105 protein-coding genes and 1 tRNA gene (1 of these 106 running past the window's edge) are annotated in these 114,248 nt (G+C 68.5%); 50 read left to right on the top strand and 56 right to left on the bottom strand.

Annotation, left to right across the window (positions count from 1 at the left end):
* Both AB0J62_RS36075 and AB0J62_RS36070 read right to left on the bottom strand, forming a co-directional pair.
* Positions 1-952, bottom strand: the 5' portion of a protein-coding gene (locus AB0J62_RS36075) for a glycerol-3-phosphate dehydrogenase/oxidase (RefSeq protein ID WP_363881262.1). The gene continues 578 nt to the left of window position 1, outside the view; 952 of the gene's 1,530 nt are visible here — the first part of the coding sequence; its start codon is at positions 950-952; its stop codon lies beyond the left edge, outside the window.
* On the bottom strand, positions 952-1,572 hold the full coding sequence (locus tag AB0J62_RS36070; protein WP_363881260.1) for a helix-turn-helix domain-containing protein: 621 nt from the start codon (positions 1,570-1,572) through the stop codon (positions 952-954). Before AB0J62_RS36070 ends, AB0J62_RS36075 begins: the two co-directional genes overlap by 1 nt.
* A gap of 118 nt (positions 1,573-1,690) precedes the next feature.
* Between AB0J62_RS36070 and AB0J62_RS36065 the strand changes: the two genes are divergently transcribed.
* Genes AB0J62_RS36065 through AB0J62_RS36055 form a run of 3 tightly spaced genes read left to right on the top strand, consistent with a single transcriptional unit; the run spans position 1,691 to position 5,079 of the window.
* Positions 1,691-3,316 (top strand): FAD-binding oxidoreductase, encoded by a 1,626-nt coding sequence (locus tag AB0J62_RS36065; protein ID WP_363881258.1) that lies wholly within the window; start codon positions 1,691-1,693, stop codon positions 3,314-3,316.
* Positions 3,317-3,358: 42 nt separating this feature from the next.
* Complete coding sequence (locus tag AB0J62_RS36060; RefSeq protein ID WP_363881257.1) at positions 3,359-4,078, top strand: SDR family oxidoreductase; 720 nt, start codon at positions 3,359-3,361, stop codon at positions 4,076-4,078.
* Positions 4,075-5,079 carry an S-adenosylmethionine:tRNA ribosyltransferase-isomerase gene (locus tag AB0J62_RS36055; protein WP_363881255.1) on the top strand — a complete coding sequence of 335 codons (1,005 nt, stop codon included), beginning with the start codon at positions 4,075-4,077 and terminating at the stop codon, positions 5,077-5,079. Before AB0J62_RS36060 ends, AB0J62_RS36055 begins: the two co-directional genes overlap by 4 nt.
* A gap of 41 nt (positions 5,080-5,120) precedes the next feature.
* Here the strand turns inward: AB0J62_RS36055 and AB0J62_RS36050 are convergent, their stop codons facing one another.
* The 3 genes from AB0J62_RS36050 to AB0J62_RS36040 form a co-directional block, all read right to left on the bottom strand.
* The gene (locus AB0J62_RS36050; protein ID WP_363881253.1) at positions 5,121-5,288 is read right to left on the bottom strand and encodes a hypothetical protein; all 168 of its coding nucleotides are present in this window, start codon (positions 5,286-5,288) and stop codon (positions 5,121-5,123) included.
* 156 nt (positions 5,289-5,444) lie between these two features.
* Positions 5,445-6,188 (bottom strand): rhomboid family intramembrane serine protease, encoded by a 744-nt coding sequence (locus AB0J62_RS36045; protein ID WP_363881251.1) that lies wholly within the window; start codon positions 6,186-6,188, stop codon positions 5,445-5,447.
* 67 nt (positions 6,189-6,255) lie between these two features.
* Positions 6,256-6,786 carry a peptidylprolyl isomerase gene (locus tag AB0J62_RS36040; protein ID WP_238160218.1) on the bottom strand — a complete coding sequence of 177 codons (531 nt, stop codon included), beginning with the start codon at positions 6,784-6,786 and terminating at the stop codon, positions 6,256-6,258.
* A gap of 464 nt (positions 6,787-7,250) precedes the next feature.
* Here AB0J62_RS36040 and AB0J62_RS36035 point away from each other — a divergent pair, with 464 nt between their 5' ends.
* Positions 7,251-8,072, top strand: a complete 822-nt coding sequence (locus AB0J62_RS36035; RefSeq protein WP_363881249.1) for a hypothetical protein — start codon at positions 7,251-7,253, stop codon at positions 8,070-8,072.
* A 62-nt stretch (positions 8,073-8,134) separates the two neighbouring features.
* On the opposite strand, the gene AB0J62_RS36030 is transcribed toward AB0J62_RS36035, so the two are convergent.
* A complete protein-coding gene (locus AB0J62_RS36030) occupies positions 8,135-8,446 on the bottom strand; it encodes a hypothetical protein (RefSeq protein WP_363881247.1) in 312 nt (103 codons plus the stop codon).
* 162 nt (positions 8,447-8,608) lie between these two features.
* Positions 8,609-9,100, bottom strand: coding sequence for a methylated-DNA--[protein]-cysteine S-methyltransferase (locus AB0J62_RS36025; RefSeq protein ID WP_363881245.1), 492 nt, complete (start codon positions 9,098-9,100; stop codon positions 8,609-8,611).
* 109 nt (positions 9,101-9,209) lie between these two features.
* On the opposite strand from AB0J62_RS36025, the gene AB0J62_RS36020 reads away from it, so the two are divergent.
* The 3 genes from AB0J62_RS36020 (at position 9,210) to AB0J62_RS36010 (ending at position 13,056) form a co-directional block, all read left to right on the top strand.
* Positions 9,210-9,929, top strand: coding sequence for a DUF4328 domain-containing protein (locus AB0J62_RS36020; RefSeq protein WP_363881240.1), 720 nt, complete (start codon positions 9,210-9,212; stop codon positions 9,927-9,929).
* Between the two features lie 208 nt (positions 9,930-10,137).
* Entirely contained in the window at positions 10,138-12,264 is a 2,127-nt protein-coding gene (locus AB0J62_RS36015; RefSeq protein ID WP_363881238.1) for a DUF4328 domain-containing protein, read from the top strand.
* A gap of 12 nt (positions 12,265-12,276) precedes the next feature.
* Positions 12,277-13,056 carry a TIM barrel protein gene (locus AB0J62_RS36010; protein ID WP_363881236.1) on the top strand — a complete coding sequence of 260 codons (780 nt, stop codon included), beginning with the start codon at positions 12,277-12,279 and terminating at the stop codon, positions 13,054-13,056.
* Here the strand turns inward: AB0J62_RS36010 and AB0J62_RS36005 are convergent.
* On the bottom strand, positions 12,983-13,615 hold the full coding sequence (locus AB0J62_RS36005; protein ID WP_363881234.1) for a TetR family transcriptional regulator: 633 nt from the start codon (positions 13,613-13,615) through the stop codon (positions 12,983-12,985). The genes AB0J62_RS36010 and AB0J62_RS36005 overlap by 74 nt on opposite strands.
* A 91-nt stretch (positions 13,616-13,706) precedes the next feature.
* On the opposite strand from AB0J62_RS36005, the gene AB0J62_RS36000 reads away from it, so the two are divergent.
* Positions 13,707-14,849: an NAD(P)/FAD-dependent oxidoreductase gene (locus AB0J62_RS36000; RefSeq protein ID WP_363881232.1), complete on the top strand. Its 1,143-nt coding sequence runs from the start codon at positions 13,707-13,709 to the stop codon at positions 14,847-14,849.
* A gap of 8 nt (positions 14,850-14,857) precedes the next feature.
* Here the strand turns inward: AB0J62_RS36000 and AB0J62_RS35995 are convergent, their stop codons facing one another.
* On the bottom strand, positions 14,858-15,856 hold the full coding sequence (locus AB0J62_RS35995; RefSeq protein ID WP_363881230.1) for a LacI family DNA-binding transcriptional regulator: 999 nt from the start codon (positions 15,854-15,856) through the stop codon (positions 14,858-14,860).
* 119 nt (positions 15,857-15,975) lie between these two features.
* Between AB0J62_RS35995 and AB0J62_RS35990 the strand changes: the two genes are divergently transcribed.
* The 4 genes from AB0J62_RS35990 (at position 15,976) to AB0J62_RS35975 (ending at position 21,560) form a co-directional block, all read left to right on the top strand.
* Complete coding sequence (locus AB0J62_RS35990; protein WP_363881228.1) at positions 15,976-17,460, top strand: alpha-N-arabinofuranosidase; 1,485 nt, start codon at positions 15,976-15,978, stop codon at positions 17,458-17,460.
* A gap of 12 nt (positions 17,461-17,472) precedes the next feature.
* Entirely contained in the window at positions 17,473-19,683 is a 2,211-nt protein-coding gene (locus AB0J62_RS35985) for a family 43 glycosylhydrolase (RefSeq protein ID WP_363881226.1), read from the top strand.
* Positions 19,684-20,571 carry a glycoside hydrolase family 43 protein gene (locus tag AB0J62_RS35980; RefSeq protein ID WP_363881224.1) on the top strand — a complete coding sequence of 296 codons (888 nt, stop codon included), beginning with the start codon at positions 19,684-19,686 and terminating at the stop codon, positions 20,569-20,571. It begins immediately after the preceding gene.
* Between the two features lie 86 nt (positions 20,572-20,657).
* Entirely contained in the window at positions 20,658-21,560 is a 903-nt protein-coding gene (locus tag AB0J62_RS35975) for a hypothetical protein (RefSeq protein ID WP_363881222.1), read from the top strand.
* On the opposite strand, the gene AB0J62_RS35970 is transcribed toward AB0J62_RS35975, so the two are convergent.
* Positions 21,547-22,914: a PLP-dependent aminotransferase family protein gene (locus AB0J62_RS35970; RefSeq protein WP_363881220.1), complete on the bottom strand. Its 1,368-nt coding sequence runs from the start codon at positions 22,912-22,914 to the stop codon at positions 21,547-21,549. The genes AB0J62_RS35975 and AB0J62_RS35970 overlap by 14 nt on opposite strands.
* 69 nt (positions 22,915-22,983) lie before the next feature.
* Here AB0J62_RS35970 and AB0J62_RS35965 point away from each other — a divergent pair, with 69 nt between their 5' ends.
* Positions 22,984-23,661 (top strand): pyridoxamine 5'-phosphate oxidase family protein, encoded by a 678-nt coding sequence (locus tag AB0J62_RS35965; RefSeq protein ID WP_363881218.1) that lies wholly within the window; start codon positions 22,984-22,986, stop codon positions 23,659-23,661.
* On the opposite strand, the gene AB0J62_RS35960 is transcribed toward AB0J62_RS35965, so the two are convergent.
* The 5 genes from AB0J62_RS35960 to AB0J62_RS35940 all read right to left on the bottom strand — a co-directional run bounded on the left by AB0J62_RS35960 (position 23,658) and on the right by AB0J62_RS35940 (position 27,413).
* The gene (locus AB0J62_RS35960) at positions 23,658-24,443 is read right to left on the bottom strand and encodes an ABC transporter permease (protein ID WP_363881216.1); all 786 of its coding nucleotides are present in this window, start codon (positions 24,441-24,443) and stop codon (positions 23,658-23,660) included. The two genes, AB0J62_RS35965 and AB0J62_RS35960, sit on opposite strands and share 4 nt — an antisense overlap.
* The gene (locus tag AB0J62_RS35955) at positions 24,440-25,381 is read right to left on the bottom strand and encodes an ATP-binding cassette domain-containing protein (RefSeq protein WP_363881214.1); all 942 of its coding nucleotides are present in this window, start codon (positions 25,379-25,381) and stop codon (positions 24,440-24,442) included. The genes AB0J62_RS35960 and AB0J62_RS35955 overlap by 4 nt, the downstream gene beginning before the upstream one ends.
* A gap of 169 nt (positions 25,382-25,550) precedes the next feature.
* Complete coding sequence (locus tag AB0J62_RS35950; RefSeq protein WP_363881212.1) at positions 25,551-26,075, bottom strand: EXLDI protein; 525 nt, start codon at positions 26,073-26,075, stop codon at positions 25,551-25,553.
* A 115-nt stretch (positions 26,076-26,190) separates the two neighbouring features.
* Positions 26,191-26,799, bottom strand: a complete 609-nt coding sequence (locus AB0J62_RS35945; protein WP_363881210.1) for a hypothetical protein — start codon at positions 26,797-26,799, stop codon at positions 26,191-26,193.
* 20 nt (positions 26,800-26,819) lie between these two features.
* Entirely contained in the window at positions 26,820-27,413 is a 594-nt protein-coding gene (locus AB0J62_RS35940; RefSeq protein WP_363881208.1) for a PQ-loop domain-containing transporter, read from the bottom strand.
* Positions 27,414-27,494: 81 nt separating this feature from the next.
* Here AB0J62_RS35940 and AB0J62_RS35935 point away from each other — a divergent pair, with 81 nt between their 5' ends.
* On the top strand, positions 27,495-27,941 hold the full coding sequence (locus AB0J62_RS35935) for an Lrp/AsnC family transcriptional regulator (RefSeq protein ID WP_363881206.1): 447 nt from the start codon (positions 27,495-27,497) through the stop codon (positions 27,939-27,941).
* Between the two features lie 160 nt (positions 27,942-28,101).
* On the opposite strand, the gene AB0J62_RS35930 is transcribed toward AB0J62_RS35935, so the two are convergent.
* Positions 28,102-28,362 (bottom strand): cell division protein CrgA, encoded by a 261-nt coding sequence (locus AB0J62_RS35930; RefSeq protein WP_130445510.1) that lies wholly within the window; start codon positions 28,360-28,362, stop codon positions 28,102-28,104.
* A 133-nt stretch (positions 28,363-28,495) separates the two neighbouring features.
* On the opposite strand from AB0J62_RS35930, the gene AB0J62_RS35925 reads away from it, so the two are divergent.
* The 4 genes from AB0J62_RS35925 (at position 28,496) to AB0J62_RS35910 (ending at position 31,336) form a co-directional block, all read left to right on the top strand.
* Positions 28,496-29,233, top strand: a complete 738-nt coding sequence (locus tag AB0J62_RS35925; RefSeq protein WP_242000533.1) for a DUF881 domain-containing protein — start codon at positions 28,496-28,498, stop codon at positions 29,231-29,233.
* A gap of 17 nt (positions 29,234-29,250) precedes the next feature.
* Positions 29,251-29,868, top strand: coding sequence for an aminodeoxychorismate/anthranilate synthase component II (locus tag AB0J62_RS35920; protein ID WP_363881203.1), 618 nt, complete (start codon positions 29,251-29,253; stop codon positions 29,866-29,868).
* 89 nt (positions 29,869-29,957) lie between these two features.
* Complete coding sequence (locus AB0J62_RS35915; RefSeq protein ID WP_363881201.1) at positions 29,958-30,455, top strand: helix-turn-helix domain-containing protein; 498 nt, start codon at positions 29,958-29,960, stop codon at positions 30,453-30,455.
* Positions 30,452-31,336, top strand: a complete 885-nt coding sequence (locus AB0J62_RS35910; protein ID WP_363881199.1) for an IS3 family transposase — start codon at positions 30,452-30,454, stop codon at positions 31,334-31,336. The genes AB0J62_RS35915 and AB0J62_RS35910 overlap by 4 nt, the downstream gene beginning before the upstream one ends.
* 75 nt (positions 31,337-31,411) lie before the next feature.
* Here AB0J62_RS35910 and pknB read toward each other — a convergent pair whose 3' ends face one another.
* The 6 genes from pknB to AB0J62_RS35880 all read right to left on the bottom strand — a co-directional run bounded on the left by pknB (position 31,412) and on the right by AB0J62_RS35880 (position 38,983).
* The gene (gene pknB / locus AB0J62_RS35905) at positions 31,412-33,253 is read right to left on the bottom strand and encodes a Stk1 family PASTA domain-containing Ser/Thr kinase (protein ID WP_363881197.1); all 1,842 of its coding nucleotides are present in this window, start codon (positions 33,251-33,253) and stop codon (positions 31,412-31,414) included.
* 123 nt (positions 33,254-33,376) lie between these two features.
* Positions 33,377-34,831 (bottom strand): penicillin-binding transpeptidase domain-containing protein, encoded by a 1,455-nt coding sequence (locus AB0J62_RS35900; RefSeq protein ID WP_363881195.1) that lies wholly within the window; start codon positions 34,829-34,831, stop codon positions 33,377-33,379.
* Positions 34,828-36,225, bottom strand: a complete 1,398-nt coding sequence (locus AB0J62_RS35895) for an FtsW/RodA/SpoVE family cell cycle protein (RefSeq protein WP_134106384.1) — start codon at positions 36,223-36,225, stop codon at positions 34,828-34,830. The genes AB0J62_RS35900 and AB0J62_RS35895 overlap by 4 nt, the downstream gene beginning before the upstream one ends.
* Entirely contained in the window at positions 36,222-37,628 is a 1,407-nt protein-coding gene (locus tag AB0J62_RS35890) for a protein phosphatase 2C domain-containing protein (protein WP_363881192.1), read from the bottom strand. Before AB0J62_RS35890 ends, AB0J62_RS35895 begins: the two co-directional genes overlap by 4 nt.
* A 10-nt stretch (positions 37,629-37,638) precedes the next feature.
* Positions 37,639-38,121: an FHA domain-containing protein gene (locus AB0J62_RS35885; protein WP_363881190.1), complete on the bottom strand. Its 483-nt coding sequence runs from the start codon at positions 38,119-38,121 to the stop codon at positions 37,639-37,641.
* Positions 38,122-38,131: 10 nt separating this feature from the next.
* Complete coding sequence (locus AB0J62_RS35880) at positions 38,132-38,983, bottom strand: DUF3662 and FHA domain-containing protein (protein WP_363881188.1); 852 nt, start codon at positions 38,981-38,983, stop codon at positions 38,132-38,134.
* Positions 38,984-39,153: 170 nt separating this feature from the next.
* On the opposite strand from AB0J62_RS35880, the gene AB0J62_RS35875 reads away from it, so the two are divergent.
* From AB0J62_RS35875 to AB0J62_RS35860, 4 genes are all read left to right on the top strand, one after another.
* A tRNA-Leu gene (locus AB0J62_RS35875) sits at positions 39,154-39,237 on the top strand.
* Between the two features lie 160 nt (positions 39,238-39,397).
* Positions 39,398-40,153 carry an ABC transporter ATP-binding protein gene (locus AB0J62_RS35870; protein ID WP_363881186.1) on the top strand — a complete coding sequence of 252 codons (756 nt, stop codon included), beginning with the start codon at positions 39,398-39,400 and terminating at the stop codon, positions 40,151-40,153.
* A complete protein-coding gene (locus tag AB0J62_RS35865; RefSeq protein ID WP_363881184.1) occupies positions 40,138-42,075 on the top strand; it encodes a hypothetical protein in 1,938 nt (645 codons plus the stop codon). Before AB0J62_RS35870 ends, AB0J62_RS35865 begins: the two co-directional genes overlap by 16 nt.
* Positions 42,076-42,262: 187 nt before the next feature.
* Positions 42,263-43,237 (top strand): helix-turn-helix domain-containing protein, encoded by a 975-nt coding sequence (locus AB0J62_RS35860; protein WP_363881182.1) that lies wholly within the window; start codon positions 42,263-42,265, stop codon positions 43,235-43,237.
* A gap of 3 nt (positions 43,238-43,240) precedes the next feature.
* Here AB0J62_RS35860 and AB0J62_RS35855 read toward each other — a convergent pair whose 3' ends face one another.
* On the bottom strand, positions 43,241-46,870 hold the full coding sequence (locus tag AB0J62_RS35855) for a S8 family serine peptidase (RefSeq protein ID WP_363881180.1): 3,630 nt from the start codon (positions 46,868-46,870) through the stop codon (positions 43,241-43,243).
* 240 nt (positions 46,871-47,110) lie between these two features.
* Here AB0J62_RS35855 and AB0J62_RS35850 point away from each other — a divergent pair, with 240 nt between their 5' ends.
* Positions 47,111-47,896 carry a PrsW family intramembrane metalloprotease gene (locus AB0J62_RS35850; RefSeq protein ID WP_363881178.1) on the top strand — a complete coding sequence of 262 codons (786 nt, stop codon included), beginning with the start codon at positions 47,111-47,113 and terminating at the stop codon, positions 47,894-47,896.
* Between the two features lie 345 nt (positions 47,897-48,241).
* Positions 48,242-49,363: an endonuclease gene (locus AB0J62_RS35845; protein WP_363881176.1), complete on the top strand. Its 1,122-nt coding sequence runs from the start codon at positions 48,242-48,244 to the stop codon at positions 49,361-49,363.
* Positions 49,364-49,366: 3 nt separating this feature from the next.
* Here the strand turns inward: AB0J62_RS35845 and AB0J62_RS35840 are convergent, their stop codons facing one another.
* Complete coding sequence (locus AB0J62_RS35840; protein WP_363881174.1) at positions 49,367-51,991, bottom strand: hypothetical protein; 2,625 nt, start codon at positions 51,989-51,991, stop codon at positions 49,367-49,369.
* A 191-nt stretch (positions 51,992-52,182) separates the two neighbouring features.
* Here AB0J62_RS35840 and AB0J62_RS35835 point away from each other — a divergent pair, with 191 nt between their 5' ends.
* From AB0J62_RS35835 to AB0J62_RS35825, 3 genes are all read left to right on the top strand, one after another.
* The gene (locus AB0J62_RS35835; RefSeq protein WP_363881172.1) at positions 52,183-53,238 is read left to right on the top strand and encodes a hypothetical protein; all 1,056 of its coding nucleotides are present in this window, start codon (positions 52,183-52,185) and stop codon (positions 53,236-53,238) included.
* Positions 53,239-53,241: 3 nt separating this feature from the next.
* Entirely contained in the window at positions 53,242-54,273 is a 1,032-nt protein-coding gene (locus AB0J62_RS35830) for a hypothetical protein (protein WP_363881170.1), read from the top strand.
* A gap of 70 nt (positions 54,274-54,343) precedes the next feature.
* Positions 54,344-55,165 carry a siderophore-interacting protein gene (locus tag AB0J62_RS35825; RefSeq protein WP_363881168.1) on the top strand — a complete coding sequence of 274 codons (822 nt, stop codon included), beginning with the start codon at positions 54,344-54,346 and terminating at the stop codon, positions 55,163-55,165.
* Here AB0J62_RS35825 and AB0J62_RS35820 read toward each other — a convergent pair.
* Positions 55,162-55,869, bottom strand: a complete 708-nt coding sequence (locus AB0J62_RS35820) for a hypothetical protein (protein ID WP_363881166.1) — start codon at positions 55,867-55,869, stop codon at positions 55,162-55,164. The two genes, AB0J62_RS35825 and AB0J62_RS35820, sit on opposite strands and share 4 nt — an antisense overlap.
* Before the next feature lie 46 nt (positions 55,870-55,915).
* Between AB0J62_RS35820 and AB0J62_RS35815 the strand changes: the two genes are divergently transcribed.
* From AB0J62_RS35815 to AB0J62_RS35790, 6 genes are all read left to right on the top strand, one after another.
* Positions 55,916-56,806: an aminoglycoside phosphotransferase family protein gene (locus AB0J62_RS35815; protein WP_363881163.1), complete on the top strand. Its 891-nt coding sequence runs from the start codon at positions 55,916-55,918 to the stop codon at positions 56,804-56,806.
* A 12-nt stretch (positions 56,807-56,818) separates the two neighbouring features.
* A complete protein-coding gene (locus AB0J62_RS35810) occupies positions 56,819-57,277 on the top strand; it encodes a group II truncated hemoglobin (protein ID WP_363881161.1) in 459 nt (152 codons plus the stop codon).
* A gap of 77 nt (positions 57,278-57,354) precedes the next feature.
* The gene (locus AB0J62_RS35805; RefSeq protein WP_363881159.1) at positions 57,355-58,413 is read left to right on the top strand and encodes a glycine betaine/L-proline ABC transporter ATP-binding protein; all 1,059 of its coding nucleotides are present in this window, start codon (positions 57,355-57,357) and stop codon (positions 58,411-58,413) included.
* Positions 58,413-60,365 (top strand): ABC transporter permease subunit, encoded by a 1,953-nt coding sequence (locus AB0J62_RS35800; protein ID WP_363881157.1) that lies wholly within the window; start codon positions 58,413-58,415, stop codon positions 60,363-60,365. Before AB0J62_RS35805 ends, AB0J62_RS35800 begins: the two co-directional genes overlap by 1 nt.
* Positions 60,362-61,318, top strand: coding sequence for an ABC transporter substrate-binding protein (locus AB0J62_RS35795; protein WP_363881155.1), 957 nt, complete (start codon positions 60,362-60,364; stop codon positions 61,316-61,318). The genes AB0J62_RS35800 and AB0J62_RS35795 overlap by 4 nt, the downstream gene beginning before the upstream one ends.
* Positions 61,319-61,447: 129 nt before the next feature.
* The gene (locus AB0J62_RS35790; protein ID WP_363881153.1) at positions 61,448-62,044 is read left to right on the top strand and encodes a ParA family protein; all 597 of its coding nucleotides are present in this window, start codon (positions 61,448-61,450) and stop codon (positions 62,042-62,044) included.
* Between the two features lie 36 nt (positions 62,045-62,080).
* Here the strand turns inward: AB0J62_RS35790 and AB0J62_RS35785 are convergent, their stop codons facing one another.
* The 4 genes from AB0J62_RS35785 to AB0J62_RS35770 all read right to left on the bottom strand — a co-directional run bounded on the left by AB0J62_RS35785 (position 62,081) and on the right by AB0J62_RS35770 (position 66,156).
* On the bottom strand, positions 62,081-63,229 hold the full coding sequence (locus tag AB0J62_RS35785; RefSeq protein WP_363881151.1) for an ROK family transcriptional regulator: 1,149 nt from the start codon (positions 63,227-63,229) through the stop codon (positions 62,081-62,083).
* A 163-nt stretch (positions 63,230-63,392) separates the two neighbouring features.
* On the bottom strand, positions 63,393-64,268 hold the full coding sequence (locus tag AB0J62_RS35780; protein WP_363881149.1) for an oxygenase MpaB family protein: 876 nt from the start codon (positions 64,266-64,268) through the stop codon (positions 63,393-63,395).
* Positions 64,269-64,311: 43 nt separating this feature from the next.
* Positions 64,312-64,851, bottom strand: coding sequence for a GNAT family protein (locus AB0J62_RS35775; protein WP_363881146.1), 540 nt, complete (start codon positions 64,849-64,851; stop codon positions 64,312-64,314).
* Between the two features lie 9 nt (positions 64,852-64,860).
* The gene (locus AB0J62_RS35770; RefSeq protein WP_363881144.1) at positions 64,861-66,156 is read right to left on the bottom strand and encodes an XRE family transcriptional regulator; all 1,296 of its coding nucleotides are present in this window, start codon (positions 66,154-66,156) and stop codon (positions 64,861-64,863) included.
* A gap of 214 nt (positions 66,157-66,370) precedes the next feature.
* Here AB0J62_RS35770 and AB0J62_RS35765 point away from each other — a divergent pair, with 214 nt between their 5' ends.
* Complete coding sequence (locus tag AB0J62_RS35765) at positions 66,371-66,559, top strand: hypothetical protein (protein WP_363881143.1); 189 nt, start codon at positions 66,371-66,373, stop codon at positions 66,557-66,559.
* A 507-nt stretch (positions 66,560-67,066) separates the two neighbouring features.
* Here the strand turns inward: AB0J62_RS35765 and AB0J62_RS35760 are convergent.
* From AB0J62_RS35760 to AB0J62_RS35750, 3 genes are read right to left on the bottom strand one after another with little or no spacing between them, the layout of a single operon-like run.
* On the bottom strand, positions 67,067-68,506 hold the full coding sequence (locus AB0J62_RS35760) for a GNAT family N-acetyltransferase (protein WP_363881142.1): 1,440 nt from the start codon (positions 68,504-68,506) through the stop codon (positions 67,067-67,069).
* Positions 68,507-68,519: 13 nt separating this feature from the next.
* The gene (locus tag AB0J62_RS35755) at positions 68,520-69,974 is read right to left on the bottom strand and encodes an MDR family MFS transporter (RefSeq protein ID WP_363881141.1); all 1,455 of its coding nucleotides are present in this window, start codon (positions 69,972-69,974) and stop codon (positions 68,520-68,522) included.
* Between the two features lie 51 nt (positions 69,975-70,025).
* The gene (locus tag AB0J62_RS35750; protein ID WP_363881140.1) at positions 70,026-71,171 is read right to left on the bottom strand and encodes an MFS transporter; all 1,146 of its coding nucleotides are present in this window, start codon (positions 71,169-71,171) and stop codon (positions 70,026-70,028) included.
* Between the two features lie 54 nt (positions 71,172-71,225).
* Between AB0J62_RS35750 and AB0J62_RS35745 the strand changes: the two genes are divergently transcribed.
* Positions 71,226-72,005, top strand: a complete 780-nt coding sequence (locus tag AB0J62_RS35745; RefSeq protein ID WP_363881138.1) for a helix-turn-helix transcriptional regulator — start codon at positions 71,226-71,228, stop codon at positions 72,003-72,005.
* Here AB0J62_RS35745 and AB0J62_RS35740 read toward each other — a convergent pair.
* The 8 genes from AB0J62_RS35740 to AB0J62_RS35705 are packed head-to-tail and all read right to left on the bottom strand — an operon-like array spanning position 71,978 to position 82,402.
* Positions 71,978-72,589: a TetR/AcrR family transcriptional regulator gene (locus tag AB0J62_RS35740; RefSeq protein ID WP_363881137.1), complete on the bottom strand. Its 612-nt coding sequence runs from the start codon at positions 72,587-72,589 to the stop codon at positions 71,978-71,980. The two genes, AB0J62_RS35745 and AB0J62_RS35740, sit on opposite strands and share 28 nt — an antisense overlap.
* Entirely contained in the window at positions 72,582-74,138 is a 1,557-nt protein-coding gene (locus AB0J62_RS35735; protein WP_363881135.1) for an AMP-binding protein, read from the bottom strand. The genes AB0J62_RS35740 and AB0J62_RS35735 overlap by 8 nt, the downstream gene beginning before the upstream one ends.
* Before the next feature lie 13 nt (positions 74,139-74,151).
* Positions 74,152-75,309 (bottom strand): acyl-CoA dehydrogenase family protein, encoded by a 1,158-nt coding sequence (locus tag AB0J62_RS35730; protein ID WP_363881134.1) that lies wholly within the window; start codon positions 75,307-75,309, stop codon positions 74,152-74,154.
* Positions 75,306-77,243 (bottom strand): biotin carboxylase N-terminal domain-containing protein, encoded by a 1,938-nt coding sequence (locus tag AB0J62_RS35725; RefSeq protein ID WP_363881133.1) that lies wholly within the window; start codon positions 77,241-77,243, stop codon positions 75,306-75,308. The genes AB0J62_RS35730 and AB0J62_RS35725 overlap by 4 nt, the downstream gene beginning before the upstream one ends.
* Positions 77,244-77,248: 5 nt before the next feature.
* Positions 77,249-78,802: a carboxyl transferase domain-containing protein gene (locus AB0J62_RS35720; RefSeq protein WP_363881131.1), complete on the bottom strand. Its 1,554-nt coding sequence runs from the start codon at positions 78,800-78,802 to the stop codon at positions 77,249-77,251.
* On the bottom strand, positions 78,799-79,911 hold the full coding sequence (locus AB0J62_RS35715) for an acyl-CoA dehydrogenase family protein (protein WP_363881129.1): 1,113 nt from the start codon (positions 79,909-79,911) through the stop codon (positions 78,799-78,801). Before AB0J62_RS35715 ends, AB0J62_RS35720 begins: the two co-directional genes overlap by 4 nt.
* A complete protein-coding gene (locus AB0J62_RS35710; protein WP_363881127.1) occupies positions 79,908-81,617 on the bottom strand; it encodes an acyclic terpene utilization AtuA family protein in 1,710 nt (569 codons plus the stop codon). The genes AB0J62_RS35715 and AB0J62_RS35710 overlap by 4 nt, the downstream gene beginning before the upstream one ends.
* A complete protein-coding gene (locus tag AB0J62_RS35705; RefSeq protein ID WP_363881126.1) occupies positions 81,614-82,402 on the bottom strand; it encodes a TIGR03084 family metal-binding protein in 789 nt (262 codons plus the stop codon). The genes AB0J62_RS35710 and AB0J62_RS35705 overlap by 4 nt, the downstream gene beginning before the upstream one ends.
* A gap of 164 nt (positions 82,403-82,566) precedes the next feature.
* On the opposite strand from AB0J62_RS35705, the gene AB0J62_RS35700 reads away from it, so the two are divergent.
* The 6 genes from AB0J62_RS35700 to AB0J62_RS35675 all read left to right on the top strand — a co-directional run bounded on the left by AB0J62_RS35700 (position 82,567) and on the right by AB0J62_RS35675 (position 88,714).
* The gene (locus AB0J62_RS35700) at positions 82,567-83,205 is read left to right on the top strand and encodes a hypothetical protein (RefSeq protein WP_363881124.1); all 639 of its coding nucleotides are present in this window, start codon (positions 82,567-82,569) and stop codon (positions 83,203-83,205) included.
* Positions 83,206-83,292: 87 nt separating this feature from the next.
* Positions 83,293-84,180: a BadF/BadG/BcrA/BcrD ATPase family protein gene (locus tag AB0J62_RS35695; RefSeq protein ID WP_363881122.1), complete on the top strand. Its 888-nt coding sequence runs from the start codon at positions 83,293-83,295 to the stop codon at positions 84,178-84,180.
* Entirely contained in the window at positions 84,177-84,845 is a 669-nt protein-coding gene (locus AB0J62_RS35690) for a putative N-acetylmannosamine-6-phosphate 2-epimerase (RefSeq protein ID WP_363881120.1), read from the top strand. Before AB0J62_RS35695 ends, AB0J62_RS35690 begins: the two co-directional genes overlap by 4 nt.
* A gap of 133 nt (positions 84,846-84,978) precedes the next feature.
* On the top strand, positions 84,979-86,292 hold the full coding sequence (locus AB0J62_RS35685) for a hypothetical protein (protein WP_363881118.1): 1,314 nt from the start codon (positions 84,979-84,981) through the stop codon (positions 86,290-86,292).
* Positions 86,293-87,051: 759 nt separating this feature from the next.
* A complete protein-coding gene (locus AB0J62_RS35680) occupies positions 87,052-88,080 on the top strand; it encodes a DUF222 domain-containing protein (RefSeq protein WP_363881115.1) in 1,029 nt (342 codons plus the stop codon).
* Positions 88,019-88,714: an HNH endonuclease gene (locus AB0J62_RS35675; protein WP_363881550.1), complete on the top strand. Its 696-nt coding sequence runs from the start codon at positions 88,019-88,021 to the stop codon at positions 88,712-88,714. The genes AB0J62_RS35680 and AB0J62_RS35675 overlap by 62 nt, the downstream gene beginning before the upstream one ends.
* A 238-nt stretch (positions 88,715-88,952) precedes the next feature.
* Here AB0J62_RS35675 and AB0J62_RS35670 read toward each other — a convergent pair whose 3' ends face one another.
* Genes AB0J62_RS35670 through AB0J62_RS35660 form a run of 3 tightly spaced genes read right to left on the bottom strand, consistent with a single transcriptional unit; the run spans position 88,953 to position 92,191 of the window.
* Positions 88,953-89,441, bottom strand: coding sequence for a DinB family protein (locus AB0J62_RS35670; protein WP_363881112.1), 489 nt, complete (start codon positions 89,439-89,441; stop codon positions 88,953-88,955).
* Positions 89,442-91,505, bottom strand: a complete 2,064-nt coding sequence (locus tag AB0J62_RS35665) for a YhgE/Pip domain-containing protein (RefSeq protein ID WP_363881109.1) — start codon at positions 91,503-91,505, stop codon at positions 89,442-89,444.
* Positions 91,502-92,191 carry a hypothetical protein gene (locus AB0J62_RS35660; RefSeq protein WP_363881106.1) on the bottom strand — a complete coding sequence of 230 codons (690 nt, stop codon included), beginning with the start codon at positions 92,189-92,191 and terminating at the stop codon, positions 91,502-91,504. Before AB0J62_RS35660 ends, AB0J62_RS35665 begins: the two co-directional genes overlap by 4 nt.
* A gap of 58 nt (positions 92,192-92,249) precedes the next feature.
* On the opposite strand from AB0J62_RS35660, the gene AB0J62_RS35655 reads away from it, so the two are divergent.
* Positions 92,250-92,861 carry a TetR/AcrR family transcriptional regulator gene (locus tag AB0J62_RS35655; RefSeq protein WP_363881103.1) on the top strand — a complete coding sequence of 204 codons (612 nt, stop codon included), beginning with the start codon at positions 92,250-92,252 and terminating at the stop codon, positions 92,859-92,861.
* Here AB0J62_RS35655 and AB0J62_RS35650 read toward each other — a convergent pair.
* Positions 92,842-94,374: a molybdopterin-dependent oxidoreductase gene (locus AB0J62_RS35650; RefSeq protein ID WP_363881100.1), complete on the bottom strand. Its 1,533-nt coding sequence runs from the start codon at positions 94,372-94,374 to the stop codon at positions 92,842-92,844. The genes AB0J62_RS35655 and AB0J62_RS35650 overlap by 20 nt on opposite strands.
* 73 nt (positions 94,375-94,447) lie before the next feature.
* On the bottom strand, positions 94,448-94,999 hold the full coding sequence (locus tag AB0J62_RS35645) for a MarR family transcriptional regulator (RefSeq protein ID WP_238160094.1): 552 nt from the start codon (positions 94,997-94,999) through the stop codon (positions 94,448-94,450).
* Positions 95,000-95,216: 217 nt separating this feature from the next.
* Between AB0J62_RS35645 and AB0J62_RS35640 the strand changes: the two genes are divergently transcribed.
* The 3 genes from AB0J62_RS35640 (at position 95,217) to AB0J62_RS35630 (ending at position 98,509) form a co-directional block, all read left to right on the top strand.
* Complete coding sequence (locus tag AB0J62_RS35640; RefSeq protein WP_363881096.1) at positions 95,217-95,990, top strand: hypothetical protein; 774 nt, start codon at positions 95,217-95,219, stop codon at positions 95,988-95,990.
* A gap of 11 nt (positions 95,991-96,001) precedes the next feature.
* Positions 96,002-97,273 (top strand): hypothetical protein, encoded by a 1,272-nt coding sequence (locus AB0J62_RS35635; protein WP_363881094.1) that lies wholly within the window; start codon positions 96,002-96,004, stop codon positions 97,271-97,273.
* A 459-nt stretch (positions 97,274-97,732) separates the two neighbouring features.
* Positions 97,733-98,509, top strand: a complete 777-nt coding sequence (locus tag AB0J62_RS35630) for a metallophosphoesterase family protein (protein ID WP_363881091.1) — start codon at positions 97,733-97,735, stop codon at positions 98,507-98,509.
* A 78-nt stretch (positions 98,510-98,587) separates the two neighbouring features.
* Here AB0J62_RS35630 and AB0J62_RS35625 read toward each other — a convergent pair whose 3' ends face one another.
* The gene (locus tag AB0J62_RS35625) at positions 98,588-99,232 is read right to left on the bottom strand and encodes a GNAT family protein (protein ID WP_363881089.1); all 645 of its coding nucleotides are present in this window, start codon (positions 99,230-99,232) and stop codon (positions 98,588-98,590) included.
* A 56-nt stretch (positions 99,233-99,288) separates the two neighbouring features.
* Between AB0J62_RS35625 and AB0J62_RS35620 the strand changes: the two genes are divergently transcribed.
* Both AB0J62_RS35620 and AB0J62_RS35615 read left to right on the top strand, forming a co-directional pair.
* The gene (locus tag AB0J62_RS35620; RefSeq protein ID WP_363881087.1) at positions 99,289-100,215 is read left to right on the top strand and encodes a hydroxymethylglutaryl-CoA lyase; all 927 of its coding nucleotides are present in this window, start codon (positions 99,289-99,291) and stop codon (positions 100,213-100,215) included.
* 123 nt (positions 100,216-100,338) lie between these two features.
* The gene (locus AB0J62_RS35615) at positions 100,339-101,178 is read left to right on the top strand and encodes a helix-turn-helix transcriptional regulator (protein WP_363881085.1); all 840 of its coding nucleotides are present in this window, start codon (positions 100,339-100,341) and stop codon (positions 101,176-101,178) included.
* Here AB0J62_RS35615 and AB0J62_RS35610 read toward each other — a convergent pair.
* Together AB0J62_RS35610 and AB0J62_RS35605 are read right to left on the bottom strand one after the other, a co-directional pair.
* On the bottom strand, positions 101,170-101,556 hold the full coding sequence (locus AB0J62_RS35610; protein ID WP_363881083.1) for a VOC family protein: 387 nt from the start codon (positions 101,554-101,556) through the stop codon (positions 101,170-101,172). The two genes, AB0J62_RS35615 and AB0J62_RS35610, sit on opposite strands and share 9 nt — an antisense overlap.
* A complete protein-coding gene (locus AB0J62_RS35605) occupies positions 101,553-102,248 on the bottom strand; it encodes an EcsC family protein (RefSeq protein ID WP_363881080.1) in 696 nt (231 codons plus the stop codon). The genes AB0J62_RS35610 and AB0J62_RS35605 overlap by 4 nt, the downstream gene beginning before the upstream one ends.
* A gap of 215 nt (positions 102,249-102,463) precedes the next feature.
* Between AB0J62_RS35605 and aat the strand changes: the two genes are divergently transcribed.
* Entirely contained in the window at positions 102,464-103,129 is a 666-nt protein-coding gene (gene aat / locus AB0J62_RS35600) for a leucyl/phenylalanyl-tRNA--protein transferase (RefSeq protein ID WP_363881077.1), read from the top strand.
* On the opposite strand, the gene AB0J62_RS35595 is transcribed toward aat, so the two are convergent.
* A complete protein-coding gene (locus AB0J62_RS35595; RefSeq protein WP_363881074.1) occupies positions 103,122-103,808 on the bottom strand; it encodes a TetR/AcrR family transcriptional regulator in 687 nt (228 codons plus the stop codon). The genes aat and AB0J62_RS35595 overlap by 8 nt on opposite strands.
* A 113-nt stretch (positions 103,809-103,921) precedes the next feature.
* Here AB0J62_RS35595 and AB0J62_RS35590 point away from each other — a divergent pair, with 113 nt between their 5' ends.
* Positions 103,922-104,389: a nitroreductase family deazaflavin-dependent oxidoreductase gene (locus AB0J62_RS35590; RefSeq protein ID WP_363881071.1), complete on the top strand. Its 468-nt coding sequence runs from the start codon at positions 103,922-103,924 to the stop codon at positions 104,387-104,389.
* 16 nt (positions 104,390-104,405) lie between these two features.
* Here AB0J62_RS35590 and AB0J62_RS35585 read toward each other — a convergent pair whose 3' ends face one another.
* The 4 genes from AB0J62_RS35585 to AB0J62_RS35570 all read right to left on the bottom strand — a co-directional run bounded on the left by AB0J62_RS35585 (position 104,406) and on the right by AB0J62_RS35570 (position 110,187).
* Complete coding sequence (locus AB0J62_RS35585; RefSeq protein WP_363881069.1) at positions 104,406-106,196, bottom strand: ABC transporter ATP-binding protein; 1,791 nt, start codon at positions 106,194-106,196, stop codon at positions 104,406-104,408.
* Complete coding sequence (locus tag AB0J62_RS35580) at positions 106,183-107,979, bottom strand: ABC transporter ATP-binding protein (RefSeq protein WP_363881066.1); 1,797 nt, start codon at positions 107,977-107,979, stop codon at positions 106,183-106,185. The genes AB0J62_RS35585 and AB0J62_RS35580 overlap by 14 nt, the downstream gene beginning before the upstream one ends.
* Positions 107,980-108,038: 59 nt before the next feature.
* A complete protein-coding gene (locus AB0J62_RS35575; protein ID WP_363881063.1) occupies positions 108,039-109,043 on the bottom strand; it encodes an NAD(P)-dependent alcohol dehydrogenase in 1,005 nt (334 codons plus the stop codon).
* A gap of 76 nt (positions 109,044-109,119) precedes the next feature.
* Positions 109,120-110,187 (bottom strand): PDDEXK nuclease domain-containing protein, encoded by a 1,068-nt coding sequence (locus tag AB0J62_RS35570; RefSeq protein WP_363881060.1) that lies wholly within the window; start codon positions 110,185-110,187, stop codon positions 109,120-109,122.
* Positions 110,188-110,302: 115 nt separating this feature from the next.
* Here AB0J62_RS35570 and AB0J62_RS35565 point away from each other — a divergent pair, with 115 nt between their 5' ends.
* On the top strand, positions 110,303-111,373 hold the full coding sequence (locus AB0J62_RS35565; RefSeq protein ID WP_363881057.1) for an adenosine deaminase: 1,071 nt from the start codon (positions 110,303-110,305) through the stop codon (positions 111,371-111,373).
* Positions 111,374-111,467: 94 nt separating this feature from the next.
* On the opposite strand, the gene AB0J62_RS35560 is transcribed toward AB0J62_RS35565, so the two are convergent.
* The 3 genes from AB0J62_RS35560 to AB0J62_RS35550 all read right to left on the bottom strand — a co-directional run bounded on the left by AB0J62_RS35560 (position 111,468) and on the right by AB0J62_RS35550 (position 114,060).
* Positions 111,468-112,238, bottom strand: a complete 771-nt coding sequence (locus tag AB0J62_RS35560) for an ABC transporter permease (RefSeq protein ID WP_363881054.1) — start codon at positions 112,236-112,238, stop codon at positions 111,468-111,470.
* The gene (locus AB0J62_RS35555; RefSeq protein WP_363881051.1) at positions 112,238-113,218 is read right to left on the bottom strand and encodes an ATP-binding cassette domain-containing protein; all 981 of its coding nucleotides are present in this window, start codon (positions 113,216-113,218) and stop codon (positions 112,238-112,240) included. The genes AB0J62_RS35560 and AB0J62_RS35555 overlap by 1 nt, the downstream gene beginning before the upstream one ends.
* Positions 113,219-113,364: 146 nt before the next feature.
* Entirely contained in the window at positions 113,365-114,060 is a 696-nt protein-coding gene (locus AB0J62_RS35550; protein ID WP_363881047.1) for a PadR family transcriptional regulator, read from the bottom strand.
* Positions 114,061-114,248 lie beyond the last annotated feature (188 nt).

The raw sequence follows: 114,248 nt of genomic DNA, 5'->3' as shown, positions 1-114,248 counted from the left end.
AGTCGATCTCGGCGTCGGTCGCCTGCGGTACGTCGTTCACCGGGCCGGGCGCGTCCTCGTCGGTGAGGCCGACGTACACCCTGTCGTCGGGTGCGGGGATCGCCATCACCACGCGGCGGAGCTCGCCCGGGACCGGGATGGTCAGCACGGCGGACAGGCCGCCGAAGACCGATTGCGGCAGGACGAGGTGGGTCCCGCGGCTCGGCCGGAGTTTGATGCCGGAGGCAACCTGATCCGCCCAGATCCCGGCCGCGTTGATCACCATCCGGGCATCCACGGTCAGCCGGTCGCCGGTCAGCTGGTCGACCAGGACGGCGCCGCGCCCGGTGACCTCGGTGGCGGCGACCCTGGTCAGGATGCGAGCGCCGTACTGCGCTGCGGTGCGCGCGATCGCGACCACCAGCCGCGCGTCGTCGTACAGCTGGCCGTCCCAGGTCAGGAATCCGCCGCGCATCCCCTCGGGTCTGAGCGTCGGTGCATACCGCAGGAGCTCGGCGGAGCTGACCCGCCGCGAGTGCGGCAGGTAGTCGTCGCTGGTGCGCGCGAACGTGCGCAGGACGTCGCCGCCGAGGAACGCCGAGCGCAGCATGGCGGCCTGCGCGAACTTTGCCTGCGGCAACCATGGCGCGATCTGCGGGATCGGGTGGACCAGGTGCGGCGCGGTCGTCTTCATCAGGATGCCGCGCTCGACCGCGCTCTCATAGGCGATCCCGACATGGCCTGACACGAGGTAGCGCAGGCCGCCGTGCACCAGCTTGGAGCTCCACCGGCTGGTGCCGAAGGCCAGGTCGTGCTTCTCCACCAGGGCAACAGTGAGTCCGCGGGCGGCCGCGTCGAGCGCCACGCCGGCGCCGGTGACCCCGCCGCCGACGACGAGCACATCCACACTCGTCAGCGAGTCGAGCTCGCGTGACCGGCGGGCCGCATTCAGACTCGCGTTGCCCACGGTCATCACGGGGCCAAGTACCTCGTGAGCATCACCCGCAGCTCCTCGTCGAGCTTGGTGTACTCGTCCTTCTCGGCCATCACCGGCCCGGACACCGCGGACGCGAGCGAGACCAGAATGATCTGCCGGGCCAGCCACACCGGGTTGCCGTCGCGGATCGAGCCGTCGGCCTGACCCTGGCGGAGGCCCTCCTCGACCAGCGCGAGGTGCGCCACCGTGCTGCTGCCGCGCCGCTCCAGCAGGTACGGCGTGAGGAACTCGGGGTCGAGCTCGATGATCTTGCGCATCAACGGGTGGACGCGGGTCTTGGCCACCACCTCGACGACACCCTCGACCAGCCGCGCGCGGCCGTCGGCTGCATCGGGCTGGAACGCCGAGACGAGCGCGATGGTCCACTCGCGGGTCATCAGCGCCGCGACCACGGCCTGCACGTTGGGCCAGCGCCGGTAGAGCGTCGCGCGGGAGACCTCCGCGTGCCGGGCGATGTCGGCCATCGTCATCCGCCGCATCCCGATCGCCAGCAGCAGTTCGTACGCCGCATCCAGGATCCGCTCCTCGCCGATCGCATTCGCGGGCGTGGGCCGGCTGCTGGTCTCTTGATCCGATTCGCTGCTACGCTGAGACATCACATGCCAAAGTGTATCAGCGACTTCGGCATCCCGGAACTGTCCAGGGGAGGTGGGAGCCAGGGGGTTCCACCTCCCCTGGACGCTACCTCGCAGGACCGCCGAAAGGGAGCCACCCATGACCGAATCTGACCTCCCGGTGGCAGAACTCACGCCCGGCCGGTGGGGTGACCCCGCCCAGATGGTCGAACTCCCCGCCGCGGCGCTCGATGCCCTCAAACACCTCGGCATCCAGCGTCCGGGCGGCGCGAGTGCGCCTGCGGGGATAGGCGGTGGGGCTCCTGCGGCGGAGGCGCCGGGTGCAGAGGCGCCGGGTGCGAGCGCTCCCGCCGGGGCGGCGGATCGGCCTGAGCTCACCGGGGCGCAGCTGGCCTTCCTTGCCTCGGTCGTGGGGTCTGACCATGTGGCGTCCGACTTGGACTCTCGCTGGGCCCACACGCGGGGGTATTCCACGACAGACCTGCTGCGGTTCCGCGCAGGCGACGCCTCGGACATGCCGGATGCGGTCGTCTATCCCGCCTCGCACGAAGAGGTGGTCGCGCTGCTCGCAGGTTGTGCGGAGCACGACCTGGCAGTGGTGCCGTACTCCGGCGGGACCTCCGTCGTCGGGGGTCTCGCTCCGACGGGCCGGTTCATCACCGTCGACCTGCGTCGGCTGGATCAGCTGGTCGAGCTGGATGAGATCTCCCGGACCGCCACCCTGCAAGCCGGCGTACGCGGCCCGGCGGCCGAGCATCTACTGGCCGAGCGCGGCTATACGCTCGGCCACTTCCCCCAGTCCTACGAAGGCGCCTCGATCGGCGGCTACGCAGCAGCACGCTCCAGCGGTCAGTCCTCGGCCGGCTACGGGCGGTTCGACCAGATGGTCGTCGGCCTCACCCTCGCAACACCCCGCGACACGATCGAGCTCGGCCGAGCACCGATGTCGGCAGCCGGGCCGGATCTGCGCCAGCTGGTCCTCGGCTCCGAGGGTGCGTTCGGCATCATCACCTCGGTCGTCGTACGCATCCGCCCCCGGCCGACCGAGCGCCACTTCGAAGGCTGGCGGTTCGAGAGCTTCGACGCCGGCCTCACCGCAGTACGGCGGCTCGCGCAGGACGGGCCGCTGCCGACAGTCCTCCGCTTGTCGGACGAGATAGAAACCGCGGTGAATCTCGCCGACCCGGACGTCCTCGGGGGCGGCTCCGGCGGTGTCCTCGCGATCATCGGCTTCGACGGTCCGTACAACCAGGCGACCGCGTACGTCCTCACGGCAGCCGGCGGCGAGAACCTCGGCGAAGGTCCCGGTGAAACCTGGCGCACCGGCCGCTACCGTGCGCCGTACCTCCGCGACCCGCTCCTCGACGAAGGCGCATTTGTAGAGACTCTCGAGACGGCTGCTTTCTGGTCCCGCATCCCCGCCCTCAAGACTGCGGTCACCGAAGCTCTCGTCAACGCACTGAGCGCGACCCCGCCGCTGGTTCTCTGCCACGTCTCCCACGTCTACGAGACCGGCGCCTCGCTCTACTTCACCGTCATCTGCGCCCAGTCCGACGATCCCGTCGAGCAATGGCTCACCGCGAAGTACGCCGCCAACCACGCGATCGCCGACGCCGGCGGCACGATCTCCCACCACCACGGCGTCGGCACCGACCACCGGACGGCGTACCACGCGGAGATCGGGTCGCTCGCGGTCGAAGCCCTGCAGGCCGTCAAGCACACCCTCGACCCGGACGGAGTCCTCAACCCGGGCATCCTGATCTGACTCCCTTGACTTCAAGTTTGCTTGAGGTATGACGGTGTCGGCATGACTCCTGATACCTCGAACCGTCCTGTCGCGCTGATCACCGGTGCGTCCGCAGGACTCGGGCTCGCGCTGGCCCACGGACTGGCCGACCGTGGCTGGACGCTGGTGATCGACGCTCGCGGCGCCGGTCCGCTGAAGGACGCGGCCGATGCCCTCGCCAACCGCACCGACGTGGTCCCGCTCGCCGGCGACGTGGCCGACCCCGAGCACCGCCTCGACCTGGTCGATGTGGTGAACCAGCTCGGCCGCCTCGACCTCCTTGTGAACAACGCCAGCTATCTCGGCCCCAGTCCGCTACAAGCAATTGCCGATGCCGACCTTGACGAACTGCGTCGCGTCTACGAGGTCGACGTACTCGCACCGATCGCGCTGACGCAGGCACTGCTGCCCGCACTCACCGCAGCGTCCGGCGTACTGATCAACATCAGCTCCGACGCCGCAGTGGAGGCCTACGAGACCTGGGGCGGCTACGGCTCGGCCAAAGCCGCGCTCGACCACGCCACGCGAGTACTTGCGGCCGAGCAGCCCACGCTGGCTGTCTACGCCGTCGATCCGGGCGACCTGCGGACTGCGATGCACCAGGCAGCGTTCCCTGGCGAGGACATCTCGGACCGGCCGGAGCCGGCGACCGTAGTACCCGCCTTCCTGAAGTTGCTGGACAGCCGCCCGGCGAGTGGACGGTACCGAGCGGCCGAGTTCGCGCCGGCGGTGGCGTCGTGAAAGTGCACCCGCACACCAGGTTCGTCCTCCCGGACGCGCTGAACGCCGGCGAACCACCGGAGGCGCGCGGCCTGCGGCGGGATCAGGTGAGGCTGCTGGTCGCGGAGGGGTCGACCGTCACGCACACCCGCTTCGACCGGATCGGCGAGCATCTCCGGCCCGGAGACCTGTTGCTGGTCAACACGTCCGGCACCCTGCCCGCGGCGGTCGACGGTACGTCGGTCACCGTGCATTTCTCCACCGCACTCGACGACGGCACCTGGGTGGTCGAACTGCGCGACGGTGGCTCGCCGAATTTCGACGCTACAGCTGGTCAGCAGGTGGAGTTGCCGGAGGGCGTGTTGACGCTGCTGGCGCCGTACCAGTCGGAGAGCAATCGCCTGTGGATCGCGAGGCCGCCGGTTTCCGACGTACTCGGCTATCTGCAGCGGCACGGGCGTCCGATCACTTACAACTACATCGGCAAGCGCTGGCCGTTGGCGGCGTACCAGACTGTCTTCGCGCGCGAGCCGGGCAGTGCAGAGATGCCAAGCGCAGCAAGGCCGTTCAGCTTCGAACTGGTGAGCCAGCTGGCGTCGCAGGGCGTACTGATCGCACCGATCCTCTTGCACTGCGGCGTCTCCTCGCTGGAGAGCCACGAACCACCACAGCCCGAGCGGTACGACGTACCCGCGCACACGGCCCGCTTGGTCAACTGGGTCAAGGCGAACGGCGGACGAGTGATCGCTGTGGGCACCACGGCTGTCAGAGCGATCGAGTCGGCCGCGGATACGTCGGTCAACACGTCGCACGGGTGGACCGACCTGGTTCTGAGCCCCGACCGTCCGCCGCAGGTTGTCGATGGGCTCATCACCGGTTGGCATGCGCCTGAGGCATCGCATCTGCTCCTGCTGGAGTCCGTTGTCGGCCCTGAGCTGGTACAGCGCGCGTACGACGCCGCCGTACAGGAGCACTACCTCTGGCACGAGTTCGGAGACAGCGCCCTGCTCTTGAGGGGTTAGGCCGTCGTCCCGAGGATCAGCGGCGCGAAGTCGAGCCTCGGTCAGCGGGACCGGGTTGCGGTGACCGTCTCGTTCGCGCGTCGTTCCGGGGTTTTCCGGCCCGGCTCATGCTCGAGCGAATTGATCCAGCTCGGCGACTCCGCCGGCCGCGCGAACGGATGCCGCTCATTACCGGGCCGCGCCCGCTTGTCCACCGCACGTGGGCTCATCAGCTGTCCTAACCAGTTTCGGTCCCCCGTCGGGACGTCACCTGATTAGACGAGCACTGCCCCCTGCCTGTCATCCCCTTTAACCCAACCGAACAGAAGTTGTGGCCTAGTCCGTTTAACGTGCAACCAGTTTTGCGGCCGGACGCGGGCTGCTTGTCAGGCGGCCTGTTTGTCGCGGCGTTTGTGGTTGGACAGTTGCAGGAAGATCCACGCCAGCGCCGCGCCGACGACGAAGCCGCCCAGGTGGCCTTCCCACGAGACGTTGGGGATGGCGAAGGACAGGACGGCCGTGATCGCCACGTACATGATGATCCAGGTGATATCGAGCCCGCGGGCGCGGCTGATCACGAGGAGCGCGCCGACCAGGCCGAGGACCGCGCCCGATGCGCCGAGGGTTGCCGAGCCGGGGGCCGCGAGGATCCACACCGCGACGCTGCCGCCCAGCGCGGACAGCAGATAGAGCATGATGAAGCGGAGCCGGCCCAGCATGTGCTCGAGCGGCGGACCGAGCTGCCAGAGCATGAACAGGTTCGAGAAGATGTGGAAGATCTGCACGTGGGTGAACGCCGACGTCAGCAGCCGCCACGGCTCGCTCTCGGCCAGCACCGGCACCATCACCAGGTCCTGCAGGATCTGCGGGCTACCGACGTGTACGGCGATGAAGACGAGCACGTTCAGCGCCAGGATCGTGTAGGTGACAACGCTCTGGTTGGCGCGCTGGATGCCGCCGAGTGAGGTCCTGGTCCGCGGGACCGAGCGGACTCCCTCGTTGAAACAGCTCGGGCACTGGAAGCCGACGGCGGCGCTGTTCATGCAGGACGGACAGATCGGCCGGTCGCAGCGCTGGCAGCGCACCCCGGCGGGCCGATCCGGGTGCCGGTAGCAGACGGTGTCGGTCACGCGGGTGCGTCCTTCGTTGGAGCTTCGGAGACGGGGCCGGTGGCGTGCCGGCCCCGCGGAGAATCAGTCAGGCGTTCTTGCGCTCGATGACGACCTTGTTGATGACGATCGGCTCGAGCGGCCGGTCGCCGGGCGCGGTGTCGGCGGTGGCGATCGCGTCGACGACCTTCTTCGACTCGTCGTCGGCGACCTCACCGAAGATCGTGTGCTTGCGGTTCAGGTGCGGGGTCGGCACGACGGTCACGAAGAACTGCGAGCCGTTGGTGCCGTGGCCGTACTGGATGCCGGCGTTGGCCATCGCGAGCAGGTACGGACGGTCGAACTGGAGCTCCGGGTGGATCTCGTCGTCGAACTGGTACCCGGGTGTGCCGGTGCCGGTGCCGAGCGGGCAGCCGCCCTGGATCATGAACCCGTCGATCACGCGGTGGAACGTGAGGCCGTCGTAGAACGGCTTGTTCGTGGGCTGACCGGTCTGCGGGTCGGTCCATTCCTTGCTGCCGTCGGCCAGGCCGACGAAGTTGCTCACCGTCGCCGGCGCGTGGTTCGGGAACAACCTGATGACGACGTCGCCCTTGTTCGTCTGCAGGGTTGCGTACAGCTCTTCGGCCACGGGAGTCACTCCTAGTCGGATTACGGCTTACCCCTCGATCCTGTCATGCCACCCCAAGAAACCCAGAAACAACCCGCCCCTCGCTCCGCTCGGGGCGGGGAAGGAGGAAGAGCCGCCCCCGAGGTGAGCCGAGGTCGCGCTCAGGCGCGCGCCGGTCGGGGGGCGCAGGTCCGCAGCTCGTGGGCGGAGGGGCGGCGGAGCGCGTGGCGGAGGTGAAGGCGCCCATGCGCCGGGTGGATGGGGCAGGGTGGGAGAGCGGTTAGAGGGGTGAGGGGTTGGTGGTGGGTGGGAGATGTGTGGGAAAGGTGGGGTGGGGGCACCGGAGGAATGGCTTGGAACGTCGTACGATGCAGATGCAGCCGGATTTGTCCAGATTTGTGACCGGAAAGTGCCCATGTCGCCGATGGGCGGGAGAGCTGTCCGCTGGGGCGGGCCGCACCGAGGAGGGAACCGTGGGTTTGAGTAAGTCCAAGGGCCGGGTCGAGGTCGCGAAGGACCGGGTCCGGCCACTCGCCGAGTCGGCGTCGGAGAAGCTCGGACCGGCCGTCGGCCAGGTCCGGGACCACCTCGGACCCGCTGTGGGCACCGCACGGGAGAAGGTGTCGCCGTACGCCGAGAAGGCCGTCGAGCGGGGCGCGACCCTTGCCCACCAGGCGGTCGAGAAGGCCGGCCCGGTGCTCGACGACGCCCTCGCCAAGGTCGGCCCAGCCACCGAGCACGCCGCCGAGAAGGCCCGCGAGCGGCTGAACGACGACCTGCTGCCGAAGGTGACCGCCGCACTGGCCACCCTCGCAGCCGCCGCCGAGCCCGTGGTCGAGGAGACCGCCCGTCGCGGCAAGGCCACCAAGGCCGCGCTGAAGGGCGAGCTCGACCTACCGAAGAAGAGCCACAAGCTCCGCAACCTCGTGCTGTTCCTGGGTTTCGGCGCACTCGCCGCGGCAGCGGTGAAGAAGCTGCTGACCCCGCCGGAGCCGGCCTGGCAGTCCACCCCGACCAGCGGTCGCGACTACAGCTCCGCCCCGGCCGGTACGACGGCACGCCCGGCGGACACGTCGGCGTCGTCCAACGGCCAGACCGACGCCAAGCCGGACGCCGCGAAGCCGGATGCCCCGAAGGCCGAGACGAAGCCGGAGACCGCGAAGCCGGATGACAAGGCGGACGCCAAGGCAGATGAGGCCAAGGACGAGGTGAAGGCCGCGTCGAACGGCGCCGTGAAGAAGACCACCACCAGGAAGTCGACGGGCTCGAGCGAGTCCAAGCCCACCGATTCCTGACTCCACCGCAACGGCGAAGGTCCCGCACCCTGCTGGGTGCGGGACCTTCGTCTTTGTGACAGTCAGCTCGCCTGTGGTTCGGCGTCGGCCTTCGTGATCGTGTAGCGGCCGGCGGACAGCAACTGCGTGGCGTACCGATGGGTGATGCACGGGTAGGTGCCGCCGCAGCTCAGGCAGACCGCGTCGTTGCGGTGCAGCCAGGGGACGACCTTGAAGCGCCTGATCCAAGTCATCGGCTCGCGATCCGGAGCATGTGTCTGCAGCGCCGCGCGAGCAGCGCCCTGGATCTCCGGGGCCGACCATTCCTCGGCGCTCTTGTCCATCAGGGCACTGAGGTCGGGGTGGAGGTGGTCAGTGGTGCGGTCATTGTTCATTTGTATGTCTTCCAAGGCAGGTGGGAGGCGCCTGAATCGGGTGGTGGGGTGGGTTTACGAACAGCACTGAATCACTCGCTTCAAACGTTAGTGCCCCAGCGTTCCCACTGCGCCCCGATCTACCCCGAACGAGTGTCAGATCTTCGTCAGCTCTGAAGTCGATCAGGTCCAGAGCGTCTCGAGCGTGACCCGTGCCTCGAGCTCGAGCAGATGACGCTTGGTCGGGATGCCGCCGCCGAAGCCGACCATCTTGCCGCCGGCGCCGACGACCCGGTGGCAAGGCACGACGATCGCGATCGGGTTCCGGTTGCAGGCGGTGCCGACAGCGCGGGCCGCGCCGGCATCGCCGACGATCTTGGCGACGTCGCCGTACGTCTGCATCTCGCCGTACGGGATGCGGGTCAGCTGGGCCCAGACCGCGCGCTCGAAGTCGGAGCCGCCGCGGACCGACAGCGGCAGCGTGAACTCCTGGAGCTCGCCGGCGAAGTACGCCTTCAGCTGCTCGGCGGCCTCGGTCAGCAACGGGTCGGTCGTGACCGGACGGTCGGCCGCTCCGGCTGTGCTTGATGCACCGAAGTGCAGCCGGCACAGCCCGGTGTCGTCGACCGCAAGGGTCAGCTCGCCGATGGGCGAATCGATCACGGACCAGCGCATGCCACCATCCTGCCGCCGGCCACCGACAGTTTCTGGCGGAAATACGCCACCGACCGATGACAACGTGATGTTCTCGCCCGGTCACGCGGTGTTGTGCTATGTGTGATCCATGCCGGCGTCACAGGTACCGCTGGACCGGTGGTTCAGTTCTGAGCGGCCGATGGGCGTCAGCGCGTCGATCCTGATCGGACTGGTCACGGTCACCACGTGGGCGACCGCATGGTCGGACTGGTACTCCTACCGCACGCTCAAGACGTACGGCGCCGCCCCGGACAAACTGGACGAGGCGGACCTGATCTCCGGCTCGCTCGGCATCATCTCCGCGCTCGCGCTGTTCGCGGCTGCGGCGGTCTTCATCGTCTGGCTCTGGCGGGTCCGGTGGAACGCGGAGATGTTCTGCCGCGGCCAGCACCGTTTCACCCGCGGCTGGGTGCTCGGCTGCTGGCTCGTCCCGGTGGTCAACCTCTGGTACCCCAAGCAGGTCGTCGACGACATCGTCGCGGCCAGCGATCCACGGACCGATCCGCACACCGTGAACCTGAAGGAGATCCCGGGCACCCAGTTGGTCTGGGCCTGGTGGATCAGCTGGGTGATCGGACTGGTCACCGGGAACATCGTGCAAAGAGGGGTACTGGCCGGCGCGTCGCAGCTCGGAGACCTGCGGACCAACGTCATACTGTCCTCCGTCTCAGCGCTGTTCACCACCGGCGCGGCCGTGCTCGCGGTGCTCCTGATCCAGCGGATCGACGAACTGCAGAGCATGCGTCCATGGGTGCCGTGGTGGGCGGTCGGGACACCGCACAACGGCTTCCAACCTCCTGCGCGGTAAACCAAACCGTCACGCCCCGTCCAATGCCTCGTTACCACTGGTGATGGGCGTACGAAAAGAACACGTTAAGTCGACACCCTCCGTGCTGGGGCCGGCTCCCTTGGCGTACCTACTTCGTGGTATCAATGTGGCTCGGTCATGCGGGGGCAAGACCTGGCCGAAGCGCCGAACAGACGACGGAGTTCCAGCGACGCGAGGGACGCGAGACGTGAGCCACCCGCAGGCATTATTGACTGCTGTCGACGATCAGGAAGAGTGGCAGCCGCACGCGGCTGAAGAGTTCCAGCAGGTCGGGACGGTCGGGAAGATCGCCATCGGACTGCTCGGTGCGTCGACGGTCACCCACCTGCTGTCCACCTGGTCGGACTGGAACACCTACTCGGTCGTCCACCGCTATCTCGGCGGGATGCCGAACGTCGACGACGCGGACCTGAACCGCGCCGACGCCATCGCCAAGGTCACCGCGATCCCGAACGTGATCATCTCGGTCGCTGCCGCGGTCGTCTTCGTCATCTGGCTCTGGCGGGCCCGGGTCAACTCCGAGGTGTTCTGCCAGGCCGACCACCGCCGCAGCCACGGCTGGGTGCTGGCGAGCTGGTTCTGCCCCGGCCCGAACCTCTGGTACCCCAAGCAGATCGTCGACGACGTCTGGCTCGCCAGCGATCCGAAGACCCCTGTGTACGCCGACGACCTGCGCCGGTTCAGGACTCCCGGCCTCACCTCGGTGTGGTGGGTGGCCTGGATCGGCGCTCTCGCGTTCGACGTGGTGGTGCGCCGGTTCCTGATGTGGATGGAAGCGACAGTCGGCTCGCTGCGCGGGATCGCCCTCGCCGGTACTGCGTCCCTCGTGCTGACCGCTGTTTCTGCGGTCGCGGCGACGATGGTGATTCGCAAGATCAACCACATGCAGACCACCCGCGCGTGGGTGCCGTGGTGGGACCAGGCGCCGAAGCTGAGCGCAGTCCCGTCGTACGAGGTGACCCAGGTTCCGTCGTACGCGAACGACGACACCGACGAGCAGCCCGCGATCTCCGAGCCGATCGCCGCATCGCCGGCAGTGGGTCTGGTCCGCGAGCCGCAGCTGCAGCTGGCCGGTGGCCATCAGGCCCCGGCAGACAGTCCCTTCGCTCCGCAGGCTCCCGCATCGAGCCCCTTCGCCCCGACCGCGCCGGTACAGCCCGCGCCGCAGGGCTTCCCGGGCGACGGCGCCGCCGCACCGGCCGCGTTCGCGGGTGACCCGGTGGTCGAGGAGTCGCCGAAGTGGAGCCCGTTCGCTCCGGTCGTCGAGAGGTGGCAGGACAACGACACCGGTCCGGCGACCGAGCAGTTCAGCCCGATCGAGTCCTGGCGCGACGAGAAGCCGGCCGCCGAGACGACGTACGAGTCGCAGCCGTCCTGGAGCGACTACCGCAGCTCCGATGACGTGCTCGGCACGACGAGTACGTCGAGTACGGCGAGCAGCTGGCTCGACGAGGCCGCGCCGATGACCGTCGTCCAGCCCGACCCGTACGCCTACCCGGCTGCGCCAGATACCTTCCCCACCCCACCGCCCCGGTCTGGGCCGCAGCAGCCGGCCGAGCAGCCGTGGGCCGCGCGCTACTCCGAGCCGTACTCGTACGAGACCGATTACACGTCCTCCCCAGTGGAGGCGCAGACCGCACCCGAGCCTGAGCCCGCGCCAGTTGCGCGCGCCGGACGCCGGGCCGCTCGGGTCGCGGTCGACAGCCCGTCAGCGATCCAGCCGGCCGTCGAGAGCCACTCCACGTACGGCGCGGAGTCCGAACACACCAGCTACTCGTCGTACTCCGACCACAGCGTCTACGGCCAGTCCGAGCACACGCAGCCGTCGTCGCACGTGTCGGCGTCCTCCGGGTACTACGAGCCGGCCCCCGCACCGAGCCACCAGGGCCACCAGGGCCACCAGGAGCCCGACGACTTCCTGACGCCGTCGAAGCCGCTCCCGCCGGTCCCGTCGTACGGCCCGGAGCCGACGTACTCGTCGAACAACGACGAGGGATACACAAGCTACGAGTCGACGTCGTACACCTCGGACTACTCGCCGTACAGCTCGGAGTACAGCAGCAACAGCTACAGCTCGAGCAACTACGAGTACGACGCCTACAGCACCAACACCGGGTCGGAGTACACGAGCACCGAGTCGTACGAGACGTACAGCCCGAACTACGCCTCCGAGTCGTACGGGTCGCACTACTCGCCCGAGCCTGAGCAGACCGAGTACCAGCAGCAGCCCCCGTACTCGTACGAGGAGCAGTCCACCGACCCCGACGAGCCGACCCCGCCGCGGACCCACCCGCGCCGCGGCCGCTGGGCCTGAGCCGATAGTCGTATGCGTCTAGGTTTCGCCACTCTCGGTTGTCCCGGAGCTCCACTCGACGAGGTCCTGGCGCTTGCCCAGGGCAACAAATTCACCGGCCTGGAACTGCGGGCCGCGCCGGACGAGTTCACTCACACCGGCCTGACCGCGGCCGAGCGGCGTGAACTGCGGACCCGGATCGAGGATGCCGGGCTGGAGATCTTCGCGGTCAGCAGTTACGTGAAGCTCTGCGCCGTCGAGGACCAGCCCCTCGAGGCCCATCTCGAGCTGGCCGGAGACCTCGGCGCGCGCGGAGTCCGCGTCTTCCCCGGCGACGACCCGGCCGATGACACCGGTACGGCGGAATCCCCCAGTGCGGGCGAGATCCGTGCGCTCGATCGCGTGACGACCGCACCGCGGGACGTCCCGATCCTCCTGGAGACGCACGACTCGCACTCGACCGCCCGCCAGGTCGCTGCGTTCTGCGCGCTGCTCGACGCCGACGTCCCCGGCCACAACGTCAAGGCGATCTGGGACAGCTCGCACACCTGGTCGCACGGCGAGACCCTGGCCGAATCGTTCGCGCTGCTGAAGCCGTGGGTCGACGTCGTGCAGTTCAAACAGGCCGACTCGCAGCACGACTACCGTCCGGTGGCGATCGATGCCGGCGACTTCCCGATCCAGGAGCTGCTGCAGACGCTCGACGGGACCGACTACCCGCTCTCACTGGAGTGGGAGCTCAAGTGGCACCCGGAGCTGCCGTCGCTGGCGGAGACGTTGCCCGCCGTTCACACCTGGTTAAGTGTCCCGTAGGCGGTGCACTTGGCACCGGCGAGGTCAAGTAGCGCGCGATCGTCGGGCCGAGCCACGCGACCGCGTCGTCGGTGGACAGGCCGACGATCGGCTCGAATTCGAGGATGTAGCGGCACAGCGCGAAGCCAAGCGCCTGCGTCGCGATCAATCCCGCCCGCACGGCCGGCTCGTCCATCGCGGCGCGCTCGAACGCGGGCGTGAGTTGCCCGACGAACACCTGACGCATCCGCTCGGCCGCGGCCTCGTTGGTGACCGCCGTACGCAGCAGCACCCGTAGCGTGTCGTCCTCCTCCCACCGCTCGATCAGATGGCGCACGAGCACTTCTCCGGCCTGCTCGCGCGGTACGTCGCGCAGATCCGGCAGTCGTACGTCGAACTCCGCTGCCGCCGCGAACAGCTTCTCCTTGCTGCCGTAGTACCGCATCACCATTGCCGGGTCGATCGACGCGTCGGCCGCGATTGCCCGGATCGTGGCGCGCTCGTACCCGTCCGCACCGAACCGCTCCCGGGCCGCCGCGAGGATCGACGCCCGAGTCCGGTCCGACTTCTTCTCTGCCATGCCTCACAGCATATGCCAACACTTGTTGACTTTCGCCCGACGTAGCTCTAGCGTAGAAGTCAACAAGCGTTGGCAAATGAAAGGAGCGACGATGACTCCGCGGAATGCAGAGGTCGTGGTGGTGGGGGCGGGTCCGGTCGGGCTCGCGGTGGCGGTCGGTCTCCGGCTGCACGGGCACGACGTGGTGGTGATCGACAAGCAGGCCGAGGGCACGAACACCTCGCGGGCGTGCGTGATCCATCCGCGGACTCTGGAGGTGCTGGAGCCGCTCGGCGTGACCAAGCAGCTCGTCGACCGCGGGCTGGAGCTGGAGGACTTCGCGATCCGGGCCGGCGACCGCAAGCTCATCCCGGTCGGCTTCGAGGACCTCCCGACCGCGTACCCGTTCGTCACGATGATTCCGCAGCCCGTCACCGAGCAGGTCCTGCTCGACCGGCTCGAGGAGCTCGGCGGGTCGGTCCTCCGCCCGTACGCCGCGACCGGGCTGACCCAGACCCCCGACGGTGCGGAGGTCACGCTCGACAACGGCGACGTGATCCACGCGCAGTACGTCGTAGCCGCTGACGGCATGCACAGCACGATCCGCGAGTTGGCCGGCCTGCGGATGCCTGGCAACACGCTGGAGCTGTCGCTGAGCCTGGTCGACGTACGCGTCGCAAGCGGACTGCCGACCGACGAGGTCGCGCTGTACTTCGCGGCGGCCGGACTGCTCGTCGTCGCACCCTTGCCGGACGGAAGCTTCCGCCTGGTAGCTGAGGTGCACGATGCGCCCGAGCACCCCGACCTGGCGTTCGCGCAGCACCTGGTGGACGACCGCGGTCCGCGGAAGTCGCACCCGAAGGTCACCGAGGTCGTCTGGGGTTCCCGCTTCCGGATCCACGAGCGGGTCGCGGACAAGTACCGGTCCGGGCGCGTGCTTCTCGCCGGCGACGCAGCGCATACGCACAGCCCGGCCGGCGGCCAGGGCATGAACCTGGGCCTCCGCGACGCAGTCGTTCTGGCGGACGCACTCTCGGCGGCGCTGGCCGGTGACGAGTCAGGCCTGGATGCCTACGCGACGAACAGCCGCGCGGAGGCGGTCCGGGTGATCGGGCTGGCACACCGCCTGACCCGGCTGGCCAATGTCCCCCGGGCGATTCGTCCGGTGCGGAACGCCGTACTCGGGCTGGCTGGTCGCCTCGGCAAGACGCAGAACGGACTGGCCAAGCAACTCGCCGGGTTCCCGGAGCGATAGGACAGGCGTTAACCGGCGGTCGATTCGCGGATCTGCAGGGTGTACGGAACGGTGAGGTCGCGATGGGCGGCCTCACCGTTTCCGGCGATCCGGTCCAGGAGCAGTGCGACCGCGTTGTCGGCCAGCCACTCCTTGTCGGGCGAGATCGTGGACAGCGTCGGCGAGTGGTACCGGCCGTCCTCGATGTCGTCGAAACCGATTACGGCGACGTCATGCGGGGCGCGAAGGCCGGCGTCGGCCAGCGTTCGCAATGCTCCGAGGGCGAGTAGGTCGTTGAAGCAGAAGACCGCGTCCGGTGGCTCGGGCAGCGCCAGTAGCTCGCGCATCGACGCGGCGCCGTCCTCCCGGTGGTATCCGGTCCCGGCGAGCTCGAGCGCTGGATCGTGTGGCAGGCCGGCCGCCTTGAGAGCCTTCCGGTACCCCTTGCGCCGTACCGCCCCGGTGCTCGTCCCGCCGACACCGATCGCCGCGATCCGTCGTCGGCCGATCGAGATCAGATGCGTGGTGGCGTCGCAGGACGCCTGGACCGAGTTGACCGCGACCCGGTCGAACTGGCCGCCGGCCGGTCGCTCGCCGAGCAGGACCAGCGGCTTCCCCACGTCGGCCACGGTCAACTTGGCCGGCACGGTCGTGATCGGGGAGAAGATGATGCCGTCGATCAGTTGCCCGCGCATCCCGTCCAGGACTACCTTCTCGGCCGCCGACTCGCCCTCGGTCTGGTCGATCAGCACCGTGATCCCGCGGCGCTTCGCGGCCCGGCTGATCTCGGCGCCGAGCTCGGCGAAGTACGGCGAGGCCATCTCCGGGATCGCCAGCGCGATGAAGTCCGAACGGCCTTTGCGCAGTGAGCGGGCGCTGACGTTCGGCCGGTAGCCCAGGGCGGCGATCGCGGCCTCGACCTTGGCCCGGGTGCGGGCGGTGATGTGCGGGTAGTCGTTGATCACGTTCGACACGGTCTTGACCGAAACGCCGGCCTGCGCGGCCACATCACTCAGCCTGGTCGCCATCCCGAGAACCTCCAGTCGCCGGCCTGTCGCCCGAGTCTGCCACCGCGAACTCTTTACAGCGATTGTCAATCGTTGTAGACAACCACGTTAAACGTTGTAAACGACTCTGGGGAGGCCCTGTGGCACGGCTGACGGTTGACCCAGCGTTCGTCGTCGGCCAGTTGGACCGGCGGGTGTTCGGTTCGTTCGTCGAGCACATGGGGCGGTGCGTTTACACCGGGATCTACGAGCCGGGGCATCCGCGGGCCGACGCGGACGGGTTCCGGGAGGACGTGCTCGAGTTGGTCCGCGAGCTCGGCGTCACCGCGGTCCGCTACCCCGGCGGGAACTTCGTCTCGAACTACGACTGGGAGGACGGCGTCGGCCCGAAGGACCAGCGGCCGCGGCGGCTCGACCTGGCCTGGCGGGCGATCGAGCCGAACCAGTTCGGCACCGACGAGTTCGTCGCGTGGTCGCGCAAGGCCGACGTACAGCCGATCTGGGCGGTCAACCTCGGTACCCGCGGGATCCGCGAGGCGGTCGACCTGCTCCAGTACTGCAACCTCCCGGCCGGGACCGCGCTCAGCGACCGCCGCGTCGCGAACGGCAGCCCGGAGCCGCACAACATCCGGATCTGGTGCCTGGGCAACGAAATGGACGGTCCCTGGCAGATCGGCCACAAGACGGCCGACGAGTACGCACGGCTCGCCGAGGAGACCGCGAACGCGATGCGGCGCGTCGAACCCGATCTCGAGCTGGTCGCCTGTGGTTCCAGCAACGCCACGATGCCGACGTTCGGCGAGTGGGAACGCGTCGTCCTCGAGCGGACGTACGACCTCGTCGACCACATCAGCCTGCACGCGTACTACGAACCGCGCGACGGCGACCAGGCGAGCTTCCTGGCCGCCGCCGAGGAGATGGACCGGATGATCTCGTCGGTCATCGCGACCGCCGACCACGTCAAGGCACTGAAGCGCAGCGACAAGGAACTGACGCTGTCGTTCGACGAGTGGAACGTCTGGTACCAGCAGCACTTCCCCGGCGAGCTCGGTCTCGGCATCCGTGAGGTCGGCCCGCTGATCGAGGACAGCTACACCGTCGACGCCGCGGTCGTGGTCGGCAGCCTGCTGATCACGCTGCTCCGGCACGCCGACCGGGTGAAGATTGCTTGCCTTGCGCAACTGGTCAATGTGATCGCCCCGATCCGTACCGAGCCGGGCGGCCGCGCCTGGCGGCAGACGATCTTCCACCCGTTCGCCCTGACCGCGCGGTACGCCGGTCCGACCGTGCTGCAGACCGCGATCACCGGCGGACCGGACATCCACACCGCCGCCTTCGGCACGCTCCCGGCGCTGTGGAGCACAGCGACGTACGACGAGACAACCGGGGAGACCGCGATCTTCGTGGTGAACCGGAGCGAGACCGACAAGATCGATCTGGAGATCCCGGTGACCGGACGTTTGATCCAGCACCTGGCTCTGTACGACGAGGACCGGTCCGCGGTGAACACCGCGGACCACCCGGACCGGGTGACGCCCCGGACCGTGGATGGCACCGAGATCGTCGACGGTGTCTGCACCGCCACGTTGCCGCCCGCTTCGTGGCATCTGATCCGTTTGAGCTGAAGGGACCGCCCTGTGCCTTCGAAACGACTACTCGCCACAGCACTTGCTGTCGTCGCGGTAGCGGCCGGTATGTCGGCCGCCACCGCGGCGCCGGTCGTGACCACCACCAATCCCGTCACATCCAGCTTCGCCGACTCTTTCGCCGACCCGTCGATCATCCAGGGCCGCGACGGCTACTGGTACGCGTACGCCACCTCCGACCCGCTCGTCGCGAACGGCCCGTTCGGCCTGATGCACATGGCCCGGACCAAGGACTTCAGTTCCTGGGAGTACCTCGGCACGGTCTTCAACGACCAGACCAAGCCGGCCTGGGCCGCACCCGGTTCGTTCTTCTGGGCGCCGGACATCCGGTACTTCGGCGGCCGCTACGTCATGTACTTCACCGTCACCGACACAACCGCCAACGCCGGTGGTGATCCCGCGATCGGCGTGGCGACTGCGCCGACGCCGGCCGGACCATGGACCGCGAGCGACGGCCCCGTCGTGGCACCACGGCCCGACGGCAACGGTGGCTACCTCGGCACGATCGACCCGGCCGAACTCACCGCCGCCGACGGCAAGCGGTACCTGTACTACGGCGGCTTCAACGGCGGCATCTCCGTGACGGAACTGAGCGCCGACGGCATGCACGCGGTCGGCGCTCCAACCCAGGTCACGATCGGCGACCGCTACGAGGGCTCGTACGTCGTCTACCGCGACGGCTGGTACTACTTCATGGGCTCGTCGATGAACTGCTGCGCCGGCCCGACCACCGGGTACTCCGTCTTCGCCGGCCGGTCCCGCTCCCCGCGCGGGCCGTTCGTGGACGCCGACGGCGCCAAGCTCACCGACTCCCGGGTCGGTGGTACGACGGTGATCACGCAGAACGGCAACAAGTGGATCGGCCCCGGCCACCACGCGTTCATCACCGACGCGGCCGGTCAGGACCACATCGTGTACCACGCCATCGACCGCGGTACGCCGTGGCTGACCGACCCGTTCGGCATCAACCGGCGCCCGATGCTGATCGACCGGATCGACTGGATCAACGGCTGGCCCCGCACCCGCGCCGGCCTCGGCCCATCGGAGGGCCCAGTACCCGCACCCACCACCGGCTCGTCGCTGGGCATCGACTCGACCAACCCCGCCGCCGGCCTGCTAGGTGCAACAGCCAACCCGGGCGACGCGGTCGGCGGTCCCACGGCCTCGATCCAGGGGGCAGCCCAAACCCGCGCCTCGGCGCCCGGCGGTTCCCTCCGCGTCGAAGCGGACGTCAAGCTGGGCACTACCTTCACCACAGTCCTGGGCAATCAGGTGGTCGCGTCTGTTGCGAACAACCGCCTGACGTTGGCGGTCGGACGGCGTACGACGTCTGTGAACCTGCCCGCCGACTTTGACCGCACGCAGTGGAACAAGCTGTCCGTGCAGGCGAGCGAATCCACCGTGACAGCACGACTGAATGACGCCGGCCTAGGAGACGTCTACGCAGAGGCGCAGCTCAGCGTGCCCGGGTTGAGGCTGGCGTCGGCTCCGGTGCGGTGGGTCGGGAACGCCGAGGTGGACAACCTGACCGTCAGGCCCGTCGCCAAGCCGGTGACGAAGCCGGCCGCAGTACCGCGGACCGGAAAGCTGCTCGCCGGCGACGACTTCGACGGCGCGCTCGGAGCGGACTGGACCTGGGTGCGTCCGGACGACAAGGCAACTGTTGCCAATGGCAACTTGAGTTGGCCGCTGGAGAACGCCGACCTCGTCGGCAGCGGGAACAACGCCGGTCTCCTCCTGCACGCGACGCCGGCCGGGAAGAGCTGGATCGCCGAGACCAAGCTGCACCTGGACACGGGCATCGATGACGTCCGCAACTACCAGCAGGCCGGGATGATCGTCTACCTGAACGACGACGACTTCGCGCGCCTCGGCGATGTCGCGATCTGGAAGACCCGCCAGACGGAGTACGGGCGCGAGTTGGTAGCGCGGCCCTCCGACGGCGCCACGTCGTACGGCGCTGCCGCGATCGGCCGGACCGCGCCGACGATGTGGATGCGGATCGCGTACCACGAGAACGCCGCCGGCGAGCACGTCTACCGGGCCGGCACCTCGGTCGACGGGAAGAACTGGACCTGGGGAGCGTCCTGGGTCCTCCCGGCCGCCGCACGCATCGGCCTCTACGCCCACGGCGAGTTCACCGGCGCGAACCCGCCCCCGGTCGCAACCGTCGACTACCTGAAGTTCTACGAGAGCAAGTAGATGTTCACCAATCCGGTGTACGACGGCAGCTTCGCCGATCCGCAGATCATTGCGGTGGGCAACGAGTACTACGCCTTCGCGACGAACGGGCCGCTCGGCAACGTTCAGACTTTGACGTCGACGGACCTCGTGTCCTGGCGGCAGGTCGGTGACGCGCTGCCGTCGTTACCGGATTGGACCGCGCCCGGAAGGGTGTGGGCGCCCGAGGTCGCGGTGCACGCGGCGGACCGGTACGTCATGTACTACACGACGCGCGATCTCGCGTCCGGTCACCAGTGCGTCGGCGTCGCGGTCGCGTCCACACCCCAAGGTCCATATGTCGACAAATCTCCACGGCCGTTCATCAGTCAGGCCGACGAGGGCGGTTCGATCGACGCATCGCCGTTCCAGGACTCGACCGGCCGCCGCTGGCTGTACTGGAAGAACGACGGGAACGCGATCGGCGTGGACACCTGGATCTACGTCTCCGAACTGTCCGCCGACGGCCTCACGCTGACCGGTCCCGTGCACCGCATGATCAAGCAGGACCTGCCCTGGGAGGGCAACCTCGTCGAGGCGCCATACATGGTCGAGCGCAACGGCAAGTTCCACCTCTTCTACTCCGGCAACGCGTTCGACAAGCCGATGTACGCCGTCGGCCACGCCCTCTGCGACTCCCCGACCGGCCCCTGCACCAAGTCCGGCGACCCGATCCTGTCGTCGAGCGCCGACGCCGCCGGCCCAGGCCACAACATGGTCCTCGGCGACTGGTTCGTCTACCACGCCTGGAACCCGACCCAGGTAGGCACCGACCCCAAGGGCCGCACCATGTGGCTCTCCCAACTGACCTGGCACGGCGACACCCCCGTCGTCCAACCGCCGCTACGCAACAACCCCGCTGAACCCTGACGCTCACCGGACCCTCACTGACGTAACCTTTCCGGGCCCGGCCGCATCTGGATCTGTGGGAGGACCAGATCTGGGGAGGGATCGTTATGCGGCGGACTATTGTCTCCAGCCTGGCGGGGGCGGTTGCGTTGGCTGCGGCGGTGTTGGTGCCATCGGCACACGCCGCCGGGTCGGCTGCGACCGGGGCATGCTCGCTTGCGCCGGGGTCTGTGCTCGACAGTGGGGCACAGGACAACGGTGGGATCACGGTGGGCTATCCGGCGCGGAGCGTCGGCTTGCCGGGACCGATCTTCGGCGTGTTCGCGCCGGGCGCGGTCCGGCTCAGTACGACCTTCACGAGCGATGCGTCGAACCTGGGCGCCACGAACGACGGCTGGGTGGTGCAGGGTGACTCGTTGTACTACCGCATCTACTCGATCGACACGATGAACGAGTTCGTGCCCGGCCTGCCGAACGTGACGCAACGGATCGGCGGCGGGTGGTCGAACTTCACCGCGGTGGAGGTTTCCCGGACCACAGCGCGGACGACGGCGTACGGACTGCGTAGCGACGGCACGCTGTTCCGCTGGTCGGTGATCGGCAGTGGTTGGCGGAGTGCCGGGTCGGCGACCGGGTTCGCGGCGGTGAAGTCGATGGCGTTGATCAGCAAGACGGCGACGTACGACACGTTCCTCGCGAACACCCGCGGCGGCGCGCTCTACACCATCCACATTCCGACCGCCGCGACGATGAAGCCGATCGTGAAGCCGGTCCGCACCAGGACCTGGCAGGGCTTCGAGACGCTGCTCGCGAGCAAGTGCGGCAACTACGGCACGCTGCTCGTCGCTATCGACAAGGACACCAGGACCGTCCACTGGTATGCCGTTGGCCACGCCAACGGCACTGCCACAGTGATCAACCATGTCAGCTCGTCCCCATCCGGGTACAGCGCGACGGTGAAGTTCCGCTGGGGCAGCACCCCGGACATCGACCCGCTCAACGGCGAGTAAGGACCTCGGTCAGGATCGTCAGGGCTCGGTGCAGATCGGACGTCGACGGCGTCGCGTAGCCGATCACCAGCCCTGGCGGTCCTGGCACGCTGCGCCGATACTCCGACAGCGGGGCGACGACAACACCAGCCTCCCGAGCCGCGGCAGCGATCCGGAGATCGTCGGCCTCGTCGGGCAGCAGCAACGTGACGTGCAGGCCGGCGTCCTGGCCGATGACCTGGCCGTACGGCGAGAGCGCGGCGACCGTGTGCGTACGCCGGTCTGCGTACAAGCGGCGACCGCGGCGTACGGCCTGGTCGAGGTAGCCGTCGCGGAGCATCGCGAGCAAGGCGGCCTGCATCGGCCAGCCGGGCCAGTCGCCCGAGTTGGCGCGGAACGTGGCGAGGCGGTCGACCGTCTCCTCGGACGCGACCAGCCAACCGAGGCGGAGCGCGGGGCTGATCGTCTTCGACAGCGTGCCGAGGTGGACGACGCGCTCCAGGTCCAGTTGCGCAAGCGCGGGCAACGGCGCGACGTCGTACCGGAACTCGCTGTCGTAGTCGTCCTCGATCAGCTGTGCGCCGGCGCGACGCGCCCAGCGGATCAGTTCGTTGCGTCGGGCAACGGGTAGCCGGCCGCCGAGCGGGTACTGGTGCGACGGCGTGACGTAAACCGCGGCCGCGTTGTCCGTCAGCGCGCCGACCTGCAGACCGTCCTCGTCGACCGGGACGTCGACGATCTCGAGCCGATGGTCGCGCGCGGCGACCACCGCGTTGAGATAGCCGGGATCCTCGATCGCGATCCGGTCACCGGGTTGCCGGGTCACCGAGAGCAGCAGGCGCAGTCCATGCACGGTGCCGTTCGTGACGAGCACGTTCTCGGGTGCGCAGGCGATTCCGCGGACCCGCCCCACGTGGTCCGCGAGCGCGGCGCGCAAGGCGGGAAGGCCCGCGGCGTCGTCGTACCCGCGCGGCGGAGATTGCGTCGACACCTCACGCCATGCGCGACGCCACCCGGGATCAGGCGTCGGCGCGATGTACGGGATACCTGGACGCAGTGTCAGCAGCTCGGCGTCGGGATTCGCGGGGTGCGGGGTATGGCGTCGTACGGCCGGCTGCAGCGGGACGACGTCCGTGACGAACGTGCCGGCGCCGATACGGCCCTCGATCCAGCCCTCGGCGTGCAACTGGTCGTACGCCGCCTGTGTCACCGACCGCGAGACGGCCAGGTCCCGGGCGAGGTCGCGGGTGGACGGGAGCCGGTGGCCTGCCTGGAGCCGGCCGTCCAGGACAGCGGCCCGGAACTGCTCCGCCAGCTGCAGATGCAGCGGGAGGCCGGCAGCGCGGTCGATGGTCAGCGGGAGCGAGCTCTCCACGAATGGACTACCTGATTCGAACGGGAATGGACCGTGCCAGCATGCCACTCCCGACAGGACCCTGATTACATGACCAGTCCACTGCAGCCGACCGCCCGGACACAACTGCGCCGCTCGAAGGAACGGGCCGCGACCGATCGCGAGGCGCTGTACGACGTATTGCTCGAGGGCATGTTCTGTCATCTGGGCGTCGTCGTCGACGGCGCTCCGCTCGTCCTGCCGACGGCGTACGGCGTGGACCTGGATCGCGGGCCGGACGGGACGCTGTACCTGCACGGCTCGGTCGCCGCGCGCAGCGTGGTCGCGGCGCCGGAGCAGACGATCTGCGTGACCATCACCCACACCGACGGGCTGGTGCTGGCGCGGTCCGCCTTCCACCACTCGGTGAACTACCGGTCCGCGGTCATCTTCGGCGTACCGCGGCTGATCACCGACCCGGAGGAGAAGCTGCACGGTCTCAACCGGATCGTCGACCATCTCGTCCCTGGCCGGTCGACCGCCGTACGGCCGCCGAACCGCAAGGAGCTGGCCAAGACCTCGGTGCTCGCCCTGTCGCTCACCGAAGCGTCGGTCAAGACCCGCAACGGGCCCGCCAACGACGACGAGCAGGACCTCGACCTGCCCTACTGGACAGGCGTGATCCCGCTACACGTCGTCGCCGGCGAACCGGAGAACAATCCCGACTGCGACCTGCTGGTGCCTGCCCATGTCCGCACCCGCGCGAACCTGATGGGCGCACCGAGCTAGGCGACCGTCCCCTTGTTGTAGTTCTTCTGGGCCCAGAAGTAGCCGACGATCGCGATCGCCAGGCACCAGGCCAGGGCCAGCCAGCCGTCGCCGTTGTCCATCGGCGCGCCCAGCAGCAGGTGCCGCAGGGTGTCGATGATCGGGGTGAACGGCTGGTACTCCGCGAACCACCGGATGCCGCTCGGCATCGCGTCCAGCGGGATGAACGTGTTGCTGAGGAAGGGCAGCAGCAGGCTGATCGGCAGGACGATGTTGCTCGCGCTCTCCGGCGTCTTGCTGGTCAGCCCGAGCGCGATCGCGAACCAGGTCAGGGCGACGGTCACGGCGATCAGCAACCCGGCCGCGAGCAGCCACTCACCGACCGACGCGTCCGGCCGGAACCCGAGCAGGACCGCGAAGCCGACGACCAGGCCCAGGCTCGCGATGGTCAGGATCACGTTGCCGAGCACGTGCCCGGTCAGCACGGCCGGCCGGAAGATCGCCATCGTCCGGAACCTGGCGACGATGCCCTCGGTCATGTCCATGCAGACCGCGACCGCGGGCGACATCGTCCCGGAGGCGATCGACATCAGCAGGATGCCCGGGGTGAGGAAGTTGATGTAGTCGCCGCGTCCGCCCCCGCCGCCGAGACCGTTCGAGAACGTGTCGCCGAAGATCAGGCCGAACAGCAGGATCATGATGACCGGCATCCCGAGGGCGCCGAGGGACAGGCCCGGATACCGCTGGGCGTGCCGTAGGTTGCGGCGGAGCATGGTGCCGGTGTCCTGCAGGGCGTAACTCATTTCGCGGCAACTTTCTCGGTGGGCTGACCGGTGACGGCGAAGAAGACGTCATCCAGGTCGGGCGTGTGGACAGTGAGTTCGTCGACCTCGAGCGAGGCGTCGTCGATCCGGGCCAGCAGGTCGCGCAGCGCGTGCACGCTGCCGTCGTTCGGCACCTGCAGGACCAGCGATTCCTGATTCGGTACTGCGGTCGGCAGCACCTGTCCGGCCAGCGAGAACGCGTCCGGCGAGGTGAAGCGCAGCCGGATGTGGCCGCCCGGTGCGAGCCGCTTGAGCTCTTCCGGCGTACCTTGGGCGACCAATCGTCCGTGGTCGAGGACGGCGATCCGGTCGGCCAACTGGTCGGCCTCGTCGAGGTACTGCGTGGTGAGCAGAACAGTGACGCCGCCGGCGACCAGTTCGCGGATCATCGCCCACATGCTGTGCCGGCTGCGCGGGTCGAGACCCGTGGTGGGCTCGTCGAGGAAGATGATCTGCGGGCGGCCGACCAGCGTCATGGCGAGATCGAGTCGGCGTTTCATGCCGCCGGAGTACGTCATCGCCAGCTTCTTGCCGGCCTCGATCAGGTCGAACTGCTGCAGCAGTTCGTCCGCCCGCCGGCGGGCCTCCTGCTTGCCGAGGTGGTACAGGTCGGCCATCAGGATCAGGTTCTCCCGGCCGGTCATCAGGCCGTCCACCGCGGAGAACTGGCCGGTGACGCCGATCGCGGCGCGGACCGCCTCGGGGTTGCGGTGCAGGTCGTGGCCGGCCACCCGGATCTCGCCGGCGTCGGCGGTGACGAGGGTGGACAGGATCTGCACCGCGGTGGTCTTGCCGGCGCCGTTCGGGCCGAGCAGGGAAAAGATGGTGCCTTTGGCAACGTTCAGGTCGATGCCGTCGAGCACGAGTTTCTCGCCGTACGACTTGCGCAGTCCGATGACGTCGATCGCAGCTGACATGAGTGTTCCTCGCAGGTTTCGGGCAGGGGGAACCTGCCCCCAGGTGGCCAAGGGGTTGTTTCAGGGCGTGTTCGACCGCCCCGCGACCTAGCTCAGGTCGCCGGTGGTTGAGTCAGCGCCCCACTCCCGGCGCCGAAGGCGCCGTTCTGTTCGTTTTGTCGTGGGGGTTCTAGATGTCGAGGTCCTCGACCGCCGGCTGGTTGGCGGCTTCCTCGACCAGTTCGTAGAGGTCTTCGGGGATCAGCTCGCGAAGCTCCTCGACGGTTTCGACGATGTTCAGCGTGGCCTCGCCCTGCGCCATGCTCCAGGACTGGTCGCTGCTCCAGTTGCCGATCCAGGAGCGCCAGCCGGACAGATATCGCTCGTCGTCGCCGCTGATGGTGTATTGGCTGCGGCGATCGGCGTGCAGGACGAACTTGCCGGTCCGGCTCCGGTAGACCTTGAAGGCCTCGTACCCGGTGCTGCTCGACCGCCCGCCTTCGGCCAGCAGTACGCCGGAGAACCGCTGCTTGCGGCCGGCGCCCCGGCCCACCCGCACGGTGATCTCGTCGTACCCCTCGAGCCGTCCCTCTTCGAGCTCGACGTACTTCCGCAGCGCGATCGAGATCGCCGAAGACAGGTTCCCGGCGAGCTCCTGCGCCTTCTTGTACAGCGGCAGGTCGTCGTCGGACACGTAGATCGTCTTGTTAGGCATCGCTCTCCTCCTACGTAGAACTATACGCAGAAGGCTACGCACATGTCTACATATATCTCTACGTAGACGTGGAGCCGCCCGCGACGTTGATCGTCGCGGGCGGCTTGAAGGCTGACTACCTCGGTGAGTACAGCCAGGGCTGCTTCAGGTCGAAGAAGGCCGGTGGGCCGGCGGCGAGACTGTTCATCTCGTCCATGTCGGCCTGCAGCTCGGCCGGGACCTCTTTCTGCTCCCCTTCGCGGGCCGCGGCCTCGGTGGTGAAGAACATCGCCATCGTGTAGTCGCCGTCGTCGTACATGGCGACCTCACTGCCGAGAATCTCGGGCCGGAACGTGGCCCACTCGTCGCGGTGCCGGCCCATCACGTCACGCGCGTGCTCAGGATCGCTTCCCGCGCCCTGCATGACCTGCACGAAGCCGGCCGAGTCGGGGTCGCCCTGGATGTCGGTGACCACATCCTCGGTGTCGTGGAAGGTGGCGTCGCCGCTGAGCAGCGACGTGAACTCGTGCCACCACTTGTCCTGCCCCGGCGACTCGCTGTTCCGCCGCGCTGCGTCGGCGGACTCGAAGCGGGCCAGCGCGATGAACTGTCCGTCCGCGGTAACACCGGCCGTGGTCCCCAGCCAGCCGGATGCCTCGGGCGCCAGCTCTTCCATCCACCGATCCATCGCGGCATGCGCCTGCTCGGCATCGGTGACCTGCCCCTGAATGACCTGAACGAACATGGTGAGACCCTCCCCGTCTCTCAGGCCGCTACTTTGCAGTTCGACGGTACGCCCGCACGGTGGACGCGGGCGAGCATCAGGATCCCGGCCAGGACGCCGGTTGCTCCGAGGGTGATCAGTCGGGGATCGGTTTTCCACAGGCCGAAGAGGAGCCAGCAGGACAGTTCCCCACAGACCAGCGCCCAGGTGCCCTTCGAGATGCCGGTCGGGTGGGCGGTGCGGTACGCCGTCCACAGGGAAGGCGCGACCTGGACGATCGAGGCGGCCGCGAGGAGCGTGCCCAGGCCGACCCGTCCGCCGAGCGCTGCAGCAAGGGCGAGGACTCCTGCCCACCCGCAGATCCAGCGGATTGCTTGGCGGTTGAGGACGCCGCGGCGTACGAGCATCACCGAGACGGTGCCGGCCAGGGTGCTCGCGGCGGTCGAGGGAAGGCTCGCGGTCCAGTAGCCGGAGGCCATGAAGTAGCAGAACCAGGCGGCGTTGTTGATGCTCGTCAGCGTCGCCCACGACCAGGAGACTCCGGCCGTGTCCCCGGTCCGGCGGAGTTTGAGGATCTGCGGAAGGTACTGCGGAATGCCGAAGCAGGCCGCCGCGATAGGCAGAAGGTCGAGCATGGCGCAAGATTACTGCTGAATCCGCGAACTTATCTTGCAACTTCATGCTCAAGGAGACGCGTGAAGGATAAGATTCTTGGCATGGATGCGATTGATCGCAAGATCCTTGCGGTGCTCCAGGCCGAGGGGCGGCTGACGGTGACCGAACTGGCCCAGCGGATCGGGCTGAGTGCCGCCCCGTGTCATCGGCGGCTGCGGGAGCTCGAGCGCGGCGGGGTGATCTCCGGCTATCGGGCCGTGGTCGATCCGGGCGCGGTCGGACACGGGTTCGAGGTGCTGCTCGCGGTCACGATGGACCGGGAGGAGTCGGTGGCCGGGTTCGAGGCAGGGCTCGAACAGATCCCGGAGGTGGTGCACGCGGAGCGGCTGTTCGGCGAGCCGGACTACTTCGTCCGGGTGGCCACGGCGGATATCGCGACGTTCCAGCGGCTGCGCGACGAGCGGCTGGCGCGGCTGCCGGGTGTCCAGCGGATGACTTCGACGATCGTGATGAAGAAGGTCGTGGACAACCGGCCGCTGCCAACGTGAACAGTGTGGAAACTCATCCACTCAAACCTGATTTATCCACAGATTTGAGCGATTTCGGGGCGGTTTTCGTGGAGAAGTGATGGTCAGCTTGGGGATAACTCGCCCGAATCGGTGTGCACAACTGGGGATACGGGTGTGGATAACTCTCCGACGACCGGGGTCAGACCCACTGCGTGGAGACCACGAACCCGACCGCGATCAGGCCCATGCCGATCAGCAGGTTCCAGTTGCCGAGGTCCTTCATCACCGGGATGTCCTGGCCGGCCACGTAGAAGACGACCAGCCAGGCGAGACCGAGCAGCCAGCAGAACAGCATCAGCGGCGCGACCCACACGCGGCTGGTGGTACGCGGCCTCTTCGGGGTCTTCTCGACCTTGACCTTCTCGGTCTTCTTCTTGTTGCGACTGCTCGACTCGGGCACGACTGAACTCCTTGTAAGGACGGACGCATAAGCTGACCGCTACGACCTGTGCGGGTCGGTCCGGGTTAGCGTAGTGCAGACAGCAATGTGGAGATCACTGGTGCGTAGGTTGAGGCGGATTTCGCTGTGGCGCGTGGGTGCGCCGCTGGCGCTGCTGTGCGCCGGTCTGCTGTTCGCGACCAGTGCCACCAACGCCCGGGGCACGGACCTGCGGCCCAGTCGCAACACTACGCTCGCGGGCCTGGTGGAGGAACAGAGCCGCCGCAGCGCCAGCCTGGTCCGGCAGCACGCGGCACTGACCCACGACATCGAGGCGCTACAGGCGCAGCAGGGATCGATCGACCCGAAGCTGGCCAAGCAATTCGAGGACCTGTCCGAGCAGGTCGGCACCCGTCCGGTCGTCGGCCCGGGGCTGACCGTCACTCTCCGGGACGCACCGCCCGAGGTGGTCAAGGAGAACCCGGACGTCGACGAGAACTGGCTGGTCATCCACCAGCAGGACATCCAGGCCGTGGTGAACGCACTGTGGGCCGGTGGCGCCGAGGCGATGACGATCCAGAACCAGCGCGTCATCTCCACCACCGGGGTCAAGTGCGTCGGCAACTCCGTCGTACTGCACGGTGTCCCGTACCTCCCGCCGTACACGATCAGCGCGATCGGCGACCGGCGGAAACTGCAGAAGGCGCTCGACGACTCGCAGTACATCGAGAACCTGCAGGACTACGTGGTGAAGTTCCAGCTCGGGTACGACGTGAAGAACGAGTCCTCGATCTCGATGCCTGCCTACGAAGGCACCCTCGACCTGCAGAGCGCCACCGTGCCCGGTTATCCACAGACCCCGTCGGCCAGTCCATCGGTCACCGGCCGGTAGCTGTCACAATGGTCCGCATGCCGCGGATCCTTGTTGTCGACAACTACGACTCCTTCGTCTACAACCTGGTGCAGTACCTGCAGCAGCTGCAGGCCGACACCACCGTGCTGCGCAACGACGAAGTCACCCCCGACCAGGCGGGTGAGTTCGACGGTGTCCTGCTCTCCCCCGGTCCCGGTACGCCGGAAGAAGCCGGCGCGTGCGTGGACATCGTCAAGGAGAAGGGCGGCGTGGTCCCGATCTTCGGGGTCTGCCTCGGCCTCCAGGCGATCGGCGTCGCGTACGGCGGGGTCGTCGGCCGCGCGGACGAGTTGCTGCACGGGAAGACCAGCCAGGTGTTCCACGAGGGCGCCGGCGTACTCGCCGGACTCCCGTCGCCGTTCACCGCGACCCGGTACCACTCGCTCGCGATCGCGCAGGACACCGTGCCGGACGAGCTGCAGGTGACCGCACGCACCGAGGCCGGCGTGATCATGGCGGCCCGGCACCGCGATCTCCCGGTCGAAGGCGTGCAGTTCCACCCGGAGTCGGTGCTGACCGAGGGCGGTCACCGGATGCTCGCCAACTGGCTCGCGATCTGCGGCGACCAGGACGCGGTCGCCCGCTCCGTCGGCCTGGCCCCGGTCGTCAGCTAGAGCTCGGAACGAAGAACCCCCGGGGCGCTTGAACAGCTCCCCAGAAGTTGGACTGAGAAATTCAGTTCCGACTTCTGGGGAGCTTTCGTATGGATGGACGTAGTTCGTTGACCGGGGCGCAGCGGGTGGTGGCGGTAGGTTTGTTCGAGGAGGGGATGGGGTCGTGGGCTGTGGCGACGCGGCTGGTGGCGGCTCATGACCCGGTCAAGTTGCTGTATCAGCGGTGGCGGATCCATGGTGAAGGAGCGTTGGTGGCCCAGCCGGGGAAGCGGGCGTTCTCGTTCGAGTTCAAGCTGGCGGTGGTCGAGCGGTTCCTGGCCGGTGAGTCGGCCATGGAGCTGGCGGCTGAGCACGCGTTGTCCTCGCCGAAGCTGGTGAAGACGTGGGCTCGGACATATCGACGTGAGGGCGCGGATGGGTTGCGGCCGAAGCCGAAAGGCCGGCCGCGAGTGGACCGGGAGACGCCGCCTCCTGGGTCAGGTTCGGAGTCGGAGCTGGAGCGGCTGCGGCGGGAGAACGAGCTGTTGAAGGCGCAGGTGGCCTACCTGGGAAAATTGAAGGCCTTGAGGGAGCAAGAACGGCGGTGAGGGCGCAGGCCGTCATCTCTCTCAAGGCTGAACATCGACTCGACTTGTTGTTGCAGATCGCCGGGCTGGCCCGGTCCACGTTCTTCTATCACCAAGACCGTCTGCTCCGGCCGGATCCGCAGGCCGAGCTGAAGACCGCGATCCGGGACGTGTTCGAGAACAGCCATCGCCGTTACGGGCACCGGCGCGTCCACGCCGTACTGGTCCGGCAGGGCTGGCGGGTGGCGAAGAAGACCGTGCTGAAGCTGATGCGCCGCCTCGGACTCGACTGCCCAGTACGACGCAGAAAGCGCTACAACTCCTACCGAAGCAACACCGGCGAGGCGGGCCGGACCGCTGCGAACCTGCTGGCTCGTGACTTCACCGCGACCGCCCCGAACCAGAAGTGGGTCACCGACGTCACCGAGTTCCGCCTCGGCGGCACCGGGGACCGCAAGCTCTACCTGTCGCCGGTGATGGACCTGTTCGACCACCAGATCATCGCCTACACGATCGGCAACTCACCGAACCTGGCCCTGACCAACAACTCACTGCGCGACGCTCTGGCCACCCTCCAGCCCGGCCGCGACCCCGGCCAGGCGCCGCTGGTCCACTCCGACCAAGGCTTCCAATACCAGCACCCCTCCTGGCGGCGGCTGCTCGCCGGCGCCGGCGCGACCCAGTCGATGTCCCGCAAAGCCAACTGCTACGACAACGCCGTCATCGAGAACTGGTTCGGACACCTCAAAGAAGAACTCTTCGACCACACCCGGCACACCACCGTCGACGCCCTCACCGAAGCGCTACACGAATACATCGGCTGGTACAACAACCACCGCATCTCAACAAGACTCGAGGGCCTGAGCCCGGTGCAATACCGGACCCAGACCCTCCCAGCCTAGAAACCCTCTATAACCTTCTACTTAACAAGTCCAACTTCCAGGGACCAGTTCAGCTCGCCCCGGGGGTTCTGTCGTCTATCCGCCGATCGTGATGCCCGGCGTGGTCGGAGTGCTGGGCGGCGGCGTGTCCGTCGGCTGGCTCGGCGGCGGCGAGCTCGGCTCGTCCTGCTTGTTGACCGTCAGCGTGATCAGTGTTTTCTTCGGCGCCTTGGTGCCTGCCTTCACCGATTGCTGGAGGACCTGGCCGTCGGCCGCGTTCGGGTCGTGGCCGAACACGTACCCGACCCGGAAGCCGGCCTGCTCCAGCGTCAGCTTCGCGTCGTCGTAGGACTGGGTGACGACGTTCGGTACGTCGACGTTCGTGACGCCGCTGGAGACCGTCAGCGTGAACTCCTGACCCGACGGGTACTGCCCGTTCGGGTCCGGGCTGACCGCGAGCACGGTGCCCTTCTTCTCGTCGCTGTCCTGCTCGACGACCTTGTCCTTCACCTTGAAGTTCGCGGCAGTGCCTTCGAGCGCCTTGCGGGCGGCGGACTCGGACTTGCCGATCACGTCCGGCACCGGGAACGCACTCCGCCCGGACGAGAACACGACGGTGACCGTCGAGTTCTGCTCGGCCTCGGTCCCGGGCGCGGGGGTCTGCCGGATCGCGGAGCCGCGGCCGACCGTGTCGCTGGTCTCGGACGGTCCCTGCGCGAACTTCAGACCCTTGTCGGTCAGCAACGCGGTCGCTTCGGCGACCGACTTGCCGGTGACGTCCGGCACGGCGACCTTCGCCACCGGGGTGTTCGTCGCACCACCGCCGGCGTTGTTGTCCTTGCCCAAGTGGGTGAACAGGGCATACGCACCGACTGCGATCGCCACGATCGCCAGGCCGAGCAGGAAGTAGGCCAGGCCGCGGTTGCGCCGCGACCGCCCGTCGTCCTCCTCTTCCAGGTCGTCGCCGCCCGGCGGGAGGATGTCGTTGCCCGCGGTCTGGCGGTAGGCCTGGGTGGCAGCTGCCGCGACCGTGGTCGGCGCCATCGCGCGCGTCTCGGCGACCGCGGCCATCGGCGCTGTCACCTGCTGGCCGGCCAGCACCCGGTGGATGTCGGCCCGCATCTCGGCGGCGCTCTGGTACCGCTCCTCGCGGTTCTTCGCCAGCGCCTTCAGGACGACCGCGTCGACCTCCGGCGGGATGTCCGGGTCGAACGACGACGGCGGCAGCGGCTGTTCCCGGACGTGCTGGTAGGCCACCGACACCGGCGACTCACCGACGAACGGCGGACGCCCGGTGAGCAGTTCGTACAGCAGGCAGCCGGTCGAGTAGAGGTCGGAGCGGGCGTCGACGGTCTCGCCGCGGGCCTGCTCCGGGGACAGGTACTGCGCGGTGCCGATCACGGCCGCGGTCTGGGTCATCGTCGAGGACGTGTCGGCGACCGCGCGGGCGATGCCGAAGTCCATCACCTTGACCTGGCCCTGCGGGGTCAGCATCACGTTTCCGGGCTTGATATCGCGGTGCACGATGCCGGCCCGGTGGCTGTAGTCGAGCGCCTCGAGCACACCGGAGGTGATCTCCAGGGCGCGCTCCGGCATGATCTTGCGGCCTTCGCGGATCAGGTCCCGCAGCGTCTTGCCGGTGACGAGCTCCATCACGATGTACGGGATCGTGACGCCGGAGCCGTTCGGATCGGGCTCCTCGCCGGTGTCGTACACCGACACGATGGTCGGGTGGTTGAGTGAGGCGGCCGACTGGGCCTCCCGGCGGAACCTGGCCTGGAAGGTGGCGTCACTGGCCAGATCGACCCGCAGCCGCTTGATGGCGACCGACCGGCCGAGCCGGTTGTCCACACCCTTGCGGACCTCGGCCATGCCGCCGCGGCCGAGCGGTTCGCCTTCTTCGTATCGGCCGCCGACGAGACGTGCCTGCGATGTCATGACCTCAGCCTTCCAACCTGTCTGTGAGACACAAAAACACACTCAACTTGCCCACGGTAGCGGCCGCCACACGTGGTTCCCCGTTGGAAAGACGCGCCGTGACGGCATCATTCCGTATCGTGCTCATTGGCTCAGCACCGCCTCCATCACCGACTTGGCGATCGGCGCGGCCAGCTTGCCGCCGGCGATGTCGTCCCGGGCGATGTCGGCCTTCTCGATCAGCACCGCGACCGCGATCTTCGGGTCGTCGGCCGGTGCGAACGCGGTGAACCAGGCGAACGGCGGCCGGTCCTTCGAGGTCTGCGCCGTACCGGTCTTGCCGGCTACCTGGACGCCGCTGATCTGACCCGGCTTGCCGGTGCCGTTGTTGACGACGTCGACCATCATCGCGGTCAGCTGGGAGGCGACCTGCGGCGTGACCGCCTGGTGCAGCGACTCCGGCTTGGTCTCCGAGACCGTTTTCAGGTCCGGGGTCTTCACGCTCTGGACGAGGTACGGCTTCATCACCTCGCCCTTGTTCGCGATCCCGGCCGCCACCATCGCCATCTGCAGCGGCGTGGCGCGGACGTCGAACTGGCCGATCGCGGACTGCGCGGTCTGCGGCTCGTTCGGGTCGCCCGGGAACTGGCTGGTGGCCACGCTCGGCAGCTCGGCCAGCGGCCGCGCGCCGAAGCCGAACTTGGCGGCCTGCTCGCGCAGCGCGTCCGGCCCGAGCGCCAGGCCGACGCTGCCGTACGCCGTGTTGCACGAGTAGCGCAGCGCGACCGTCAGCGTCGCGTTGTTGCTGCCGCCGCAGTTCTTGCCGTCCTCGTTCACCAGCGGGACGGTCGTCTGCGGGAGCGGCAGCTCAGCCGGCGAGTTCACCTTGGTGTCCGGCGTGTACTTGCCGCTGGACAGCGCCGCTGCCGCGGTCACCAACTTGAACGTCGAGCCGGGCGGGTACAGCTCCTGCGCCGCGCGGTTCGACAGCGGCCGGTCCTTGTCCTCGGTCAGGCTCTTCCAGGCGGCGTCGACCTTCGTGCTGTCGTGCGAGGCGAGCCGGTTCGGGTCGTACGACGGCGTGGTCGCCATCGCCAGGATCTTGCCGGTCTTCGGCTCGATCGCCACCACCGCGCCGGTCTTCGAGCCCAGCCCCTTGTACGCCGCCTGCTGGGCCGCGGCGTTCAGCGTCAACGTGACGCTGCCGCCCTGCTGGGGCCGGTTGCTGATCACGTCGATGATCCGCCGGAACGCCATCGACGGATCCGAGCCGTTCAGCTCGGAGTTCATCGTCAGCTCGATCCCGGCGCGGCCGAACCGGTAGGAGTAGAAACCGGTCACGGGTGCGTACACCGGGCCGGACGGGTACGTGCGCTGGTACTTGAACCGGTCGTTGGACGGCTTGCTCTGCGCGACCGGCGTACTGCCGATCAGGATCGGGCCGCGGTTCACCGAGAACTGCGAGTCACGGACCCGGTTGTTGTCGTTGCGGCCGTTGATCTCGTTCGCCCGGAAGGCCTGCAGGTACGTCGAGTTCGCCATCAGCGCGAGCATCAGGATGATTGCCGCAACCGCTAAACGTCGGATCGCCGAGTTCACTGTTTCTGCACCGCCATCGCGATCGTTTCGTCGGACACGGGAGCGGCCGGGGTCTGCGGCCGCCGGGCCTGGTCGCTGATCCGCAGCAGCAGCGCGATGATCGCCCAGTTCGCGACCAGCGACGTACCGCCGAGGGCCATGAACGGCGTGGCCAGACCGGTCAGCGGGATCAGCCCGGTCACCCCGCCGACGATCACGAACACCTGCAGCGCGAACGACATCGCCAGACCGGTCGCGATCAGCTTGCCGAAGATGTCGCGGCAGCCGAGCGCCGTCCGCAGACCGCGCTCGATGATCAGCGTGTAGACCAGGATGATCGCGATCAGGCCGGTCAGGCCCAGCTCCTCGGCGAACGAGGAGATGATCATGTCGCTCTGCGCGTAGAGAGTCGCCTCCGGGTGACCCTGGCCGAGACCGCGGCCGAGGATGCCGCCCCAGGCCTGGCCCATCAGCCCGAGCTTCACCTGGCCGCCGTCGATCGCCCACGGGTCCAGCCAGTCGGTGACGCGGCGGTGCACATGGCCGAACGTCGCGTACGCGAAGTACGCGCCGCCGACGAACAACAGACCACCGATGATCAGCCAGCCGGCCCGCTCGGTGGACACGTACAGCAGGAACAGGAACAGGCCGAAGAACAACAGTGACGAACCCAGGTCGCTCTCGAACACCAGCACGCCCAGGCTGACGCCCCAGGCGATGCCGATCGGGCCGAGGTCGCGGGCTCGCGGCAGGTCGAGCCCGAGGAACCGGTGCCCTGCCAGCGTCAACACGTCGCGCTTGACCACCAGGTAGCCCGCGAAGAACACGACCAGGCAGATCTTGGCGAACTCACCGGGCTGGAACGACATGCCGGCCAGCCGGATCCAGATCCGGGCGCCGTTCAGGTTCACGCCGAGGCCGGGGATCAGCGGCAGGACCAGCAGCACCAGACCGGCCAGGCCGGCGGTGTAGGTGAGCGCCTGCAGCCGGCGGTGATCTCTGATCACAAGAATGACGACCAGGAACAGCACGACACCGACCGCGGTCCAGGTGATCTGCTGCGGCGCCGCCGGGGACTTCGGCGTCGCGCCTCTCGCCTCGGCGACCAGCGCCAGGCCGAGATCGATCCGGTGGATCATCGCGACGCCCAGACCGTTAAGCAACACTGCGCAGGGCAGCAGCACGGGGTCGGCGTACGGCGCCCGGTAGCGCAGCGCGAAATGAGCGATCAGGGCGAGCAGGGTGATGCCGGCGGCGTAGTACCCGGTGCTGGCGGGGACTTCGTTCTGGACGGTGATGCCGATGTTCACGTACGCGCCGACCGAGACCGCGATCGCGATCACGAGCAGCAGCAGCTCCACTCCGCGCCGGGTGCGCGGAATGATCTGGATGACCGACGTAGGGGCGTAGCTCATCGGACTCCGTCGCAGTCGTCCGGGCTGCCCGGCGTCGTCGAACTGCCCGGGCTGGTCGGTGTCGTCGACGGGTGCACGACCGGAGTCGTCACCGGCGGCTTGGAGACGGGCGGCTTCGACACCGGGGGCTTCGACACGGGCGTGCTCGGCTTCGGCGTCGGTGTGGGGGTCGGCTTGGTCTTCGCGGCGCACTCGGCAGCGGTCTGCTGCAGCTCGGCGACGATCGACCGGGCGCCGGCCAGGTTGTCCGCCTGGATGTTGCCCTCCACCTGCTCGCGGCTGTACGTCGGGAGCTTGTCGACCTGCAGGGACTGACGTTCGTAGACCTTCGACAGGTCCAGCCCCGGAAGGTCCGCCTCGACGCCCTTGAAGATCGCCACGTAGTCGCCGTCGGTGCCGACGTAGTACTGCTTCTGGGTCCAGCTGTACGCGAACCAGCCGCCGCCGCCGATCAGCCCGAGGATGATCACGAGTACGGCGATCCGCCGCAGCCAGGGGAACCGCTTCGGCGGACGCGGTGCGTACCGAAGCTCCTCCGGGTCCAGCGCGGCGCCGTGGCCACCACCGCCGTGCCCGCTGCCGCCGGTGTGGATCGCGACCGTCGGCTCGCCCCGACCCGTGCTGCCCTGGGCCAGCTCGGCGGCCGCACCCACCAGTTGCGGCTGGACGCCGCTCGAGGGCTCCGTCTCGACGACGTCGGCGACCACGCAGGTGACGTTGTCGTTCGAGCCTGCCTCGAGCGCGTGCGTGATCAGCTCGACGACGACGGAGTCCGGCGTACCGGAGGCCATCGAGGCGGCGATCACCTCGTCGCTCACGTAGTCGGGCAGGCCGTCGCTGCACAGCATCAGCCGGTCGCCGGCCTGGACGTCGAGGATCTCCAGGTCCGGATCGGAGTCCGGCCGGCCGTCGAGCACGCGCAGGATCAGGTTGCGGTGCGGGTGGGAGAAGGCCTCCTCCTGGGAGATCCGGCCCTCGTCGACCAGCGACTGCACAAAGGTGTGGTCGTGGCTCAGCTGGTACAGCACTCCGTCGCGCATCCGGTACGCGCGGGAGTCGCCGAGGTGCGCCAGGCCGAGTTGCTTGCCGTCGAACATCAGCGCGGTGACGGTCGAGCCCATGCCCTCGCGCTCGGGGTCCTCCTCGACCAGCTCGGAGAGCCGCTCGTTGGCCCGGTGGACCGCGCCGGCCAGCGCCTCGATCATGTCCTCGCCGCCGATCTCGGCGGTGTCCAGCCGCCGGATCACCTGGACAGCCGCCGCGCTGGCCACCTCACCGGCCGCGGCGCCGCCCATTCCGTCGGCGAGCAGCAGCAGGTGCGGACCGGCGTACGCCGAGTCCTCGTTGTTGCGGCGCACCCGTCCGACGTCGGACAGTGTGGCGTAGTCGAGCGAGAGGGTCATCGAGGCAGGCCTACTTCGCGATGTTCAGCGTCGTCCGGCCGATCCGGATCGAACCGCCGATCTCGGCCGGGACCGGGCGGGTGACCCGCTGGCCGTCAAGGTACGTGCCGTTGGTGGAGCCGAGGTCCTCGACCCACCACTGGCCCTCGGACAGGAACAACCGGGCGTGCCGGGTGGAGGAGTAGTCGTCGTCGAGCCGGATCTGGCAGTCCGAGCCGCGGCCGATGATCACCGGCTCCTCGGTCAGCGAGGCGCCGACACCGGCCTGCGGCCCGTCCGCGATCGTCACCGACGCGGGCAGGCCCTTGCGCTTCTTGGAAGGCTTGGCGGTCTTCGGCGTCCGGGAGTTCTGCGGTACGACGGCCGCTGCGGCCCGGCTGTCCACCTTCGCGCCGAACAGGTCGGACCTGATCACGGACAGCACCGCGAGGACGAACATCCACAACAGGGCCAGGAACCCCAGTTTGATCAGGGTCAGGGTCAGTTCCGACATGGACTTCCGGTCACCACCCGCTGCTCGGCGGCTGGGCCATCGGCTCGTCCGCGAGACGCAGGGTCATGGTCGTGTTGCCGATCCGCACCGTCGAACCGTCGACCAGTTCCGCCTCGGTGCTGCGGCGGCCGTTCACCAGCGTGCCGTTGGTGGAGCCGAGATCGACCAGCACGACCCGGATACCGTCCGGGCCCTCCGGCATCAGCCGGATCTCGGCGTGCCGCCGGGACACGCCCGGGTCGTTGATCTGGATGTCCGCGTCGGTGCCGCGGCCGAGCACGACGCCGGGCGGGTTGACCGGGCGGCGACGCCCGTTCACCTCGAGCATCACCTGCGGGTGACCACGGCGCGGGGACGGCTGCGGCTCGTACTGCGGCTCGTACGGAGACGGGTACTGGGGCTGCGGCGGGCTGACCGGCTCGGGCGGCACGTAGGGCTCCTGCTGGTAGGGCTGGGGCTCGGGCTGGTAGGCGGCCGGGCGACGCTGTGGCGTCCCGACCGTCTCGCTGACCACCCGGAACTTACCGGTCGGGAGGTCGTCCTGCTGAACCAGCTCGATGTCGATCGGCCCGGAGAACGTGTACCGCTGGATGTCGGCGTGGTCCCGGAGCTCGTTGGCGAGCTCGTGGTTCAGGGTCCGGCCGTAGGCGTTCAGTCGCTCGAAGTCGTCCGGACCGAGCTCGATGATGAAGTGGTTCGGCACCAGCCGCCGGTCCCGGGACAGGATCCGCGCGGTGTTGTCGATCTCACGCTTGAGAGCCGCCGCGAGTTCGATCGGCTCGACGTCACCCTTGAAAGCGCGCGCGAAGACACCGCTGACAATGCCTTCCAAGCGTCGCTCGAAGCGCTGTAGCGGTCGCACGCCTCCTCCTCCACGGTCGGTACGCCAAAGATCGTCCACCGGTCGAGGCGGACACACCGGGTACGACGATCGATCGTATCGGGAGGTTCGACCGAACCCGCAATGTGAAGCACCCGGACAACCCGTGCTAATGTTCCTTCTCGTCGCCGGGAGCAGTATCCGGCGACTGCGCGCGGGTGGCGGAATAGGCAGACGCGCACGGTTCAGGTCCGTGTGCCCGAAAGGGCGTGGGGGTTCAACTCCCCCCTCGCGCACAAAGAATGTCCCGGTCGATCGACCGGGACTTTTCTTTTCCAGGGCTGTGTCACCCGTCACTTCCGGCTACGGAAGGTAGCCGGGAGCCATCTGGTGGATGGGGACCATCAGCCGTCCGGCGGAAGTCCGGGGACGGTGCCCGGTGGGAAAGTGTTCGGCATGGAGCAAGCACTCGAGCTCGTGGGCCTGACCAAGGTGTTCGGGGACGAGCGGGCGGTTGACGAGCTGAGCCTGAGTGTGCCGAGTGGGTCGTTCTTCGGGGTGCTGGGGCCGAACGGGGCGGGCAAGACGACGTCGTTGTCGATGGCGGTCGGGTTGTTGCGGCCCGACGGCGGTACGGCGCGGATCTTCGGAGTTGACGTCTGGCGGGAGCCGGCGAAGGCGAAAGCTCTGGTCGGGGTGCTGCCGGACGGGCTGGGGATGCCGGAGCGGCTGACCGGGCGGGAGGTGCTGACGTACCTCGGCCTGTTGCGCGGGTTGCCCGAGGACGAGGTCGGGCGGCGGAGCGCCGAGTTGCTGGAGGTGCTCGAGCTCGATCACGAGGACGACAAGCAGGTCATCGGGTACTCCACCGGAATGCGGAAGAAGCTCGGCCTCGCGGTCGCGCTGCTGCACGCGCCGCGACTGCTCGTGCTGGACGAGCCCTTCGAGGCGGTCGATCCGGTGTCGGCGGCGACGATCCGGACCATCCTGCACCGGTTCATCGCCGGTGGCGGATCGGCGGTGATGTCGAGTCATGTGATGGCGTTGGTCGAGCAGCTGTGCGATCGCGTCGCGGTGGTTGCGGACGGCAAGATAGTTGCTGCAGGCACCGTTTCGGAGGTGCGGGCCGGCGGCACGCTGGAGGATGCGTTCGTGTCGCTGGTCGGCGCGTCGACGCGTGGAGCGGACGGTCTGACGTGGCTCTCGCACTGACGTACAACACCTCGCACACGCTGGTCCGGATGCGACTGGCTGCATTCCGGCATGCGCTGCAGGACCAGCTCCGGCTGACCTGGATCGTCACCGGCGGGTTCGTCGGCCTGGTGCTCGCGGGCGGAACGATCTGGGTCGCGGCCAAGGGCGACAACGACGTACTGGCCGTGGTGCTCGCGGTCTGGATGCTCGGCTGGGTGGTCGGTCCGCTGTTCGCGGGCGGTGGCGACGAGACGCTCAAGCCGGAGTACTTCATGATGCTGCCGCTGTCGCCGCACACGCTGTCGACCGGCCTGCTGGTGGCTGCGCTGGCCGGCGTCGCACCGATCATCAGCCTGATCGCTCTGCTCAGTCTCGTCATCGCCGGCGCGAACGTCGCCGCCGCTCTGGTCGCAGTGCCGGCACTGCTACTCCAGCTCTTCTGCTTCATCCTCGCGTCCCGGCTCGCCGTCGCGGTGTACGGCGTACTACTGCAGGTGCGGGCCGGGGCGGTGATTGCGGCGCTGGTCAACGCGTTCATCCTCGCGTTCACGGCGCAGGGCTGGGCGCTGATCGTTGCGTTCGTGTCCACCGACGTACAGGGGACGATGGCCAGGGCAGCGCGGATCGCGCCGTCCGGCTGGGGTGTGGTGGCTGTAGAAGCGGCCGGACGTGGTGACTGGCCCAGAGTGCTTGCGTCACTGGCCGGACTGGTCGTCCTCGGCGTGGTGATGCTCGTGGCCTGGTCGGCGCTGCTGGTGCGCCGGACAACTGCCTCGCGAGTCGGCGGCAAGGTGCGACGCCCGCTGGGCGGGACCGATCCGCGGAGTGGTGCAGCCGCCAAGGAGCTGCGCTCTTGGACCCGCGATCTGCTCTACGGGCACAAGGCGGTCTTCGCGATCAGCTACGGCCTGTTCTTCTGCATGATGCCGCTGGCGCTGGGCTGGAAGGCGATGCTGCCGTGGGCCGGTCCGGCCGCCGTCGTGATGGCCGCTGCGATGTCTGCCAACCTGTACGGCGCAGACGGTACGGCGCTGTGGACCACACTGATGACGCCCGGCGCGAATGGGCCGGATGTGCGCGCCCGGCAGCGCGCGTTCCTGCTGGTCTTCGGTCCCATCACGCTGGTCATCACCCTGTTGCTGACCTGGTGGTCCGGCTACGCCGGCGCCTGGCCGCTCGTGCTGAGCGTGTTGCCCGCACTGCTCGGGGGTGCGGCCGGTCTGGTCGTGGCCAGCTCGGTGTACGCCGCCGTACCGACGACCGATGCGCACAAGCGGTCCGGTAATCCGCTGAACTCCGGTGAGAACGAGGGCGAGACGATGGGCATCGTCTACGTGATGCTCGTGCTGGTCGCGTCGACCTGTGCCCCGGCTCTGATCGTGGCGCTCAACGTCGGCTGGTGGGGCGTGCCGATCGGAGTGCTGTCCGGCGTACTCGCGTGGTGGTACTTCGGGCGCCTGGCGATCCGGCGTCTCGATCGGCGCGGTCCCGAGCTGCTCACGCTGCTCAGGCATGGCCGATCGCCCGCTGATCAGGCGAGGAAGACCGCGGGGCTCGACGTACTGCCCAAGTGGAAGCGGACGATGGCGGGACTGTGCCTCGGGTTCGCGGCGATCCCGCTGTTCCCGCAGGCCGTCGTACCGGCGATCTTCAAGCTGACCGGAAACGACGACACGCGGTCCTGGTTCCTGGCTCTCTACCAGACCGGACCGTGGCAGTGGGTCGTGATTGTGCTGATGGCCGCGTTGGGCCTGTCGATGTACGCCTTTCGGTGGGCTTACCTACTACCGCGCGAAGAAGCGCGCTCCGGGTGCGTCGGTCGCGGCAGCCGCCGGGTAGGCGCCCCTCGGTGCCTCGCGGTCGGGGCGATGGTCCGGTGGTTGCGCAGCATCCAGAGGGCGACTGCGGCCGCGGCGATCAGGCCGGCGATCCCGGCATAGTCGGTCATGCTCATCATCGGGTTCTTTCTCCAGGGCGGTTGGCTCGGCGGCGGCGAGTTCCGCTGGCGTCTGACCGCAAAGTGACGGACGCTCAACCTTTCCGTGATGGCACGGGAGTGTCGTGGCTGAACAGTGCCAATAGGAAAGGGCCGGATTCCTGAAAGGGTGGTGCCCGGAGGTGGGGCGGATGCAGGACGGCTCGTTGCTCGATGCGCGGGAGGAGCAGACGTATCGGCTGCTGGTCGGCCTGTCCGCCGCGCGGGCCGCGGAGCTCGCCGAGGTCGCCGAGCTCCCGCAGCACGAGGCTGACGAGGTGCTGCAGAGGTTGCAGGCGAAGGGGCTGGTCACAGTCCAGGCGGCCGACGAGCCGGTGTTCAGCCCGCTCCCGCCGGATGTGGCCTTCGGTACGACGCTGCTGCGCCGACAGGAGTCGCTCGAGGCCGCCCGGAAGACCGTGGCCGCGCTGAGCGAGGAGTTCCGGGCCAGCGCGAGCCGCCGGGACGCGCACCACCTCGTCGAGGTGATCGTTGGCGCCACCACGCTTCGGGAACGGCTGCGCGACCTGCAGAACGCGGCCCGCGAGGAGATCCTCTGGTTCTGTCGCGCGAACCCGCTGGCGATGCAGGGCGCCGACAACACCGAGGAGTACGGCGCCCTGTCGCGCGGCGTGCGGTACCGCGCCATCTACGAACGGGCGCTGATCGAGACGCCCGGCGAGCTCGATTCGATCGCCGAGGGGGTCAGCTGGGGCGAGGAAGCCCGGGTGCTCCCGACGCTGCCGGTGCGGCTCGCGATCGTGGACCGGTCGACCGCGATCTGCCCGCTGGTTCGCGACGACGAGAGCATCGGAGAACCGTCTGCCGCGATCATCAACCGCGGCCAGCTCCTGGACGCGCTGCTGGCGCTCTTCGAGAGCTACTGGGAGCTGGCGACTCCTGTGCGGCTGCAGGCGGACGCCGCTGAGCCCGTCGAAGGCCTGGACGACTCCGAGCGCTTGTTGCTCTCACTCCTGGTCGCGGGCGTTCCGGACAAGTCCATCGCGAACCAGCTCGGTATCAGCCGGCGAACCGTGCAACGCCGCCTGGATCGCCTGATGGCTCTGGCAGGTGTAGATACCAGGACCGGTCTGGCGTTCCAGGCGGCGAAGCGCGACTGGCTCTGAGCGCTACTTCACGCCGTACGCGCGGATCACGGTCTGGGTGATCTTGGCGCCGTTCGGACCGGTGGCGGTGACCTTCAACGACACCGTGTCATGGGCGTTCGGTACGACGGCCAGGTAGTGGCCGAGGGCACCGACCACGACGAGGCGGGTCCAGGTCTTGCCTTCGTCGTACGACGCCCAGGCCTGCAACGAGGTCGCCCGCGGCGACTCGAAGCTGATGGCGTGCGTACGGGCTGCGACCCGACCGGTCAGGTCGACCGGGACCGTGTAGTTGACCTGCTGCAGCGGGAGCGCGACAGCCTTGTCGTCAGGCTGCTTGGCCGAGCGGAACTCCCAGGAGGTCTCGGTGTGAGTACCCCAGTTCCACTCCCCCTCGGTGTCCTTGCGTTCCGTGGTCAGGTCCAGCTTGTACGCCGCGTCGTCGCTGGACGTGATGACGTCCTCCCAGGCGTCCGGTAGCTCGGCGACGACCTGACCGTTGCGGGACAAGGTCGCCGATGACGCAGTGGTCTCGCCGACCGTGTAGTGCCCGGCAGCATCCACAAACGAAGGGATGCGCAGTGACAGCCGGTCCCCGGTACGGGTGGACTGCACACCAGGGGCTGCAGCCGGGCGTACGACGGGACCGAACCACGTCTCGTCCGACGTACCGGTCCGGTACGAGCGCGGTGCCGACGTCATCCCGCCGGCCAGCGGGTTCATGTCGTCCCAGGTGTAGAGGTGGTGCACCCGGTGCTGCCAGAGCGAGTCGCCGGTCGTGACCCACTCCTCCCGCACCTTGGGCGTCTCGACGAACCGCTGCGCGTCGTTCCACGAGTACTCCTGCCACGGACGCCAGCCGAACCGCTGCTCCTTGGCCCAGTTGAACCCGCCGTTGTCGGCGTACCGCGTGGTGATGCGGGCGCTGTTGGCCGGCGTCACCTTGTAGTCGATCTTCGCCGGGATGGACCCGGTCGAGACCTGCTGTACGTCGTACAGGTACGGGCTCGAGGTGGTCAGCGTCAGGTCGATGGTCGCCTTGCCGCGACGGGCGCGGTCGATCAGCTTGCGACCGTCCTTCGAGGTGGTGACCATCGCCGGGATCGGCTCCCGGTCGCCGACCGGACGCCAAACCGTCCAGGCGGACCAGTCCGGTGGCCGGACCAGGATCACCCCCGCAGCACCCGCATTCGCGGCCGCGACGATCTGGTCGTGCTCGCTGCCGTTGCCCCAGCCGTCCTCGCTCGAGTCCAGCACGGCGACCGCGCCCTTCACGCCCTTGAGCGTGGAGTCTGCATAGACGAGCGGGAACCGCTTCTTACCGTCGTACGACGGCGACTGGTGCAGCAGATTGATGTCCAGCGGCCCCGGCACCCCCGGGACGGCCGCCTGCACCAACGGCGCGACCAGTTGCCAGCGGGACGAGAACTCGAAGGTGCCGTCCTTAACCGGCTTGGTCGGTGTGACGTTGACCTGCTTGACCGTGCTGAAGTGCATCACGCCGTGGCTGATCGAGCGGCCGTTGGCGTACACGCGGTGCACGTAATAGCTGAGCACGGCCTGCTGTTCCGACGGTTTCGGCGTCTCGATCGTGATCGGTACCGCCTTCCGCGCGTCGATCACGATCTCGGTGTCCTTGGTGACCACGATGTTCGGGTCGGTGAACAGGCTGACCTGCTCGTCCTGCGGGTCCGAGTTCTCGACCAGCGAGTGCAGCAGGTAGGTGCCCTCCTCGATCTCGGCCGTGTACGACGCGCCGTCCGGGATCCACGCCAGGACGTCGGACCGGGAGTTGTCACCGAACAAGGAGATAACCGGTACGCCGGTAGGCTGTCCGTCCAGGCCGACCGCGCGCAGCGTCACCTTGTGCTTCGGACCGGACCGGAGCGCGCCGACCGCCGTGTGGGTGACGACGCCATCGGGGCCAGTGGCAACGATCCACCCGCTGTACTGACCGCGGCCGAGCTTCACCGGGTCCAATGCCAGCGGTACGTCGGTGCTGCCGTGCGCCGGGACCGTGACGGTCGCGGGGAGGCTGAACCCGTCGGTCTCGGACTGCTTGTCGTCGAGGTTCGTCACCTGGATCGAGAGACTCAGCGTGATCGGGGCGTCCGCGGAGTTCCGGTAGGTGATCGTCCGCGTGCCCGCCTCGGCAGTCTGTACGCCGAAGTCGGCGACGCCGCTCGCGGTCACCTTCTGTGCGACCGCCCGAGTCAGGTCGACCCGGCCCGCGCCCTGCTGGTACACGGTCTGCTCAGGCTGCGTCTTGGCCGTGCTGACCAGCGCGTTCTTCAGTTGGTCGGCCTTCCAGTCCGGGTGCTGCTGCGCGAGCAGTGCGGCTGCACCGGCAACATGCGGCGTCGCCATCGACGTACCGGAGGCGGAGGTGTAGAGCTCGTCGACCGGGTCGCCCATGATCGTGCCGGCCGCGCGGGCGGCGATGATGCCGACGCCGGGCGCGGTGATCTCGGGCTTGAGGCCGGCGTCGCCGAGACGCGGTCCGCGGCTGGAGAAGTCCGCGAGCTGGTCGTTGCGGTCCACGGCGCCGACGGTGAGCGCGGACGCGGCGGCGCCCGGCGTACCGACCGTCTCGTCCTGGCCTTCGTTGCCTGCAGCAACGACGAACAGGGTGCCGGTTTGGGCGGTGATGTCGTTGACGGCCTGGCTGAGCGGGTCGGTGCCGTCGGTGGCTCCGCCGCCGAGGCTCATGTTGACGACCTTCGCGCCTTCGGCCGCGGCCCACTCCATCCCGGCGATGATCCAGGAGTCGTAGCCGTAGCCGTCGTCACCGAGCACCTTGCCGACCAGCAGGTCGGCCTTCGGCGCGACGCCCTTGCGAGTACCGCCCGCGCCCGCACCGGTGCCGGCGATCGTGGCGGCGACGTGCGTGCCGTGGCCGAAGTGGTCGACGGTGCCACTCGGGCTGCCGGAGAAGTCGACGCTCTCCTTGACCTTGCCGGCCAGATCCGGATGCGTCGCGTCCACGCCGGTGTCCAGTACGGCGACCTCAACGCCGGTGCCTTCGTACCCGGCCTTCCAGGCGTCCGGCGCGCCGATCTGCGGGACGCTCTTGTCGAGCACCGGACGGACCTTGCCGTCGAGCCAGATCTTGGTGATGCCGCTGTTCAGCGACCGGGCGCCCGCGGCGGGCTTCAGCGATTTCCACAGGGCGGGGAGCTGGTCCTTGGCCGCGTCCACAGCCCGGCCGCCGATCGACGGGAGCTGGCGCGTGGTCGTCGTACCGGCGAGATTCTGCTCGGCCCGGAGGCCGGGAGTGTCCTTCACGATCAGCGGGAGGCTGGCGGCGGCGCCGTACCCGTCGGCGATCAGCTCGTCGACGTCGAACAGGTCCGCGTCGAGGACGCCGGTGGAGATGTACGGGACGGCGTCGCTCGGCAGCACCCGGAGCCCGCCGTCGACCTCGATGGTGTGGAACGAGACGCCTTCGCGCCCGGGCGCCGGGGTGACGGTGGCAGCCTTCTTGCCGCCGCCGGCGTCGGTGAGTTGGACGACGTCGCCGGTGATCAACGTGACGGCAGAGGTCTTGAGCGTCGTGGATCCGGTGGGAGGGGCTGCGCCGGCCGGGATCGCCGACAGCGCGCCGAGGGTCAGCATCGCCGCGAGGGTGGCGGCGGTGAGGCGGGTGGGGGACATAGGCGGATTCTCCTTCGAGAGGTTCGGGGCAGGACCACCTCTTCTTCCGACAGAGTTTGCAATCAGGTCACAGCAATCGGCCCTGTCCATCACTGCCGTAGCTGCGACATGGCGCAACCACGCCATACTGTTGGCCTCGCCTCCGGCTCGGCGGGTCATGGGGCCCTTGGCTCCCGGCCTTCCCTCGTCGCTCCGGTCGCTTCGCTCCCTACACTCCTCAGTCCAGGCCGGGAGGGCCCCATGACCGCTCAGGTGGTACGTAGGTGGGGGTGGATCGGCACGTTCTTGGTCGGTACCGCGCTGTACCTCGCGGTGCTGGCCGTCCTCACCGATACCGGCAACCCGAACCTGTTCCCGACGCTGATCCTGCTCGGTGCGCTCGTCGTACCGCTGACGTTCGTGACGTTCGCGGCCGGTCGGTCCGGCCGCTGGCTGATCGACGGGCCGACGCTCGGCGGGTGCCTGCTCTTCGGCGGCGTGGTCGGCGTGGTGGTCGCAGGCCTGCTCGAGTACGACGCCATGCGGCGGCTCGGGACGTTGCCGATGGTCGGAGTCGGACTGATCGAGGAGGCGGCGAAGCTCGTCGTACCGGCCGTCCTCGTGATCTTCTTCGGGCATCGGTACCGCACGTCGATCGGGCGCGGGATCGTCATCGGCGTCGCGGTCGGCACCGGGTTCGCCGTACTCGAGACGATGGGGTACGCGTTTGTCGCGCTACTGCAGTCGGACGGGAACGTCGGCGCCGCCGAGCAGACGCTGTTCATCCGCGGGTTGCTGTCGCCGGCCGGGCACGCGGCCTGGACCGGGCTCGCCTGCTGGGGGCTGTGGCGGTTCGTGATCGCGCCGAGCGGTAAGCACTTCGCGGGCTTCGTCGGGATGTACGCGCTGGCCGTCGCGCTGCACACCACCTGGGACGGGATCGGCGGCACGATCACGTACGCCGTCGTCGGCGCGATCTCGATCGGCCTGCTGCTGTACGGGCTGAAGCGCGCACAGAAGACCGATACCGCCCTGGTGACCGCCTGACGCGTCAGTGACCTGTCAGTACGGTGAGATCGCGGTCGCGAGCCATGGACAACGCGTGCCGGAATGAGTACGGTCCGTAAACGGCGTCCGCCATCACGCCACCCTCGTCGGTGAGGTACTGCCCGCCAGTAGTACCTCGCTGGTGGACGGGCAGAGCAGGCTGCGGCGGACAGTCACGGCCTGATGGGGGCCTATCCACCCAGGTGGGGCGATGAACGACACTCACTCGTTCACCGCCCCACCGGTTCAAACCTTCATCGGGTGTTCGTACTCCGGATGTTCCGCGGCCCGGCAAGCTGGGCAGACTGACCTGCGTCCGGTCCCCAACCGCCCCTGGGAGTAGCCGTGTCCCGCCCCTTCCGTCCGGCGCTGCTCGTCACCGCCGTTCTCGCACTGCTCGGCTTCGGCATCACGCCGTCGAATGCCGCCACCACGATCACCGTCGCGACGGCGATCGGCCGCCAGGACAACTCCACGGCGTCCGTCACCGGTTACGTGGTCGGCCAGCCGACCGCCACCAGCACCGTTGTCCGCAGCAACTTCCCGAACGACTACGCGCTGGCCCTCGCCGACTCCGCGACCCAGACCAGCACGTCGTCCATGCTCTACGTGCAGATCCCGTCCGCGTTCCGCGCGTCGTACGGACTGCAGAGCAACCCCGGCCTGCTCGGCAAGCAGATCACCGTCACCGGCACGCTGGCGGCGTACTTCTCGCATCCCGGCCTCAAGAACGCGACCGCGTTCACCGGCGGTGGCGGCTCGTCCGATCCCGGCGATCCGGGTGACTACTACGCCGGCGCAGAGGGCAAGACCGGCGCCGCGCTGAAGGCCGCGCTGCACACGATCATCTCGAACCAGACCAAGCTGACCTACGACCAGGTCTGGGACGCGCTCGAGGTCACCGACCAGGACCCGAACAACAGCAGCAACGTCATCGAGATCTACTCCGGCCGCTCGATCGCGAAGAGCAGCGAGGGCGGCGGGGTCGACGACTGGAACCGCGAGCACGTCTGGGCCAAGTCCCACGGCGACTTCGGTACGGCGACCGGCCCGGGCACCGACGTCCACCACCTCCGCCCCGAGGACGTCTCGGTGAACTCGGCCCGCGGCAACCTCGACTTCGACAACGGCGGTACGGCGGTCGCCCAGTGCTCCGGCTGTACGGCGGACTCGGACTCGTTCGCCCCGCGCCAGGCGGCCCGCGGCGACGTCGCCCGGATGATCTTCTACATGGCCGTCCGGTACGAGGGCGACGACGGGTTCCCGAACCTCGAGGTGAACAACTCGGTCGGCAACGGCACCGCGCCGTACATCGGCAAGCTCTCGGTGCTGAAGGCGTGGGCGGCGGCCGACCCGCCGGACGCGTTCGAGAAGAACCGCAACGAGGTCATCTACACCCAGTTCCAGCACAACCGGAACCCGTTCATCGACCACCCGGAGTGGATCAGCTCGATCTGGCCGAACTAGACCTCAGAACTGCCGGTTGGCCTGCAGGTCCTCGCGCCTGGGCCCGCCCTGACCGAGGGCGGGCCGGGTCGCGGGCGAATCCGACTCGACCTGTCCGGCGACGACCTGCGGACGGGCGATGCCCGACTGCGCCGCGGCGAAGCCGAGGCGGGTCTGCACCCAGTCCTGGAAGCCGGGATCGGCGACCCGGATGTAATAGCCGGTGCGGGTCAGCAGCCCGCGGGAGATCAGCTTGTGCGATGCCTCGTCGAGATCCCACCGCCCCGGACCCGGCGGCTCGGACCGGGACGGGATGACCATCCCGTTCGACCCCTGCACGGACGTCTTCGCGAGCAGTTCCTTCTCGTTGGGCGAGCAGTTGTACCAGGCCGCGTCGTACAGCGCGCGCGACTGTGCGTTCAGGCGTGCGGTCGCGGTCGCGGCGACGTCGGCGGTGATGCCCTGACCCTGGTCGGTGAGCTCGAGCGCCGCGGCGGCCAGGGTGCGCAGCCGGGTTGGATTGCCGTTCGCCGCCGCGACCAGGTTGTCGATGGCCTCCGGCTCGTACTTGACCCGGGCCTTGTCGAGCGGCACGGTCAGCGCCTGTCGCAACTCGTCCGTGTGGATCGGCTGCAGCCGGCGTACGTCGAACTTGCCGGCCTCCTTGGTCTCGGTGCCGGCGTGCCCGCCCGATGCCTCGAGCAACCGACTGGTCGCCTCCTCGCCGCCGGCCGCGATCAGGAACATCGGATGCCGTACTTCCTTCAGGTGTGCCGACAGCGAGGTCAGGACGTACAGGTCCTCCTTCGACGCGGCGTCGAGGTTGTCGACCATCACGAGGATCGGAGTCCTGCGCGGGTGCGCCATCTTGCCGAGGTGTTCGGCGACCTCGTTCAGCGTCGTGCCGACCGAGTCTTTCTTGACGCCCTCAACCGTGCTTCTGTGAATGCCGACCTTCGGACCGGGCGCGAGGCCGAACCGGAGCTGGTTGGTCTTCATCAAGTTGGCGGTCCGGACCGCCATCCGGTTCAGGAGCTGCTTCAGCTCCCGCACCTGGCCGGCCGGGTACTGCTGCTTGATGGCGTCCATCTCGCCCTGGACGGCACGGATGAACCGGGCCTCGAGGCCTTCCCGGCGGGACGCGTCCAGCTGGATCGCGATCCAGCCCTCCGCGTCGGCCATCGCCTTGGTCCGGGCGAGCTCGTGACTGGTGCCGGTCCCGGGCGCTCCGGTGAACAGCAGTGACGTGCCGGTCGGGCCACGGTCCTCGAGCGAGATCGGCCGGCCCTGTGCGTCCGTCCGTTTGACCTCGTGAACGAGCTGACCCGAGATGCCGAACACCTGGTTGACCAGCTCGCGGTCACTGGTCGGGTGGACCGGCGCGAGCGCCACGTCGCCGCGGGAGACGGCTGGAGGGTTCGTCAGCTCGGGCACCGGCTCCGGCGTCTGCCCGACGTAGTCGTTGATCCAGTCCCGGAATCCCTCGTCGGGGATCGTGACGACGCCTCCGCCGTGCTCACGCAGCATGCCGCGGGCAACGAGTTGCTGGCGGGCCTGGTCGATCTCCTGCCACTTGCCGGGGCCGGCGGCCTGGGTGACGGCCGGCATGTACACGCTGTTCGGCCCCTGGGACGCGACAAGGACGAGCAGATCCTTCTGCGCGTGGGTGGTGCTCTTCTGGTTCCAGTGGTCCTGGTACGTCTCGGCCGCGGCGGCGTTGACGTGGGCGATCGCCGCCTGGACGGAGCTCAGCGTGATCCCGGCCTGCTGGTCCTGATAGGCGACCGCGGCCTGGCTGAGCGACCGCAGCCGGGACGGGTCGCCGTTCGCGGACGCGACCAGGCGCTCGATGGCGTCGTACTCGTACGCGATCCGGGCGTCCTGGAGCGGCAGGGTCAGGGCTTTCCAGACCTGGTCGTCGGGCAGCGGTCCGAGCTCGCGGACGTCGAACTGGTTGCTGATCGTGGTGGCGATACCGGACATCCGCCGGGAGGCGTTCATCAGCGACCAGGTCGACCGCGCTCCACCAGCCGCGACCAGCCAGACCGGGAGGTCCATCTGCTCGATGTGGATCGCCAGTTCGTTCAGCCCGGCCTGGTCGTTCTCCAGCGCCTGGTCGATCCCGTCCACCAGCAGCAGGATCGGCCGGCCGTTGTCCCCGGTCAGCTTGCCGAGTTCGTCGGCGAAATCGGTCAGCGTGGTGCCGAGCTCGCTGTACGCCGTGGTGTCCCGCTCCATCTTTCCGACGTACTCCATCGGGAACGGGCCGCCGCCGAAGCGCAGCTCGACGCCCAGCCGTTTGTTGCCGCCGCTGCGGGTCAACTGGCCGACGGTGTTGTCCAGCTTGCGCACAGCGCGGCGGCTGAACCGTTTGCGCAGCTCGTCGATGCTCGACCGGATCGCGATCGTGAGCTGGTGTTCCAGCGGCGCGTTCGCGGACGCGTTGATCCGGATCGTGGACCAGCCGTTGGTCGCGGCCAGGTCCTCCGCGCGGTACAGCTCCGAGGTCTTGCCCATGCCGGGCGGACCGGTGAAGAGAATGGCCTGACTCTCGGGCAGGGTGTCGCCGAGCGAGATCGGGTTGCCCACCTTGTCGGTTCGGATGACCGAGTACGCCGGGTACCGATCGCTGCCGAAGACCGAACTCATTGGACCAGCGTGCGGACCGTACCCGTACCCGACACGGTCTGTACATGACTGCGCGGTTAACAATCGCCTCCCGGCAGTTGAATCGCGCCAGTATCTGACGGCCGCTCAACCGGTCTACAACGCGCGGCCCGATCGAGCAGTCCTGAGCCGCAGGGGTTGGAAGCCGGCTGTACCGCTGTCACCCTCAGCACATGCGAATCAAACCGGTAATGGCGACGCTGGCGGCAGCGTCCCTGGCGGGGCTGTTGCTCGGTGCGGTTCCGGCAGCGGCGCAGGCCGCCCCGGATCCGAACCTGACCGTCACGCAGGTCACCCTCGACCGTACGTCGGTCGCGGTGTCCGGCCTGAACACCTACCCGATCAACGTCACGGTCAAGGGCGGTTACCGCTCCAGTGAGCCCGGCGACACCGTCGTGCTGAACGTGATCCTGAAACGGACCGGCGGCACCGGTGGGCGGAGCGACATCGTGTCGACCGACCTGAAGCTGACCGCCGGGAACCTTGCCAGCGGCACCTGGACCGGACGGCTGAACGTCGCGTCGACCGCGAACGGCACGTTCAAGGTCACCGGCGTGATGAGGGGTCCGTACGGCGGTCCCGATCCCGGCACGCCGGTCGACCCGACGCCGTACGCCGGCCAGACGATCACGGTGAAGGGCACGAACCAGCCGAAGATCACCGCCGCGGTGAACCCGCGGATCGTGCCGTTCGGCAAGCCGTACACGATCACGTGGGCGGTCACGAACACGGCGACCGGGAAGCCGTACGGCACCCGGATCCCGATCGGCCTCGGCGTCGACACTCCCTGCGCCGAGGGCGGCAGCCCGATCTACAAGACCGGCACGAACGGCGTGATCACCAAGGCGTACACCGCGAACGACGCCGGCGCGCTGAACTGCGCGCACATCTACACGGACCCGTACTACATCGTCGGCCAGTGGCTGTTCCCGGCGCGGCCGACGGTCATCGCCGCGGTGCCCTCGAAGACGAGCGCCAAGGTCGGCACGATCGTCCCGGTCAACGGCTCGGTCGCGAACCTGATCGGGTCCTGCCCGGTGCAGCTGCAGCGGCTCTACGGCCGGACGCAGTGGAAGACGGTCAGCTCCGGTTCGGTCCGGCAGTCCGGCCGGTTCACGCTCAACGCGCAACCGTCGTACCAGGGTCTGATCCCGTACCGCGTCTACTTCCCCGCCTGCCAGCCGTACGTCGCGGCCGTCACCAAGACGTTCACGATCAGGGGGCTGTGAACCATGAAGGCTCGACTCCTTGCCGCACTGCTCGTGCTGGGGCTCGCGGCGGTGCCGATCACAGCCCAGGCCAGCCCGGACCCGAACCTGAAGATCGACGCAGTGGCGATCAACCAGCCGGCCGTCGCGGTCAGCGGCCTCAACACCGCCGCGGTAACGGTCACGGTGACCGGCAAGTTCATCGACGCGGAAGACGCGAAGACGCCGGTGCTCGTCATCCTCCAGCGCACCGGCGGCTCCGGCTCGCAGACGACGCTGTTCTCGACCAGCCTGCCGCGGCTCGCCAACGGGACCTGGAGCGGCCGGCTGTACGTGCCCTCGACGGCGAACGGCACCTTCAAGGTGACCGGCGTGATCCACGGTCCGTTCTTCCCGGGCAGCGGTGACATGACCGAGCCGACGCCGTTCAGCGGTCCCGTGCTCGCGGTCACCGGGACGCATGTCCCGCGGATCAGCGCGTCGGTGATCCCGAAGGTCGTGCCGTTCGGCAAGCCGTACTCGATCAAATGGGCGGTCATCGATTCGCAGACCGGGAGGCCGTACGGCAGTCGGCTCCGCGTGGTGCTCGGCAACGACAACACCTGCGCCGAGTACGTCGGGCCGGGCTACACGAACCTCACCGACATCGCCGGCACGGTGACAAAGTCGTACCCGGCCTCGCTGGCGGACTTCGTCAACTGCCTGCTGCTGCCCGGCAACCCGTCGTCGAACGGCGGACTCGGACTCGTCCCGGCACGCCCGGCCATCATCTCCGCGACCCCGTCGAAGGCAAGCGCGACGGTCGGCACGATCGTTCCGGTGAACGGCGTGGTCGCCGGTGCTCCGTCGGCCTGCAAGGTGTACCTGCAGCGGCTGTACGGCGCGACGCAGTGGAAGACGGTCAGCCCGGCCGGGCGGATCCGCTCGTACAGCGGCAAGTTCGTGCTCAACGCGCAACCGGCGTACAAGGGCCTGATCCCGTACCGCGTGTACTTCCCGCTTTGCTACAACTTCCAGGCCGGCGTCAGCAAGGTCTTCTACATCCGCGGGACCTGAGCGCTTCGGGCGGGTGGGTTAGGCTTACTTAGGTAGGCCTAACTTATCCGCCCGAGAGGACTGTGGTCGCGTGACCAGCCCCGCACCCCGCCGTAACCGCGTCTGCAAGCGCGCCGTCGTACTCCGGACCGAGCGGATCACCCCGCACATGATCCGGGTCGTGCTCACGTCGGACGACTTCGCCGACAACGGCTTCACCGACCACTACGTGAAGCTGCTGTTCTGCAAGGACGGCGTCGAGTACCCCGAGCCGCTGGACCTGGGCGTCGTGCGCGAGACGTACCCGGCCGAGCAGTGGCCGACGATGCGGACCTACACCGTCCGCAGCTGGGACGAGGCGTCGCGCGAGCTCGCCATCGACTTCGTCTACCACGGCGACGAGGGTGTGGCAGGCCCGTGGGCGGCTTCCGCGCAGCCGGGTGACGTGCTCTGGTTCAACGGTCCGGGCGGTGCGTACTCGCCGGACGAGGCGGCCGACTGGCACCTGTTCGTCGGCGACGAGAGCGCGCTGCCGGCGATCGGGTCCGCGGTCGAGCAGCTGCCGCCGGGTGCCCGGGCGACCGTTCTGGTCGAGGTCGGGGACGAGACCGAGGAGCAGAAGCTCGGCGGCGCGGGTGACGTCGACGTGCGCTGGTTCCACCGGTCCGCAGCTTCCGGTGAGCGCGGTGACGGTCTGGTCGAGGCCGTGGAGGCGCTCGACTTCCCGGACGGCACGCCGCAGGTGTTCGTACACGGCGAGGCCGGGTTCGTGTTCCGCATCCGCAAGAATCTGTACCAGGACCGCGGCCTCGCCCGCGACCGCGTCTCCCTGTCCGGCTACTGGCGCCTCGGCAAGAACGAGGACGGCTGGCAGGCAGAGAAGGCCGAGACCGCCAAGCAGAACCGGACCTAGCTCTCGCGCCGCTCGGTCAACACGTCGATCAGCGTCGAGGACTGGTTCGTCGGAAGGACCCAGTCCTCGCCGTCCGCCTGCAGGATGACAGCAGGCCCTTCGCTGGCGACCGCGTGCGTGACGGCGATCGGGAACTTGAGCCGCTCGGCACCTGAGAGCGAGAACTCGTAGGTGCCGGTGATGCCGGTCAGCGGATAGGTGCGGAACTGGTGTTCCGAGCGCGGAATCGGGTGCGACTGGATGGTGACCGAGTCCGCGCCGACCAGGACCGCGGCCAGCGGGATGCCGCGGAGCCGGAAGACCAGTTCGTACGGCGTACCGGCGAGCTCCGGCACGAACGGCACCAGCAGGGCGCGATCGGCCGCGCGGGCCAGCGCCAGACCGGCGACGATCCCGACGATCAGACCGGGCAGCGCGAGAATCGCCGGCCACCACACCCCGACCGCGAGCGGGAACAGCGTCACCATCAGGCCGGTCAGACCACCGAACAGGCCGGCGACTCCCAGCCACCAGCGCGGCTGGTACCGATGCCGCCGCCGCAGCACGAAGCCCGTCACCAGCATCGCCAGCGGTACGACGCAACCGATCCAGGCGAGCGCCGACCCGGTCGATGCGATCAACCCCACGGCCACCAGCAGCAGGACCGGAATCCCCAGATAGATCACTGCCACCAACCGCTGAACCCGCCGATGCCTGCTCTCCACGGGAAAACCCAAGCACATCCCGCCCGAACGTCCTACTGTGCCGAGGGTGATCGAGATTCCCGCGAAGCTCATCCGGACCCACAGCAAGAGCTCTCCCGACTGGCTGGCCAGTCTTCCGGGGACCCTCGATCGGTACGTCGACCAGTGGCAGCTGACCGTCTCCGGCGACCTGATGAGCGGGGCGGCGTCGTTGATCGTGCCCGTCGTACGGCGTGACGGCACCGACGCGATGCTCAAGCTGCAGCGCGTCGACGACGAGAGTGAGAGTGAGGCGCTGGCGCTCCGGACCTGGAACCACGACGACGTGGTCGAGGTCTACGAGGACGACCCGGAGACCTCGACCCTGCTGCTCGAACGTCTCGAGCCGCGGACCCTCAACGACCTGCCGGATGCGACGGAGGCGACCCGGATCCTCGCCGAGCTGCTGACCCACCTGATGGTCGTGCCCGCGCCGTCCGGCGTACGGCGCCTCTCGGACATCGCGGCCGGGATGATCGAGGATGCGCCCCGGGTGATCCCGATGCTCGCCGATCCGGCCGAGCAGGCGTTGACGTGGCGACTCGTCGCGCAGATGACCGAGCTGCTGCCGGAGCCCGGCGACCGCCTGCTGCACTGGGACCTGCACTACGAGAACGTGATGGCCGCGAAGCGGCAGCCGTGGCTGGTGATCGATCCGAAGCCACTGGCCGGCGACCCGGCGTTCGAGCTGATGCCGGCCGTGTGGAACCGATGGGACGATCTGGTCGCGACCGGCGATCTCTCGCAGGCGATCCGGGACCGGTTCGATCTGATGCTGGAGGTGACCGGTATCGACCGGGACCGTGCGTTGGGGTGGACCGCGGGCCGGATCCTGCAGAACGTGCTCTGGTTCACCGAGGACGGCGACACCCGGATCGAGGCCGAGCTCAAAGCGGTCGCCGATGCCCTCCTCGCGTGATTACATAATTACGTGACTACTCCCACGCTGTACGACTGGGCCGGCGGGTACGACGCGCTGCGCCGGCTGACCGAGGTCTTCTACGACAAGGTGCTCGAGGACCCGATCCTCGCACCGGTCTTCGCGCACATGAGCGACAAGCATCGCGAGCACGTGGCGATCTGGCTGAGCGAGGTGTTCCGCGGCCCGAGCCGCTACACCGACGAGCTCGGCGGGTACCCGGCGATGCTCGGGCATCACCTCAACCTCGGGATCACCGAGGAGCAGCGTTCCCGCTGGGCGGCCCTGATCGCCCAGAGCGCCGATCCGGCCGGTCTCCCCGACGACCCGGAGTTCCGCTCGGCCTTCGTCGCCTACATCGAGTGGGGCACCCGGATCGCGCTGGCCAACTCCCAGCCGGGCGCGACCCCGCCGCCGAAGGCGCCGGTCCCGCACTGGGGCTGGGGCGAGGCGCCGCCGTACCAGCCCTGACGTGAGTCGGGGGCCTTGCTGTTGGGTAAAGTCCCGGTTCACGCTGTGTCCGCCTGCGGGGATGCGAGGGTTTACCTGTGACCGCTCAGCTTGAATACCCCGACATCCAGGACTCTGACGCGCTGCTGTCCGTCCAGGATCTGTGGAAAGTGTTCGGACCGAAGGCGCAGCGCGTTCCCCGCCGTCCGGACCTCGCCGCACTCGACCGCACCGCGCTGTACGCGAAGACCGGCTGTACGGCGGCGGTGCGCGACCTGAGCTTCGACGTCGCGCCCGGTGAGGTGTTCGTCGTGATGGGTCTGTCGGGGTCGGGCAAGTCCACGCTGGTCCGCTGTCTCACGCGTTTGATCGAGCCGACCGCCGGCCGCCTGGTCTTCGAGGGTGAGGACCTGCGTGCGGCCGACGAGAAGCGGCTGCGGGCGTTGCGGCGGAGCAAGTTCTCGATGGTCTTCCAGCACTTCGGGCTGCTGCCGCACCGCAAGGTGATCGACAACGTCTCGTACGGCCTGGAGATCCGCGGCGAGAGCAAGCCGGACCGGCGCCGGCGCGCGCAGGAGGTCATCGACCTGGTCGGCCTGGCCGGCAACGAGCACCTCTACCCCGAGCAGCTGTCCGGCGGCATGCAGCAGCGAGTCGGGCTGGCGCGGGCACTTGCCAACGACCCCGATGTACTGCTGTTCGACGAGCCGTTCTCCGCGCTCGACCCGCTGATCCGGCGCGAGATGCAGACCGAGGTGGTGCGGCTGCATCGCGAGGTCGGCAAGACGATGGTGTTCATCACCCACGACCTGTCCGAGGCGCTCAAGCTGGGCGACCGGATCCTGCTGATGCGCGACGGCGCCGCGGTCCAGCTCGGCACCGGCGACGAGCTGGTCGGGGCGCCGGCCGACGACTACGTGCGCCAGTTCGTCCGCGACGTACCGCGGGCCGACGTCCTCACGCTGCGCTGGATCGTCCGTAAGCCGCGGCCGGACGAGCTACTCGACGGGCCGGAGCTCGGCCCGGATGTGCTGGTCCGGGAGGCGACCCGGCTGGTGCTCGAGTCCGATCGCCCGGTCAAGGTCGTCGACGCCGGCACGCTGCTCGGGGTGATCGGCGACGAGGAGATCCTCGCCGTCGTCGCGGACACGAACTGATGGCCTCCATCACCGGCTCGGTCGAGATCGAGGTACGACGACCCCGCCGCAGCGTCGTCGTCGGCGTGCTGCTCGTCGTCTGGGTCGCGCTGTACTTCGTCCTGCGCGGCATCGACACGCTCGTCCTCGGCGGTCAGGAGACGACCGCGCTGCACCGCTGGCTGACCGAGCACCGCGACGATGTCGGCCAGGGCAACGTCTTCTTCGACGCGATCCGGATCGCCGTCGACCACTTCGTCGTCCTGCTGCAGAACCTCATCTCGCAGCCGTCGTTCGACCGCCCGGTCCCGGTGGTCGGGTGGCTCGGCGTGATCGCGATCTCGGCGTACTGCGCCTGGGCGTTCGGCAACTGGAAGGTCGCCGTACTGACCGCGGCGGGGCTCGGCTTCGTCGGGCTGCAGGGGTTGTGGCAGGAGAGCATGGACACGCTCTCGCTGACGATCGCCGCTGTGCTGCTCTCGCTGCTGGTCGCGATCCCGCTCGGGATCTGGGCCGGGTTGTCCGACCGTGCGTTCAAGGTCGCGACGCTGGTGCTCGACCTCATGCAGACGCTGCCGACGTTCGTGTACCTCGCGCCGTTGACGTTGTTCTTCGCGATCGGGCCGGCCGCGGCGACGATCGCCACGCTGATCTACGCGGCGCCGCCCGCCGTACGGCTGACCGCGCACGCGATCCGCTCGGTGCCGCCGGAGAGCGTCGAGGCGGCGCGGTCGCTCGGATCGACGCGCGGGCAGACGCTGACCAAGGTGCTGCTGCCGATGTCGCGGTCGACCGTTGTCGTCGGCATCAACCAGACGATCATGGCCGCGCTCTCGATGGTGACCGTGGCCGCGCTGATCGATGCGCCCGGCCTCGGCCAGACCGTGCTGAAGGCGCTGCAGACGCTCGACGTCGGCGTCGCGTTCAACGCCGGCCTCGCGATCGTGGTGATCGCGATCGTGCTCGACCGCGTGACGACCGCGGCCGGCGACCGTCCCTGGCGTACGGCGAACCGTCGGCGCCGTCTGCTGCTCGCTGCCGGAGCGGTGGGTGTGCTGGTTGCGGTGTGGTTCTCGCGGACCTATGTCTGGGCGGCCGAGTTCCCGTCGCAGGTCGACATCGGATCGCGGATCGCCATCATCGCGTCGGACGTGACCAACTGGGTGCAGGACGTCTTCGGCGGCTTCACGTACGGCGTGCGCGACGCGGTCACGAACGGTCTGCTCAACCCGCTCGAGGGACTGCTGACGGGATCGCCGTGGTGGCTGGTCGCCGTGGTCGTCGTCGCGCTCGCGTTCGTGCTCGGCGGCTGGCGAGGCGCCGTACCGGCAGCGGTGTGCCTGGGCCTGCTGGTGGCGACCGGGGTGTGGCACGACAGCATGGTCACGCTGGCGTCGACGCTGCTCGCGACCGTCGTCGTTGTCGCTGTCGGGCTGGCGCTCGGAGTGTGGGCCGGGCGCAACCGACGGGTCGACACCTGGATCCGGCCGGTGCTCGACGCGGGGCAGACGATGCCGCCGTTCGTGTACCTGGTGCCGTTCCTGGCGTTGTTCGGGACCAGCCGGTTCACCGCGATCGCGGCCGCGGTGGTGTTCGCCGTACCGGTGACCACGAAGATCGTTGCTGATGGCATCAAGGCGGTGCCGGTCGCGACGGTCGAGGCGGCGAACTCGGTCGGGTCGAGCAGCTGGCAGGTGATCAGCAAGGTGCAGTTGCCGGTGGCGCGACGGGCGATCACGCTCGCGGTCAACCAGGGCCTGATCTACGTGCTCTCGATGGTCGTCGTCGGCGGGCTGGTCGGCGCGGGCGCGCTGGGGTACGACGTGGCCGCCGGCTTCGCGCAGAGCGAGTTGTACGGCAAGGGGCTGGCTGCCGGGCTGGCTATCGTCCTGCTGGGCGTCATGCTCGACCGCATCACCCAGGCGGCGGCTCGCCGTACCGAGAATTTCACAACCAGAGGAGACAAGCGGTGAAGAAGCTCCGGTACGCCGGTGTGCTGACGGCGGTGGCGCTGGCCCTGACCGGGTGCGGCGGCCAGAAGGTCGGGGAGGACAAGCCGGCCGCGGCGGGGAAGGACTGCGGCACGTTCAACCTGACGGTGAGCCCATGGGTCGGGTATGAGGCGAACGCCGCGGTGGTCTCGTATGTGGCGACCAAGGATCTCGGCTGCAAGGTCGTGAAGAAGGACCTCAAGGAGGAGATCGCCTGGCAGGGCTTCTCCACCGGCGAGGTCGACGTGAACCTGGAGAACTGGGGACACGAGGACCTGAAGAAGAAGTACATCACCGACGACAAGGTTGCGGTCGAGGCCGGATCCACCGGGGTCAAGGGCATCATCGGGTGGTACGTGCCGCCGTGGATGGCCGCGAAGTACCCGGACATCACGGACTGGAAGAACCTGAACAAGTACGCCTCGCTGTTCAAGACGTCGGAGTCCGGCGGCAAGGGGCAGCTGCTCGACGGCGACCCGTCGTACGTGACGAACGACGAGGCGCTGGTGAAGAACCTGTCGCTGAACTACAAGGTCGTGCAGAGTGGCAGCGAGACCGCGCTGATCCAGGCGTTCCGGGACGCGGAGAAGAACAAGAAGCCGCTGCTCGCGTACTTCTACGAGCCGCAGTGGTTCTTCAACGAGGTCAAGCTGGTGAAGATCAACCTGCCCGCGTACAAGGCCGGCTGCGACGCCGACCCGGCGAAGGTCGCCTGCGACTACCCGCCGTACGACCTCGACAAGATCGTCTCGAAGAAGTTCGCCGACTCCGGCAGCCCGGCGTACGACCTGGTCAAGAACTTCAAATGGACCAACGAGGACCAGAACGCCGTGGCCCGGATGATCGCGGTCGACAAGCTGACCCCTGACCAGGCCGCCCAGAAGTGGGTCGACCAGAACCAGTCGAAGGTCAACGCCTGGCTGGGGAAGGGCTAGGAATTCTCCGGCACCCCGGGCTGAAGCGGGCTTGAGCTTGTTCACACGGGCCGGGGGCAACTATCACGATGTTCGCGAGCAACGCCGATGACACGCCGGAAATCGGACAAAACCGGGTAAGTTCTGTTCATGATCATCGTGACAGCTGCACTGAAGGGCGGGGTCGGAAAGACAACCACGTCGGTGTATTTGGCCGCGCTGGCATCTTCCAACCGTCGTACATCCACTCTGATCGACGCCGATCCGCAGGGCAGCGCGGCGGACTGGATCGCGGAGTCCAAGGACGACCAACTCAACCGGATCGAGATCGCCGAGGCGCCGACCGAGCGCCTGCTGAACAAGGCGCTGGACAAGGTGCCGCCGGAGGGTATCGGCATCGTCGACATGCCGCCGTCGCACGAACGCCTGCTGAACAAGGCGCTCGAACGGGCCCGGATCGTGATCATCCCGACCCGCGTCGGCGGTGTCGAGACACCCCGGGTGAAGGCCGTGCTGGAGCTGGTCCCGGACGGCGTGCCGGCCGGGCTGGTGATCTGCTCGGCGCGCACCTACACCCGCTCGTACCAGGACGCCATGCAGCAGTACGCGCAGGAAGGCATCCCGGTCTGGGGCACCATCCCTGAGCGCGTTTCGATCACCGCCGGTCCGACGGGCCCACTCGCGGCCGACGGCCTCGAGTCCTACAAGAAGGTCTGGCGGAAGATCCTCGCCGCCGCCCGCAGCTGATGCAGATTCCCCGCGACCGTCAACTGGTCGCGGGGATCAGCGGTCCAGCGGTGGTTCGCCGCGGACGTACGAGCGGATCACCGTAGCTGCCGCGCCCCGGGCCCAGTCGTCGAAGGTGTGGGAGCGGAGCATCAACCGGCAGTCGCCCGCCGCGCCGAACGCGTGCTCGGCGAAGGCGCGCCGCATCCGGTCCTCGTACAGGTCGTACTCCGCGACGCCCTCGCCGGCGATCACGACCAATTCGGGCCCGACCAGATTCACCATCGCGGCCAGCGCGGAGCCGATCACCTCACCGGCCCGGTCGAACGCCTCGCGGGCCTGCTCGTTGCCCTCGTGCGCGAGTTTGATCGCACCCGCGAGGTCCAGGTCCGCCCGCCCGGTCGTCTCGCGGGTCCGGGCCAGGATCGCGTCCGACGACGCCACCGTCTCAACACAGCCACGCCGGCCGCAGGTGCAGACCAGGTCGCCGGGCGCGAGAGGCAGATGGCCGAGCTCGCCCGAGACGCCGTACGCGCCGGAGACGACCTCGCCGTTGATGTAGAGCCCGCATCCGATGCCGGAGCCGATCGTCACCACCGCGAACGAGTCCGCGTTCACCCCGACGCCGAACCAGTGCTCGGCCACAGTGAGCGCACGTACGTCGTTCGACACCACGATCGGCACGCGCACCCGCTCGCCGAGCAGCTCCGCGACCGGTACGCCGCGCCAGCCCATCAGCGGCGAGTCCCGCACGACGCCGTGGGCAGCGTCGACATCACCCGACACCGCGATCCCGATACCGGCGAGCGGACCAGCCACCGCCGTACCGGACTTCAGCGAGTTGATCAGTGCCTTCACGTGTGCGGCGAGACGGTCGATCACCACGTCCGGATCGGTGTCGTCGAGCTCTTCGTGCCGGATGTTCAGGATGCCCGCGGTGAAGTCCGTGGTGACCCCGATCAGGCTCGTCGGCGTCACCTTGACCCCGATCACCGAGACGCTGCTCGGTACGACGGTCAGCGGGCTGACGGGCCGCCCGATACCGAGCTGGCTGTCCCCGTCCACCGGCGATGCCGCCTGGTCGGTCACGAACCCGGCGTCGATCAGCGGCGCGACCGCCTTCGTGACGGCGGCCTGCGACAGCCCGGTCCGGCGCGCGATCTCCACCCGCGGGATCGGACCCTGGGTCAGAATCCTGGTCAGCACCTCGACTCCCGCCGGCGTAGCCAGAGGGAGAGGACGATGAGGACGCAACGGCACGAGAACAACCTAGAGGATGTCTGGGCTTCCTGCGCCTACTGCGCGGCGCTGTGCCCGCCGAGCACCTGCTCGCTACGGCGCAGGAAGCCCAGACAACCTCGTCGGCGCGTCATACCTCCGCGCCGCTTTCTGCCAGTGTTGGTGATGCGAGAGCCCAGCGGATGGTTCTGGTGAGGCCGTCGCCGGCGGCTCGTACGACGGTCTGCTCGGCCAATGGGACGTACGGGAGTCGGAGCGGCAGTCTGGTCCACCACGGGAGCAATCCGACCGCGGCAGCCGTCAGTACGCCGTACGCCGGGCGGGCCGCCCATGGGACCGGCGGGTGCACCAGCATGAAGCGAGCCGCCTGCCGCGCCTCCGTCGTACCGCGTAGTTCGGGCAGGTACTCGTTCAGCAACTGCTGCAGCTCAGCGACCGTCGTCGGTGGGTCGATCACGCCCAGCTTGCGAGCCACAAGCGCGGCGTCCTCGACGTACAGGTCCTGCTCCGCCGCGTCGAGCGGATGGGCGCCGTACCGCTGGTGGGCGGCGAGGAAGCTGTCCACCTCCGCCACATGCACCCACTTGAGCAGGTGCGGGTCGGACGCCCGGTACTTCACCCCGTCCGGGCTGGTGCCGCGAACCCGCTCGTGCACCGACCTGACATGCTCGATCGCCGCCTCGGCGTCCGGGATCGCGCCGTACGTCGTGATGGCCAGGAAATAGCTCGTACGACGCAGCCGTCCCCACGGGTCGCCCCGGTACCCGGAGTGCGCCGCCACCGCCGCCATCGCCTGCGGATGGAGGGACTGCAGCAGCAGTGCCCGCAGTCCGCCGGCGAACATCGACGCGTCACCGTGCACCCGGCGAATCGGCCGGTCCGGCGCGAACCAGCGCGGTCCGGGCGTGTTGTGCACCCGGTCGCGCTCGGCATGCGGATCCGGACCTGCGACCTTCGTCAGGATCATCCGCGCCAGACCATCTCGCAGGGGGGTCAAACCAGCCATACGCCCAGTCTCCCCGCCACTCCAAGCCCTCAGGCGAACGAGGTCACGGCCGTGGTGAGTACTCGTCTGCGAGGAGCGAGTAGAGCAGGGAGTCGCGCCAGTCGCCGTTGGTGAAGACGTGGTCGCGGAGGTGGCCCTCGTAGGTGAAGCCGAGGCGCTTGACGACCTTGATCGAGGCCTCGTTCTCGGGGCCGATCGCGGCCGTGACCCGGTGCCGCCCGAGCGTGCTGAACGCGAATCGCAGCAGCACCCGGGAAGCGTCCGTCGCGTAGCCGTGGCCCCAGTGGTCCGCGCCGATCGCGTACCCGAGCTTGGCGCCCCAGGCACCGCTCGGTGCGATCCGCGCGAACCCGATCACATGGTCGTCGTCCGGACGGGTGACGGCGAGCATGTAATCGGGGCGGTCCGCCTGGGCGGACCGCTGGACGATGCCGGCCAGGTTCTGCTCGGCCTTCGCCCGGTCGTAGCTGTCGAACGCCATCCACGTGGTGACACGGTCGTCACCCGCAATGGCCAGGTAGTCCTCGAGGTCGGTGGTGCGGAATTCACGCAGTGTAGTCAGCTCACCGCTGAGCGGTTCCATTCGCGAAGGCTACCGGGGGTAGGTCTGCATCGGCGTCCGGGTGAAGGTCTCGATCTCCTCCTGCAGCTCCCGTGCGTCGTCCGCACGACCCGACTGCCGCAGCGCCTGGTGGACCCGGCGGGCCGAGTGCACCACGCCGTTGATCCGGCGCTCGGTCGGCAGGGTCAGCACCGGAGCCAGCGCGTCGGCCGCGCCGTCCAGCTCACCGCTCGAGATCCGGGTGATCGCCATCGCCGCGTGGCTGCCGGCGGCGTCGCCGAAGGCCCACTCCGGGTGGTTCTGGTCGGTGTAGGCGTCGACCGCCTGGGTGGAGTACCGCTGGGCCTGCTCGACCTCGCCGGGGAGCTGCGCGAGCGCGTCCGCGGCGTAGTACAGCTGGCGGTTGCGGCCGAAGGTGCACAGGCCGCCCATGTCGTCCAGGTCGTCGTTGTGGACCGAGTTCCACGCCTCTTCGGCCCGCTCGAGCGCGGCCCGGGTGGCCTCCGGGTTGCCGAGCGCGGCCCACGCACGGGCCTCGCTGACCGGGAGCCAGACGCTGGTGGTGCTGTTGGCCTGCTCGGCGTACCCGGCGCCGAGCTGTGCGTACCGCACCGAGTCGTGCGGGTTGCCGGCCCAGTAGGAGACCAGGGACTGCAGGCCGCGCACCCAGGCGCGCAGCCCGTGGTGGTCGGCGTTGTCGGCGCACATGAACGCGGTCCGCGCCTGGGTCAGCGCGGCGTGGGGGTTGCCGAGGTCGTGGGACGCCTTGGCGAGCAGGCCGCCGGTGACGCCGGCCAGGAAGTACAGCTGTCGGTGGTTCTCCGGGCGCTGGCGGCTCTCCAGCAGGCCGAACACCAGGTCCTGCGTCTCGACCAGTTGGCCGAGGATCTCCGGCAGCGGGCGCTGTGGGTACGCCTGGGCGGCATGGCGCACATCGTCGTACACCTGTTCCATGGCCTCGCTTCCGAGGCCGGACTGGGCCGCGAGGGCAAATGCCCTCGCGCGGCTGGCAGCCATGTCGAGAACCTCCATCTCGTTACCTGTCGTGATCCGTCCACTCGCGGCAGGTGCCGGCACCACCTGGGCGGCCTGTTCGGGCACATACGGCGCGAGGAGCTCCTCGACCGGCTTGCCGAACATGCGTTGCAGGGTGCGCCGGGTCTGAGGAGTGGTCCCTGCGCGCTCGCCCGATGCGAGGCGACGCAGGTGCCGCTCGGTGATGGTTCCACCCAGCTCGACGAACTCGGCGACGATCTCGGAGTAGGTCTGGTTCCGGCGCTGGATCAGGTGCGCCAGGACCGTCTTTGGCGCGTACCTACCCGCCATCGTTCCTCCCGTTCACGTCAGTACAGACGTTGTCTCGACTCATGCCCCACGACAAGGTGCTGTCCCCCAGATGTCCGTCAGAGGACCGGAAGAGGTCCGGCAAAGGTCCGGTTCAGGTCCTAGAGCGGTCACGGTGGGCTCGTGCACCATTACTGCCATGACAACCAGTAAGTCCAACTGGTTGCAAGGCCTGAGAGTTACGGGGTGAGAGGTAGTGAGCATCGCGGAAGTGACGTCGAGACAGCACCGGCGCAGGGTTCGGGTCTGGTTCGGCGAGCACGTGATCGCACAGTACGTCGCGGAGGCGCCACTGGCGGCCCGCTACGAACAAGCAATGCGGCGCCGTTTTGCCGGCCTGAAGGTCACCAACGACCTGCTCGGGCCGCTCGAGTCCACCGACTGAAACACCCGTAGTAGCCGCACCACCTTGAGGCGTCCGGGTCCTCCTCAGACCCGGTCCGCTGCGCCCTGGGGTCTCCTCACGCTCAGGGGCAGCTCTGGAAGGTCCGGGACATTCCTCAGTCCCGGACGAAACCCGAGGTGCGGTCCGGAGCACTCCTCAGCTCCGGACCGCACCGCCCTCCCGAACCCGGCTGGGCTTGGCGGTTGAGTTCCCTGTATCGCCGCCGCCCAGCCGTTCCAACCACCTCCTGGCCGACACCTCGGGCCAGGCAGGGCCGAGTGTCCTGGGCGGTAGGACACCGGAGGCCCCCGTCACCTCACCGGGAGCCTCCCCCTGAGGTGGCCGGCTCCGAGTGTGAGCGCCGCGCCTGGGCGGTCACACTCGGAGCCCCTGGACCCGGCCGCCGTCAGCTCGTCACCGGTCAGCCACTCGCGCTCGACCAGCGGATTCGTCACCGTCGCGAGCTCGGCCGGGTCCCCTGGCCCGGTTCGTGACCGCGGTGGACCGCTAGATGTCCGCTTCGGGTCCGGCGCAGGCGCGCTGCAGGCGGGCGAAGATCCCGTCCGGGTCGTGCAGGATCCGCATCCCGTCGCCGACCACTCGCCGAGTGCCCGCGTCGACCGGGTCGAGGTTCGCCCAGGCGGTTGCCGTGACGCCGAGCTCGATCTCGAGACCGGACGGCCGCGCGATCCGGACCTCGGTCAGGTACGGACCCCACTGCTGCCGGCGTACGACGGCCGCGGCGCCGAACGCCGTCAGCCAGTCGTCGTCGGCCAGATACTTATCCGGTACGTCAGTCAGCAGTACGAGGTCCACGTCCGACGTCATCCTTGCCGCATCGCGCGCCCACGATCCGACCATCGCCATCCCGCGGATCTCCGGCTGACCCTCCGCCCACTGGACCGCCGCGGCGACCACCTCGTCCACCTCCCGCCGTCGCACCGACGGGTCGGCGACGTAGACGGCGAACGGGGCGTCGGGCTGTACGTCGGGTGAACCCTCGGCCCAGCCTTCAGCGCGGATCTCACCGGCGTACTGCATGCCGATGCGCTTCATGACCGCCTGAGACGCGGTGTTGACGCGCTCGGTCAGCGCAATGACGGCCTGGGCGCCGAGCGTGTTGAAGGCGAAATCCAGTCCGGCTCGGCCGATCTCGCTCGCCAGGCCGCGTCCGCGGGCGGACTCCTTCAACGCCCAGCCGAGCTCGAGGCGGTCGACCGCCCACTCCGGTCCGACCAGGTCCGCGATGGCCGCGGTCCTCGGCGAGTCGACCGGGATCCGCGAGAGGCCGCCCCGACCGGCGAGGGGGCCGGTCCGCTCGTACGCGATCCACTTGCCGACGGAGTCGCGCTCCCAGCCCGCCTGGATGCTCGCGACCTGCGCAGCGACCTCCTCTGGTGCCCAGTGCGCGTCGTACCAGCGGGCCACCCAGGGATCGGCGAAGACCTCCGCCAGGTCCGCTGCATGTCCGGGTAGGACACCGTTAGGTCCGGTGATCGGCTCCAGCCGCAGGCGGTCGGTGAACCTGGTCCGGACCGCGTGCGCCACCAGGTCGCGCAGCCGCCGGTCGCCGTCGGTCCGGTTGACCATCAAAAGGTCCAGGTCGTCCGGTCCGGCCCACGCGGACGCGTCGTGCTTGCCCGCTTCGAGACGAGGCTTGGTCAGGTCGCCGTCAACGGTGATGAGGTAGTCGACCTCCCGCCGTACGCGGCCCTCCCATTCCCACTCCCAGTCCGCGACGGTCCAGACGATGTCGCGGACCTTCCAGCCCGTCTCCTCCTCGACCTCACGCTCCAACGCCTGCTCCGGCGACTCGCCTGGCTCTAGATGTCCGCCGACGATGTCCCAGATCCCGGGCAACAGCCGACGCTCCGCCGTACGCCGCTGCAGGTAGACGCGATGCTGCTCGTCCCGGATCAGTGCCCCAACACAGTCGACCGCACGCATGCGACCAACTTAGTCAGCCGTTGGACAGCGGGCGCTCGACGACGCGGTTCGGCATGAAGACGACGGCGGCTACGAGGAGTACGGCGGCGACCGCGGCGCCGTAGTACACATCGTGGATCGCAGGAGCGAGTACGTCGCTCGGCAGCTTCTCGAGGTCCTCGTGGTCACCGCCGAGACGCGCGGCCACCACCCCGTTGGCCACGGCACCGAACACCGCGACACCGACCGCACTGCCGACCGAACGGGAGAACATGTTCGCGCCGGTCACCACGCCGCGCGTCTGCCAGTCCACCGACGACTGTGCCGCGACGACCGAAGGCGAGGCGGAGAAGCCGAGGCCGACGCCGATCACGAAGCACGCCGCGGCCAGGTGCAGGACGGAGCTCCCCGGCCCGACCGTCAGCAGCAGCCCGGCGCCGAGGACGACGATGATCGAGCCCATCAGCATCGTGGTGCGGAAGCCGACGCGCAGATAGATGCGTCCGGCAAACGAAGCAGCGATCGGCCAGCCCAAGGTCATCGCAGCCAAGGCGAATCCGGCGACGAGGGCCGACGTACCGAGCACGCTCTGCGCATATAGCGGGACGTACGTCGACAGCCCGATCATCAGCAACCCGATCAGCAGCGCGGCCGAGTTCGCCGAGTTCAGCACCCGCTGGCCGAGCACCCACAACGGCAGGATCGGCTCAGCGGCGCGGCGCTCGACCAGGACGAACGCGATCAGCAGTACGACCGCCGCGGCCAGGATCACGATGCTCCTGCTGGAGTCCCAGCTCCACATCACACCGCCCTCGAGCAGCCCTAGCAGCAGTAGCGAACCGCCGACCGCGAGCAGGATGCCGCCGGCGTAGTCAATCTGGTGACTGGTCTTGTTCGCGACCTTCTCCTCGAACCGGCGGACCAGCACCCAGGCGGCCGCCATCCCGAGCGGAATGTTCACGAAGAAGATCCACCGCCAGGAGATGTAGTCCGAGAACACGCCGCCCAGCGTCGGCCCGACGAACGACGAGATACCCCAGACGCTGGCGATGTACCCCTGCACCTTGGCCCGCTCGGCGACCGTGTAGATATCACCGACGATCGTCATCCCGATCGGCTGGATCGCCCCCGCGCCGAGCCCCTGGACCAGCCGGAACGCGATCAGCGCCGGCATACTCCAAGCGAACCCGCAGAGCACCGATCCGAGAATGAACAGCCCGACGCCGAGCAGCATCATCGGCTTCCGCCCACGCTGGTCGGCAAGCTTGCCGTAGATCGGCACCGACACCGCCTGCGCGAGCAGGTAGATCGAGAACAGCCAAGGGAACTGTGTGAAGCCGCCGAGGTCGTCGACGACGGACGGTACGGCGGTGGCCAGGATCGTCGCGTCAATCGCGACCAGCCCGACGCTCAGCATCACCGCCAGCAGGATCGGTCCCCGCTCGGACCGAAGCCCCACACTCGTCCGGTCGATCCGCTCCGTGGTCATATTACTGATCAATCTATGTGAACCGACAACAATTCCCCACGCGCCGCCCGCCTACTGGACGGCGACGCGCGCCGTGGTCGGCTCGGAGATCGTGTGGCCGATCAGGGTGCAGCAGAAGGCGAGCGCGATCAGGGTGCTCAGGGCGAGTTGGAGTGAGGTGTGTTCGGCGATCATGCCGAGGACCGGGGTGGCGACGCCGCCGATGCTGACGGCGAGGCCGAGGGTCATGCCGCCCGCCGTGCCGACGCGTCCCGGGAGGAAGTCCTGCCCGAGCGTCACGTGCAGTGAGAACGGGATCGACATCGCGATCGCGGTCCATGCCAGGAAGGCGAAGAATGCGGGGCCGGGGATGAACACCAGACAGGCGATCGCCGGCACTGCGACGGCGTACGACGAGCGCAGCGTGCGGACGCGTCCGTACCGGGTGGCGAGGCGACCGCCGATCAAGGTGCCGAGTGCGCCCGCGGCGAAGAGGATGAACAGGGCGACGCCGCCGGTCGTCGTACTGCCGTCGACTCGCCGGCCGGCGTACAGGGCGATGAACGTGCCGAGGCCGACGAAGACGACCGAGCGGCAGATCATGATCGCCGACAAGCGCAGGAACGACGGCCAGTCGTCGGTGCCTTCTGCCTCTCGGCGGGTGACCGCGTCGGTGACGCGTGAGCGGATCGCCCAGGAGGTGATCGCCGCGCCGAAGAGCGCGGGGACGACGAGCACTGGGGTCAGCGCGAGGCCGCCGGCGGCGATGATCGGGGTGACGAGGACGGGTGCGAGGGCGAACCCGACGTTCCCGCCGACCGAGAACCAGCTCATGCCGACGTGGCTGCCACCGCTCACCACGCGGGCCATCCGCGCCGCCTCGGGGTGGTACGCCGCGACGCCGAGCCCCGAGAGTGCGGCCGCGAGCCAGCTCAGGATGTAGGTGTGACCGACGCCGATGAGTGCGATGCCGAGGCCGGCGGTGGTCATCGCGACCGGGATCAGCCAGGTCAGCGGACGCCGGTCGGTCAGTACGCCGAACACCGGCTGGACGACGGACGAGAGCAGGGTCGCGGCCAAGGTGATGCCGGACACTGCGACGTACCCGAGACCGCGCTCGGCAACCAGGAACGGGACGAGTGCCGGCACGCTGCCCTGGTAGATGTCCACACACGCGTGGCCGGTCGCCATCAGTCCGATCGGTCGAAGTCTTCTCACCACTCGATCGTTGTCGCGGGGCGGGTTGTCCGGCTTCCGATAAAATGACAGCCTATGCCGGAAACCCGCCACCGTCCCGCAACCATAGGCCACCGCCCGATCGAAGCCGGCGGCGGCATCGAGGCGCACTGGCACGACCGCCACCAGATCGTGTACGCCGGACGAGGCGTCCTCTCGGTCACCACTGACGCCGGCAGCTGGGTAGCCCCGGCCACTCGAGCCATCTGGATCCCGGCCGGCACCCTCCACCAACATCGCGCCTACGGCGAAACCACCCTCCACACAGTCGGCCTCGAAGAGAACCCGCTCGAGTTGGAGGCTCCGTCAGCACTTGTGGTCAGCTCGCTCCTCCGCGAACTCCTCCTCGCCTACACATCGGATGAGGAGGAGGGCGGCGCAGGAGCGCCCAGCGGGTCCGCAGCCCGCCTGCAGCGTGGCAAGTCTGCGGAGCGCGAGCGTTTGCGGGGCGTGCTGCTCGATCAGTTGCAGCGGTCAGATCAGCGGGCTACGTATCTGCCCGCTGCGCGGGACCCAAGGCTCGCAGCGGTCTGCGAGCAGTTGCGGCGCGACCCAGCCGACAGGCGCACGTTGGCGGAGCTGGGGTGGGAGGTTGGCGCGAGTGAGCGCACCCTGAGCCGACTGTGTAAGGCGGAGCTCGGGATGAGCTTTCCGCAGTGGCGGACTCAGCTCAGGTTGCATGAGGCGCTGATTCTGCTGGCCGACGGTGAGTCGGTGACTCGCGTGGCGCACAGGACCGGATGGGCCTCGGCCAGTGCGTTCATCGACACGTTCCGGCGGGCGTTCGGTCACACACCCGGGTCGCGGAGGGCTTGATCGAGGATCCGGCTCCACTGGCGCACTATGCCGCGGCGGCGGGCGCTGTCGTCCGTCAGCAAGTCGGCCAGGCCGAGCCCGCGCGCCATGTCCAGCACGCCCTGGACGGTTTCGCGGACGCCGGGCGTGCGTTCACTGACCTCCAGCACCTCCAGCAACGCCCGGTGCGCTTGCCGCCCCACATGCGACTCCAATCGCACGATCTGCTGTCGCAGCGCGTCCTGGGTCGAGGCCGCCACCCACAGGTGCAACGCCGCCCGGAACAAGGGGCCCGTGTACACGTCCGCCAGCATCCCGACGATCGCCTCCGTCCGCCCCGGACCCACCGGCAACGCCGCCGCCTGCTCGCGGATCTCGGCCAGCCGCACCGAGGTCATGTACTCGACCGCCGCCGCGAACAGATCCGCCCGCGTCGGGAAGTGATGTTGCGCCGCTCCCCGCGACACCCCGGCCCGCGTCGCCACGACGCTCACCGTCGTCGCGGCGTACCCGACCTCGGCCAGGGACTCGACCGCCGCCTCCAACAACCGCTGCCGGGTCGCCCGCGAGCGGTCCTGTTGCGGCGCCTTGAGCACCTCACTCACGCGCGGCCTCGCGAGCACGTAGTTCCCGCCGCAGGATCTTCCCCGACGCCGCCTTCGGGACCGCGTCGATGAACTCCACCTGCCGGATCTTCTTGTACGGCGCGACCCGCGCGGCGACGTACTCCATCACGTCCGCCTCGGTCAGCTCGACACCGGGCATCGGCACCACGAACGCCTTCGGTACTTCGTTGCCGTCAGCACTGACCCCGATCACGGCCGCGTCGGCGATCCGGTCATCGGTGAGCAGTACCGCCTCGAGCTCGGCCGGCGGCACCTGGTACCCGTGGTACTTGATCAGCTCCTTCACCCGATCCACGACGTACAGATATCCGCGCGCGTCCGTCCGCCCGATGTCGCCGGTGTGCAGCCACCCGTCCCGGTCGATCGTCGCGTCGGTGTCGGCCGGCCGGCCGAGGTACCCCTTCATCACCTGCGGTCCGCGGATCCAGATCTCGCCCTCGTCCGCATCGTTGCCATCGGCACCGACCAGCCGCATCTCGGTCGACGGGAACAGCTTGCCGACGGCACCGGGCGGCGGCTCCGGGTCGTCCTGCGGTACGGCGTGGGTGCCCGGCGACAACTCCGTCATCCCGTACGCCTGCAGTACGGCGTGCAGCCCGAGCCGCTTCGCACACGCCTCGGCCAACTCACCGTCCAACGGCGCCGCCGCGGACGTCACGTGCTTCAACGCCGACAGGTCCACCCCGTCCACGGCCGGGTGCTTGGCCAGCGCCAGCACGACCGGCGGCGCGACGAACGCACGCGTGATCCGCTGCTCATCGAGCGTCGTCAGGAACTGCTGCAGCTCGAACTTCGGCAGGACGACAACCGTCGCGCCGAGCCGCAGCGGCAGGTTCATCAGCACGGACAGCCCGTAGATGTGGAAGAACGGCAGGATCGCGATGATCCGCTCCTCCTCCTCGAGCGTGATCATCACCTCCGCCTGGGAGATGTTCGTCCCGATGTTCCGGTGCGTGAGCATCACGCCCTTGGCCGCGCCGGTGGTCCCACTCGAGTACGGCAGCACGGCCACGTCCTCGGCCGGATCGATCGTCACTGACGGCTCCGGCGCGGTCGACGCGAGCAACTCGGCCACCGAGCGGTACCCGTCGGCCTGGTCGCAGACGAAGATCTCCGAGACGTCCGTCCCCCCGATAGCCGCGGTCGCAACCGGCAGGAACAGCGAAATCGTCACCAGCAACTTCGCCTTCGAGTCGATCAACTGCTTGTGCAGCTCGTCCGCGGTGTAGAGCGCGTTCACCGTGGTCACGGTCGCGCCGGCGCGAGTGGCGCCGTAGAACACCACCGGGTAGAGGATCGTGTTCGGGCTGTAGAGCGCGATCACGTCACCATGCTGGATCCCGAGCTCGGCGAGCCCGGCCGCGACCCGGCGGGTCATGTGATCGAGCTGGGCGTAGCTGAGCGTTTTCCCGGTGACTCCGTCGACCATGGCCGGCCGGTCGCCGTACTCCTGCGCTCTGCCGAGAACTGCCTCGTGGATCGGCACGTCGAGCACCTCGACGGGCGGGAACTCACTGGTGATGATCATTGCCCCACTCCTTCTAGTACGACTTCGGCAGTCCCAGGCTGTGTTGTGCGACGAAGTTCAGGATCATCTCCCGGCTGACCGGCGCGATCCGGGTCGCCCGGGCGGCCGCGACGAGCGACGCGACGCCGTACTCGACCGTCATGCCGTTGCCGCCGAGCGACTGGACAGCTTGGTCGGTGGCCCGGACGGCGACCTCGCCGGCGGCGTACTTCGCCATGTTCGCGGCCTCGCCCGCGCCCATGTCGTCGCCCGCGTCGTACAGCGCGGCGGCTTTCTGCATCATCAGGCGGGCCAGCTCGAGCTCGATCTTGATCTGCGCGAGCGGATGCGCGAGACCCTGGTGCGCGCCGATAGGAGCCTTCCAGACCTGTCGCTCCTTCACGTACGCCGTTGCCTTGTCGAGCGCGTGCCGCGCGATCCCGATCGCGAACGCGGACGCCATGATGCGCTCGGGGTTCAGCCCCGCGAACAGCTGCATCAGCGCGGCATCCTCGGAGCCGACGAGCGCTTCCCGCGGGAGCTGTACGTCGTCGAGGAACATGGCGTACTGCTTGTCCGGGCTGATCAGGTCCATCTCGATCTGCTGGAACTCCACGCCCGGCGCGCCGATCGGCACGATGAACAGCGCGGGCTTCAGCTTGCCGGTCTTTGCGTCCTCGGTGCGGCCGACGACGAGCACTGCCTTCGCGACGTCGAGTCCGGAGATGAAGACCTTTCGACCGCTCAGCGACCAGCCGTCGTCGGTACGGCGGGCTGTCGTCGTGATCTGGTGCGAGTTCGAGCCGGCGTCGGGCTCGGTGATCGCGAACGCCATGATCGTCGTACCGTCGGCCAGGCCGGGCAGCCAGGTCTGCTTCTGCTCGTCGGTGCCGAAGCGGGAGATCACCGTGCCGCAGATCGACGGTGAGACGACCAGCATCAGCAGCGGGCAGCCGGCCGCGCCGAGCTCCTCGAGCACGATCGACAGGTCGCCCATGCCGCCGCCTCCACCGCCGTACTGCTCGGGGAGGTTGACGCCGAGGAAGCCGAGCTTGCCGGCCTCCAGCCACAGCTCGGTCGTGTGCCCGCCGGACCGCGCCTGCCGGTTGAACCACTCGTAGCCGTACTTCTTGCCGAGTTCGCTGACGACCTTCCGCAGCTCCCGGCGTTCCTCGGACTCCACGAAGCTCATGCTTCCTCCCCAACAACCGCTAGTACGGCGCCGACCTCGACCTGTTGTCCCGCTTCCACTGTGAGCTCACCGACCACCCCGTCGACCGGCGCAGCGATCGTGTGTTCCATCTTCATCGCCTCCAGCCACAGCAGCGGTTGCCCTTGGGTAACTTTGTCGCCGATCTGCACGCCGACCCGGATCACCGTCCCCGGCATTGGCGCCACCAACGACCCCGCCGCCACCTGCCGCGCCGGATCCGTGAACCGCTCGACCGGAGTCAGCGCGACGCTGCCGAGGGACGAGTCCACACACGTCACCCCGTCGTACGCCGCCACGTCGAACACTCGTCGTACGCCGTCAACCTCCAGCACCACCCGCTCCGGCGCACTTTCCACCAGCCGCACGTTGCCATCAGCAACCAAACCGTCTCGTGCCATGCGGTAGGCGACCTCATGCACGACCTCCCCGACCCGATAGCTCTTCCGCTGCGGCTGCGACGGCAGGTTCCGCCAGCCGCTCGGCACTCGCACCGGCGCCTCACGTCCGGCCGCATCAGCCAACGCCGCAGCCAGCGCCGACACCCGCACCACCGCCTCGTCCGGCGGCTTCCCGACCCCGTGCTTGTCGAAGAACGCGGTGTCGGTGTCGCCGGCCAGAAACGCGGGGTGCCGCAGGATCCACACGAGCAAATCCCGGTTGGTCCCAATCCCGTGAATCGTGGAGCGCCGCAGCGCGCCGGCCAGCTGACGGGCGACCGCAGCGCGGTCAGCCCCGGCCGCAATCACCTTCGCCAACATCGCGTCGTAGTAGGGCGACACCTCCGACCCATCCTCAGCCCCGGAGTCCACCCGCACCCGCGCCGCCGCGCCTGCTGGAGGGGCGAGGGCGCCTCCTCGCTCCCCCCGGAAGCGGTGGAGCGTGCCCGTCTGCGGCTGCCAGTCGTTCAACGGGTCTTCGGCGTACAGCCGGACCTCGATCGCGTGACCGACAGTGGGTGGAGGATCCGCCGGGAGGTGCTCGCCGGCCGCGACCGCGAACTGGAGCTCCACGAGGTCCAGGCCAGTGGTCTCCTCGGTGACCGGGTGCTCGACCTGCAGGCGCGTGTTCATCTCGAGGAAGTAGAAGTTGCCTTCCTCGTCCGCGAGGAACTCGACCGTCCCAGCTCCCACATACCCGATCGCGGCAGCGGCCTTCCGCGCTGCATCGAAGAGCGGCGCGCGCATGGACGGGATCCGCTCGACCAGTGGCGACGGTGCCTCCTCGACGACCTTCTGGTGGCGGCGCTGGATCGAGCACTCGCGCTCCCCGACCGCCCAGATCGTCCCGTGCTGGTCGGCCATGATCTGCACCTCGATGTGCCGACCGGCCGCCAGGTACCGCTCGCAGAACACCGTCCCGTCGCCGAACGCCGACAACGCCTCGGCCGACGCCGCGTCGATCTCGCCGGGCAGGTCGGCAAGCTCGGTGACCACCCGCATCCCGCGCCCGCCACCACCGGCCGACGCCTTGACCAGCACCGGCAGATCGTCGGCGGACACCTCGGCCGGCGTGAGCTCGGCCAGAACCGGCACCCCGGCTGCCGCCATCAGCTTCTTCGCCTCGATCTTCGACCCCATCGACGAGATCGCATCCACCGGCGGCCCGATCCACGTCAGCCCGGCGTCGATCACCGCCTGCGCGAACCCGGCGTTCTCCGAAAGGAATCCGTACCCCGGATGTACGCCGTCCGCGCCGGCCCGCACCGCCGCCTCGACGATCAGGTCCGCCCGCAGATACGTCTCACCCGGCGTGTTCCCGGGCAGCTCGACCGCGGCATCCGCCTCGTCGACGAACGGCATCCGAGCATCGGCGGTCGAGTACACCGCGACCGTCGACAACCCCAGCGACCGCGCCGTACGGAAGATCCGCCGGGCGATCTCGCCCCGGTTCGCCACCAACACAGTCGTGAACATGCGCCTCACATCCGGAAGACGCCGAAGGACGAGGTGCCTTCGACCGGGGCTGAGTGGATGGCGGACAGGCAGATGCCGAGGACCGTTCTGGTGTCACGCGGGTCGATCACGCCGTCGTCGTACAACCGGCCGGACAGGAACATCGGCAGGGATTCCGCCTCGATCTGCCCCTCGACGTACGCCCGCATCTGCGCGTCGGCGTTCTCGTCGTACGGATGCCCCTTGGCCTCCGCGGCCGCGCGCGCGACGATCGACAGGACGCCGGCGAGCTGCTGTGGTCCCATCACCGCCGACTTCGCCGACGGCCACGCGAACAGGAACCGTGGATCGAACGCCCGTCCGCACATCCCGTAGTGCCCGGCGCCGTACGACGCGCCCATCAGAATCGAGATGTGCGGGACCGTCGAGTTCGACACCGCGTTGATCATCTGTGCGCCGTGCTTGATGATCCCGCCCTGCTCGTACTCCTGGCCGACCATGTAGCCGGTGGTGTTGTGCAGGAAGATCAGCGGCGTGTTCGCGCGGTTCGCCAGCTGGATGAACTGCGCCGCCTTCTGTGACTCTTCGCTGAACAGGACGCCGCGCGCATTCGCGAGGATGCCGACGGGATACCCGTGCACCGATGCCCACCCGGTCGCCAGCGACGAACCGTAGAGCGGTTTGAACTCGTCGAAGATCGAGCCGTCCACGACCCGTGCGATCACGTCCCGCGGATCGAACGGGATCTTCAAATCCCCCGGCACGATGTCCAGCAGGTCGTCCGGGTCGAGCAGCGGTTCGTCGTACGACGGCTTGGGTGCCGGGCCTTGTTTGCGCCAGTTCAGCCGGGACACGATCTGCCGCCCGAGCCGGATCGCGTCTTGCTCGTCGACCGCGAAGTAGTCCGCGAGACCGGACTGCCGGGCGTGCATGGACGCGCCGCCGAGCGACTCGTCGTCCGCCTCCTCACCGGTCGCCATCTTCACCAGCGGCGGTCCCGCCAGGAACACCTTCGCGCCGCCGTCGACCATCACGACGTAGTCGCTCATGCCGGGGATGTACGCGCCGCCCGCGGTCGAGTTGCCGAACACCAGCGCGATCGTCGGGATCCCCTCGGCCGACAGCCGGGTCAGGTTGCGGAACATCGCGCCGCCTGGGATGAAGATCTCCTTCTGCGTCGGCAGATCCGCGCCGCCGGACTCGACCAGGCTGATCACCGGCAGCCGGTTCGCCCGGGCGATCTCGTCCGACCGGAGGGCCTTCTTCAGCGTCCACGGATTGCTCGCGCCGCCTTTGACGGTCGGGTCGTTCGCGGTGATCAGGCACTCGACACCTTCGACGACGCCGATCCCGGTCACCAGGCTCGCGCCGACGGTGAAGTCCGAACCCCACCCGGCCAACGGCGACAGCTCGAGGAAGTACGAGTCGGGGTCGAGCAGCAGCTCGATCCGCTCCCGTGCGAGCAGCTTGCCGCGCTTGTGGTGGCGATCGACGTACTTCTCGCCGCCGCCGGCCAGCGCCTTCGCGTGCTCGGCATCGAGGGCGACGAGCTTCTCCAGCATCGCCTCACGGTTGCTCATGCAGTGAACCCCAGTCTCTTGGAGGCAAGGCCGGTCAGGATCTCGGTGGTGCCGCCGCCGATGGCGAGTATCTTCTGGTCCCGATACTGGCGTTCGACCTCGGCCTCCCGCATGTAGCCGAGTCCGCCGTGCAGCTGGAGCGCCTGGTCGCAAACCCATTGGCCGGCCTCGACCGCGGTGTTCTTCGCGAAGCAGGTCTCGGCGATCACGTCCTCACCTCGGTCTGCCCGCTCAGCCACCGAACGCACGTACACCCGCGCCACATCAATCCGCCGAGCCATCTCGGTCAACGTGTGCTGCACGGTCTGCCGCGAGATCAGCGGCCTGCCGAACGTCTCTCTGGCGCGGCACCAAGCCGCTGTCAGGTCAAGCGCCCGCTGAGCCCCGGCGTACGCCTGCACGGCGAGCGTCAGCCGCTCGGCAACGAAGTTCACCGCAAGCTGCACAAACCCGGACCCCTGCGCTCCGACGAGATTGCCCACCGGAACCCGCACGTCGGTGAAGGACAGCTCAGCGGTGTCGGAACACAGCCACCCCATCTTCTCCAGCCGCCGCGACACCTCGAACCCCTGCTCGATCACCAGCAGGCTGATCCCGTGGGCGCCCGGGCCGTCGGTGCGGACCGCGGTCGTCACGAAGTCCGCGCGACAGCCCGAGGTGATGAAGGTCTTCGCGCCGTTGACGACGAACACGTCGCCCTCACGCCGAGCCGTCGTACGAATGGCGGCCACGTCCGATCCGCCACCGGGCTCGGTGATCGCCAGCGCGCCGATCAGCTCGCCGTTCAACGTGGGCCGAACCCATCGTTCGATCTGCTCGTGATTGCCCGCAGCAACGATATGCGGCAGTGCGATTCCGCAGGTCAGGAGCGAGGCGACCAAGCCGCCGGACCCGCCGGCGTAGTGCATCTCCTCGACCACATCGATCGCGTCGAGCAACGATCCGCCGCCGCCACCGACCGCCTCCGGGAAGCCGACCCCGAGCAGGCCGATCGCCCCGGCCTTCTTGTGCAGCTCTCGCGGAAGCTCACCATCGCGCTCCCACTGGCCGAGCTGGGGCAATACCTCGGCGTCCATGAACCGCCGGACCGAGTCCCGGAAGGAGTTCACAGCAGGACCTCCGGTACGTCGACGTACCGGGAGCGCAGCCACTCGCCGACCGCCTTGGCCTGCGGGTCGAACCGGGCCTGGGCCGCGACGCCCTCGCCCAGCATTCCTTCGACGACGAAGTTGACCGCCCACAGGTTCGGCAGGAGGTAGCGGGTCACGGTCAGCGGCTGGGTCTCGGGCAGCAGTTGCTTGAAGAGGTCGACCGTCAGCGTGTGCGCGAGCCAGCGCCACGCCTTCTCGTCGCGCACCCACACGCCGACGTTCGCGTCGCCGCCCTTGTCGCCGGAGCGCGCGCCCGCGATGCGGCCGAGCGGGACCTCGCGCGTCCGCGGCGGTCCGCTCGACAGTTGGAGCAGCGGCATCGGCTCCTCGATGTCGTCGACGGGCTCCAGCGGCTGGGTCTCGGCGGCCGGTTCGATCACGGTGCGAGTGCCGTCGGGGAGTACGACGACGTGCTCGACCTCGTGGATGTCGACGTACCCGGCCCGGAACACGCCGTACGGCGAACCGTCGCCGGGCGGCGCGGTGACGTGAAAGCCCGGGTAGCTCGCGAGTGCCAGCTCGACCGCGGCGCTGCTGAACGCGCGGCCGACGACCTTCGGATCCGGATCCTTCACCGCACAACGGAGAAAGACGCTCGCCTCTTCCTCAGACTCAGCGTTCGGCTTCTCGGTCCACGCGAGCGTCCACTTCAGTTCGGCCGGCCGCTGCGGGAGCGCCTGCTCGAGCTGCTGTTGGACGAGCTCGGCCTTCTGCTCCAGCTGCAGCCCGGTCAGCACGAAGTCGACCTCGTTGCGGAATCCGCCGACGCTGTTCAACGAGACCTTGTACGTCGGCGGCGGGGCTTCACCGCGGACGCCAGAGATCTTGATGCGATCCGGGCCGTCGGCGGAGAGCTCGATCGTGTCGAGGCGGGCCGTGACGTCCGGACCGGCGTACCGGGCGCCGGTGATCTCGTACAGCAGTTGCGCCTTGACCGTGTCGATCGTGACCGCGCCGCCGGTGTTGTCGTGCTTCGTGATCACGCTGCTGCCATCCGCGTGGATCTCCGCGATCGGGAACCCGGGCCGGCCGAAGTCACGGATCTCGCTGAAGAACGCGTAGTTCCCACCGGTCGCCTGGCAGCCGCACTCGATCACGTGCCCCGCGACGACCGTGCCGGCTAGCTCGTCGTACTGCGTCCGCTTCCACCCGTGGTGCGCGGCGGCCGGCCCGACGATCACCGACGCATCGGTGACCCGTCCCGTCACGACCACGTCCGCTCCCGCCTGCAACGCTTCGGCGATCCCCCAAGCACCGAGGTATGCGTTGGCCGTCAGCGGTTGTCCGAGGTCCAGCTCCGCGGCGCGGGGCAGCAGATCGTCGCCTTCGACGTACGCGATCTTCGGATGCAGTCCAAGCTTGTCGGCCAACTCGGCGATCGCCTGCGCCAGACCAGACGGGTTCAGACCGCCCGCGTTGCTGACGATCTTCACGCCCCGGTCGAGCGCCTCCCCAAGCCCGCTCTCCAGCTGCTTGAGGAAGGTCCGTGCATATCCCAGTGCTGGGTCCTTCAGCCGATCCCGGCCGAGTATGAGCATCGTCAGCTCAGCCAGGTAGTCGCCGGTCAGCACGTCCAGCGGGCCGCCGGTCAGCATCTCCTGCACGGCGCTGAACCGGTCCCCGTAGAACCCCGACGCGTTCCCGATGCGGATCGGCTCGGTCATGCGAACTGCCCCGGCCGCCGACCCTTCCCGGGCAACCCGGCGAACGCCTGGATGATCCCCAGCCACTCCTCAGCATCAGCACCCTCGGCCTCGACCGTCAGGTCGTCGCGATGCCGCCGCTGTGTCGCCAGCAGGCAGAAGTCCAGCGCCGGGGCACCCACCCGCTGAGTCGCGTCCTCCGGTCCCCAGGACCAGACATCACCGTCCGGTCCGGTCAGCTCGACGCGGAACTGCTCGGCCGGCGGCGTGCGGTCGTTGAGCAGGTACGCGAAGTCCCGCGTGCGCACCGCAAGATGCGCGACATGGCGCAGCCGGTTGCTCGGCTGCCGTCGTACGCCGAGGGCGTCAAACACGTCCTGCCCATGCGCCCAGGTCTCCATCAGTCGCGCGGTCGCCATCGAGGTGGGGCTCATCGGCGGCCCGTACCAGAGCACCTTCTCGCCTGCCGGCACCTTCTTCAGCGCCTCGGCCACCTCCGCGCGGGTCTCCCGCCAGTACGGGAGCAGTTGCTCCGGCGGCAGCGCCGCGGTCTCCGCCGCACCCTCGTCGACGTACGTCGTGGGGCTGGCGGCCGCCGTACGCAGCGAGGCCTGGAACCCCTCCGGATCGGTCGCGGCCAAGTGCGCCGCCTCATCCGTCCAGGCGAGGTGTGCGATCTGGTGCGCGATCGTCCACCCCTCGGCCGGCGTAGGCGTCGCCCACTCGTCCGCGGCCAGCCCACCGACCAACCGATCCAGCTCCGCACTCTCGGCCCACAAATCAGCCAGCACGTCATCCAGTTGCACGCTGCACTCCCTCACCAGGAGACCGTGCGCCGAGCGTCCCACGCCCACCAAAAAGAATCAAGCGTGCTTGTTTTCACTCCGTCGCGCCGCGCCGACGTGCAGGGTCACTGACGCGTCACGGTGATTACTTGAGCTGTCGGGTGATCACTAGGGTGAGACGGGTTATGGATCTGAAGAGCCCGATCAGCACAGTGGTGCCGTCCCTGGACGGGCCGGTGTTGCTGGTGCTCGCGCGGGCCGAGGAGGGGCTGTCCGGCCGCCAGATCCACAAGCTCGCGGAGTCGGGAAGTGTCGCGGGTGTGCGGCTCGTGCTCCAACGGCTGGCAGCGACCGGGCTCGTCCACGTCGACGATCTCGGCAATTCGTTGCTCTATCGCCTCAATCGCAAGCACATCCTGGCCCCGATCGTCGACCAGCTCGCCAACCTCCGCAGTACGTTGGTCAGCCGGCTGGCCGACGAGATCAGCGGCTGGCGGATCCCGCCGGTCCACGCCAGCGTGTACGGCGCGATCGCGCGCGGCGACGGGGACCTGGACAGCGACGTGGACCTGCTGCTCATCCGCCCGGACCGGCACGAGTTCGTCGACGTGCTGTGGGAGGAGCAGGTCGGCCGGCTGATGCAGACCGTCGTCGACCTCACCGGGAACCCCGCCCATGTCTTCGAGCTGAGCCAGACCGAGCTCTCCGGCCACCTGGCCACCGAAGACCCGATCCTCAACGACTGGGTCCAGCCGAGCATCCAGCTCACCGGCGTACCGCTGGCGACGCTTCTGGATCAGTTTGAAGCAGTCCTTCCCGGCTAGCGCCTCTCCTCCCCCTATGGCGCCGGGGAGGCTCGTGAGTACGCTGCGGTGAACCACTGGCACCGACTAGTCGTACTGGATCACCGCATGAGCCGCATTGCCATCGATGGCGGTCAGTCCGCCCTTCGACTCCGTGTTCTCCCGTCTGGCCGGACCGGCAAGGGGCCTGGCTACACGCACGGACCGGATGCGCTGAGGAAGATGCTCGACGCGATCGGCGCAGCTGCGGCGGAGGCCGAGGTGACGGGGCGGATCGAGATCGCTGCCCTCGGTCTCACTGGGTACCCGCAAGGCCCCGGCGCTGCGGAGAAGTTTGCGGCCGATGTCGGCGAGTTACTGAACGCCGACGAGGTGCGACTGACCCAGGACATGGTTACCGCGCACGCCGGAGCGCTGCCCGAGGGGTACGGCGTGGTGGTTGCTGCCGGCACCGGCCTGGTCTGTCTCGCGGTCGACCGGGACGGCACGTGGCGGAAGCTCGACGGGCACGGGTACCTGTTCGGTGACGCCGGCAGTGCGTTCGCGATCGGTCGGGCTGGTCTGGTCGCCGTACAGCGCTCACGTGATGGTCGCGGGCCGGTCACCAAGCTCGCGGACACAGCGCTCGATCCCGTCACGCTCTACCGCTCATCGACGCTGGTCGACGACGTGGCCCGGTTCGCTCCCGAAGTACTGCGGTGTGCGGGCGAGGGCGATCCGGTCGCGCACGATCTCGTCGTACGCGCGGCTGAAGACATCGCCGAGACGATCGGCGCCGCCGTCGCACAACTGGCCGGTGAGGGCTCCGTGCCGGTCGCCTGCGTCGGCGGGCTCTTCAACGGCGCGGGCGAGCAACTGCTGGCCCCGGTCCGTGACGCACTCCCGCCGCGCGCGCGGCTCACGCCCGCGGCCGGAAACTCGCTCGACGGTGCAGAACGACTCGCAACCGGAGCCACCGGCACGTACGCCGACCTGATCGTGACGCACCGCCGATGAGAACTCTTGCCCGTGGCAGCCTCGTGGTGTCCTGCCAGGCAGGCCCCGAGAACCCCATCCACGGCCCCGCCGCGATGGCGTTGATGGCGCAGGCCGCCGAGGCAGGCGGCGCCGGCGCGATCCGGGCCAACGGGCCGGACGACATCGCCGCGATCCGCGCGGTGACCGATCTGCCGATCGTCGGACTGCACAAGCTCGGCGATCCGGCCGGCGTCTTCATCACGCCGACGTACGAGTCTGCCGCCGGTGTGGTCGCGGCCGGTGCGGACCTGGTCGCGCTCGACGCAACCCTCCGGCCGCGGCCCGACGGACAGCGGCTGGACCGGCAGATCGCCCGGATCCACGACGAGCTCGGCGTGCCGGTGATGGCCGACGTGGACAGCCTCGACGCTGGTCTCGCGGCCCAGGACGCGGGCGCCGACTTCGTCGCCACGACGCTGTCGGGATACACCGACGGCCGTACGCCGACCGGGCCGGACATCGACCTGGTCCGTCAGCTCGCGGCGCGACTGACCTGCCCGATCATCGCCGAAGGCAGGATCCGTACGCCGGACGACGTCCGTACCGTCTGCGATGCGGGCGCGTACGCCGTCGTGGTCGGGACCGCGATCACCAATCCGATGGAGATCACGGCCCGTCTGGTCGGCGCCCTTCCGGTCCGATAGACACTTGTCGTATGCGCCTGCTCGACCGCCGTACGCGGCCCCTCGCCGAGACGACCTCGATAATTCCGGTGTTGACCGTTTATCTTGGCTTCCATCGTCAGATTAGTGCCGGTACGACTGTGGGAGCCCCCTCGTGACCGAACTCCTCCTGGCCGCGACGTCGCTGGACGTCACCCCGCCGCCCGGCCACCGGCTCGACGGGTACTCCGCCCGCGCCGGTGTCGCGACCGGTACTGCGGACCCGTTGTGCGCCACGCTGATCTGGCTGTCGAGCGTGGACGACCCCGGTGTGCTCTGGCTCACCCTCGACTCGATCGCGGTCAGCTCCGCGCTCTCCTGCGAACTCGCGGAAGCCGCCGGCACCGCGGCCGGCATTCCGCCGTCGCACGTGGTCGTCTCCGCGTCGCACACCCACTCGGGGCCGGCGGGATGGACCGGCGAGATTCATCCCGTCATCCCAGCTGAGCAGGAGCGCTCACTGGTCGACGCGTTGGTCGGGGTGGTGCGGAGCGCCGAGCTCGAGCGGCAGCCGGTGACCGCGTCGTGGCGGTCGGTCGAGGTGATCGGCGTCGGCACCAACCGGCACCGCCGCAACGGTCCACACGACAACACCGCCGGCATCCTCGCGCTGCACTCGCTGTCGGGCTCGCTCGAGGCGGTGCTGCTCGACTTCGCGTGCCACCCGACGACGTACGGCCCCGAGAACCTGCGGTACTCCGCCGACTGGCCCGGCGCGGCTCGCGCGGCCCTGGCCCCCGCCGTCGTCGGCTTCCTCCAAGGTGCCGCCGGCGACGTCAGCCCCCGCTTCACCCGCCAGGGCCGCGGCGCCGCCGAAGTCACCCGCTTGGGCAGTCTGCTGGCAGGGCGCGTCCGCGAGGCGTTGGCGGGCCCCGGCCTGGACCTGCCTCAGTCGCCTCCCAAGATCCGCCGTACGACGCTGACGCTGCCGGTCCGGAACATCCCACCCGCCGACGAATCCGAAAAACTCGCCACCGCCGTCGAAAAGGTCGTCACCGCCGGCGAGCATGCCGCGACGGCATCCGGACCCACCACAACCGCATCCGGAGCCACCACGACCGCCCAAGCCGCCGCCGATGACCCGTCCGGCCGCATCTCCCAAACCCGCCTCGACGGCGCCCGCGGCCAAGCCCTGATGGCCGCCGCCACGCTTCCCCCGACCCTCGACCTGCCCGTCAGCGCGGTCACCATGGGCGACGTCTGCTGGATCAACCTCCCCGTAGAACTCTTCGCCGTCCACGGAGCCTGCCTCCAGTCCGACAGCACCCACCCCATAACCCGAGTAATCGGCTACACCGACGGCTACTACGGCTACGTAGTAGACCCCTCAGCCGCCGAGGCCGGCACCTACGAGGCCCTCATAACCTTCTTCGACCAACCCACCACCAACCAACTCCTCACCGAAACCGCCACCTTCGTCAACCAGTAACCCGCCAGCCAGGGGAGTGCGTTCAACCCCGCGTGCTACGCACCCGCTCCGTCGCTCCGCTCCTCCCGCGGCCGCTACGCCCGCACCCACCCACCCCCCGGCTCATCGCCGGTGCATCCCCTCCGGCTATCGCCGGACCTTCCGGCTGCCGCCGGGACCTTCCGGGCTATCGCCGGGTCTTCCGGCTGCCGCCGGGACTTGCGGGCTGCCGCCCGCGGTGCGCGCTTATCGCGCGACCGAATGCTTGCTCGACACCTGCGGCCGGCGGGGCGGGGTGATGGGAAATGTCTGGCCCGTTGCCCGAAGCACCCCAGGTGGTCAGCCCCGCACGCTCTGCACCCGCTCCGCGCCGCTCCACCCGCACCGTTGCACTTGTCCCGTCGTCGGCGCCCTGGCGTGGAGTTACCTCGTTGACGCCATGAGCCCACGTCGCTCCGCCCAGCACCCACACCCGCCGTCCAGCGTGCGTCCAGCGCTCGCCCGCGTCCGCCCGCATCCGCCCAGTACCCGCACCCGCCGCTCGTCCCGCGGCCGCCGCCCGCTCCACCCCCGGCGTACCGTCGGGTGGGGTGGCCGCCGCTCGCCCACTCCTCGGCGCACCGTCGGTCAACAATAGTTGCCTGCAGCAACTTCAAGTAGTTGTCCACAGGTGGATCAGGTTGTGGACGACATCCTGAATCTACTCCCATCCAGAATCTCCTTGTAATCAAGGGGTTCTGGGATCGAAAACTGTCGGTGGGCCAGGCTAGGGTTGTGGGTATGGAAGAGCCAGGCCTGCGACCAGTGTGGTCGATGAGCGGCAGTGACATGCTGACCGAGCTCGACCACCTGCATGCCCTCCTCGCCCGCCACGAGACCCGCCGCCTCGAGCTCCTCGCCGGCCTGGAAACGATCGGCCACGCCCAAGAAGTCGGTGCCCACGACACCGCGAGGCTCCTCGAGTTCCGCTACCGCCTCGACCGCACCCGAGCTCGCCGCGACGTCCACCTGGCTCAGTCCCTCCCGAAGTATCCCGCCGTCACCGCAGCCCTCCCCACCACGGCCAAAACTCAGATCGAAGAAGTCCAGGCTCCGGAAGCTCATGACGCGGAAGCCGATGCGGATGTGATCGCCGGGGTGCTGTTGTCGACAGCACAGGCCGAAGCGATCGTGACCGCCCTGGAAAAGGTCCCGAACACCGTCCCCGTCGAGGATCTGGCAGTCGCCGAGCGCGAACTCGTCGGCCTGGCCCGCCACCTCTCCCCGGCCGAGCTCCGCCGCGCCGGCACCCGGATCCGCGACGTACTGGACACCGACGGCCCAGAACCCGAGGAACACAAGGCCTACGCCCGCGAATCTCTGACCCTCTCAGCCGCTGACCGAGGCGTGAAGTTCCGCGGCTACCTGGCCAACGAGAACGCCGAACTCTTCCGCACCCTGATCCATGCCGGCGCCCGTCCACACAAAACCATCGACGGCGCCCCGGACCCCCGCCCCCAGGACAAACGCCAAGCCGACGCCCTCACCACGGCCCTCACACTTGCCGCCACAGCCCTCGACGCCGGCGCTCCAAGCCCAACCCTCTCCCGCCCTGCCATCTCCCGTCCGAACGATGCAGACAGCCAGGCGTCTGGCTCAGGTGGTGCGGCCGGTGTAGTCGCTGACTCGGTGCCCGGGTTCGGGGCGAAGGCGAACGTCACCGTCACGATCGATCTCCAGGATCTGAAAGGACGCGACCGCCGACGCAATTGGCGATACGGTTCACGGCGATGGGCTGTCCGCGGCCGCGATCAGGCGCTTGGCCTGTGACGCGAAGATCATTCCGCTCGTACTCGGATCGAGGTCCGAGCCGCTGGACGTCGGCCGTTCCGAGCGCCTGGTGACTCGCGCGATGCGTCGCGCGCTCAACACCCGAGACGGAGGCTGCGTGGTCTGCGGTGCCCCGCCGGTCATGTGCGACGCCCATCACCTGATCTCCTGGATCGACGGCGGCGAGACCAGCATGACCAACCTGGTGCTCCTGTGCCGCCGACATCACATCGACCTCCACGCCGGCCATTGGTGCATCACGATCGTCGACGGCGACGTACAGGTAGTCCGCCCGGCCTGGGCCGACCCACCACCGCCCAGATCCCATCCCAGCCGGCCCTCGCCCACCACAACCACCAGCAGGAGGCAAGCACCCCGGCCGTACTTCGACCTGCTCCGCAACCGCCGGATGCACGATGCGACGCCGACAAGCCCCCGAACCTCAGCACGTCCGTACGTGAATCGGCCATCGGTCGGAAGGTACTCCGGAAACTCCGCGAATCAACCGGCCGCGAGAACATCCACACCGTCGAACTGCGCACCGCGATCGACACCGAGATCTGGGGAGCAGAGCCATCCCCAGGCCATCCGCCCGAGCCATCGCCCAAGGTTCGGGACGTCGGTCGTGGGGTGAGCGGAGTTGTGTGGGGCGACACGACCGCGTCGGACGCTGACCGCGTTGCCTAGCGATCAGCGTGGTCGACGGCGTACCCGACAGCGCGGTCGTGGTCGATCCTCACCTCTGCCGCGTCGGCATCTTGTTGCGGTCTGCAGGCAGCGCGTCACCCCCAACCGTGCTCGCCCTGTGCGGGTTCGAAATCGGGTTCAGGACGGCGTACGCGTCCAGGACCTGCCGGTCAGCACTGCGGAGCTCAGGCGCCAGTGGCTCCGTCGATCTGTTCGCGGAGGATGTCGGCGTGGCCGTTGTGGCGGGCGTGTTCTCGGATGAGGTGGGTGTAGATCCAGCGGAGAGATACGTCGCCGCCGGCGGGGTGGGGGACCTGGTGGTCGAGGGGTAGGGCGGCGGTGATTCGGCGGGACTCTGCGCAGGCTTCTTCGAAGGCTGCGATCACGCCGGGGATCGTCTCGGTGTCGGATACCTGCCAGCTGTCAGGGCCGCCGTATGACTCGCCGGAGATCTCGGCGCGTGGGCGGCCGGCGAGGATGTGCTGGAACCAGTTGCGTTCGACTCCGGTGAGGTGTTTGACCAAACCGATCGGCGTGGTTCCCGACGGCACCAGCCGGCGGCGTGCATCCGCCTCGGAGAGGCCGCGGAGTTTGTCTGCCGTGACCTCCCGATGCGACTCCAGGAACGCCTCCAGAATCTCGCGTTCGCCCGCGGTACGAACCAGGTCTTCCATTTAGAGCACCAGTTCTGGTTGGAGTTTCTTGGCGGGCCAGACGCGTTGTTTGCGGGCGGCCAGGGTCGACGCGGCCAGTGCTACGGCGAACCATGCTCCCAGCGCAAGGAGGTCGCGGCCGAGGGACGTGCCGGGTCCGCCGTACATGAGGTGTCGTACGCCGTCGATGGCGTAGCTCATCGGTAGCGCGTGGTGGAAGAAGTACAACGGCTCCGGGATGGTCTGCCACGGGAATGTACCGCCCGCGCTCACCAGTTGAACGACCACCAGCACCAGACCGAGGAACTTGCCCACAGCACCGAACCAGGCCGACAGCGCGTGCAGGATCGCGACGAAGGTGAACGACGTCAGGATCAGGAAGCCGACCGTCAGCCACGGATGAGCAGCGTGAATCCCCAGGCCGAGAACGACGGCGACGAACACGAGCGTCGCCTGGATCGCACCGAAGAGGGCCGGAGGCAACCAACCGCCAAGAGCAACGCGGAACGGCGATTGCAGTGCAGCGAGCGCCCGCGGCGACAGCGGTCGGACGAGCAGGAACAGGACGTACGCACCGATCCAGCAAGCCAGGCTGAGGAAGAACGGAGCCAGACCGGCGCCGTAGCTGTCGGCCGTCGCCTGAGAGACGTTCTGCAGGGTGACAGGAGCTCCCAGCGTCTCGGCAACAGCCTTGCGCTGGTCGGCAGACGGGTTGGGGATCTGCTTGACGCCCTTGGCCAGCCCGGTGTTCAGCTGCGTTGCACCGGTCTTCAGCTGACCCACGCCGGTGGCAAGACTGTTCACGCCGGTCAGCAACTGCCCCTGTCCGATGACAGCCTGCCTCTCCCCGCCGGCGAGCTGCTGCGCACCGGTCTGCAAACTCCCCAGCCCGGTCTTCAGCTGACCAGCGCCACTGCTGAGCTGATCCGCCCCATCAGCCGCCGTACGGATCCCACTCGTCAGCGCAGGCGTCGCGTCCGCCAGCGCAGCCGCGCCGTTCGACACCTTCCGTGCCCCGACGGCGAGCTGGTTGAGCTGCTTCGACGTCGACTGGATCTTGGTGTTCGCCTGTACGACGGGAGCGCGCAGCTTCGCCGTCTCCAGCAGAACCTCGCGGATCTGGTGCTGGCTGAAGCCCTGCGCCTTCAATCGCGCAGCGAGCTGGCCGTCGAACGTCGAGAGGTTCTTCACCAGCGTGCTCGACGCGGTCGCGACCTGCTTTCCAGCGCCCGCGATCTTCTCGTTGCCATCGGCAACCTGATCCGCGCCGGCCGCCAACGACTTTGTCTGTTTCGGCAACGTCGCCGTCTTCCGCTTCAACGTACCCAGACCGTTGTCCAGCTTGGAGGCACCGGCAGCCAGCGAGCTCGCGCCCTGCGACGCCTGCGCAGTACCCGTCGCCAACTGTGTCGCACCAGCCGACAGCTGCTTCTGCGCAGTGTTGAGCTGGGCAGCGCCAGTCTGCAACTTGCCGACCCCTGTCGCCGCCGACGCCAGACCCTTCTCCAGCTGCGCGGCACCAGCAGCCGCAGAACCCACCTGCTTGTGGATGGTGTTGTACCCCGTGAGTAGCTGCGACGCCGCGGTCTCGCTCACCTCGGACGCCACAGTTTTCGTCACCTGCGCAACGACCTGGTTCGCGATCGTGTGCGCGATGTAGTTGTTGGCGTCGTTCGTCAGCAGCTCCAGCTGCGCCTGCCGTGGCGTGAACTCCGCACTCGACGCAAGATCGGACGAGAACGACTTCGGCAGTACCAGCGCGAACTCGTACGTCCCGTCCGACACCCCCGACGTCGCGTCCGCGCGGTCGACCTTGTGCCAGTCGAAGCTCTTCGACTTCACCAGCTCCGCGGCGACCTCCGGTCCGACGTTCAGCTTCTCGCCGGTCGCCAGCGTCGTACCAGCGTCTTCGACGACGACTGCCGTCGGGATCTTGTCCAGCCGGCCGTACGGATCGTGGTTCGCGTACAGGTACAGGCCGCCGTACAGCACCGGCACCAGCAGCAGCGCGACCACGGCCAACTTGGGCAGCCGCCCGGCCGTCAGACGCCGCAACTCGCTCAGAGCCATCCTCAGCGCGGTCACTCGTCCTCCTCCTCAACTGCATCGATCGGAGCAACCGGAGCGATCGCAGTGACTTGCACCGGGTCAGGCTGGTCCGTCTCTCCCAGCTGCGCCGCCTTCACGTCCAGCAGCCGGGCGGACGCGTCAGCGCACGTGATGATCACGCCGTATCCCTGCGCGGCCAGATCGCGTCCCAGCGCGAACCACCCGTGCGGATCACCACCATGTCGATCCGGCATGGTCAGAATGACCACCTGTACGTCGGGACGCGCCACCGTGAGCTCCGTGAGCAGTCTGGTCCGTACTGCGACCGGCAGGTGCTCGAACCGCTTGCCGGCATGTTCTGCGGCGTCATGCTCGTCCAGCCACTCCAGCACGGCCTTCCGGCCCGCCTTACGACCGGCGATGGCCAATTCCTCGCCCACAACCGTCTGAACGGGCAGAGCGTCATCCGGCTCGGTGATGCCTGGCGCGTCGACCACGGCGACCCGTCGCCGGAGGAGAGCCGGATCAGCCTGCCCGTCGAGCCGCACTGTCCCGGTGTCCGGCTTCAGCCGACCGGACAGAGCCAGCGCGGCTGCAACGTGCCCAGCGCCCGGGTATCCGGTCAGCAGCGCCACCTGATGATCTGCGACCGACACCGACGTGGTGTGCAGCATCGTCGCGTGCGGACCTTGCACGCTGATCCTGGCGGCCTCGAGCTCCATCCTGCGTTCCCCGATTCAATACGGTTGTGTATTCAATACAGAACTGTATCCTACTCGTATGGAAACGCCCAAGCGCCGCCGTTCCAACACCCGGGCCCGCCTGCTCGAAGGCGCGTTGGAGGTGTTCGCCGAGCGCGGGTTCCACGGCGCGTCGGTCGAGGACATCTGCGAGCGCGCCGGCTTCACCCGCGGCGCGTTCTACTCGAACTTCGCGTCCAAGGACGAGCTGGTCCTCGCGCTCTTCCAGGCCACGACCGACCGGCTGCTCGAGCAGATCGAGGCGCTGCTCCCGGAGTTGGCGAACCAGCCCGGCACGCTGCTCGACGCCGTACTAGGGCTGCTCGACGAGACCGCCCCGGACGAGCGGCAGTGGCATCTGATCTCCACCGAGTTCACCCTGCACGCGCTCCGCGACCCGGACGCGGCGCGGGCGCTCAACCAGCAGCGCGCGATGTTCCGCGACAGCCTGACGAAGATGGTCGAGCAGATCGTCGAGACGAGCGGCCTCACCCTGAGCGTCCCGGCGGAACGGTTCGTCCGCCTGGTCATCGCCCTGCACGAAGGTGCCCGCTCACAGAGTCTCCTGGAGCCCCGCGAACTACCGTCAGGCGAGCTCGAGCGCACCTTCCTGCCGATGGTTCTGGAAGCGGTCAGCCGACCTTCACATTGACGGTGTGAAGGCCGGTTGCGCCGTTCGGGGCCGGCGGCGCCGAGGACTCGACCTGTGCGTTGCCCTTGTCGTCGGTCGCCCGCACCTGCAGTACGTGGTTGCCGCGTGGCGCGTCCCAGGTCCAGTGCCACTGCCGCCAAGTGTCGATCGACGCGTCAGTCGCCAGCGTCGCTTGTTGCCATGGGCCACCATCGACCCGGACCTCGACCTTCGACACGCCGACGTGCTGGTCCCACGCCACCCCGGCCACCGTCACCGGACCCGGGTCGAGCTTCTTGCCGCCGGGTACGTCGATCCGCGACGACAACTTGATCGGCCCGAGCTCGGACCATCCGCGCGGCGTCCAGTACCCCTGGAACTGGTCGAACCGCGTCACCTCGATGTCCACCAGCCACTTCGTCGCCGACACATAGCCGTACAGCCCGGGTACGACGATGCGGACCGGGAACCCGTGCTCGACCGGCAACGGCTGCCCGTTCATCGCGAACGCGAGCATCGCCTGCCGGTCGTCGAGCAACGTCGGAAGCGGCGTACCGGCGGTGAATCCGTCCTTCGACGTCGACTGGATCGCGTCCGCGTCCTTGGAGGGTCCGGCCTCCTCGAGCAGGTCCTTCAGGACCACGCCGGACCAGAGAGCGTTCCCGATCAGGTCGCCGCCGACCTCGTTACTCACACAGGTCAGCGTCACCCACTTGTGGATAACCTGCCGTTTCAGCAGGTCGTCGAACGACAGCGTGATCTCACGGTCGACCATCCCGTGGATGCGCAGCTTCCAGTCCGCGGGCGCGATCTGCGGCACGGAGAGCGCGGTGTCGATGCGGTAGAAGTCGTCGTTCGGAGTCGCCCACGGTACGGCGCCATCGGCCTGAACGCCGGCCGGCGCAGTAAGGGACGGCGGCTGCGGAAGCTGGAGCTGCTTGCGCGCGGTGGCGACCGCGGCGCGGTTCCCGCCGACGACCTTGCCGAGCAGCGCGAACGCCACGGAGCCGAGCGCTACCCCGCCCGACAGCTGCAGGAACCCGCGGCGGCTGGCGCCGTCGTCAGGATGGTCGATGAGCGGTTCGAGCCGACGGCTGAACATGCGCAGGATGAGGAGCGCGGTGCCGCCGGCCAACGCCGACGGAAGGAAACCGGTCTGCCCTGAGTCCGCGCGGGTGAACGCGGCGGCGATCGCGACAGCGGTCAGCCCGATCGTGATCAGGGCGCCGGCCCAATACCGCCGTACGGCGAGAATCCCGCCGACCGCGGCGAGGATCACCACGACGATCAGGATGCCGACCCGGAGCGCGGTCTTGTCGTGCGTGCCGAACCACGAGATCGCGAGGTCCTTCAACCACGGCGGCACCCGGTCGATGAACGCCGACCCGATCGCGACAACCGGCGTCTGCGGGGTGCCGAGAATGCCGGCCGCCACGCTGCCGACCGCGAGTCCTGCGAGTGCCGCGAGGATGCCGCCGACGGCTCCGCGCCACCTGGTGCCGCTGGGTGCCTTCGGGTCAGCTTGTTGCTTCACTTCTCAACAATTGCGCGACGGGGCGCCCGACACCAGCCGGGCGCCCCATTCGTTAGTCGCGGGTAATGATCGTTCAGATTCGGTCAGGGGTGATGGGTCCGAGCCCGGGCCGGCCGTTCGGCCAGCGGCGGGCGTTGTCCCGGACCCGGCGGAGCTTGCCGAGGACGAGGTCCCGCTCGTCGGCCAACTGGGACATCCAGAGGCTGTCGATCTCGAGCAGGTGGTCGGGCAGTGCTTCACGCAACCGCCGCTTCCCCTCCTCGGTCAGGACGGCGAACGAGCCGCGGGCGTCGTCCGGGCAGGGCTCCCGGCGTACCAGGCCGAGGTTCTCGGCTCGGTCCACCAAGCGGGTGATGCCGCCGGTGGTGACGGTCAGCTCCCGGGCAAGGGAGGTCAAACGCTGCTTCTCCCCGTGGCTGCGGGCAAGCCGCAGCAACAGTTCGAACATTGCCATTTGCAGTCCACTGCGCTTCAGAGAATGGCGCATCAGCTGATCCAGCTCGGCTGCTGCTTCTCGCAGCAGCCCATAGGCCGTCAGCACGTCGCTTTCCCAGGGTTCGGCGGCGCGAGTGGGTTCTGCATCGGCGAGCGCTAGGGGCGAGCAAAGCGAAGGCGCGATGGTCATGCGCGGACTCTATTAGCTGACTAGGTCACTTCGCTACACGGGGTGACTCTTCGGCTACAGATCGACCGCCAATCGCAAGCTCCTCGAGCCTAACGGACCATCCGGTCTAGCGCGGAGTCAGGGTCCATGGAGGGCCTGTGGATAACTTCCGCGGCGGTTGGGCGATTTTTGCCAGGCTTCTCCCGTGAGGATGTCCACCGGCGGATCGGGGAGTCAGATGAGCGACAGCAGCGAGGAACAGTCACCATTCGGCCGGGGGTTCATCGCGGCGAGCATCGTCATCGGCGCGGTGGTGGTCTGCGGGGCGGTGTTGCTGATCGGGAGCTTCGGGTCGTCCGCCCCTGCCGCTTCGCCGGTCGCCAAGGCCGAGCAGCAAGCTGTGGTGCCGACCGAGCCTGCTCAGTCGGAGCCGGCGGCGCCCGCGAGACCGGTCAACTCTCGCTCCGTCAACACCACCGGCTGCAACCGCAGTACTGGTGATCAGTCGGTGCCCCAGCAGCCGCCCGCGGTGGACGGCTGGGAGGTGAGCAGCCGCATCGTCGTACCGCGTTCGTCCGGCTATGGCCCGGCCAGGACGGACGCCGATGGGTTCCGCCGGTGCTTCGCCCACTCGCCGACCGGCGCGGTGTATGCCGCCTACAGCGCGTACGCCGCTATGGCCGATCAGGACAAGGTGGTTGCGACGGCGCGCAAGCTGATGGTGCCCGGCCCTGGTACGGACGCGCTGATCCACGAGCTGCAGACCGATCAGTCGGCCAGCGGATACACCGTGCCGCAGCTCGCCGGGTACCGCGTCATCGACGCTAGTCCGGATCGCGTCAGCCTGATGCTCGCCACCTCGGTCAGCTCGGCGTACATGAGTCTCACGCTGACGCTCGTCTGGCATGACGGCGACTGGCGCCTGCAGCCACCGGCGGCCGGCGAGCCGGTCGGCGCGCCGTTCGCCCAGCACCGTGACCTGTCCGACTTCGTTGCCTGGAGTGGTGTCTGATGTGCGGAAAAATGGACCTCGGTTGTTACATCCAGGACGGCTTCCAGTCGGTCGCGACCAATGCGATGGACCAGCTCCAGCAAGCGATCACCGACGGCGCGCTGAATACGCTGAACGCGATGACGTTCTGGCTGAAGCCGGCAACCCCGGAGCTGCTGGGCACGCAGCACGGCGACTCTTGGACGAACAGCGGCACCGTCGAGTTTCTGCAGAGCAATCTGCTCAGCGTCACGGCAGCCGTCTTCGTCGTCGCGGTGCTCGTGGCCGGGATGAGGATCGCCTGGGAGCAGCGAGCACGACCGTTGCAGGAGTTGCTGAAAGCCGTCGTGACTTTCGTGGTTGTGGGGGCGGCCGGGACTGCCACGCTGCAGGTGCTGGCGTCGTGGTCGGACGGGTTCTCGGTGGACGTCATCGATCATGTGGCCGGCGGCATGAAGCTGCAGGCGGCCTTCGGCGGGACCTCGCATGATCTGTTCGCGACGGCGATGCCCTCGTTCGTGGCGATCATGACCGGCCTGGCGGTGATCGTCGCCTCGGCGGTCCAGATCGTCCTGATGCTGATCCGCTCGGCAATGCTGGTGCTGCTCGCCGGAGCGTTCCCTTTGGCGGCTGCCGCGACCAACACCGAGATCGGGCGCAACTGGTTCAAGAAGTTCTGTGGCTGGTCGCTGGCCTTCGTCGCGTACAAGCCTGCGGCGGCGCTGGTCTACGCGGCTGCCATGAAGATGGCTCACGACCAGCCATCGAGCGGGAGTGCAAGCGTGGTGCAGGCGATGGGCGGGATGATGATGCTCCTGCTCGCGATCTTCGCGCTGCCGGCGCTGATGCGCTTCATGGTTCCGCTCACCGCGGCTGTGGCCGGCGGGAGCGCCGGGATGGGCAGTTCGGTGGCGGATCCCGGTGGGATGGCGACCGGTGCGATCAACATCGGCAGCTCCGGCCCGGGATTCGGCAGCGGACGAGGCGCCGGCAGCTCGGCCGGCGGCGCCGGTGTGTCTGGTTCGATTGGTGCTTCCGGCGCGACCGGTGCGCAGTCGGTCGGCGCGAAGGCCGCCGGAGCAGTCGCGGGACCAGCGAGCATCGGCCTCGCAGCCGCCCGGAAGGCCGGAGGCTCCGTGGCCGGAGCCGCATCCCACTCAGCCGGCGAATCCGGAGGCGGCACAATCACCCCCACCTCCACCCGCGGCCCAATGTCCGGCCGCTCGGCCTCCCGCCCCCACCGCACCACTCCACCCGCACACCAGCGCACCCCCGACCCCGTCGGCCCATCCGGCGCCGGCTGACCACCCTCGCCGCCACCGCCGGCAAGTCCGAAGCCGGCGCGATCACCCCGGCGTCCGTCCCGGCCCGATCAGGCCGGCCTCCGCCCGCGGCCCGATGTCCGGCCGCTGGAGTCTCGCTCTCACCGCACCAATCGCCCGCACACCAGCGCACCACCCCCGAGCCCGTCGGTCCCACGGGCCCCGGCTAATCACAATTGCCGCCACGCTGCAGTGCTGGGCGTTCACCGCCCGGCGCTCCCAGGCCGGGCCTGGGCCGCGGCGCTTCTGGGGCCGCCGGCCTGCACTGCGGGCGTTTCCAGGCCCGGGAGTGACTGTCCAGCGCTTCCGGGCCCGCAACGCCGCCCAGCGCCAGGCCCGGCCCAGGCCGCAGGAATCGCGCAGTACGTCCGGAATGCTGAGGCCCCCAGCGCCGCAGGCCCGGTCCATGTCCGTCGGTTCGGCGGATGACAGCATGATGCGATGGACCGGATTGCGCTGATCTCCGATGTGCACGGGAACCTGACGGCGCTGGAGGCGGTCCTGGGCGACATCTCGGCGCGGGGGATCACGAGGATCTTCAACCTTGGCGACAACGTCGGGAAGGGTCCGCGCGGTCAGGCGGTGGTGGATCGGTGCCGCGAGGTCTGCGAGGTGAACATCCTCGGGAACTGGGACGACCTCCTCCCCGATCCCGACCGCGTCGACGACCGCGAAGCGCTCAGGTGGTGGAACAACGAGTTGCGCGAGGATCAGTGGGCCTGGCTGCGAGCGCTGCCGTTCTCCCACGACTTCCTGATGAGTGGTCGGCAGGTGCGGCTGTTCCACGCCTCGTCGACGAGCGTTCACCACCGGATCTCGTTCGATCACGACGAAACGCAGTACCTGAGCTTCTTCGAGAACACACCGGCCACCGGTGACGGGCCGGTGCCGTCGATGGTCGGGTACGCCGACATCCACGACGCGTACTTCGAGGAGGACCGCGGCCGCACGCTGTTCAACACCGGCTCGGTCGGCAACAGCCTCGGCGACCCGACACCGATCTACGTGATCCTCGAAGGCGTCGTCGACTCACCCGGTCCGGCGCCGTTCTCGGTCCAGTTCGTCCGAGTCCCGTACGACGCCCAGGCCGAACTGGCCATCGCCCGCGCCCTCGACATGCCCGAACTGGACGGCTACGAAGCCGAGATCATCCACGGCATCTACCGCACGGACCTCTACAACAACACCGAGTTCGGCTACCACCGCCGCACCCCCTGACCCCAACTATCCCCAGGGTTTTCCACAGCTGTGCATTCGGTGCTGCCAGCAACAATGCACTACCTGTTCATTTCTGGGTCACTTGACGAGCAGGGCCTCGGAACCTACGGGCTTATAGCCGGCGGCCAGGAAGGCGCGGAGCGAGGCGGCGTTGCCGGGGGTTATCTGCGCCCAGATCGAGGTCTTCGGCGGGATGAGGGCTCGGGCGGCGCGGGCCAGGTGGCGGCCGTGGCCTTGGTTCTGGTGGGCGTCGGGGAGCTCGATGGCGCATTCGATGCGGTCGGCGAGGCCGTGGCCGATGATTACGAGGCCGCCGTGGACGTCGCCGTACACCTGGACGTCGGTTCGATACTCCAGCGCTCGCTGGACGCGGGGATGGCTGTGGTCGGTGAGGACAGCGAGGTCCTTGACGACCTCGGCGCGTGCGGCCGGGTCCGTGATGGCTGGGGCGAGGAGCATCGCGTCATTCGAGCTGACGTGGCGACCGGTCCGCTCGGCCAGGGCCGTGAGGAACGGCGGGTTGGTCGGCGCGGCCAGGTCGCCCGCAGGGACCTGCTCGGCGACCCACGACGGGCTCACGTCTGCGGCGATGACGATGTGACCGGTGAACGCGACCACGGCGGACTCGCGCTCCGACGGCGCCGGTACGACGCTGATGCCGAGGTCCGGGGCCGGGAAGACGCCGTTTTCGACGCCACGCAGAATGTCAGCAAGAGTTGTCATCACGAGCATTGTCGCGGAGATCCCGTGTCACGCTCAGACGCCACGGAGGCAGCACGATGCGGAAACCGCAGCTGGTGAAGGCCGAGGGGTTGCCGGACCGGGTCACGATCTACGAGGTCGGGCCGCGGGACGGTTTGCAGAACGAGTCGGCGATCGTCGACGTCGCGGTCAAGGCCGAGTTCATCAACCGGCTCGTCGAGGCCGGGCTGACGACCGTGGAGACGACGAGTTTCGTGCACCCGAAATGGGTCCCGCAGTTGGCCGACGCCGCCGAACTGCTCGAGCGAATCGACCTGCCGGAAGGCGTCCGCGCCCCGGTTCTGGTCCCGAACGAGCGCGGACTCGAGCGTGCGCTGGCGGCCGGCGTACGGGAGATCGCGATCTTCGCCAGCGCCACCGAGACGTTCGCGGCGAAGAACCTCAACTCCACGCTCGACGACCAGTTCGCGATGTTCACGCCGACCATCCAGCGGGCGCTGGCGGAAGGCCTGCCGGTCCGCGGTTACGTGTCGATGTGTTACGGCGACCCGTGGGAGGGCGACGTACCGATCGACCAGGTCGTCAAGGTCGGTGCGCGTCTGGTCGAGCTCGGCTGCCACGAACTCTCCCTCGGCGACACGATCGGCGTCGCCACCCCGGGCCAGGTCACCGCGTTGATCACCGCGTTCGGTGCGGCTGGGGTCGGTGTCGACAAGCTCGCCATGCACTTCCACGACACCTACGGTCAAGCGCTGGCCAACACACTGACCGCCTTCCGCGAAGGAGTCACCACGGTCGACAGCTCCGCCGGCGGCCTCGGTGGCTGCCCGTACGCCGAGAGCGCGACCGGCAACCTCGCCACCGAAGACCTGCTCTGGCAGCTCGACGGCCTAGGCATCCAAACCGGCGTCAACCTGCAGAAACTCGTCGAAACGAGCGTCTGGATGGCCGACCAACTCGGCAAACCCTCCCCAAGCCGAGTGGTGCAGGCTCTCGCCGGCTGACGCTTCGCCTCGCCCCTGACCTTTCCGCTTCAAGTCTATCGACGTGGCCTCCGCCCAGTCGGAGTTGTCCACAGGCGGGCGCTGTCGCCCAAAACTGTCGGTTGTGCGGGTCAGACTGGGTGGGTGAGTGCGCAGCGGGCTGAGCTTGGGGAGTTCTTGAAGGCGCGGCGGGCGCGGGTTGCGCCTGAGGACGTCGGGCTGCCTGGGGGCGGGCGGCGGCGTACGCCTGGGTTGAGGCGGGAGGAGCTGGCGCAGCTCGCCGGCGTCGGCGTGACGTGGTACACGTGGCTCGAGCAGGGGCGGCCGATCAACGCCAGCGGCCAGGTGCTCGACGCCGTCGCGACGACGCTCAAACTCAGCCCGGTCGAACGCGAACATCTGTACCGCTTGGCAGAGGCGACGCCGGTGCGGTTACCGCGTCCGACGGATTGCGCCAGCGAGGCGGTCTTCGCCGAGATTGTGGAGGCGCTCGACCCGTTGCCCGCACTGATCACCAACACCCGGTTCGACATCATCCGGGCGAATCGTGCCTACAACGACCTGTTCCACGACTGGCACCAGCTGCCGTGCATCCACAAGAACCTGCTCTGGTGCATCATCACCGAGCCCTCCGCCCGCGCCCAGCTCCTGAACTACGACACCGAGGTCCCGTACATCGTCGGTCGCCTGCGCTCGGCGTACGCCGAACACATCGGCGACCCCGACTGGGAGACCGACCTCGAGCGCCTGCAGGCGATCAGCCCCGAGTTCACGCGGCTGTGGTCCCGCCACGAAGTAGCAGCCTGTACGCCGCGCGAGCGCCACATCGTCAACCCAACCGCCGGCGAACTGCGCTTCACCGTCACCGAGCTGGCGATCCCCGCCCACCCGGACCTGGTCCTGTTCGTCGAGACTCCAGCCGACGACACCACCCGCGCCAGACTCCCGCAGACTCGGAGGGAGCCGGCCGACCGGCTAGCGTGATTGAGCCGGGCCGCCCGGTGTCCGCCAGGTCGTCAAGCAGAACGGATGACCGGCCGGATCCAGGAAAACGCGAAAGGTCCCAGGCTCGGGCTGCATCGCGGTCGGACGCCCGCCGGCCGCGACGACCTTGGCCTGCTCGGCGTCCAGATCCTCTGCCATGAAGTCAAGATGGCACTGCTGCGGCACGCGCGGATCCGGCCAGGTCGGCGCGCGGTGGTTCAGATCCCGCTGAAAGCCGAGGCTGAACGTGGGAAACCGCAGCTCTGCAAAGCTCTCCGACGCGACTGCCAGCTCGCCTCCGGCCACCCGCTGGTAGAACTCCGCAAGCGCCACCGGATCAGGGCAGTCCAGCGTCGGTCCCCAGAACGGTGCCGTCACGGCTCGATCGGGCGCCGGATCCGCCGGATCAGGCTCTTGTCGGCGAACTGACCGACCCGGTACGTCGACCAGCCGTCCACACCGGCGCCGACCGCACCGCCGAGCAGCGGGATCCGACGGGTGATCGTGAGGGCCATCTTCTTGCCGCTGATCCGGGCGATCAGCTCGGCGACGACCTCGTTCGAGACGTGCCGGTCCAGCTCCGGGTCGAAAACCGGGGCGGTCGCGATCGCGATCGGCGACGTCGGCAGACTCGCCTTCTTCAACCGGTCGGCGACGCCCTCCTCGCCGAGCAGGCAGGTGATGACCGCGGTCCGGACGCGCGGATCGTCCAGGTCGTACCCGCGCAGGTGCGCGATCGAGGCCACCATGCGGGCCTGGACGATCGCGATACCGGTCAGGTTCGCAGGCAGCGAGACCGGGAGCGTGACGAGACCGCCGAGGCCGGTCGCAAAACCTTGTACGCCGGCCAGCCGGATGTGCTGGTCGATCACCGCGTCGATCGCGAGCTGCGGGTCACCGCCGCACCGCTCGAGCTTGTTCTCCGCGATCCGCTCCGCGCCGGGGAACCGCTGGTACCCGTCGATCGCGATCTCGAGGATCTGGCGCAGCACACCACCCGCGGCCGCCGGAGCGAACCTCTGGGCGGCGGGCGCGAGACTACTGGCGACGAACCTGGCTACTCCGGCCACGGTGCTCCTTCCCGCCCGGCCCCACGCGTCAGAACCCGGACGTGCTTCAACTGTACGTGCCTCCCCGATCCTCGCCACTCGGGATAAACCCTTGGTGTCCCCTAGGTGGATCGCCAGGCCATCACAATCGCAGCCCGTGGGCCCCGCCCCGTGTGACTGGGCGCCGATGGGCACATTGTGATGGCCTGGGGATCCGCATGGTCCAGGATGGTCCCGTGCCAGTTGAACCAGTCCCGACGCAGTGGGAGTTCCCGCCCGTGGGGGTCGCCGGGGCGAGTGACGTGGTCGCGGGCGGTGCGGACCTGGCGCCGGGCACCGTGCTGGCGGCCTACCGGCGGGGGCTGTTCCCGATGCCGGACCACCGCGGCTCGATCCTGTGGTGGTCGCCGGTCGATCGTGGCGTGATCGACATCGCCGGCTACCAGCCGTCCCGCTCGCTGCGGAGGGCCCGGGCGAAGTTCGAGATCCGGGTGAACACGGCGTTCGACCAGGTCATCCGGGCTTGTGCGGATCCGCGTCGGCCCGGGTCCTGGATCGACCGCGACATCATCGCGTCGTACACCGAGCTGCATCGGCTCGGCTGGGTGCATTCGGTCGAGGCCTGGGACGGCGACGAGCTGGCCGGCGGGCTGTACGGCGTCGCGATCGGCGGACTCTTCGCCGGCGAGTCGATGTTCCACCACAAGACCGACGGCTCGAAGGCGGCCGTGGCCGGGACGATCGAGCTGCTGGACGACGAGTACGCCGCCGACCGGGTCTTCGACATCCAATGGGTCACCGATCACCTCGCCACGCTCGGCGCGGTGTCGATCCCGCGGGAGACTTACGTACGCCGCGTTGCGCGCGCCCTCGACGTACCGCTGCCGAAGGCTTTCAGGTAAGGCCTACGAACGCGGCCATCTGGCGCGACGCCGACTCGAAGAACTCGTCGGCCGGATCCATTGAGCCGACCAGCTGACCGAACAGCTCGAAGCTGAGCATGCCGAAGAGCTGCGTCCACACGATGACGGTCCGCACCAGCACCGCCGGCGGTACATCCGGTGCCAACGGCACCAACACCTCGGTCTGCTGCGCGAGCAAGCCCGAAGGCTCGGGTGCGTCGCCCGGCGGCGACAACCGCCCTGAAGCTTGAGCCCGCTGCAAGAGCCCGAGCAGCAGCAGCGGCACCCGGATCGCCGGCTCCACTGTCGTTTGGGGTGCCTTGTAGCCGCTGATCGGCGAACCGTAGATCAGCGCGTACTCCTGCGGATGGGCGCGGGCCCAGTCCCGGACCGCAGCGTAGATCGCAACCCATTCCGCCAGCAGGTCGTCTCCGCCGGCGGCGGCCTCGGCCGCCTCGCCGAGTGCGTCGTACGCGTCGATGATCAGCGCGGTCAGGAGCTCGTCCCGGCTGGGGAAGTACCGGTACAGCGCCGACGAGACCATACCGAGCTCGCGGGAGACCGCGCGGAGCGACAGCGCCTCCGCCCCGACGGTCGCGAGCTGCCGGCGTGCGGCGCCCTTGATCTCCTCGGTCAGCTCGGCCCGGGCACGTTCACGGGCAGTACGTCCGGCGTTCATGAAGCCAGTGTGCCACAGAATCGAGAGCAGTGCTCTTGACAAGGATCAGCGATCTGATGTTCACTGATCACAACAGAGAGCACCGCTCTCGCAAAGCAGAAAGAGGCACCGCCATGACGGAGTACAAGCAGACCTACGACAGCAAGCGCGTCATCACCGCCTCCGAGGGCAGCATGCGGGTCTTCAACAAGATCGTCGCCCGGATGACGAAGCTGGGTCTGAGCCTGATGGGCAGCCGCGTCCTGTCCGTCCAGGGCCGGAAATCCGGCGAGTGGCGCAGTACGCCGGTCAACCTGCTGGTCATCGACGGCCAGCGCTACCTGGTCGCGCCGCGCGGTCACACCCAGTGGGTGAAGAACCTGCGCGCCAGCGGCACCGGCCGGCTGCAGCTCGGCGGCAAGGTCGAGACGTTCCACGCCGAGGAGCTCGCCGACGCCGACAAGATCCCCGCCCTGCGGCTGTACCTGAAGAAGTGGGCCTGGGAGGTCGGCATGTTCTTCAACGGCGACGTCACGAAAGACTCTCCCGACGAGGTCCTGCACCACATCGCCCCCGGCGTCCCGGTCTTCAGGATCAACTGAGTGCCTGCCTCCCGACCTAGTGATACGACGCGGCCTGGATCCGGTACAGCTCGGCGTACTGCCCGTCGAGGGCGATGAGCTCGTCGTGCGTACCGGTCTCGACCACCCGGGCACCGTCCAGGACCACGATCTGATCGGCCATCCGCACCGTCGAGAACCGGTGTGAGACCAGGATCGTGATCCGGCCGTCCGTGCTGTCCTTGGCCGCAGCCGCGTACCGCTCGAACAGCGCGTGCTCGGTCTCGGCGTCCAGCGCAGCGGTCGGCTCGTCGAGCACGAGCAGCAGCGGCCGGTCCCGCATGAAGCCCCGCGCCAGCGCGAGTTTCTGCCACTGCCCGAAACTGACCTCCGCCCCGTCCGGCCAGGTGGAACCGAGCTGGGTGTCCAACCCCGACTCGAGTCGCTCCAGAACATCCTCGGCGCCGGCCCGTCCAACCGCGGTGGTGACAGCCAGTACGTCGTCGAGCCGCGGCAGATCACCCAGTCCGACGCTGTGCGCCGCGCGGAACTCGAACCGGAAGAAGTCCTGGAACGCGCCGGCGATCTTCTGCCGCCACGCCTCGGTCACGATCCGGTCCAGCGGCTGGTCGTCGAGCAGCACGCTTCCATCGGTCGGCTCGTAGAGCTTGCAGATCAGCTTCACCAGCGTGGATTTACCCGCGCCGTTCTCGCCGACGACCGCGATCACTTTGCCTGCGGGCAGTCGCAGGTTGACGTCTTCCAACGCCGGCCGGTCGGATCCGGCGTACGTGAAGGAGACGTGCTCCAACCGAATGCCGTCGGCGAGTCGTTCCGGTGCGGGGAGATCGGCGGTGCCGTCCAACGAGGCCGCGTAGTTCTCCAGCCAGACCAGCCGCCGCGACCCGTCGAGCCAGATCCCCCGCAGGAAGCCGATCTCGCCGACCGTCGCGCCGACGTACGACGACAAGCGCGCGCCGGCCGCGAGGATCAGCAACACGTCGCCGACCGAGCCGTGCAATCCGGCCGCCACGAACAACACCGCACCGACGTACGCGGCGCCGAACACCGCCCAGGCAACGGCGTGCCAGCCGGCACTGACCCAACGGGCCGAGGCGATCGGCCCGTACCACTGCTCCCACTCGCGGCGACGGTTGTCCACAAGGTCATGACCGATGCCGAGGACGCGAACCTCCTTGCCGGGCGCGGGTGTCGTCGCAGTCTTGAACAAGTGATCGGCCAGGCGACTGTGGGTGGCGTACCGCTCCTCGACCCGACGCTCGACGCCGGGACGCCAGCTGGAGCTGACGACCGTCGGCAGTGCGAACACCAGCAGGAGCGCGAGGGCGGGATGGATCGACATCAGCAAGGCGACGGTCACGCCGAGGCGCAAGATCCAGCCGCAGGTCGAGAACAGCGACATGTACATGTGGTCGAGCACGAAGACCTGTTTGCGCAGTACGGACAGGCGGTCCAGATAGTCGCGCCGTTCGTGGTGCTCGACCGTGGCGACGGATGCCTGCAACCGCGCGACGTGGGCCTCGAGCATGATCGTCACGCGGTCGCGGAAGCGTCGCGAGATCCGGGTCGAGAGCGTCCGCAGGAACCAGGTCGCCGTTACGGACACCGCGAGACCGGTCGCGGCGAGCAAGGTCGCTCGCCGGTCGTCGTCCAGTACGCCGTCAGCCAGGACCTTCAGCCACAACGCGAGCAGGGCATCCGGGAGCGCAGCGAGCAGCGTCATCAGGAAGGCGGCGACCAGCAGCCACGGCTCGTGTTGGTAGCCCAGCTTGCAGAGCCGCCACATCGCGGCGAGGGCCTTCGGCTCCTCGACTTCAGAGCGTGTCATAGCTCAGGCCTTCCTCGTCGACCTCGGCTGTGAAGCGCTTGGCCTGCAGGTCGAACATCGTCCGGTACCGACCGCCGAGGAGCATCAGCTCGTCGTGGCTGCCGAGCTCGACGACGTGACCGTGCTCCAGGACGCAGATGCGGTCGGCATGCCGGACCGTCGAGAACCGGTGCGAGATGAGGATCGTGGTGACGTCGCGGGTGGCATTCAGGATCCGGTCGAAGATCGCCGCCTCGCCGCGAACATCCAGCTGTGCCGTCGGTTCGTCGAGCAGCACCAGACCGGCGCCTTGCCGTACTGCGCAGAGCGCGCGCGCCAGGGCGACGCGCTGCCACTGGCCGCCGGAGAGATCGGTGCCGTCGCCGTACCCCGTGGCGAGCCGGGTGTCCAGGTCGGCCAGATGGTCGGCACCGGCGTCGGCGAGCGCGGCACGGATATCTGCCTCGGGCGCACCGCCCGGTGCGACGTTGTCCCGCAGGGGCAGCTCGAGCTTGAGGAAATCCTGGAAGACCGCGGCGGTCCGCGTCCGCCAGGCGTCGACGTCCAGGTCGCGCAGGTCGACGCCGTCGACGCGGATCGTGCCGGCGTCCGGGTCGTACAACCGGCAGAGCAGCTTGGCCAGGGTGGTCTTCCCGGCACCGTTCTGACCGACGACCGCGAGCGACGAGCCGGCCGGGATGGTCAGGTCCAGCCCGTCGAACACCGGCCGCCCCGCCTGTGGATAACGAAAGCTCAGTCCGCGGAGATCGAGCTCGACAGCGCCGCGCGGAACGCTGAGGCGTCCGGGCGTCAGCGCACCGGCCGGCGCCATCGCGGGCTCCAGCCGCTGTACGGCGGCGACCGGCGCGGCTGCTCCGTCGAGCGCCCAGTTCAAGCCGCCGAACGCGATCATGCCGACGCCGATCGCGACCTGGGCGAACACGACCAGCCGGTCGAGCTCCAGCCGGCCGTCGATCGCCGCCGCCCCGAGGGCCCAGAAGACCAGCCCGTTGGCGACGGCGATGATCAGCAGGCTCCAGATCATTGGTCGCTCCCGCAAACGGGTTGCGGCGTACTGCAGCTCGAACAGCCGGCGACGTCGTTCGGTGAAGCGCTGCACCGTCCAGTCCGCAAGGCCGAACAGCCGCAGCTCCTTCGCCGGATCAGGCTCGACCGCCAACTCGTAGGCATACTTGGCATGCCGTTGGGCGGACCGGACCTCGGCCGTGTTCCGGTCCTTCCAGACACCGCTCTCGCGGAGCAGCCAATGCGTCGATCCCCAGGCGACAACGAGCAGCAGCGGCGCCCACCAACTGAATCCGAACAGCACGACCGCGGACGCGGCCCCGCCGACCAGCTCAACCAGGCTGCCCGCAACGAAATCGACGTTCAGATACATCGGTGGTCCGGTCTGCCCGTGATCGAACTCCCGGGCCACAGTCAGGTCCTCACTCAGCCCCGGATCCTCGAGGTGTCCGATCCCCGGCGGGCCGACGCAGGCCTCAGCCAGCCGATCATTCAGGTACGCCGAGACGCGGCTGCCGAGGTTGGCGCTGACGGCCTGATGCACCGGCGTCAGCACCTGCAGCAAGATGAACGTCACGCCCATCAAACTCAGCGGCCCCGCCAGCGCACTCCCATGCTGCACGGCGCCGACCACCAACCCCATCGCGATCGCAAACACCGCGGGTAGAGCTCCGCGCGCCAGCAGCAGCACCCACCAGGCCGCCGCCAACGTCGAATCAGCTCGCGGCAACACGGCAAAGAACTGCCACTCAGGTCGCCGACGCAGCCGCTTCACCATCCCCTCACCATGCCACCCGCCACCGACCAAATTCTTGGACGTTTGCCGGATCGCGAGGATCAGGCTGCGTGCGAGATCACGACCTTGCCGAATCCGCCGCCGCCCAGGTAGTAACGGAATGCCTCGGGGGTCTTTTCGAAGGGGAAGACCCGGTCGATCACGGGATTCAGGCCGGCTGCGGCGATGGCCTCGTTCATCGCTTGGAAGTGCGCCCGGTGTCCCAGGGCGATCGGGCGCAGCGTGACCGAGGACGTGAACAGCAGCCCGGGGTCGATCGGGTCGGCGCCGCCGAGTGAGCCGACGAAGGCGACCTCGCCGCCGGTCGCCGTGGCCCGCAACGACTCGTTCAGGGTGCCGGCGACATCCACGACGTGGTCGACGCCGCGGCCGTCGGTCAGTTCCCGTACCTGCTTTGCCCAGTCCGGTGTGAGGGTGTGGTTGATGACGGCATCCGCACCGAGCTCGAGCAGACGAGCCGCCTTCTCGTCGCTGCCGGCGGTCGCGATCACCCGAGCACCGAGCAGCTTGGCGAACTGCAGAGCAAAGAGGGACACTCCGCCCGATCCCAGGGTCAGGACGTGCTCACCCGGCACCAAACCCTGCCCGCCGACCAGAGCGTTCCACGCAGTCACCGCCACGCAAGGCAGAGTTGCCGCCTCCTCGAACGTCAGGTGACGCGGGATTGGTACGACGCCCTCCTGGTCGAGTACGGCGTACTCCGTCAGCAGACCGTCGAGCGAACCACCGAGCTGGTCGGCGCGGGCGAGGTCGAAGCGGCCGTCGAACCACCGCTGGAACACGACCCCCATCACCCGATCGCCGACCCGGACACGATCCACGTCGGCCCCCACCGCGACGACCTCACCAGCTCCGTCGGACGCCGCGATGATGTCGTCAGCCACCGGCAGCGGGTAGCGGCCGCGCAGAATGTTCAGCTCACGCGCACTGAGCGAGTTCGCCTTCACCCGAACCAGCACCTCGCCCACCCCCGGCACCGGCACGGGATGCTCCCGCAACCGCAAACTCTCAATCCCACCGCCGTACCGAATGTGATAACTCCTCATCGTCTCCACCCCCCAACGGTGCGTCCACACCCCCACACCCCTCAATTCCCGCCCGGGAATGAGGCCCTACGGCCGGTCAGTCCTCATCTGCGGCGGAGGCGAGCTCGGCCTCCAGTTCAGCGATGCTCGGCAGTGCGGACTCGAACTCCTCAGGGAGCGAGCTGTTGATCGCGTCCGTCCACTCCGCCACTCCGATCGGCGCCTTGAACCCCTTCAGCGCGTACTCCGCGACGACCTTCTTCTTGTTCCGGCAGAGCAGCAGACCGATGGTCGGTTTGTCGCCCTCCTTCGCGAGGACGTCATCGACCACCGCCATGTACAGACCGAGCTGACCCAGGAACGCCGCGTTGAACTTCACCGCCTTCAGCTCGACAACCACATAGCAACGCAGTTCGAGGTGGTAGAAGAGCAGGTCGCAGAAGAACTCCTCGCCGTCCAGCTCGAGCCGGACCTGCTGACCGACGAACGCGAATCCTTGGCCCAGCTCGATCAGGAACTTCCCGACATGCTCGACCAGCTTCTGTTCCAGCTCGCGTTCGCGCCAGCCTTCAGTGCTGCCGAGGAAGTCGAAGAGGTACGGATCGCAAGTCGCTTGCTGAGCGAGATCGGACTGCTCCGGCGGCATCGCCGTGGCGAAGTTGGTAACCGCCTTCCCGGACCGCTCGTGGAATCGGGCGTCGATGTGCAACGCCAGCACGTCACGACTCCACCCGCGCTCGACCGCCGCAGCGGCGTACCAGAGCCGCAGCTCGGCGTCGTCGAGCTTGTCGAGCAAGGCCACATGATGGCGCCAGGGCAATTGTGCAACGGTGCGTTGCACAAACGCCGGGTCCGGCCAGGCGGCAGCGAAGGCTCGCATGTACTTGAGGTTGCGCGGCGAGTATCCGGCCGCGCCGGGGAACCGGGTCTTGAGATCGGTGGACAGGCGGTCGATGACCTTGCTGCCCCAGCCCTGCTCGTGCTGGCGGTTCAGGATCTCCTGACCGATCGACCAGTAACTCGCGAGCATTTCCCGGTTCGCCGCGGTGACGGCACGTCGGCGGCCGGTGGCGACGTGCGTGGAGATGCGGTCGAGCAGGTCCGGGTACCAGTCGGGGAGGGCGGATCGGGCTGGGGCGCTCTCGAAGCGCGGCTTGTCGTTCATGGCAGCAAGGCTTTCGCGGCGACACCCCGAAAACCGAGGGCCTTTCCGGGGCATCTCAGGGCAACCTGGGGCATCTCGGGGCAGATTCGGGGTGGGGCGCTGCGAAGATGGCTGGATGATTAGTCCGGAGCAGCTGAAGGCGGCGCCCAAGGTTCTTTTGCATGATCATCTGGATGGGGGGCTGAGGCCGGAGACGGTGTTGGAGCTGGCGGGGGAGATCGGGCATCCGTTGCCGCGGGCGAGTGCGCCGGAGCTGGGGGCGTGGTTCGTCGAATCGGCCGACTCCGGGTCGTTGGAGCGGTATCTGGAGACGTTCGATCACACGGTCGCGGTGATGCAGACGGCCGAGGCGATCAGGCGGGTGGCCAGTGAGTGTGTGCAGGACCTCGCGGCGGATGGCGTGGTGTACGCCGAGGTGCGGTACGCGCCCGAGCAACATCTGACGCGTGGGCTCACGCTCGAGCAGGTGGTGGACGCGGTGCGGGCAGGGTTCGAGCACGGGATGGCGGTCGCCGAGCGGCCGATCGTGGCTCGGCAGCTGCTGACCGCGATGCGGCACAAAGCGCGGTCGATGGAGATCGCCGAGCTGGCGGTCGCGTACCGGGACGCCGGCGTGGTCGGGTTCGACATCGCGGGCGCCGAGGCCGGCTACCCTCCCACCCGGCACCTGGACGCGTTCGAGTACCTGCAGCGCGAGAACGCGCACTTCACGATTCACGCCGGCGAGGCGTTCGGTCTCCCGTCGATCTGGCAGGCGATCCAGTGGTGCGGTGCCGACCGGCTCGGTCACGGCGTACGCATCATCGACGATATCGAGACCGACGGCGACAAGGCCGAACTCGGGCGGCTGGCGGCGTACGTCCGGGACCGGCGGATCCCGCTGGAGATGTGCCCGAGCTCCAACCTGCAGACCGGCGCGGCCGCGTCGATCGCCGAGCACCCGATCGGCCTGCTCGCCAAGCTTCGCTTCCGGGTCACGGTCAACACCGACAACCGCCTGATGAGCGGTACGTCGATGAGCCGCGAGCTCGCCCTGCTGGCGGAGGCGTTCGACTACGGGCTGGAGGACTTCCGCTGGTTCGCGATCAACGCGATGAAGTCCGCCTTCATCCCCTTCGACGAACGCCTCGCCATCATCAACAACGTGATCAAGCCTTGGTACGCCGAAGCGGATCTGAGCCACTGACCAACTGCGTGCGACCCCGCTGGTTCACGCTCGGGTGAGCTCGTGGACTGGATGGAAACGCAGGTTGGTCAGTGACACAGGTCCGGGGGCTCGGTCAGACCGAGCGCTGGTACGTGCGGAAGGCTCGGGTCGAGAGCCAGCCGACGATCAGCGTGAAGGCAAGCAGGTAGCCGCAGTGGCGCCAGACCGACGACCAGTCAGGGCCGGCGGCCAATGACTCGCGGGCGGCGATCGTGGCCCAGTCGACCGGGTTGAAGCGGGCTGCCACGTTGACCCAGTGCGGCGCGACCGCCGGGTCGATCATGATCGACGACATGAAGGTGAGCGGCAGCGAGACGAACTGCGAGATCCCGATCAGCGCCTCCTGCTGACGAGTCAGCAGCGCGACCGCGTTCGACAGCGACCCGAAGGCCGTCCCGATCAGCATCGACGCGACGATGGTGACGACGTAGCCGTCGACCCCGCCGTCGTACCGCGCTCCCGCGGCGAAGCCGATCGCGAACACCAGGATCGTCTGGATCAGCGTGGTCGACGCATTGCTGAGCAACTGCCCCGCCATCAGACCGCCCCGGCTCACCGGCGAAGCGAGCATCCGATCCATCACGCCACGTTCCATGTCCTGGATGAACGCCGTACCGCTCCAGCCGCTCGTCATCAACGCGGTCATCATCACGATCCCTGGCGTCAGGAACGCGATGTACGACGAATCGCCGAACCCCGGGATGTGCACGACACCCTGGAACAGCTGCCCGAACAACAGCAGCCAGATCGCCGGCTGGATCAACGTGAACGCGATCAACGCCGGCTGCCGGTACGACGCCCGCGTCCACCGGCCGAAGATCAAACCTGTGTGTGCAAGAGACATCACGCAGCCTCCTCTGCAACCTTGAACGAGCGACCGGTGTGCTGCAGATAGACATCGTCCAATGACGGACGCGACACCGTCACCGCAACCACCGGAATCGCCTTGTCCTCAAGGACTCCCAGTACGGCGGGAACCGCGGTCGCCCCGCGATCCACCCGCGCTCGCAGAGTGTTGCCTTCAACAACGATCTCGCCGACGCCGGACAACTGCCGCAGCAACGCGCGGACTGAACCGTCGGTATCCGGATCGATCAGCTCGACCTGCACCGAGTCGCCCCGCAACGCCGACTTCAGCGCCTCCGGGGTGCCCTCGGCAACGATCCTGCCGTGGTCGACGATCGCGAGCTGCCCCGCCAGGCGATCGGCCTCCTCCAGATAATGCGTGGTGAGCAGCACGGTCAGTCCTTCCTGGCCGGACAGCCGCAGTACTCCGTTCCACAGGTCGGCCCGGGCCTCCGGGTCCAGACCGGTGGTTGGCTCGTCCAGGAACAGCACGCGAGGCTGGTGGACGAGACCGAGCGCAACGTCCAGCTTGCGCTGCATCCCGCCGGAGTACGTCTTCACCGCACGACCGCCGTGCTCAGCCAGACCGAACCGCTCGAGCAACTCGGCGGCCCGGCGCTCAGCGTCCTGCCGGGACATCCCGAAGATCCGACCGCTCAGCACCAGATTCTCGAGGCCGGTCGCCATCGGGTCCGAGCTGGACTTCTGCGGCACGTACCCGATCGCGCGCCGGACGCGGTCCTGCTCACGAACAACGTCGTACCCGGCGACACGCGCCGTACCGGAGTCGGCCCGGGACAACGTGGTGAGGATCTTGACGGTGGTGGACTTGCCGGCGCCGTTCGGCCCGAGCAGGCCGAGGACGACGCCCTCCGGGACGCTGACGGTCAGACCGTCGAGCGCGCGCAGAGGTGGTTTCTTCCGGCCGGCCGGGTATGTCTTGACCAGGTCGACCGCTTCGAGGGCATGCGTAGCCATCAGGTGACTCCCTTGTGTGCTGGGAGCCGGTCCGAGCTGGCTATCCTGATGGATGCGCCTTGGGTGCCAGGTCTTCGGACCGACTCGAGGAACCGCGGCCCTTGACTCCTGGTGTTGCCGCACCGATGAGTCGAGGGCCGCATCTCTTATTGGGCTTCCGGCGGAATCGTCTTCATCCAGGCGAACTCCTGACCGAAGTACTTGACCGGATCCTTCAACTGCTCGGCCGGAGTAATGCCCTTCTCCAGGAAGAGCTTCCACGCCTGCCGCCAGTACACCGCGCCGCCGAGTGCGTCCGTGCGGATCTCCTCGGCGAGTTGGTGCACGTACGCCGACTCCGCCTCGAGCAGGGCCAACCGGAACTCCGACTCGACCCAGAAGATCCGCGGGAACTCCGTCGCGGTCATCTGCTCGTGCAGAGCGGTCATCTCCTTGATCTCCGCGTCGACCACCGCGAGCCGCTGCTCGAGCAGCTCGACGGCGCGATCCGGCGGCAGACCGGGGAGATACGCGAGACCGGCCTCCAACGGGTGGAACTCGCGCGACGGCGTCCCGACCAGCTCGGTCAGCCAGTCGGTGAACTCGGCTTCACCGGCCGCGGTGATCTGGTAGACGGTCCGCTCCGGCCGGTTGCCCTCCCGAACCGTCTCCAGCGCCTCGATGAAGCCGTGCTTCTCGAGCGCGGACACGATCGAGTAGAGCGAGCCGTAGTTGACTTTGATGCTCTGGTCCTTGCCGCGGGCCTTGAGCATCGTGGAGATCTCGTACGGGTGCATCGGCCGCTCGCCCAGACACCCGAGCACGGCGAACGCCAGCGGATTGCCGACCTTGCGCCTGGCCATGAGGACTCCTCGATCTCGATTACTCGAAATCGAGTATTAGCTCACGAGTATCCGGTGTCAAGTATTGAGCCGGGCGTCGCGGCAGGCAGTAGTTAGCTGTACTGACCAGGCACGTTGGTCGAGATCGTGCGACGACACGAAGTGAATGTTCTTGATAGGTGAAGACCTCCCGGCGTGGAGTGGAGCTG

It is taken from the genome of Kribbella sp. NPDC049584, assembly GCF_040675555.1.
Classification (GTDB): Bacteria; Actinomycetota; Actinomycetes; order Propionibacteriales; family Kribbellaceae; genus Kribbella.
The sequence above is the reverse complement of the archived record's forward strand: the minus strand, read 5'-3'. Positions and strand labels throughout refer to the sequence as shown.

Bases quoted from the DNA above. Each gene is read 5' to 3' on its own strand.
- AB0J62_RS35575 (WP_363881063.1), bottom strand. From the start codon at position 109,043: ATGAGGAGTTATCACATTCGGTACGGCGGTGGGATTGAGAGTTTGCGG.
- AB0J62_RS36010 (WP_363881236.1), top strand. From the start codon at position 12,277: ATGCGTCTAGGTTTCGCCACTCTCGGTTGTCCCGGAGCTCCACTCGAC.
- AB0J62_RS35755 (WP_363881141.1), bottom strand. From the start codon at position 69,974: ATGACCACGGAGCGGATCGACCGGACGAGTGTGGGGCTTCGGTCCGAG.
- AB0J62_RS35595 (WP_363881074.1), bottom strand. From the start codon at position 103,808: ATGAACGCCGGACGTACTGCCCGTGAACGTGCCCGGGCCGAGCTGACC.
- AB0J62_RS35965 (WP_363881218.1), top strand. From the start codon at position 22,984: ATGACCAGTCCACTGCAGCCGACCGCCCGGACACAACTGCGCCGCTCG.
- AB0J62_RS35590 (WP_363881071.1), top strand. From the start codon at position 103,922: ATGACGGAGTACAAGCAGACCTACGACAGCAAGCGCGTCATCACCGCC.
- AB0J62_RS35915 (WP_363881201.1), top strand. From the start codon at position 29,958: ATGGATGGACGTAGTTCGTTGACCGGGGCGCAGCGGGTGGTGGCGGTA.
- AB0J62_RS35645 (WP_238160094.1), bottom strand. From the start codon at position 94,999: ATGACCATCGCGCCTTCGCTTTGCTCGCCCCTAGCGCTCGCCGATGCA.
- AB0J62_RS35870 (WP_363881186.1), top strand. From the start codon at position 39,398: ATGGAGCAAGCACTCGAGCTCGTGGGCCTGACCAAGGTGTTCGGGGAC.
- AB0J62_RS35885 (WP_363881190.1), bottom strand. From the start codon at position 38,121: ATGTCGGAACTGACCCTGACCCTGATCAAACTGGGGTTCCTGGCCCTG.
- AB0J62_RS35980 (WP_363881224.1), top strand. From the start codon at position 19,684: ATGTTCACCAATCCGGTGTACGACGGCAGCTTCGCCGATCCGCAGATC.
- AB0J62_RS35760 (WP_363881142.1), bottom strand. From the start codon at position 68,506: ATGCGTGCGGTCGACTGTGTTGGGGCACTGATCCGGGACGAGCAGCAT.
- AB0J62_RS35555 (WP_363881051.1), bottom strand. From the start codon at position 113,218: ATGGCTACGCATGCCCTCGAAGCGGTCGACCTGGTCAAGACATACCCG.
- AB0J62_RS35655 (WP_363881103.1), top strand. From the start codon at position 92,250: ATGGAAACGCCCAAGCGCCGCCGTTCCAACACCCGGGCCCGCCTGCTC.
- AB0J62_RS35570 (WP_363881060.1), bottom strand. From the start codon at position 110,187: ATGAACGACAAGCCGCGCTTCGAGAGCGCCCCAGCCCGATCCGCCCTC.
- AB0J62_RS35940 (WP_363881208.1), bottom strand. From the start codon at position 27,413: ATGCTCGACCTTCTGCCTATCGCGGCGGCCTGCTTCGGCATTCCGCAG.
- AB0J62_RS35800 (WP_363881157.1), top strand. From the start codon at position 58,413: ATGGCCTCCATCACCGGCTCGGTCGAGATCGAGGTACGACGACCCCGC.
- AB0J62_RS35680 (WP_363881115.1), top strand. From the start codon at position 87,052: ATGGAAGAGCCAGGCCTGCGACCAGTGTGGTCGATGAGCGGCAGTGAC.
- AB0J62_RS35670 (WP_363881112.1), bottom strand. From the start codon at position 89,441: ATGGAAGACCTGGTTCGTACCGCGGGCGAACGCGAGATTCTGGAGGCG.
- AB0J62_RS36060 (WP_363881257.1), top strand. From the start codon at position 3,359: ATGACTCCTGATACCTCGAACCGTCCTGTCGCGCTGATCACCGGTGCG.
- AB0J62_RS35550 (WP_363881047.1), bottom strand. From the start codon at position 114,060: ATGGCCAGGCGCAAGGTCGGCAATCCGCTGGCGTTCGCCGTGCTCGGG.
- AB0J62_RS35770 (WP_363881144.1), bottom strand. From the start codon at position 66,156: ATGGCGGGTAGGTACGCGCCAAAGACGGTCCTGGCGCACCTGATCCAG.
- AB0J62_RS35620 (WP_363881087.1), top strand. From the start codon at position 99,289: ATGCGGAAACCGCAGCTGGTGAAGGCCGAGGGGTTGCCGGACCGGGTC.
- AB0J62_RS35560 (WP_363881054.1), bottom strand. From the start codon at position 112,238: ATGTCTCTTGCACACACAGGTTTGATCTTCGGCCGGTGGACGCGGGCG.
- AB0J62_RS35935 (WP_363881206.1), top strand. From the start codon at position 27,495: ATGGATGCGATTGATCGCAAGATCCTTGCGGTGCTCCAGGCCGAGGGG.
- AB0J62_RS35690 (WP_363881120.1), top strand. From the start codon at position 84,177: ATGAGAACTCTTGCCCGTGGCAGCCTCGTGGTGTCCTGCCAGGCAGGC.
- AB0J62_RS35630 (WP_363881091.1), top strand. From the start codon at position 97,733: ATGGACCGGATTGCGCTGATCTCCGATGTGCACGGGAACCTGACGGCG.
- AB0J62_RS35580 (WP_363881066.1), bottom strand. From the start codon at position 107,979: ATGGTGAAGCGGCTGCGTCGGCGACCTGAGTGGCAGTTCTTTGCCGTG.
- AB0J62_RS35710 (WP_363881127.1), bottom strand. From the start codon at position 81,617: ATGACCGAGCCGATCCGCATCGGGAACGCGTCGGGGTTCTACGGGGAC.
- AB0J62_RS35725 (WP_363881133.1), bottom strand. From the start codon at position 77,243: ATGTTCACGACTGTGTTGGTGGCGAACCGGGGCGAGATCGCCCGGCGG.
- AB0J62_RS36030 (WP_363881247.1), bottom strand. From the start codon at position 8,446: ATGAACAATGACCGCACCACTGACCACCTCCACCCCGACCTCAGTGCC.
- AB0J62_RS35895 (WP_134106384.1), bottom strand. From the start codon at position 36,225: ATGAGCTACGCCCCTACGTCGGTCATCCAGATCATTCCGCGCACCCGG.
- AB0J62_RS35700 (WP_363881124.1), top strand. From the start codon at position 82,567: ATGGATCTGAAGAGCCCGATCAGCACAGTGGTGCCGTCCCTGGACGGG.
- AB0J62_RS35995 (WP_363881230.1), bottom strand. From the start codon at position 15,856: ATGGCGACCAGGCTGAGTGATGTGGCCGCGCAGGCCGGCGTTTCGGTC.
- AB0J62_RS35735 (WP_363881135.1), bottom strand. From the start codon at position 74,138: ATGATCATCACCAGTGAGTTCCCGCCCGTCGAGGTGCTCGACGTGCCG.
- AB0J62_RS35960 (WP_363881216.1), bottom strand. From the start codon at position 24,443: ATGAGTTACGCCCTGCAGGACACCGGCACCATGCTCCGCCGCAACCTA.
- AB0J62_RS35640 (WP_363881096.1), top strand. From the start codon at position 95,217: ATGAGCGACAGCAGCGAGGAACAGTCACCATTCGGCCGGGGGTTCATC.
- AB0J62_RS35625 (WP_363881089.1), bottom strand. From the start codon at position 99,232: ATGACAACTCTTGCTGACATTCTGCGTGGCGTCGAAAACGGCGTCTTC.
- AB0J62_RS35860 (WP_363881182.1), top strand. From the start codon at position 42,263: ATGCAGGACGGCTCGTTGCTCGATGCGCGGGAGGAGCAGACGTATCGG.
- AB0J62_RS36000 (WP_363881232.1), top strand. From the start codon at position 13,707: ATGACTCCGCGGAATGCAGAGGTCGTGGTGGTGGGGGCGGGTCCGGTC.
- AB0J62_RS35890 (WP_363881192.1), bottom strand. From the start codon at position 37,628: ATGACCCTCTCGCTCGACTACGCCACACTGTCCGACGTCGGACGGGTG.
- AB0J62_RS35780 (WP_363881149.1), bottom strand. From the start codon at position 64,268: ATGGCTGGTTTGACCCCCCTGCGAGATGGTCTGGCGCGGATGATCCTG.
- AB0J62_RS36025 (WP_363881245.1), bottom strand. From the start codon at position 9,100: ATGCGCTGGTCCGTGATCGATTCGCCCATCGGCGAGCTGACCCTTGCG.
- pknB (WP_363881197.1), bottom strand. From the start codon at position 33,253: ATGACATCGCAGGCACGTCTCGTCGGCGGCCGATACGAAGAAGGCGAA.
- AB0J62_RS35945 (WP_363881210.1), bottom strand. From the start codon at position 26,799: ATGTTCGTTCAGGTCATTCAGGGGCAGGTCACCGATGCCGAGCAGGCG.
- AB0J62_RS35695 (WP_363881122.1), top strand. From the start codon at position 83,293: ATGAGCCGCATTGCCATCGATGGCGGTCAGTCCGCCCTTCGACTCCGT.
- AB0J62_RS35730 (WP_363881134.1), bottom strand. From the start codon at position 75,309: ATGAGCTTCGTGGAGTCCGAGGAACGCCGGGAGCTGCGGAAGGTCGTC.
- AB0J62_RS36020 (WP_363881240.1), top strand. From the start codon at position 9,210: ATGCCGGCGTCACAGGTACCGCTGGACCGGTGGTTCAGTTCTGAGCGG.
- AB0J62_RS35720 (WP_363881131.1), bottom strand. From the start codon at position 78,802: ATGAGCAACCGTGAGGCGATGCTGGAGAAGCTCGTCGCCCTCGATGCC.
- AB0J62_RS35660 (WP_363881106.1), bottom strand. From the start codon at position 92,191: ATGGAGCTCGAGGCCGCCAGGATCAGCGTGCAAGGTCCGCACGCGACG.
- AB0J62_RS36050 (WP_363881253.1), bottom strand. From the start codon at position 5,288: ATGAGCCCACGTGCGGTGGACAAGCGGGCGCGGCCCGGTAATGAGCGG.
- AB0J62_RS36005 (WP_363881234.1), bottom strand. From the start codon at position 13,615: ATGGCAGAGAAGAAGTCGGACCGGACTCGGGCGTCGATCCTCGCGGCG.
- AB0J62_RS35635 (WP_363881094.1), top strand. From the start codon at position 96,002: ATGGACCTCGGTTGTTACATCCAGGACGGCTTCCAGTCGGTCGCGACC.
- AB0J62_RS35840 (WP_363881174.1), bottom strand. From the start codon at position 51,991: ATGAGTTCGGTCTTCGGCAGCGATCGGTACCCGGCGTACTCGGTCATC.
- AB0J62_RS35790 (WP_363881153.1), top strand. From the start codon at position 61,448: ATGATCATCGTGACAGCTGCACTGAAGGGCGGGGTCGGAAAGACAACC.
- AB0J62_RS35975 (WP_363881222.1), top strand. From the start codon at position 20,658: ATGCGGCGGACTATTGTCTCCAGCCTGGCGGGGGCGGTTGCGTTGGCT.
- AB0J62_RS35955 (WP_363881214.1), bottom strand. From the start codon at position 25,381: ATGTCAGCTGCGATCGACGTCATCGGACTGCGCAAGTCGTACGGCGAG.
- AB0J62_RS36070 (WP_363881260.1), bottom strand. From the start codon at position 1,572: ATGTCTCAGCGTAGCAGCGAATCGGATCAAGAGACCAGCAGCCGGCCC.
- AB0J62_RS35920 (WP_363881203.1), top strand. From the start codon at position 29,251: ATGCCGCGGATCCTTGTTGTCGACAACTACGACTCCTTCGTCTACAAC.
- AB0J62_RS35745 (WP_363881138.1), top strand. From the start codon at position 71,226: ATGCCGGAAACCCGCCACCGTCCCGCAACCATAGGCCACCGCCCGATC.
- AB0J62_RS35855 (WP_363881180.1), bottom strand. From the start codon at position 46,870: ATGTCCCCCACCCGCCTCACCGCCGCCACCCTCGCGGCGATGCTGACC.
- AB0J62_RS36065 (WP_363881258.1), top strand. From the start codon at position 1,691: ATGACCGAATCTGACCTCCCGGTGGCAGAACTCACGCCCGGCCGGTGG.
- AB0J62_RS35585 (WP_363881069.1), bottom strand. From the start codon at position 106,196: ATGACACGCTCTGAAGTCGAGGAGCCGAAGGCCCTCGCCGCGATGTGG.
- AB0J62_RS35950 (WP_363881212.1), bottom strand. From the start codon at position 26,075: ATGCCTAACAAGACGATCTACGTGTCCGACGACGACCTGCCGCTGTAC.
- AB0J62_RS35835 (WP_363881172.1), top strand. From the start codon at position 52,183: ATGCGAATCAAACCGGTAATGGCGACGCTGGCGGCAGCGTCCCTGGCG.
- AB0J62_RS35565 (WP_363881057.1), top strand. From the start codon at position 110,303: ATGATTAGTCCGGAGCAGCTGAAGGCGGCGCCCAAGGTTCTTTTGCAT.
- AB0J62_RS35830 (WP_363881170.1), top strand. From the start codon at position 53,242: ATGAAGGCTCGACTCCTTGCCGCACTGCTCGTGCTGGGGCTCGCGGCG.
- AB0J62_RS35775 (WP_363881146.1), bottom strand. From the start codon at position 64,851: ATGGAACCGCTCAGCGGTGAGCTGACTACACTGCGTGAATTCCGCACC.
- AB0J62_RS35850 (WP_363881178.1), top strand. From the start codon at position 47,111: ATGACCGCTCAGGTGGTACGTAGGTGGGGGTGGATCGGCACGTTCTTG.